This is a genomic window from Acidobacteriota bacterium (assembly GCA_016716715.1).
In the GTDB taxonomy this organism is placed as follows: Bacteria; Acidobacteriota; Thermoanaerobaculia; order UBA5066; family UBA5066; genus Fen-183.
In genome coordinates, this window is the sequence record JADJVE010000002.1 from 57,672 (window position 1) to 173,014 (window position 115,343).

The 115,343-nt window shown below is 70.9% G+C and carries 101 protein-coding genes and 1 pseudogene (2 of these 102 cut by a window edge); 65 read left to right on the forward strand and 37 right to left on the reverse strand.

From position 1 onward, the window contains the following. The 3 genes from IPL89_02795 to IPL89_02805 form a co-directional block, all read right to left on the reverse strand. Positions 1-813, reverse strand: the 5' end (the start) of a protein-coding gene (locus IPL89_02795; protein MBK9062108.1) for a PKD domain-containing protein. Its footprint begins 3,927 nt before the window's first position; 813 of the gene's 4,740 nt are visible here — the first part of the coding sequence; its start codon is at positions 811-813; its stop codon lies off the left edge, out of view. Between the two features lie 133 nt (positions 814-946). Next, entirely contained in the window at positions 947-2,515 is a 1,569-nt protein-coding gene (locus IPL89_02800; protein MBK9062109.1) for a Do family serine endopeptidase, read from the reverse strand. Between the two features lie 123 nt (positions 2,516-2,638). Further along, on the reverse strand, positions 2,639-3,610 hold the full coding sequence (locus tag IPL89_02805; protein MBK9062110.1) for a TonB family protein: 972 nt from the start codon (positions 3,608-3,610) through the stop codon (positions 2,639-2,641). A 356-nt stretch (positions 3,611-3,966) separates the two neighbouring features. On the opposite strand from IPL89_02805, the gene IPL89_02810 reads away from it, so the two are divergent. From IPL89_02810 to truB, 7 genes and pseudogenes are all read left to right on the forward strand, one after another. Next, positions 3,967-4,440, forward strand: coding sequence for a ribosome maturation factor RimP (locus IPL89_02810; protein ID MBK9062111.1), 474 nt, complete (start codon positions 3,967-3,969; stop codon positions 4,438-4,440). A gap of 22 nt (positions 4,441-4,462) precedes the next feature. Then, complete coding sequence (gene nusA / locus IPL89_02815; protein ID MBK9062112.1) at positions 4,463-6,220, forward strand: transcription termination factor NusA; 1,758 nt, start codon at positions 4,463-4,465, stop codon at positions 6,218-6,220. Between the two features lie 44 nt (positions 6,221-6,264). Then, positions 6,265-9,447 (forward strand): annotated as a pseudogene (infB, locus tag IPL89_02820) (translation initiation factor IF-2). A 10-nt stretch (positions 9,448-9,457) separates the two neighbouring features. Then, positions 9,458-9,799, forward strand: coding sequence for a DUF503 domain-containing protein (locus tag IPL89_02825; GenBank protein MBK9062113.1), 342 nt, complete (start codon positions 9,458-9,460; stop codon positions 9,797-9,799). Position 9,800: 1 nt separating this feature from the next. Further along, on the forward strand, positions 9,801-10,199 hold the full coding sequence (gene rbfA / locus IPL89_02830) for a 30S ribosome-binding factor RbfA (GenBank protein ID MBK9062114.1): 399 nt from the start codon (positions 9,801-9,803) through the stop codon (positions 10,197-10,199). Then, on the forward strand, positions 10,196-11,203 hold the full coding sequence (locus tag IPL89_02835) for a bifunctional oligoribonuclease/PAP phosphatase NrnA (GenBank protein ID MBK9062115.1): 1,008 nt from the start codon (positions 10,196-10,198) through the stop codon (positions 11,201-11,203). The genes rbfA and IPL89_02835 overlap by 4 nt, the downstream gene beginning before the upstream one ends. Continuing rightward, positions 11,200-12,126: a tRNA pseudouridine(55) synthase TruB gene (gene truB, locus IPL89_02840; protein MBK9062116.1), complete on the forward strand. Its 927-nt coding sequence runs from the start codon at positions 11,200-11,202 to the stop codon at positions 12,124-12,126. The genes IPL89_02835 and truB overlap by 4 nt, the downstream gene beginning before the upstream one ends. A gap of 18 nt (positions 12,127-12,144) precedes the next feature. On the opposite strand, the gene IPL89_02845 is transcribed toward truB, so the two are convergent. Continuing rightward, a complete protein-coding gene (locus IPL89_02845; GenBank protein MBK9062117.1) occupies positions 12,145-14,235 on the reverse strand; it encodes a hypothetical protein in 2,091 nt (696 codons plus the stop codon). A gap of 121 nt (positions 14,236-14,356) precedes the next feature. On the opposite strand from IPL89_02845, the gene rpsO reads away from it, so the two are divergent. The 6 genes from rpsO (at position 14,357) to IPL89_02875 (ending at position 20,054) form a co-directional block, all read left to right on the forward strand. Further along, the gene (gene rpsO / locus IPL89_02850; protein MBK9062118.1) at positions 14,357-14,626 is read left to right on the forward strand and encodes a 30S ribosomal protein S15; all 270 of its coding nucleotides are present in this window, start codon (positions 14,357-14,359) and stop codon (positions 14,624-14,626) included. A gap of 108 nt (positions 14,627-14,734) precedes the next feature. After that, a complete protein-coding gene (gene pnp, locus IPL89_02855; protein ID MBK9062119.1) occupies positions 14,735-16,981 on the forward strand; it encodes a polyribonucleotide nucleotidyltransferase in 2,247 nt (748 codons plus the stop codon). Between the two features lie 162 nt (positions 16,982-17,143). Beyond that, positions 17,144-17,491, forward strand: coding sequence for a hypothetical protein (locus tag IPL89_02860; protein ID MBK9062120.1), 348 nt, complete (start codon positions 17,144-17,146; stop codon positions 17,489-17,491). Between the two features lie 13 nt (positions 17,492-17,504). Further along, positions 17,505-17,792 (forward strand): DUF1330 domain-containing protein, encoded by a 288-nt coding sequence (locus IPL89_02865; GenBank protein ID MBK9062121.1) that lies wholly within the window; start codon positions 17,505-17,507, stop codon positions 17,790-17,792. A gap of 119 nt (positions 17,793-17,911) precedes the next feature. After that, the gene (locus IPL89_02870) at positions 17,912-19,279 is read left to right on the forward strand and encodes an amidase (GenBank protein ID MBK9062122.1); all 1,368 of its coding nucleotides are present in this window, start codon (positions 17,912-17,914) and stop codon (positions 19,277-19,279) included. Positions 19,280-19,325: 46 nt separating this feature from the next. Continuing rightward, positions 19,326-20,054: a hypothetical protein gene (locus tag IPL89_02875; protein MBK9062123.1), complete on the forward strand. Its 729-nt coding sequence runs from the start codon at positions 19,326-19,328 to the stop codon at positions 20,052-20,054. Positions 20,055-20,061: 7 nt separating this feature from the next. Here IPL89_02875 and IPL89_02880 read toward each other — a convergent pair whose 3' ends face one another. After that, positions 20,062-21,900 carry a M20/M25/M40 family metallo-hydrolase gene (locus IPL89_02880; GenBank protein MBK9062124.1) on the reverse strand — a complete coding sequence of 613 codons (1,839 nt, stop codon included), beginning with the start codon at positions 21,898-21,900 and terminating at the stop codon, positions 20,062-20,064. Positions 21,901-22,017: 117 nt separating this feature from the next. Between IPL89_02880 and IPL89_02885 the strand changes: the two genes are divergently transcribed. Genes IPL89_02885 through IPL89_02895 form a run of 3 tightly spaced genes read left to right on the forward strand, consistent with a single transcriptional unit; the run spans position 22,018 to position 23,846 of the window. Continuing rightward, on the forward strand, positions 22,018-22,473 hold the full coding sequence (locus tag IPL89_02885) for a hypothetical protein (GenBank protein ID MBK9062125.1): 456 nt from the start codon (positions 22,018-22,020) through the stop codon (positions 22,471-22,473). Between the two features lie 12 nt (positions 22,474-22,485). Further along, complete coding sequence (locus IPL89_02890) at positions 22,486-22,953, forward strand: CoA-binding protein (protein ID MBK9062126.1); 468 nt, start codon at positions 22,486-22,488, stop codon at positions 22,951-22,953. Further along, complete coding sequence (locus tag IPL89_02895; protein MBK9062127.1) at positions 22,950-23,846, forward strand: hypothetical protein; 897 nt, start codon at positions 22,950-22,952, stop codon at positions 23,844-23,846. The genes IPL89_02890 and IPL89_02895 overlap by 4 nt, the downstream gene beginning before the upstream one ends. A gap of 4 nt (positions 23,847-23,850) precedes the next feature. On the opposite strand, the gene IPL89_02900 is transcribed toward IPL89_02895, so the two are convergent. After that, positions 23,851-24,147 (reverse strand): hypothetical protein, encoded by a 297-nt coding sequence (locus IPL89_02900; protein MBK9062128.1) that lies wholly within the window; start codon positions 24,145-24,147, stop codon positions 23,851-23,853. 52 nt (positions 24,148-24,199) lie between these two features. Here IPL89_02900 and IPL89_02905 point away from each other — a divergent pair, with 52 nt between their 5' ends. Genes IPL89_02905 through IPL89_02930 form a run of 6 tightly spaced genes read left to right on the forward strand, consistent with a single transcriptional unit; the run spans position 24,200 to position 29,906 of the window. After that, positions 24,200-24,661 carry a RidA family protein gene (locus tag IPL89_02905; GenBank protein ID MBK9062129.1) on the forward strand — a complete coding sequence of 154 codons (462 nt, stop codon included), beginning with the start codon at positions 24,200-24,202 and terminating at the stop codon, positions 24,659-24,661. 2 nt (positions 24,662-24,663) lie between these two features. Then, positions 24,664-24,990: a cupin domain-containing protein gene (locus tag IPL89_02910; protein ID MBK9062130.1), complete on the forward strand. Its 327-nt coding sequence runs from the start codon at positions 24,664-24,666 to the stop codon at positions 24,988-24,990. Beyond that, complete coding sequence (locus tag IPL89_02915) at positions 24,987-25,334, forward strand: hypothetical protein (protein MBK9062131.1); 348 nt, start codon at positions 24,987-24,989, stop codon at positions 25,332-25,334. Before IPL89_02910 ends, IPL89_02915 begins: the two co-directional genes overlap by 4 nt. After that, a complete protein-coding gene (locus IPL89_02920) occupies positions 25,331-25,744 on the forward strand; it encodes a hypothetical protein (protein ID MBK9062132.1) in 414 nt (137 codons plus the stop codon). The genes IPL89_02915 and IPL89_02920 overlap by 4 nt, the downstream gene beginning before the upstream one ends. A gap of 59 nt (positions 25,745-25,803) precedes the next feature. Beyond that, a complete protein-coding gene (locus IPL89_02925; GenBank protein MBK9062133.1) occupies positions 25,804-26,364 on the forward strand; it encodes a class I SAM-dependent methyltransferase in 561 nt (186 codons plus the stop codon). A 35-nt stretch (positions 26,365-26,399) separates the two neighbouring features. Further along, positions 26,400-29,906: an error-prone DNA polymerase gene (locus IPL89_02930; protein MBK9062134.1), complete on the forward strand. Its 3,507-nt coding sequence runs from the start codon at positions 26,400-26,402 to the stop codon at positions 29,904-29,906. Here IPL89_02930 and IPL89_02935 read toward each other — a convergent pair. From IPL89_02935 to IPL89_02980, 10 genes are all read right to left on the reverse strand, one after another. Continuing rightward, a complete protein-coding gene (locus IPL89_02935; GenBank protein MBK9062135.1) occupies positions 29,903-31,900 on the reverse strand; it encodes a M28 family peptidase in 1,998 nt (665 codons plus the stop codon). The genes IPL89_02930 and IPL89_02935 overlap by 4 nt on opposite strands. Next, positions 31,897-33,966 (reverse strand): M28 family peptidase, encoded by a 2,070-nt coding sequence (locus IPL89_02940; protein ID MBK9062136.1) that lies wholly within the window; start codon positions 33,964-33,966, stop codon positions 31,897-31,899. Before IPL89_02940 ends, IPL89_02935 begins: the two co-directional genes overlap by 4 nt. A gap of 42 nt (positions 33,967-34,008) precedes the next feature. Continuing rightward, the gene (fabF, locus tag IPL89_02945; GenBank protein ID MBK9062137.1) at positions 34,009-35,280 is read right to left on the reverse strand and encodes a beta-ketoacyl-ACP synthase II; all 1,272 of its coding nucleotides are present in this window, start codon (positions 35,278-35,280) and stop codon (positions 34,009-34,011) included. A gap of 22 nt (positions 35,281-35,302) precedes the next feature. Then, positions 35,303-35,548, reverse strand: a complete 246-nt coding sequence (gene acpP, locus IPL89_02950) for an acyl carrier protein (protein ID MBK9062138.1) — start codon at positions 35,546-35,548, stop codon at positions 35,303-35,305. 92 nt (positions 35,549-35,640) lie between these two features. Beyond that, a complete protein-coding gene (gene fabG / locus IPL89_02955) occupies positions 35,641-36,399 on the reverse strand; it encodes a 3-oxoacyl-[acyl-carrier-protein] reductase (protein ID MBK9062139.1) in 759 nt (252 codons plus the stop codon). Between the two features lie 11 nt (positions 36,400-36,410). Further along, positions 36,411-37,343, reverse strand: a complete 933-nt coding sequence (gene fabD, locus IPL89_02960; GenBank protein ID MBK9062140.1) for an ACP S-malonyltransferase — start codon at positions 37,341-37,343, stop codon at positions 36,411-36,413. A gap of 4 nt (positions 37,344-37,347) precedes the next feature. Next, the gene (locus IPL89_02965; protein ID MBK9062141.1) at positions 37,348-38,331 is read right to left on the reverse strand and encodes a ketoacyl-ACP synthase III; all 984 of its coding nucleotides are present in this window, start codon (positions 38,329-38,331) and stop codon (positions 37,348-37,350) included. A gap of 31 nt (positions 38,332-38,362) precedes the next feature. Next, complete coding sequence (plsX, locus tag IPL89_02970) at positions 38,363-39,352, reverse strand: phosphate acyltransferase PlsX (GenBank protein ID MBK9062142.1); 990 nt, start codon at positions 39,350-39,352, stop codon at positions 38,363-38,365. Positions 39,353-39,374: 22 nt separating this feature from the next. Continuing rightward, positions 39,375-39,557, reverse strand: a complete 183-nt coding sequence (rpmF, locus tag IPL89_02975) for a 50S ribosomal protein L32 (GenBank protein ID MBK9062143.1) — start codon at positions 39,555-39,557, stop codon at positions 39,375-39,377. 49 nt (positions 39,558-39,606) lie between these two features. Next, entirely contained in the window at positions 39,607-40,209 is a 603-nt protein-coding gene (locus tag IPL89_02980; GenBank protein MBK9062144.1) for a DUF177 domain-containing protein, read from the reverse strand. A gap of 50 nt (positions 40,210-40,259) precedes the next feature. On the opposite strand from IPL89_02980, the gene IPL89_02985 reads away from it, so the two are divergent. The 6 genes from IPL89_02985 to IPL89_03010 all read left to right on the forward strand — a co-directional run bounded on the left by IPL89_02985 (position 40,260) and on the right by IPL89_03010 (position 47,210). Then, entirely contained in the window at positions 40,260-41,345 is a 1,086-nt protein-coding gene (locus IPL89_02985) for a glycosyltransferase family 4 protein (GenBank protein MBK9062145.1), read from the forward strand. Beyond that, entirely contained in the window at positions 41,342-42,463 is a 1,122-nt protein-coding gene (locus tag IPL89_02990; protein MBK9062146.1) for a glycosyltransferase family 4 protein, read from the forward strand. The genes IPL89_02985 and IPL89_02990 overlap by 4 nt, the downstream gene beginning before the upstream one ends. A 36-nt stretch (positions 42,464-42,499) precedes the next feature. Next, positions 42,500-43,627 carry a glycosyltransferase gene (locus IPL89_02995; GenBank protein MBK9062147.1) on the forward strand — a complete coding sequence of 376 codons (1,128 nt, stop codon included), beginning with the start codon at positions 42,500-42,502 and terminating at the stop codon, positions 43,625-43,627. Beyond that, positions 43,624-45,024 (forward strand): undecaprenyl-phosphate glucose phosphotransferase, encoded by a 1,401-nt coding sequence (locus tag IPL89_03000; protein MBK9062148.1) that lies wholly within the window; start codon positions 43,624-43,626, stop codon positions 45,022-45,024. Before IPL89_02995 ends, IPL89_03000 begins: the two co-directional genes overlap by 4 nt. A gap of 44 nt (positions 45,025-45,068) precedes the next feature. Then, complete coding sequence (locus IPL89_03005; protein ID MBK9062149.1) at positions 45,069-45,575, forward strand: hypothetical protein; 507 nt, start codon at positions 45,069-45,071, stop codon at positions 45,573-45,575. Between the two features lie 75 nt (positions 45,576-45,650). Then, on the forward strand, positions 45,651-47,210 hold the full coding sequence (locus tag IPL89_03010; protein MBK9062150.1) for a hypothetical protein: 1,560 nt from the start codon (positions 45,651-45,653) through the stop codon (positions 47,208-47,210). 89 nt (positions 47,211-47,299) lie between these two features. Here IPL89_03010 and IPL89_03015 read toward each other — a convergent pair whose 3' ends face one another. Genes IPL89_03015 through IPL89_03040 form a run of 6 tightly spaced genes read right to left on the reverse strand, consistent with a single transcriptional unit; the run spans position 47,300 to position 54,004 of the window. Continuing rightward, the gene (locus IPL89_03015) at positions 47,300-49,438 is read right to left on the reverse strand and encodes a DUF3488 domain-containing protein (protein ID MBK9062151.1); all 2,139 of its coding nucleotides are present in this window, start codon (positions 49,436-49,438) and stop codon (positions 47,300-47,302) included. Beyond that, positions 49,435-50,451: a DUF58 domain-containing protein gene (locus IPL89_03020; protein MBK9062152.1), complete on the reverse strand. Its 1,017-nt coding sequence runs from the start codon at positions 50,449-50,451 to the stop codon at positions 49,435-49,437. Before IPL89_03020 ends, IPL89_03015 begins: the two co-directional genes overlap by 4 nt. 4 nt (positions 50,452-50,455) lie before the next feature. Then, the gene (locus IPL89_03025; protein MBK9062153.1) at positions 50,456-51,415 is read right to left on the reverse strand and encodes a MoxR family ATPase; all 960 of its coding nucleotides are present in this window, start codon (positions 51,413-51,415) and stop codon (positions 50,456-50,458) included. Continuing rightward, entirely contained in the window at positions 51,412-52,521 is a 1,110-nt protein-coding gene (locus tag IPL89_03030; protein MBK9062154.1) for a mannose-1-phosphate guanylyltransferase, read from the reverse strand. The genes IPL89_03025 and IPL89_03030 overlap by 4 nt, the downstream gene beginning before the upstream one ends. Positions 52,522-52,559: 38 nt before the next feature. After that, complete coding sequence (gene murB, locus IPL89_03035; GenBank protein ID MBK9062155.1) at positions 52,560-53,462, reverse strand: UDP-N-acetylmuramate dehydrogenase; 903 nt, start codon at positions 53,460-53,462, stop codon at positions 52,560-52,562. Continuing rightward, a complete protein-coding gene (locus IPL89_03040) occupies positions 53,459-54,004 on the reverse strand; it encodes a phosphatidylglycerophosphatase A (protein MBK9062156.1) in 546 nt (181 codons plus the stop codon). The genes murB and IPL89_03040 overlap by 4 nt, the downstream gene beginning before the upstream one ends. Positions 54,005-54,203: 199 nt before the next feature. Between IPL89_03040 and recA the strand changes: the two genes are divergently transcribed. Together recA and IPL89_03050 are read left to right on the forward strand one after the other, a co-directional pair. Further along, a complete protein-coding gene (gene recA, locus IPL89_03045; GenBank protein MBK9062157.1) occupies positions 54,204-55,283 on the forward strand; it encodes a recombinase RecA in 1,080 nt (359 codons plus the stop codon). A gap of 30 nt (positions 55,284-55,313) precedes the next feature. Next, positions 55,314-58,289 carry a hypothetical protein gene (locus IPL89_03050; protein MBK9062158.1) on the forward strand — a complete coding sequence of 992 codons (2,976 nt, stop codon included), beginning with the start codon at positions 55,314-55,316 and terminating at the stop codon, positions 58,287-58,289. On the opposite strand, the gene IPL89_03055 is transcribed toward IPL89_03050, so the two are convergent. Continuing rightward, positions 58,286-59,467, reverse strand: a complete 1,182-nt coding sequence (locus IPL89_03055) for a hypothetical protein (GenBank protein MBK9062159.1) — start codon at positions 59,465-59,467, stop codon at positions 58,286-58,288. The two genes, IPL89_03050 and IPL89_03055, sit on opposite strands and share 4 nt — an antisense overlap. A 9-nt stretch (positions 59,468-59,476) precedes the next feature. On the opposite strand from IPL89_03055, the gene purH reads away from it, so the two are divergent. The 14 genes from purH to IPL89_03125 all read left to right on the forward strand — a co-directional run bounded on the left by purH (position 59,477) and on the right by IPL89_03125 (position 76,897). After that, positions 59,477-61,951: a bifunctional phosphoribosylaminoimidazolecarboxamide formyltransferase/IMP cyclohydrolase gene (gene purH, locus IPL89_03060; GenBank protein ID MBK9062160.1), complete on the forward strand. Its 2,475-nt coding sequence runs from the start codon at positions 59,477-59,479 to the stop codon at positions 61,949-61,951. Between the two features lie 29 nt (positions 61,952-61,980). Beyond that, positions 61,981-62,646 carry an outer membrane lipoprotein carrier protein LolA gene (locus IPL89_03065; GenBank protein ID MBK9062161.1) on the forward strand — a complete coding sequence of 222 codons (666 nt, stop codon included), beginning with the start codon at positions 61,981-61,983 and terminating at the stop codon, positions 62,644-62,646. A gap of 4 nt (positions 62,647-62,650) precedes the next feature. Beyond that, positions 62,651-63,142 carry a YajQ family cyclic di-GMP-binding protein gene (locus IPL89_03070; protein MBK9062162.1) on the forward strand — a complete coding sequence of 164 codons (492 nt, stop codon included), beginning with the start codon at positions 62,651-62,653 and terminating at the stop codon, positions 63,140-63,142. Positions 63,143-63,207: 65 nt separating this feature from the next. Then, positions 63,208-64,266: a polyprenyl synthetase family protein gene (locus IPL89_03075; protein MBK9062163.1), complete on the forward strand. Its 1,059-nt coding sequence runs from the start codon at positions 63,208-63,210 to the stop codon at positions 64,264-64,266. A 243-nt stretch (positions 64,267-64,509) separates the two neighbouring features. Then, positions 64,510-64,944 (forward strand): hypothetical protein, encoded by a 435-nt coding sequence (locus tag IPL89_03080; protein MBK9062164.1) that lies wholly within the window; start codon positions 64,510-64,512, stop codon positions 64,942-64,944. A 161-nt stretch (positions 64,945-65,105) separates the two neighbouring features. Continuing rightward, positions 65,106-65,837 (forward strand): 3-deoxy-manno-octulosonate cytidylyltransferase, encoded by a 732-nt coding sequence (kdsB, locus tag IPL89_03085; GenBank protein ID MBK9062165.1) that lies wholly within the window; start codon positions 65,106-65,108, stop codon positions 65,835-65,837. 4 nt (positions 65,838-65,841) lie between these two features. Further along, positions 65,842-67,533: a CTP synthase gene (locus IPL89_03090; GenBank protein MBK9062166.1), complete on the forward strand. Its 1,692-nt coding sequence runs from the start codon at positions 65,842-65,844 to the stop codon at positions 67,531-67,533. 91 nt (positions 67,534-67,624) lie between these two features. Further along, positions 67,625-68,110 carry a universal stress protein gene (locus tag IPL89_03095; protein ID MBK9062167.1) on the forward strand — a complete coding sequence of 162 codons (486 nt, stop codon included), beginning with the start codon at positions 67,625-67,627 and terminating at the stop codon, positions 68,108-68,110. 32 nt (positions 68,111-68,142) lie between these two features. Continuing rightward, a complete protein-coding gene (locus IPL89_03100) occupies positions 68,143-69,117 on the forward strand; it encodes a metallophosphoesterase (GenBank protein MBK9062168.1) in 975 nt (324 codons plus the stop codon). Positions 69,118-69,259: 142 nt separating this feature from the next. Beyond that, positions 69,260-74,821 (forward strand): putative Ig domain-containing protein, encoded by a 5,562-nt coding sequence (locus tag IPL89_03105; protein ID MBK9062169.1) that lies wholly within the window; start codon positions 69,260-69,262, stop codon positions 74,819-74,821. A 30-nt stretch (positions 74,822-74,851) separates the two neighbouring features. Beyond that, positions 74,852-75,352 carry a phage tail protein gene (locus IPL89_03110; GenBank protein MBK9062170.1) on the forward strand — a complete coding sequence of 167 codons (501 nt, stop codon included), beginning with the start codon at positions 74,852-74,854 and terminating at the stop codon, positions 75,350-75,352. 9 nt (positions 75,353-75,361) lie between these two features. Continuing rightward, positions 75,362-75,865 carry a phage tail protein gene (locus IPL89_03115; GenBank protein MBK9062171.1) on the forward strand — a complete coding sequence of 168 codons (504 nt, stop codon included), beginning with the start codon at positions 75,362-75,364 and terminating at the stop codon, positions 75,863-75,865. 10 nt (positions 75,866-75,875) lie between these two features. Beyond that, positions 75,876-76,394, forward strand: a complete 519-nt coding sequence (locus IPL89_03120; protein ID MBK9062172.1) for a phage tail protein — start codon at positions 75,876-75,878, stop codon at positions 76,392-76,394. A gap of 8 nt (positions 76,395-76,402) precedes the next feature. After that, entirely contained in the window at positions 76,403-76,897 is a 495-nt protein-coding gene (locus IPL89_03125; GenBank protein MBK9062173.1) for a GNAT family N-acetyltransferase, read from the forward strand. Here IPL89_03125 and IPL89_03130 read toward each other — a convergent pair. Next, entirely contained in the window at positions 76,890-77,186 is a 297-nt protein-coding gene (locus tag IPL89_03130; GenBank protein MBK9062174.1) for a hypothetical protein, read from the reverse strand. The two genes, IPL89_03125 and IPL89_03130, sit on opposite strands and share 8 nt — an antisense overlap. Before the next feature lie 39 nt (positions 77,187-77,225). Between IPL89_03130 and IPL89_03135 the strand changes: the two genes are divergently transcribed. After that, positions 77,226-77,651: a hypothetical protein gene (locus IPL89_03135; protein ID MBK9062175.1), complete on the forward strand. Its 426-nt coding sequence runs from the start codon at positions 77,226-77,228 to the stop codon at positions 77,649-77,651. Here the strand turns inward: IPL89_03135 and IPL89_03140 are convergent. From IPL89_03140 to IPL89_03150, 3 genes are read right to left on the reverse strand one after another with little or no spacing between them, the layout of a single operon-like run. Continuing rightward, positions 77,648-78,442 carry a hypothetical protein gene (locus tag IPL89_03140; GenBank protein ID MBK9062176.1) on the reverse strand — a complete coding sequence of 265 codons (795 nt, stop codon included), beginning with the start codon at positions 78,440-78,442 and terminating at the stop codon, positions 77,648-77,650. The two genes, IPL89_03135 and IPL89_03140, sit on opposite strands and share 4 nt — an antisense overlap. Before the next feature lie 8 nt (positions 78,443-78,450). Next, the gene (locus IPL89_03145; protein MBK9062177.1) at positions 78,451-78,939 is read right to left on the reverse strand and encodes an asparaginase; all 489 of its coding nucleotides are present in this window, start codon (positions 78,937-78,939) and stop codon (positions 78,451-78,453) included. A gap of 12 nt (positions 78,940-78,951) precedes the next feature. Then, positions 78,952-80,631, reverse strand: a complete 1,680-nt coding sequence (locus IPL89_03150) for a DEAD/DEAH box helicase (GenBank protein MBK9062178.1) — start codon at positions 80,629-80,631, stop codon at positions 78,952-78,954. Between the two features lie 68 nt (positions 80,632-80,699). Here IPL89_03150 and kdsA point away from each other — a divergent pair, with 68 nt between their 5' ends. The 12 genes from kdsA (at position 80,700) to IPL89_03210 (ending at position 91,411) form a co-directional block, all read left to right on the forward strand. Next, the gene (kdsA, locus tag IPL89_03155) at positions 80,700-81,539 is read left to right on the forward strand and encodes a 3-deoxy-8-phosphooctulonate synthase (protein MBK9062179.1); all 840 of its coding nucleotides are present in this window, start codon (positions 80,700-80,702) and stop codon (positions 81,537-81,539) included. Between the two features lie 81 nt (positions 81,540-81,620). After that, positions 81,621-82,028, forward strand: coding sequence for a GntR family transcriptional regulator (locus tag IPL89_03160; protein MBK9062180.1), 408 nt, complete (start codon positions 81,621-81,623; stop codon positions 82,026-82,028). Beyond that, on the forward strand, positions 82,025-82,984 hold the full coding sequence (locus tag IPL89_03165; GenBank protein MBK9062181.1) for an ABC transporter ATP-binding protein: 960 nt from the start codon (positions 82,025-82,027) through the stop codon (positions 82,982-82,984). Before IPL89_03160 ends, IPL89_03165 begins: the two co-directional genes overlap by 4 nt. Continuing rightward, a complete protein-coding gene (locus tag IPL89_03170; GenBank protein MBK9062182.1) occupies positions 82,981-84,591 on the forward strand; it encodes a hypothetical protein in 1,611 nt (536 codons plus the stop codon). Before IPL89_03165 ends, IPL89_03170 begins: the two co-directional genes overlap by 4 nt. A 175-nt stretch (positions 84,592-84,766) precedes the next feature. Next, positions 84,767-84,949 (forward strand): hypothetical protein, encoded by a 183-nt coding sequence (locus IPL89_03175; protein ID MBK9062183.1) that lies wholly within the window; start codon positions 84,767-84,769, stop codon positions 84,947-84,949. Between the two features lie 122 nt (positions 84,950-85,071). Then, a complete protein-coding gene (locus IPL89_03180) occupies positions 85,072-85,926 on the forward strand; it encodes a KpsF/GutQ family sugar-phosphate isomerase (protein MBK9062184.1) in 855 nt (284 codons plus the stop codon). 28 nt (positions 85,927-85,954) lie between these two features. Then, positions 85,955-86,560, forward strand: coding sequence for an HAD hydrolase family protein (locus tag IPL89_03185; GenBank protein MBK9062185.1), 606 nt, complete (start codon positions 85,955-85,957; stop codon positions 86,558-86,560). A gap of 29 nt (positions 86,561-86,589) precedes the next feature. After that, on the forward strand, positions 86,590-87,060 hold the full coding sequence (nrdR, locus tag IPL89_03190) for a transcriptional repressor NrdR (GenBank protein ID MBK9062186.1): 471 nt from the start codon (positions 86,590-86,592) through the stop codon (positions 87,058-87,060). Then, entirely contained in the window at positions 87,057-87,458 is a 402-nt protein-coding gene (locus IPL89_03195) for an Hsp20/alpha crystallin family protein (protein ID MBK9062187.1), read from the forward strand. The genes nrdR and IPL89_03195 overlap by 4 nt, the downstream gene beginning before the upstream one ends. Beyond that, complete coding sequence (gene lon, locus IPL89_03200; GenBank protein ID MBK9062188.1) at positions 87,458-89,875, forward strand: endopeptidase La; 2,418 nt, start codon at positions 87,458-87,460, stop codon at positions 89,873-89,875. Before IPL89_03195 ends, lon begins: the two co-directional genes overlap by 1 nt. A gap of 32 nt (positions 89,876-89,907) precedes the next feature. Beyond that, the gene (thiL, locus tag IPL89_03205; GenBank protein MBK9062189.1) at positions 89,908-90,912 is read left to right on the forward strand and encodes a thiamine-phosphate kinase; all 1,005 of its coding nucleotides are present in this window, start codon (positions 89,908-89,910) and stop codon (positions 90,910-90,912) included. Positions 90,913-90,940: 28 nt separating this feature from the next. Further along, positions 90,941-91,411, forward strand: a complete 471-nt coding sequence (locus IPL89_03210) for a DUF2062 domain-containing protein (GenBank protein MBK9062190.1) — start codon at positions 90,941-90,943, stop codon at positions 91,409-91,411. Here IPL89_03210 and IPL89_03215 read toward each other — a convergent pair. Next, positions 91,408-92,070, reverse strand: coding sequence for a winged helix-turn-helix domain-containing protein (locus IPL89_03215; GenBank protein ID MBK9062191.1), 663 nt, complete (start codon positions 92,068-92,070; stop codon positions 91,408-91,410). The genes IPL89_03210 and IPL89_03215 overlap by 4 nt on opposite strands. Positions 92,071-92,146: 76 nt before the next feature. On the opposite strand from IPL89_03215, the gene IPL89_03220 reads away from it, so the two are divergent. Beyond that, positions 92,147-93,421 carry a hypothetical protein gene (locus IPL89_03220; GenBank protein MBK9062192.1) on the forward strand — a complete coding sequence of 425 codons (1,275 nt, stop codon included), beginning with the start codon at positions 92,147-92,149 and terminating at the stop codon, positions 93,419-93,421. Positions 93,422-93,467: 46 nt separating this feature from the next. After that, complete coding sequence (locus tag IPL89_03225) at positions 93,468-95,861, forward strand: protein kinase (GenBank protein ID MBK9062193.1); 2,394 nt, start codon at positions 93,468-93,470, stop codon at positions 95,859-95,861. A 1-nt stretch (position 95,862) separates the two neighbouring features. Here IPL89_03225 and IPL89_03230 read toward each other — a convergent pair whose 3' ends face one another. The 4 genes from IPL89_03230 to IPL89_03245 all read right to left on the reverse strand — a co-directional run bounded on the left by IPL89_03230 (position 95,863) and on the right by IPL89_03245 (position 103,490). Then, complete coding sequence (locus IPL89_03230) at positions 95,863-97,941, reverse strand: hypothetical protein (protein MBK9062194.1); 2,079 nt, start codon at positions 97,939-97,941, stop codon at positions 95,863-95,865. After that, a complete protein-coding gene (locus tag IPL89_03235; protein MBK9062195.1) occupies positions 97,938-98,744 on the reverse strand; it encodes an ABC transporter permease in 807 nt (268 codons plus the stop codon). The genes IPL89_03230 and IPL89_03235 overlap by 4 nt, the downstream gene beginning before the upstream one ends. Then, a complete protein-coding gene (locus IPL89_03240; protein ID MBK9062196.1) occupies positions 98,741-99,568 on the reverse strand; it encodes an ABC transporter permease in 828 nt (275 codons plus the stop codon). Before IPL89_03240 ends, IPL89_03235 begins: the two co-directional genes overlap by 4 nt. 130 nt (positions 99,569-99,698) lie before the next feature. Next, the gene (locus tag IPL89_03245) at positions 99,699-103,490 is read right to left on the reverse strand and encodes a sigma 54-interacting transcriptional regulator (GenBank protein ID MBK9062197.1); all 3,792 of its coding nucleotides are present in this window, start codon (positions 103,488-103,490) and stop codon (positions 99,699-99,701) included. Positions 103,491-103,594: 104 nt separating this feature from the next. On the opposite strand from IPL89_03245, the gene IPL89_03250 reads away from it, so the two are divergent. Further along, the gene (locus IPL89_03250; protein ID MBK9062198.1) at positions 103,595-104,749 is read left to right on the forward strand and encodes a hypothetical protein; all 1,155 of its coding nucleotides are present in this window, start codon (positions 103,595-103,597) and stop codon (positions 104,747-104,749) included. Between the two features lie 3 nt (positions 104,750-104,752). On the opposite strand, the gene aroA is transcribed toward IPL89_03250, so the two are convergent. Both aroA and IPL89_03260 read right to left on the reverse strand, forming a co-directional pair. Beyond that, positions 104,753-106,042, reverse strand: coding sequence for a 3-phosphoshikimate 1-carboxyvinyltransferase (gene aroA, locus IPL89_03255; GenBank protein ID MBK9062199.1), 1,290 nt, complete (start codon positions 106,040-106,042; stop codon positions 104,753-104,755). Continuing rightward, positions 106,039-106,848 carry a hypothetical protein gene (locus tag IPL89_03260; GenBank protein ID MBK9062200.1) on the reverse strand — a complete coding sequence of 270 codons (810 nt, stop codon included), beginning with the start codon at positions 106,846-106,848 and terminating at the stop codon, positions 106,039-106,041. The genes aroA and IPL89_03260 overlap by 4 nt, the downstream gene beginning before the upstream one ends. A gap of 73 nt (positions 106,849-106,921) precedes the next feature. Here IPL89_03260 and IPL89_03265 point away from each other — a divergent pair, with 73 nt between their 5' ends. Continuing rightward, positions 106,922-109,948 carry a S8 family serine peptidase gene (locus IPL89_03265; GenBank protein MBK9062201.1) on the forward strand — a complete coding sequence of 1,009 codons (3,027 nt, stop codon included), beginning with the start codon at positions 106,922-106,924 and terminating at the stop codon, positions 109,946-109,948. Here IPL89_03265 and IPL89_03270 read toward each other — a convergent pair. Beyond that, entirely contained in the window at positions 109,915-110,691 is a 777-nt protein-coding gene (locus tag IPL89_03270) for a class I SAM-dependent methyltransferase (protein ID MBK9062202.1), read from the reverse strand. The genes IPL89_03265 and IPL89_03270 overlap by 34 nt on opposite strands. A gap of 29 nt (positions 110,692-110,720) precedes the next feature. Between IPL89_03270 and IPL89_03275 the strand changes: the two genes are divergently transcribed. Both IPL89_03275 and IPL89_03280 read left to right on the forward strand, forming a co-directional pair. Beyond that, on the forward strand, positions 110,721-111,866 hold the full coding sequence (locus tag IPL89_03275) for a hypothetical protein (protein MBK9062203.1): 1,146 nt from the start codon (positions 110,721-110,723) through the stop codon (positions 111,864-111,866). Continuing rightward, complete coding sequence (locus IPL89_03280; protein ID MBK9062204.1) at positions 111,863-112,648, forward strand: hypothetical protein; 786 nt, start codon at positions 111,863-111,865, stop codon at positions 112,646-112,648. The genes IPL89_03275 and IPL89_03280 overlap by 4 nt, the downstream gene beginning before the upstream one ends. Here IPL89_03280 and IPL89_03285 read toward each other — a convergent pair. Continuing rightward, on the reverse strand, positions 112,637-113,743 hold the full coding sequence (locus IPL89_03285) for a DegT/DnrJ/EryC1/StrS family aminotransferase (GenBank protein MBK9062205.1): 1,107 nt from the start codon (positions 113,741-113,743) through the stop codon (positions 112,637-112,639). The genes IPL89_03280 and IPL89_03285 overlap by 12 nt on opposite strands. Further along, positions 113,740-114,504, reverse strand: a complete 765-nt coding sequence (locus tag IPL89_03290) for a glycosyltransferase family 2 protein (protein MBK9062206.1) — start codon at positions 114,502-114,504, stop codon at positions 113,740-113,742. The genes IPL89_03285 and IPL89_03290 overlap by 4 nt, the downstream gene beginning before the upstream one ends. Before the next feature lie 44 nt (positions 114,505-114,548). Here IPL89_03290 and rpiB point away from each other — a divergent pair, with 44 nt between their 5' ends. Both rpiB and IPL89_03300 read left to right on the forward strand, forming a co-directional pair. Next, a complete protein-coding gene (rpiB, locus tag IPL89_03295; protein MBK9062207.1) occupies positions 114,549-114,986 on the forward strand; it encodes a ribose 5-phosphate isomerase B in 438 nt (145 codons plus the stop codon). Positions 114,987-115,023: 37 nt separating this feature from the next. Further along, positions 115,024-115,343: the start of an ABC-F family ATP-binding cassette domain-containing protein gene (locus IPL89_03300; protein ID MBK9062208.1), read on the forward strand. Its footprint extends 1,315 nt past the window's final position; only the first 320 of its 1,635 coding nucleotides appear in the window; it begins with the start codon at positions 115,024-115,026; its stop codon lies beyond the right edge, outside the window.

Below are 115,343 nucleotides of genomic sequence, written 5' to 3' on the forward strand. Positions count from 1 at the left end.
CGCGAACGACGCACCGTCCGCGGCGTGGGAGCACAGGATCGCCGTATAGCCGTACCGGGTGAAGTAATAGGTCCAGACGACGTAGACCGTGCCCTTGCGCGGCGAGGCCGCGCCGTTGTCCACGGCGATCGCCGGCTTGTCCATCACGTCGGTGCCGTTCTCGACGCCGCCCGCGGGGCTCGAGAACTCGGGAAACGTGAGGCCGCCGTCCGTCGACTTCGCGAGGGCGACCGAGGCCGGTTCTCCGGGCACGCTCTGGAGGAACGCGTAGTAGATCTCCCCGGCAGGCCCGATCGCGACCGAAGGGCTTCCCCAGACGGCGACGTCGGGGGCCGCCGGAATGCGCCGGTGCGCGAAGGTCGCGCCGCCGTCGTTCGAGACGCCGTACCCCGCGGCCGCGTACGTGGCGTCCTCGAAGCCCACGAAGACGCGCGAGCCGCGGGCCGCGACCGAGGTCGTGCGGGCGGCGTGATGGTCGACGTCGAGCGCCGGGTTGTTCACGCGGACGTTCTGGCGGGGGGCGGGCGCGGCCAGACCCGAAGCGGAGGCGGAGGCGGCCCGGAAAACGCCCGACGCGTCATCCCGCGGGGAGGACGGCGCCGCCGCAAGGCCGTTCGCGACGAGGACCGACTGCCGCGCGGCAGGCGAGAGGCGCTCGAAAATCTCCGGCTTCAGCGCCCACGCGAGGCGTGAGGGCGAGGCGCCGGCCGCGCCCGGCTCCATCGCCGCGAGAGCGGCGGAGGCCGCGAGGGAAAGAAAAAGAAGAAGAGGAATTCTGCTTAGAAAGAAGATCCGGGGGCGGGCAGAAGTCAATTGGCCCTCCTCGAGGCGCACACGAGCCCGAGCGCGGCAATTCTCATACCGCCGCGCACGTCCCCTTTCTAAGAAAAACGGCGGCGCAAAGCGCCGCCGGGGTGCGGGGGCGGGTGAGCCCCGCCCAGATCTCTCACTCTTCCGGCTTCACCGCCGTCGAGAACTTCGAAGCCTGGCCGCGGCCCGTCTGCCGCTGGACGTAGAAGCGGACGTACTTGCCCTTCGGGGCCTTCTTGATCGCGGCCTGCAGCTCGTCGACCGACCCGACTGCCGCGCCGTTCACCTCGAGGATGACGTCGCCCTCCAGGAGGTTTGCGTCCGCCGCCGGCGACACGGCCTTGACGTGCGTGATGACGACGCCTTTGGTCGTGTCCGCACCGATTCCGTAGGAGCGCCGCGTGCGCGCGGTCAGGTCGTCGATCTCGAGGCCGAGGAGCTTCTGGCGGGACGAGGCTTTCCCGTCTTCTTCCTCCGCCACCGCGGGCTTCTCGCCGTCCTCGGGACGCGTCTCGAGCGTCGCGACGGCGGTCTGCTCCTTGCCGTCGCGCAGGAACGTGAGCGTGATCTTCGCGCCCGGCGCCTTGCTCGACACGTAGTCGATGAGGTCGCGGTTGCTCTTGACCGTCACGTCGTCGACGCGCGTGATGATGTCGTCGTGCCTGAGGCCGGCCTTCTCGGCGGGCTTGCCCTTCTCGACGGACTGCACGAACGCGCCCTCGGGGGCCTTGAGGCCGTACGTCTCCTGCCACTTCCTGTTGACGGACTCGACCTGGACGCCGAGGAAGCCGCGCACGACCTTGCCCTTCTTGAGCTGGGGCAGGAGGCGCTTGGCGACGTTCACGGGGACCGCGAAGCCGATGTTCTGCCCGATGCGCGAGATGGCCGTGTTGATTCCGACGACCTCTCCGCTCACGTTCACGAGCGGCCCGCCCGAGTTCCCGAAGTTGATCGCGGCGTCCGTCTGGATGAGGCTCTCGAAAGCGCTCGTCGCCCGCGAGAGGCCGGCGTAGCGGCCCTTCCCGGAGATGACGCCGACCGTGACGGACTTGTCGAAGTTGAGCGGGTCGCCGATCGCCATGACCCACTCGCCGACGCGGATCTTGTCGCTGTCGCCGAGCCGGACGGTCGGGAACGGCTTCGTCCCCTCGATCTTCAGGAGCGCGAGGTCCGTCGCCGGATCGCGCCCGACGACCCTCGCCTTGTACTCCTCGCGGTCGCCGACCTTGACGTCGACCTTCTCCGCGCCGTCGATCACGTGGTTGTTCGTGAGGATGTAGCCGTCGGACTCGATCAGGAAACCGGTTCCGCCCGAGAGCTGCTTCTGGTCTTCGTCTTCGTCGGCGCTCTTGCGCTTCGGGCCGTCCGGGCCGAAGAAGAAGTCGAACGGGTCCTGCCCGCCCTCACCGCCGAAGTTGTGGTACGGACGCCGGCGCTTGTCGGCCTTGACGATGTCGGTCGCCGTGACCGAGACGATCGCCGGCTCGATCTGCTCCGCAATGTCCGCGAAGGACGGCAGTGCGAGCGCGACTCCGGGGGCCGGCCGCGCGGCCGGAGCCGGAGCGGCGGCCGTGGCGGGCGCCGGAGCGGCCTTCTGAGCCGTCGCGAGGCGGGTGAGGTCGAGGCTGCCCGCGAGGATCATTCCGAAGACGACCGATCCGGCGAGCAGGGCGGCGAGTGAGAGAACTTTGGTTTTCGTGCGCATACCGTCCATGAATGATAGGCCCTCAAGGTGCGCCGGCAGGTGGGGTCACCGGCGCCTCGTCTCTCCTACGGGCAAGGTCCGTGCCGGGATTTCCGCGTCACAACGGCGCGGCGGCAGGCGGGGTCAGCGCCGGCCCGCCGGCTCCAGGTCCTCGGGACGGATGTTGTAGAAGAAGGAAACCGTCACGCCCTCGCGGTCCTTGCCGAGGTCGGACGGCAGCGGCCGGAACGGCGAGGAGTGGGCGATCGCGAGGAACGCCGCGTTGTCGAACGGCGGGACGCCCGAGTTCGACAGGATGCGCTCGGCCTCGACGCGCCCGTCCTTGAGGATGTAGAAGCGGATCGTGAGTCGGCCCTTGACGCCGTAGCGGGCGAGCGCCGGGACGTCCCAGTTGCGTTTGATCTTCCGGATCATCTCGGCTGCGTAGGCGCCCCAGTCGTACCCGACCGTGTCGAACGAGAGCGGACCCGAGTCCACGAAGCCGCCATCGCGCTCGTAGCCGCCGCCGCCCTCTCCGCCCTGCCCGTCCTGCTGGGCGGCGCGTTTGGCGTCCTGTGCGCTGATCGAGCCGAGGTCGAGCGGCGGAAGTCCACGCAGCGCCCGTGCGTTCGCGCGCTCGTCGGGCGTCGGCGGGTCGCTCAGCGAGCTGCCCCGCCGGAGGTCCGTCAGCTTTTCTCCCGTCTCGCTTCCCTGCGGCGGGCGGGCCGACGGCTGCGCCGGGGCGCCCGGGCGTCCGGCATCCATGTCGCGGATTCCCGCCTGCGGGTACGCCTTCGGCATGGCCTGAACCGGCTGCTTCGGGTCGCCGCCGTGGGCCTGGCGGTTCATGTCCGAGGGTATCGGGCGCGGCCCGGGCTGCGCGGCCTTCGGGCCGGGGAAGAGCTGGACCGGGATGGCAGGGTCCGGCGGGGTCCCCTGCATGAGGGAGAGAAGGCCGAGCGGGTCGGGCTGCGGCTCGTCCGCGCGCCGCTCCGGGAACTTGACCGTGAGCAGCACGATGACGAGGAGGAGATGCAGGATGATCGAGAGCGCGAGAGCGCGCTCCGTGTTGAGGCGCCAGTCCCGGGCCGTCGCGGCGGCGCGCACCCCGGGCATGAACTCGGGCGTCTCGGCGAGCGCCAGGGCCGAGAAGGGGTCCTCCTCGGGCGCCAGGCCGCCTGGAGGCGGCCACGGGGCAAGGTCTTCCTTACCTTCTACGGCTTCGTCGTTCAGACGAATGACGGTGAGATCGCTGATGGAGTTTCCCCTCGAGAGGGCGCCCGGTTGTCGCGCGGCCCGTTCCTATGGGAAGTCCATGCCACTTCCCTTCGGCATGTTAGCGGCTTTCGCGCCTTGCCCGCGGAGGGCGGCGAGCCTATAATCACGGAGCAGCTTTCAAGGGGCTTGAAAGAGGGCATCAGCCCTCTTTTTTTTGCCCCATGCGGGCTGCGGGAAGAGCCCGAAACGAATCGATGACCGGAAAAAACCTGCCGATCGAAGCGGGGACGGAGAGTCTCCTCAGCGCGCGCCTCGAAGCGCTCGGGCTGGAGCTGTGTCACGCGGACTGGAACCCGGGCCGCGGCCGCGCCACGTTGACGCTCTTCATCGACAGGCCGGGCGGGGTCACGCTGGAAGACTGCGAGGCCGCCTCCCGCGAGGCGTCGGAAGTCCTCGACCCGCTCGAGGAGAGCCTGCCCGAGTACGTCCTCGAGGTCTCTTCTCCCGGTCTCGACCGCCCGCTCTGGAAGCTCGCGGACTGCGAGAAGTTCAAGGGCCGCCGCGTCGCCGTGCGCCTCGAGCGCAAGGTCGACGGGGCCGCGAAACTCAAGGGAATCCTCGAGGACGTCCGCGAGGACTCCCTGACGGTCCTTGATGAGGATCAGAAGCGACGCTACACTGTGCGATTCGGCGATGTCCGGATCGCGCGGCTTGTCCCCGAACTGTAAACCCGACGGAGAACACGACACGATGAGCACCCAGCCCCCGACGGAGAACGGCCCGGCGCCCGAAAAGAAGAAGAAGACGAAGGCGCCGAAGGGCGCGGCGAAGCCGCGCGCGAAGGCCGCCAAGGCGGCGGCCGCACCGCCGGCCACGAAGGCCGACGAGATCATCGAAGCCCTCAAGGCCGCCGCGCGCGACAAGGAGATCGACTTCGAACGCCTCGTCGCCGCGCTGGAAGAGGCGATCGCGACGGCCGCCCGCAAGGTCTACAAGGTGAGAGAGATGGGCGCCCGGTTCGACGCGACGACGGGCCTCCTGACCGCCTGGACCCCGTACCGGGTCGTCGAGCAGAAGACGAAGCCGGAGGAACCCGAGGCCGAGGCCGTCCTCGACCCGGACGACGTCCCGCTCGGCGCCGCCGCCGCGCCGGTCCCGGTCGCGGCCCCCGTTCCCGTCGACCCCGACAAGGAGATCCGCCTCCCCTGGATCGAGGTCCTTCCCGAGGAAGCGCACGCGCTCCTCGCGGGCGAGCTCGCCGGCCAGAGCTGGCAGGTCGTCCGAAACCCGAAGGGCGAGGAGTCCACGGGCGACGAGGAGATCATCGACGCCGCTGCCATCGCGCTCGGCGACGAGATCCGCCTTTACCGCTCGACCGAGGGCTTGGGCCGCATCGCGGCGCAGAGCGCCAAGCAGGTGCTCTACCAGAAGCTGCGCGAAGCCGAGCGCGACAACATCTACAACGAATACTCCCCGAAGGTCGGGGAGCTCATCACGGGCACCGTGAAGCGGTTCGAGCGCGGCGACATGATCGTCGACCTCGGCCGTACGGAGGCCGCGATCCCGCGCGAGCACCAGTCGCGCGCGGAGCGCTACACGCAGGGCGAGCGCGTGCGCGGCGTCCTCGTGGACGTCCACAAGAACCCCAAGGGTTCGCAGATCATCCTGTCGCGCACGGTGCCCGAGCTCCTCATGCGCCTCATGGAAATGGAAGTTCCGGAGATCTACGACGGCACCGTCGTCATCCGGGGCTGCGTCCGCCAGCCCGGCGACCGCGCGAAGGTGGCGGTCTCGTCGCGCGAGCGCGACGTGGACCCGGTCGGCGCGTGCGTCGGCATGCGCGGCGCGCGCGTGCAGGCGATCATGCGCGAGCTGCGCGGCGAGCGCATCGACATCATCCAGTACTCGGACGACCTCGTCACGTACGCGCAGAACGCGCTCTCCCCCGCGAAGATCACGCGCGTTTCGGCCATGCCCGCGGATGACGAGGCCGAGCCGGAGATCGACGCCGACGGCGAGCCCATCGAGCCGGTCCCGACGCTCGAGTGCATCGTGGAGGAGGACCAGCTCTCCCTCGCGATCGGCAAGCGGGGCCAGAACGTCCGTCTCGCGGCCGCCCTCATCGGCGCGCGCATCGAGATCAAGAGCGAGCAGGCCGTCAAGGCCGAGGTCGCCGACGCGCTCCAGCGCATGCTCATCGCGTCGCAGCGCCGCGGCACGGCCCTCTCCGAGGTGCCCGACCTCGACGCCTCCGCCGCGTCGGCGTTCGAGGCTGCCGGGTTCGCCACCGTGGGCGATCTCCTCGACGCCGCTCTCGGCGAAGGCGAGAACCCGCTGGCGGCCGTGGCGCTCGAACCCGCCGCCCGCGACGCCGCCATCGAGGCCGCCCGCGCCTTCGACGAAGCGCCCCCCGAAGACGAAGAAGAAGAAGAAGAGACCCTCGAGTTCCAGGAAACCGCCGACGAGGAGTCCTCGTCCGCTCCCGTGACGGAGACTCCCGAAAAGTGAAACCGACCGCCGCGAAGTTCACCGTCACCCAGCTCGCGAAGATGATGGGCAAGCCCCCGAAGGAGGTCCTCTTCCTCCTCCAGGGCATCGGCGTCGACGTCAAGACTCCCGATTCCGTTCTCGACGCCGCGACCGCCACCGCCCTGCTGGCGGGCAAGACCCAGGCGCCGAAGTCGCTCATCGTCCGGGGGGCGCCCACCGCCCCGTCCGCCGCCGCTCTCGCGACGGCCGCCGCCGCCAAGGCCAAGACCGAACGCGCGGCGCTCAAGCGCATCAAGATCGTCGAGAAGACCGGCGAGGTCGAGGCCGAGACGACCGAGGCCGGCGAAATCGCCGAGGCCGGCGCCGAGAGCCCGGTGGCCGCCGAGGCCGCCGCGCCCGCTCCGCCGCACGAAGCCGAGGCCGCCGAGCCCGCCCCCGCCGCTCCGGCATTCGAAGCCGCCGCCCCCGCGGCCCCAGCGCCGAAACCCGAACCCAGGCCCGAGCCGAGCCCGGCTCCGGCGGTAGTTTCCGCCCCGGTCGCGCACGCCCCGGCGCCTCCCGCGTCGCGCCCGGCCGTTCCTCCCATGCGCGTCGCGCGCCCGGCCGTGCCGCCCGCGCGTCCGGCCATGCCGCCACCGCGGCCCGCGCCGCCGCCGCCGGCCCCGGTCGGCGCGCTCCAGCGTCTCCTCAAGCGCGAGGGCACTCTGCCTCCGCGCCCGACCGCGGCTTCGGCCCCGCCGCCCCAGCAGCGTGGCGACCAGATGTCGGCGTACGGCGCGAGCGCCGGCCCGAACTCGCCCGGCGTCACGCACGTGCGTCCCGCGGCGCCGCCTCCCGCTCAGGCGGGCGCCCCCGCGGCCCCCGCCGCTCCCCTGCGTGGAGCCGGCGGACTCGGCCGCGCCGTCATCGCGGCCCCGACTCCGGCCACCGTTCGCCCGATCCGCACCGCGACGCCCGTCATGCCCTCGGGCCCGAGGCCCGGCATGCCGCCCCGCCCGGCGGGCTTCCCGCCGCGGCCCGGCTTCCCGCCGCGCCCCGGCTTCGAGCAGCAGCGGCCCGGCTTCCCGCCGCGGCCCGGCTTCCCGCCGCGCCCCGGCTTCGGCCGCCCGCCGCTCGGCGGCCCGACCGCGCCCCCGCTGCCCGACACCGCGGACCGGCGGAAAAAGGACGCGACGAAGCCCGGCCTCGCCGTCAAGAAGGGCGACGCGAAGAAGACCGAGTCGAAAAAGCCGCGTACGAAAGAAGTCTCCGCGCTCGAAGTGGACGTGAGGGAGTACCTCGGCGGCTACAAGCAGGACACGTACGAGGACATCGCGACGCCGTCGGCCGAAGGAACGGACGAGGCCCTCGCGGCCAAGCCGCTCTCGAAGTCCGCGCAGCGCCGCGCCGGCAAGAAAACGATGGCCACGGAGACCGGTGAGGTCGTCGAGGTCAAGAAGAAGGCCGAAGGGCCCGTCTTCCTCTCGGAAGGCGTCACGATCAAGGAACTGTCCGAGAAGCTGGGCGTCCTCGCGAAGGACCTCATGAAGTCCCTTCTCGCGCGCGGGATCTTCGCGACGATCAACCAGCCCGTCGAGCAGAAGCTCGCGATCGAGATCGCGAAGGAGTTCGGCGTCGAGGCGGCCGTCGTCTCGTTCGAGGAAGAGCTGGAGCTCTCGCGCCAGCAGACCGCGATCGACAACGCCGCCGAGGCCCACGAAACGAACGTCGCCGACACGTCGGGCGGCGTGCGCGTGCCCCGGGCGCCCGTGGTCACCGTCATGGGCCACGTCGACCACGGCAAGACGTCCCTCCTCGACGCGATCCGCAAGGAGAACGTCGCCGAGGGCGAGGCGGGCGGCATCACGCAGCACATCGGCGCCTACCGCGTGGAGACGAAGGGCAAGACGATCGTCTTCCTCGACACGCCGGGCCACGAGGCGTTCACGCTCATGCGCTCGCGCGGCGCCAAGGCGACGGACATCGTCATCCTCGTCGTCGCGGCGGACGACGGCGTCATGCCGCAGACGGCCGAGGCGATCGACCACGCCCGCGCGGCGAAGGTCCCGATCGTCGTCGCGATCAACAAGATCGACAAGCCGGACGCGAACGTCCAGCGCGTCAAGCAGGAGCTCGCCGACAAGGGCGTCCTCGTCGAGGAGTTCGGAGGCGACGTCGTGGCCTGCGAGATCTCCGCGAAGAAGAAGATCGGAATCGACCAGCTCCTCGAGATGATCCTCCTGCAGGCCGACTTGCTCGAGCTCAAGGCCGTCGCGACGGGCCACGCCCGCGGCGTCGTCCTCGAGTCGCGCCGCGAGGCCGGCAAGGGCACGCTCGCGACCGTCCTCGTCCAGCAGGGCACGCTTCACGTCGGCGACGTGTTCTTCGCGGGCGCCGCCGTCGGCCGCGTCCGCGCCATGCTCGACGACCGCGGCACCCGCCTCACCGAGGCCGGCCCCGCGACGCCCGTCGAGGTCATGGGCTTCGACAACCTTCCGGACGCCGGCGACACGCTCCAGGTCGTGGAGGACGAATCGAAGGCCCGGCAGGTGTCCTCGTTCCGCTCCCAGAAGGAGCGCGAGGAATCGCTCGCGAAGTCGTCGCGCATGTCGCTCGACTCGCTCTTCAACCGCATGAAGGAGGGCGTCGCCAAGGACCTCGCGCTGATCGTCAAGGCGGACGTCCACGGCTCCGAGGAGGTCCTCGTCCAGACGCTCGGCAAGCTGCCGTCCGACAAGGTGAAGGTCTCGATCCTCCACTCGGGCGTCGGCGCGATCTCCGTCAACGACGTTCTCCTCGCGGCCGCGTCGGAGGCCATCATCATCGGCTTCAACGTGAAGCCCGAGAAGAAGGCCCAGGACCTCGCCGACCACGAGGGCGTCGAGATCCGGCTCTACTCCGTCATCTACACGCTCACGGACGACATCAAGAAGTCCATGGCCGGCCTCCTCGACACCGTCAAGAAGGACGTCACCCGCGGCCACGCCGAGGTGCGCGAGCTCTTCAAGGTGCCGAAGATCGGGGCGGTCGCGGGCTGCATGGTCACGGACGGGTCGATCCCTCGTTCCGCGTCGGTGCGCCTCGTGCGCGACCACCGCGTCATCTACGAGGGGAAGATCGGCTCGCTCAGACGCTTCAAGGACGACGCCTCCGAGGTCAAGCAGGGCTTCGAGTGCGGCATCGGGATCGCCGGCTACCAGGACGTGAAGGTGGGCGACGTGATCGAGGCGTTCGTCGTGGAGGAGACAGCCGCCTCCCTGACCTGAGGCGGTCGCCGTGGTCGTCGCCCTCGCCGTCTTCGACTTTCATCTCCCGGCGTGCCGGGGATTGAAGGAGAAGCGGGCGTTCCTGAGGCCGCTCAAGGCGCGGCTCAGGGGCGAGTTCGAGATCTCGGCGGCGGAGGTTGCGCACCAGGACCTCCTCCAGCGCGCGATGCTCGGCGTCGCGGCGGTCGGACCGGACCGGGTGGCGCTCGAGCCCCTGCTTCAGAGGGTGCTCTCGTACGTCGAGGGATATGCGGAAGAGAACGGCGCCGAGATCGCGGACGCGCGGCACGAGTTCCTGAATTACGGGGACGTCGGCGCCGCCGGAAACGCGTTCGGCGCTTCGGGAGACTGAGATGGTTCGAGAGAAAAAGGCCGGGCCGCCCAGCCGCCGGCCGAAGCAGGTCGGCGACGTCGTGCGCGCGGAGCTCGCGCGCCTCCTCCGGGAGGAGCTGCGCGACCCCGCGATCGGGTTCGCGACGATCACGGACGTCGTCATGGCCGACGACCTGCGCTCGGCGCGCGTCCACGTCTCCGTCTTCGGGGCCAAGGACCAGTTCGCCAAGACCGTCGCGGCGCTCAACCACGCGCGCGGCCACCTGCGCTCGCTCGTCGGACGCAACTGCGGCCTGCGCTACGCGCCCGACCTGCACTTCACCGAGGACCACACCCTCGAGCGCGGCGCGCGAATCGAGGAGCTCCTCCGCACGATCCCGAAGGTCGACGGGGCCGACGACCCCGGCGAGGGCGAATGACGCGCGACGCCTCGCTCGACGAGGCGTACGGCGCCGTCGCGGACCTCCTCAGGAACGGGCGCCGCTTCCTGCTCACGGGCCACCGCAACCCGGACGGCGACGCCCTCGGCTCGGCCCTCGGCCTCGCGCAGGCGCTCGAGGCCGCCGGCAAGCAGGCGCGCGTCGTCATGCGCGACCCCTGGTCGTACGCGTACGACGGGATGCCGGGGATCTCGCGCGTCGAGGTGCTCGAGGCGCTGCCCGCCGACTGGCCGGCGGCGTACGACGCGATCCTCGTCATGGAGTGCCCCGAGTCCGACCGCACCGGCTGGCCGAACCTTTTCGCGGGAAGAGTCGTCAACGTGGACCACCACCCCGGCAACGCGCGTTACGGCGCGCTGAACCTGATCGACCTGCCCGCGGCCGCCGTGGGCGAGATCGTCGCGGACCTCCTCGACCTCCTCCAGTGGCCGCTCACCGCCGACGCCGCGACGAACCTGTGGGTCTCGCTCGTGTCGGACACGGGCTCGTTCCGCTACTCGAACACGACGCCGAAGGCCCTCGCGCTCGGCGCGCGGCTCGTGGCCGCAGGCGCGCAGCCGGGGCCCGTGAACGAGTTCCTCTTCGAGGCGGCGCCGCTCTCCTCGCTGAAGCTCGAGGCGCTCGTCCTCGGCACGCTCGCCCTCCACGCGGGCGGCGCCGTCGCGACCGTCGAGCTCCCCCGCCGCTTCTTCGCCGAGAGCGGGGCGCAGGAATCCGACACCGAAGGCCTCGTGAACCGCGCGCGCGGGATCCACGGCGTCAAGGCCGCCGCGCTCCTGCGCGAGGGCGAGGCCGGCGAGGTCCGCTGTTCGCTCCGGAGCAAGGGCACCGTCGACGTGCGGAGCGTCGCCGCCCTGCACGGCGGCGGCGGCCACCGCAACGCGGCGGGCTGCCGGATCAAGGGCACGCTGGACGCCGCGAAGGCGGCGCTGGTGTCCGAGATCGCCGCGGCCGTCGCCGCCGACACTGAGAGGCGCGCGTGAGCGCGCGCCCAGCAGGACCGGACGGCGTCCTCCTCGTCGACAAGCCGGAGAAGCTCACGTCGCACGACGTCGTCGACGTCGCGCGCCGCCTTCTCGGCACGCGGCGGATCGGCCACACGGGCACGCTCGACCCGGCCGCGACGGGCCTCCTCGTCCTGTGCGTCGGCCGCGCGGGGCGGCTGCAATCGTTCCTGACCGGCTGGGACAAGACGTACGAGGGCACGATCGTCTTCGGCGTCGCCACCGACACGTACGACACGGAAGGGACGCCCGCCGGCGCGCCGCACCCGGGCCCGGCCCCGTCCCGCGAAGCGCTCGTGGACGCTTGCCGCGCGTTCACGGGCGAGATCCTGCAGGTGCCGCCCCCGTTCTCGGCGAAGAAGATCGGCGGAAAGAAGTTCTACGAGCTCGCGCGCGCCGGAGAGCCGGTGCCCGACACGCCGAAGGCCGTGACCGTCCGGTCACTCGAGATCCTCGGCCTCGAGGGCGCCGTCGCCTACTTCCGCGTCGCGTGCACGACCGGCACGTACATCCGGTCGCTCGCGCACGACATCGGGAAGGTCCTCGGCACCGGGGCGCACCTCGGCAGCCTCCGGCGCACGTCGATCGGCCCCTTCCGTCTCGAAGAGGCGCGCACCCTGCCGGCTCTGGAAGCTCTCCCGCGCGAGGAGCGCTTCGGGAAGCCGTCCTGGATGTCACTCTCGGAGATCCCGCTGCCCTTCCCGATCGTGGCGCTCGCGCCCGCGGAGGCCGCGAAGGTGAGGAGCGGCCACGGCGTGCCCGTCCGGGTGCCCGAGGGCGCGGCGGGCGCCGCGATGGTCCGCCTCACGGACGGCGGCGAGCTCCTCGCCCTCGGAATCCTCGAGCCCCTCGGCCGGGGCGTCCTCGCCCTCGCCCGCCCGAAAATCGTCCTCGCGGGCTGAATCGTCGGGACGACGCGCTCAGGGCGCGTCGCCGAGAAGCCAGGCGTGGCCGACCAGGAAGGTGCCGGACAGGCGAATCCTGTTGCGGCCCGCCTTCAGGAGGCCCGCCGGAATGCGCAGGGCCGGCTCGTTCCAGCCGGCGGGATTGCCATCCAGGACGGCGTCTTCGATCGGCGCGCCGTTCACGTCGACACGAATCCTGCCGGCCGGTCCCGCCAGGCGCAGGGCGAGTCGCGCCGGACCCGCGGCGGGCGCGTCGAGGGTGAACGCCGCGCTGCCCTCGATCCCGCGAACGCCGTCGGCCGCGCGGCGCCCTTCCCTGCAGGCGAGCGTCAGAACGCGGTTCGACGTGAACGTCCCGGCCTCGCGCGGCAGGAAGCGCCACCCGTGAGCCCGCTCGCTCGCGACGTCCGCGACGTTGATCGCGTCGAGGACCGGAAGCCCACTCGCCCCCGCAGCGCACGGACCCGGTGACGGCTCCAGGCGGGTCCAGTCGATCTCCCACAGCGTCAGCGCCCGGCCGATCGTCGGGACGCCGCGCGGCGGGGACGCAAACACCTTCACGATCCGTCCCCGGAAGGGGTCGAGGTGGGCGTCGTCTCCGTTCTCGTCCCACCGGATCCGGTGCGCGAGGAAGTATCGCGGGCGCTCCTTCCCCTGCCACGAGGCCATGACCTCGAACTTGCTTCCCGCCCAGTCGGCCCAGAAGACGGTCGACGGAGCCATGGCCGCCGTCGTCAGCCCGTAGAGATCGACGAGCCGGCGCTCCGAGAGGAAGCCGACGATTCCGGCATCGAGGATCGCCGTGCGTTCGTCCGCGGGAATCCGGTCGCGCATCCACGTCGCGGCGTCGCGGTACTCGATGAAGCCCCTGGCCTCCCGCCCGTATCGCTCGACGAAGTCCACAGACGTTCGCAGCTGCCACAGGAGCAGGACCGCGGCCGCGAGAGCGAAGAGGACTCCCCGGCCCAGGCGGGGGGCGACCGTTGCGATACGCGACACGAGGGCGTCGGCTCCCGGAGGAAGAAGCGCGACGAGCCCGACGACGTAGGGAAGGACGTAGCGGAAGTGGTGGCTGGAAGACCCCGAAAGGAACGCGACGGCCAGGAGCCCGGTGAGGAACCACCCTCCCAGCAGGAGATGCGGGCCCGGCGCGCGCGCGCGGACCTCGCCGCGGAGGCCGTGAGCGAGCGCGAGCGCGAACAGCACTCCCGCGAGGGGAGGGAGAAAGACGAGCGCATCGCGGGACGCGAAGCCCGGGGCGCCCCGCGGGAGGAACGAGCCGGAGAGCAGCCCTTCCCCGACCGACGCGAGGAAACGCCCCGCCACCTTCGCATGGAAGAGCAGCGAGTACTCCGGGGCGTAGAGCGGGGATTTCGGCCGCGCCGTATCGGGCCCGATCCGGCCGGTCAGCGCGAGGTTCGCGAGAACGAGCACCACGGGGGCCGCGAACGGGAGCAGCAGCAGCCCGCGCCCGCGAAGGGCGCTGCGCCGCGTCCAGAGGAGCACGAGGACGCAGAGCGCGAGAGCGCAGAGCATCGCCTCGGGGCGCGAGAAGCCGAGGAGGAGGAGCAGGACGGGAGCGAGGCGCAGGCGTCCGGCTTCCATCTCCCGGATGAGCGTCTCGGCCGAGAGCAGGAAGAGGAAGACCGTCAGCCCGATCTCCATCCCGCTCAGGATTCCCCAGAGACAAGGCCCCGTCACGAGCACGAGGAGCGCCGAGCACAACGCCACGGACGGCCGGCAGGCCCGTCCGACGAGGCGGTGCACGAGGAGGCCGGATCCCGCCAGGAACACGGCGCCGAGTCCGAACGCGAACAGGGCGAGGGCTTCTCCGCGCAGGCCCGCCAGGGCCGGGAGGACGAGCAACGCGGGATAGAGGAGGGTCGTCATCCCGGTGCTCGGGGGCTCGCCGGGACCATAGGAGAACGGGTGGCCGTCGGCCGCTCGCGACGCGTACTGGAAGTAGATGTAGGAGTCGTCCAGCGGGAAGATGAAGCTGCCAACCGCGTCCAGGTCGGATGCGAGGACCGCCCCGGCGAGCGCGGCGGCCACGGCGACGATCAGGACCCGGGTGTACCGGTCCGAGAACCCTTTCCGATCGAGCATCTTGGGCCAGTATAGGAAGACCGCGGGCCGGGGCCGCGGGCCGGGAACCGCTCGGTTGACCCGCCCCGGCCGGTCGGCTAGACTCCCCGTTCTGAAAAATTAGAGAAGGAACGATAAGACATTGGCCCAGCTCACCACGAAGAAGGCGGAAACGATCACGACGTACCGGCGCCACGACAGCGACACGGGTTCGCCCGAGGTCCAGGTGGCTCTTCTGTCCAAGCGCATTTCCGAGCTGACCGAGCACTTCAAGGCGCACGCCAAGGACCACCATTCCCGGAGGGGCCTCCTCCAGATGGTCGGCCGGCGCCGCCGCCTGCTCGATTACGTGAAGAAGCGCGACGCGGACCGGTACCGCGCGCTGATCGAGCGCCTCGGACTCCGCAAGTAGTCCTTTTCTTCACGGCAATCGTCCGGCGGCACCTCCCGGCTCGCGCCTTGCGGCCCGAGTGAGACGTGCTTGCCGGCCGGCGCGCCGGGCCACCGAAAGGAAATGCCCATGCATGACACCCTGACCGTCGACCTGGATGGACGTTTACTCACGATCGAGACCGGCAAGATCGCCAAGCAATCCGACGGCGCCGCCGTCGTGAAGTGCGGCGACACGGTCGTCCTCGTGACCGCCTGCTACGCGAAGGAAGCGAAGGACATCGACTTCCTCCCGCTCACCGTCGAGTACAAGGAATACCAGTACGCGGCGGGCCGGATCCCCGGCGGCTTCTTCAAGCGCGAGGGGCGCCCCACCGAGAAGGAAATCCTGACCTGCCGGATGATCGACCGGCCGTTCCGCCCGCTCTTCCCCGAGGGCTTCAACCACGAGACCCAGATCGTGGGCCTCGTCCTCTCGGCCGACGGCGACAACGACCCCGACGTCCTCGCGATCAACGGCGCCGCCGCGGCGCTCGCGATCAACACGATTCCGTTCCAGCACGTCCTCGGCGCGGTCCGCGTCGGCAAGATCGGCGACCGGTGGGTCTTCAACCCCACCGCGAAGGAGCGCAAGGAGTCCGAGTTCGACCTCGTCGTCGTCGGCACGCACGACGCCGTCTCGATGGTCGAGGCGGGCGCGAAGGAAGTCTCCGAGGCCGTCATGCTCGAGGCGATCCTCCGCGGCCACGCGCAGGTGCGGAAGATCGTCGAGGCGATCGCGGCGATGGCCGCGCGCCGCAACGTCGTCAAGGCGCCATTCAAGTCGCCCGTGCCGGTCCCCGAGGACTTCGCGGCCGCCGTGCGCAAGCAGTGGGAGGGCCCGATGATGGAGGCCCTGACCCACGCCGGGAAGATCGAGTCCTACGCGAAGATCAAGGAAGTGAAGAAGTACGGTGTCGAGCTGGTTCCCGAGGACCAGCCCGAGGCCCGCAAGCTCGCCAAGCGCGCGCTCTCCGAGATGGTCGAGACGCTCACGCGCGAGACGATCCTCAAGCAGCGCAAGCGCCTCGACGGCCGCGCATTCGACCAGATCCGCCAGATCACGATCGAGGCCGGCGTCCTCCCCCGCACGCACGGCTCGTCGCTCTTCACGCGCGGCGAGACGCAGGCGCTCGTGACGGTCACCCTCGGCACCTCCGACGACACGCAGCTCATCGAGGACCTCGAGGGCGAGTCCGAGCGCGCGTTCCTCCTCCACTACAACTTCCCGCCGTTCTCGGTCGGCGAGGTCAAGCGCTTCGGCTCCCCGGGCCGCCGCGAGATCGGCCACGGCCGCCTCGCCTGGCGCTCGCTGCAGGCCGTCCTCCCGGACCCGAAGGAATTCCCGTACACGATCCGCGTCGTGTCCGACATCCTCGAGTCGAACGGCTCGTCGTCGATGGCGACGATCTGCGGCGGCTCGATCGCCCTCATGGACGCGGGCGTGCCCGTCAAGGGCGCGGTCGCGGGCGTCGCGATGGGTCTCGTGAAGGAAGGCGACGCGTTCGCGATCCTCACGGACATCGCGGGCCAGGAAGACCACTACGGCGACATGGACTTCAAGGTCGCCGGCACGCGCAAGGGCATCACGGCCCTCCAGATGGACATCAAGATCTCCGGCATCACGCCCCAGATCTTCGAGCAGGCGCTCGAGCAGGCCCGCCATGGCCGCCTCTTCATCCTCGACAAGATGGAGCAGACGCTTCACAACGCGCGCCCCGAGCTCTCGGCGTTCGCGCCGCGCCTCCTCACGATCTCCGTCCCCGAGGACAAGATCCGCGACATCATCGGCTCCGGCGGCAAGACGATCCGCGCGCTCCAAAAGGAGTACTCCTGCAAGATCGACGTGCAGGACGACGGCACCGTCACGGTCGCCTCCAGCGACATGCCGACCGCCGAGAAGTGCCTCGAGGCGATCCGCCAGCTCACCACGGTCCCCGAGATCGGCACCGAGTACCTCGGCACGGTCGTGCGCATCGAGCCCTACGGCTGCTTCGTGCAGATCCTCCCGGGCATGGACGGGCTCGTCCACATCTCCGAGCTCGCGCCCGGCCGCGTCCGCGAGACGACCGACGTCGTCAAGATGGCCGACAAGATCAAGGTCAAGATCATCGCGATCGACCCGGTCAACGGGAAGGTCAAGCTCTCGCGCCGGCAGGCCCTGACGCCGGAGGAGAGCGCCGCCGAAGTCGAGCGCCTCGGCCTCACGGCCGTCGCGGCCGGCGAAGGCGACGGGCGCGACCGCGACGATCGTCCGCGCTTCGACCGGGACCGCGGCCCGCGCCCCGGCGGCTTCCGCGGCGGCCGGCCCGGCGGCGGCGGCTTCCGCCCCCGCTGAAGAGAAGACGAAGAGAAGAGAAGATTTTCTTAGAAGGTTAATGGGGGGCCCCGGCGATGCCGGGGCCTTCTTGTCTCGCCTCGCGTCCGCGCCCTCTTCACCTTCTAAGAAATCCGAAATCCCCGATCTTCCTTGCGGCCAGCGGTCAGGCACAATCCGCCCATGGCCGAACCTTTCGTCGAACTCTGGGGCTTTCCCGATCCGGACATCGAGGCCGTTCGCGGGGTCGTGGAGCGCACGCTCGGCGTCGCGATGGAGCTCCACGAGAGCGCGTCGATCGGCCCGTACTACCACGCGTCGCTCTGCGGGGCGCACGCCGACCTCGTGCTTCGGCCGAACCTCGACGCGTCCTTCGACCCGGGGACGGACGATCCGGACGAGTCGCTCGAGGAACCGGACTTTCCCGACTTCGGCAGCCTGCTCTACGTCGAATGGGCGACGCCCGGCCACACGTGCCGGCAGTCCGTCGACGCGCTGGGCGCCGAGGCGCAGCTGCTCATCGTCGAGTAATCACGGAGGCCGCATGCCCGCGTACATCCTCGTCGAGATCGACGTCCACGACGCCGGGGGCTTCGAGCGTTACCGCGAGACCGTAATGCCCTCGATCACGGCGTACGGCGGGCGGTTTGTCGTCCGCGGCGGCCTCATCGAGACGCTCGAGGGGGACTGGAAGCCCCCGCGCCTCGCGATCCTCGAGTTCCCCGACCACGCTCGCGCTCGCGCCTGGTGGGCTTCGCCGGAATACGCGGCGCCCAAGGCGCTGCGCCTCGCGACCGCACGCTCGCGGATGATCCTCGTCGACGGAGTCTGACCGGCTTGGACCCGCGGCGTCTCTCCCGCCGGAGCGTGCTCGCCGGCATTGCGGGTTCCGGCACCGCGCTCCTGGGCTCGTCGGCGTGCCGGCATTTCCAGAGTCCCCGGAGGGCGCCGGTGAGCGACCCCGCTCAGCTCGACCTGCGCGACGCGGCCCGCGCGGTGCGGGCGCGCTCACTCTCCCCCGTCGACCTGACGCAGGCGTGTCTCGCGCGCATCGATAGCCTTGATCAGCGTCTCAATGCGTTCATCACCGTGACTCCCGAGCGGGCGCTCGCCGACGCCCGAGGCGCCGAAGACGAAATCGCGCGGGGAAGCTGGCGCGGTCCGCTGCACGGAATTCCGATCGCACTGAAGGACAACATCGACACAGCCGGCGTGCGCACGACGGCCGCGAGCGCTCTCTTCGCGGAGCGCGTGCCCGCCGGGGACGCCGAAGTCGTCAAACGGCTCAAGGCGTCCGGCGCGGTCCTTCTCGGCAAGCTCAACATGCACGAGCTCGGGATGGGCTCGACGTCCGCCATCGGCCATTTCGGTCCCGTGCACAACCCCTGGGACCTCGACCGGATCGCCGGCGGCTCCTCCGGAGGGCCCGCCGCGGCCGTCGCCGCCGGCCTCTGCTTCGGGGCCGTTGGCACGGACACCGGAGGCTCCATCCGGATCCCCGCCGCGTGCTGCGGAATCGTCGGGCTGAAGCCGACCTACGGGGCCGTCAGCACAAAGGGGACGATTTTTCTCGCGGAGTCACTCGATCACGTCGGCCCGATGTGCCGGACGGTGGCGGACACCGCCCTCATGTTCCGCGCGATGACGGACCATCCGGTGGCGAGCGAGTTCGACCCGGACGACCCGCTGCCCGTCTCGCGGCTTCGAGTCGGCGTGCTCTCGACCGTGGGCGCTCTGTGCGACAAGCCCGCTGAAGACGAGATTCAGGAAGCGTTCAACGCCGCCCTCGATGTGATCCGGACGCTCGTCGCCGTGGTCCGCGAAGCCGAGTTGCCGCTGCCCGACCTCGGAATCCTCGTGGAGGCCGAGGCATACGCCACTCACGCCGCGTCTCTCGAGCAGACTCCGGAACGGTTCGACCCGCGGACGCGAAACGCCTTTCTCGCCGGGAAGGGAATCTCAGAGCCGGAGACGGCACGCCTTCGCCGCGAAGTCGCACGCCATCGTGCCACGATCCGGGACGCCTTCGAAGGAGCGCGCGCCGATCTCGTCGTCGTGCCCACGCTGACACAGGCACCGCCGCTTCTTCGAGATGCGACCGACCCCTTCGAGTTCCCGTATGCCTGCACGTTCGCTTTCAACGCCGGAGGCCTGCCGTCACTCACCGTGCCGTGCGGATTCACGCGGTCCGGCCTCCCTGTCGGCCTTCTCGTGAGCGGCCCGCCGCTCGCCGACGCGCGCGTCCTCGCGCTCGCCCACGCGTTCGAGCGCGCCACAGAATGGCACCGGCGCCGGCCACCTCTCTGGAACCCGGCCTGAACGACGGCGTGGTCGGAGATATCCTCGTCGAGACTTCTGACGCGACATGAAGGACCCGACCATCAGCACGAAGCACGACCCTCTAGACGGCGCTCCCGGACCGAGCCCGTGGTACCTGCGCGGAGCGCGACGTCCCGCGCCGGGGTACTCCTGGAGGACCGCGGGAAATTCCGCGGACACGGGGGGAGTCGTCTCGCTCACGGCGCGCGGCGGTCCGGTGATCCTTCTCGATTTCTACAACTACGCGACGCTGCTCGGCCCCGATCTCCTTCTCGTCTGGGGACAGGAGAGCCCGAATGCGCGACCGACGGGGCCGGTGTCCCTCGACGTCTTCCGCCTCTCGACCCTTGAGCGGCTGCCCGGCCCCATCGACGAGGAATGCCGGAACATGCGGCGCGAGGGCGCGCGCCTGCGGTACCGGACACCTCCCGTGGCCCGGGCTTCGATCCCGACGGCAGAGGCGCCGGAGGGCGCGGTCGACCTTCCCGGGGAGGTCCGTGCCGCCGAGGAGTTTCTGATCCTCTGCCGCTCGTCGCTCACGGCAAGCGGCGACGCAGAGCAGCCGTGGAATCTCGCTCTCCTCGTCCTGCGGCCGCGCGAGGCGCGCTACGCGCTCCATCCGCAGGACTGGTTCAACTCGGGGGACTTCGACTACGGCTACGAGTGGGTCACCCGCGTGGCCCGCGATCCGAGAAGCGGCCGGATCCACGGCGACGGGATCCGGATCGCACCGTTCGTCCTCGACGACACGCTCCGGAACCTCTCCCGAGGCTGAAGGACGCCTACTTCGTCGCGTCCGGGCGCGAGCCGAGCGTGACCTCGATCGTCTTCTCGACCGTCTGGCCGTTCTCGACGCGCTTGACGACGAGGTTCACCTTCTCGCCCGGCTTCTTGCCCTGGAGCGCATAGGTGTAGTCGTAGAGATTTCGCAGCTCCTTGTCGCCGAACTTCACGATCGTGTCGCCGGCCATGAGTCCCGCCTTCTCCGCGGGCGAGCCGCCCGTGACGCCGGAGAGCTTCACGCCCTTCCCTTCCTCGGAGAAGTCCGGGATTCCGCCGACCCACACACGGAAACTGCGCGAGCCGCCGCCGGCGGGCGTGCCACCCTTCACCTCGACGTAGGCGATGCGCTCCGGCGCCGAAGCCACCGCGACGACGATCGGCTCCATGAGCTTCACGACGCGGACGATGCCCTCCGGGTCGATGCGGTCGGCCGTGTCGGAGGGTTTGTGGTAGTCGCCGTGCGCGCCGGTGAAGGCAAAGAGAACGGGCTTCTTCGCCGCGTAGAACGGCGAGTGGTCGGACGGGCCGAATCCCCCGTCGAGGAGAGCAAGCTTGAGGTTCGCGTCCTTGTTGGACGCTTCGACGAATCCCTTCCAGGCGGGCGAGGTGCCCACGCCCTGCACGTCGAGCTTGCTCTCGCGCAGGCGGCCGACCATGTCGAGGTTGAACATCGCGACGACCGAATCCCACGGGACGGTCGGGTTCTTCGTGAAGTGGAGGGAGCCCAGCGTGCCGAGCTCCTCCGCCGCGAAGGAGATGAAGAGGACCGAACGCGGAAGCGTGGAGCGCTTCGCGGCGAGGTCCCGCGCCGTCTCGAGGAGCGCCGCGACACCGGAGGCGTTGTCGTCAGCGCCGTGGTGGATCTGAGGTCCGCTCGCCGAAGCGAGCGACGTCGTTCCACCGAGCCCGAGGTGGTCCCAGTGCGCGCCGACGATCACGACCTCGCCGCTCTTCGCGGGGTCGGCGCCCTTCAGGAGGCCGATGACGTTGGCGGACCTGACGCGGCGGGGCGTGACGTCGACGTTCACGCCGGCCCGGGCGCCCGCGACGGCGAACGACGCAGGCTTCTTCGCGTCGTCGATGGCCTTCTGCGCGGCCTCGAGCGTCTTGCCCGAACCGGCGAGGAGAGCCTCGGCGACGGGCCGGCGGACGGAGACCGCGACGATTCCGGCGTCCGAGAACGCGGCGTCCGTGCGCAGCGCGATCAGGTCGTCCGTCACGTCCTTCGTGAGCGGGCCCGCCACCACCAGCATGGCCTTCGCGCCCTTCTCGCGCGCGACGGCCGCCTTGAACCGCAGCGCCGCGAACGGCGAGAACGTGGACTTCTCGTCGTCGCCGTCCGGGCTGTAGCGCAGGACGAGGACGACCTTGTCCTTCACGTCGAGCCCGGCATAGTCGTCGTACCCGAGGTCCTTGGCGACGATGCCGTAGCCCGCGAAGACGACGTCGCCCTCGGCGAGGCCCGCGGCCGAGAACGCGAGCGGGCGGAAGTCGTTGCCGGCGGTCCAGGCCTTCTTCGTCCCGGCAGCCGTCTCGAGGCGGTTCTTCGGGCCGAGGTCGACGCCGTCGATGAAGTCGAAGGGCTGCATCCAGGCGCCGTTCGGGCCGGCGGGGGAGAGGCCGATCTTCTTGAACTGCTCGGCCACCCAGGCGGCGGCGCGGTCGCCCTCCAGCGTGCCCGAACGACGGCCCTTGAGGTCGTCGGAGGCGAGGAAGGCGACGTCGGCCTGCACGCGGGCGGCCGCGGGCGACAGGACCGGCGCCGGCGAAGGCTGCGCGAGAAGGCGGACGGAAAGGGCGAGGAGCGCGAGCGGGGCGACGACGCGGAACGTCTTCATCCGAAGATCTTTACCACGGAATTCGCGGTGCCGCGATAGAGCAGCCGCACTCCGGGCGCGCGCGGCGCAGGCGGACCTATGTTTGGGAGGATGATGTCGTCGAGGAAGGAAACGTCGATGGAACTCCCCCGGTTGCTCGAGGAAACGCGCGCGGAGGCGGTCGCGGACGCGATTCAGGGCCTCTCCCGTGCCACGCTGCCCCATTACACCGCCAGCCGGGCCGAGCAGAACCGCGATCGGCTGGCGAAGCTCTACGATCTGACGGCTGCCTGCGTCGCTACGCGGACGCTGCTCCCGATGATCGAGTACGCGCAGGGCGTCGCCCGTGAGCGCTACAAGGACGGCTTCGGCCTCGAAGAAGTCCACACGGCCTTCAATCTGCTCGAGGAAGTCATCTGGCGGCGGATCACGGCCCGCATGGAGCCGCTCGAGTACCCCGAGGCGTTCGGGCTCATCAGCACGGTGCTCGGCGCGGGCAAGCAGGCGCTCGCCATCGAGTACGTCGCCCTCGTGAGCCAGAGCCGCGACGTCCACTCGCTGGACCTCACGGCGCTCTTCAAGGGCACGACGTAGGAGCGCGCCCGCGTGTCGCGCGTCCCGGCGTCGGTGAACGAGTTCCTGCGGGGCAAACGCTTCGCCGTCGCGGGCGTTTCGCGCGATGGGAACCTGCCTGCCAATGCGATCTTCAGGAAGCTGAAGGCCTCCGGTTTCGACGTGGTCCCCGTGAACCCGAACGCGGAGACGGTCGAGGGCGTTCCCTGCTACCCGAATCTCGCGGCCGTTCCGGGCCCCGTCGACGGCCTCGTGATCGCCGCGCATCCCGACGTCGCCGCGGGCCTCGTGAAGCAGGCGGCCGCGCGCGGCGTGAAGAACGTCTGGTTCCACCGTTCGTTCGGCGAGGGGAGCGTCTCGGGCGCGGCTCTCGACGCGTGCCGCACCGCCGGCATCACGCCGATCGTGGGTGGATGCCCGCTCATGTACTGCGCCCCGGTGGACGTCGCGCACCGCTGCTTCCGGTGGTGGCTCGGCTTCAAGGGCCGCCTGCCCGCGTGAGCGCGCACCCCAGGGCGCGTGCGACCGCGATCGTCTTCGGCGCCGTTCTCCTCGCCGCCGCCGCCGCGCTGGCGTTCGGGGCGGCCCGCTGGCGCTTCAGGACGAGAGAGCTGCGTGCCGCGCTTCGGGCCGCACGGCCTTCCGGCGTGCCGGCGACGTTCGACCCGCGCGAGCTCGAGAGCCTGCCCGCGCCCGTACGCCGGTATCTGCAGATCGCCTTGCGTCCGAGGCAGCCCGTCATCGAGTCCGTCCTCGTCGCGACCGCGGGCGAGTTCCTGGTGGATGCGGAGAAGAAGCGCTGGGCGCCGTTCACGGCCGATCAGCTCTTCACCGTGACGCCGCCCGGGTTCGACTGGGACGCGCGCATCCGGATGCTGCCGGGCCTCAACGTCTTCGTGCGCGACGCATACCGCGAGGGCGCGGGCCTGCTGCAGGCCGAGGCGGCCGGCCTCGTGAAGGTCGCGGACCTCCCGCCGTCGCCTGACCTCTCGAAAGGCGAGCTGCTGCGCTGGCTGGCCGAAGCCACGTGGTTCCCGACGGCGCTGTTGCCGAGCCAGGGTGTCCGCTGGGAAGCCCTCGCCGAGGACCGCGCGCGCGCGACGATCGAGGATCGCGGCGTGACCGCCTCGGTCGAGTTCCGATTCGGGGGTGATGGCCTGCCCCTGTCGGTCTTCGCGCCCGACCGTCCCCGCGCGGTGGGAACGGCGAACGTCCCGACTCCCTGGGAGGCGACGTTGTCGGCCTGGGGCCCGCGCAACGGGATGCGGGTGCCGTCGGCCGGCGAGGTCGCATGGTTCCTCCCGGAGGGGCGGCTGAGCTATTACCGGGGGAGGGTGAAGTCGGTCGTCTACGCGTTCGCGGATCAGGAGGCCGCTTCCGCCACCTCGCGCTGAACGGCTAGGCCTTCGAAGCCCGGCGCGAGGCTCTGCGCCGGTCGCGCGCGCTCGGCCGCGGGGCCGTCCGTCGTTCGGCGACTCCGCGCCGCTCGCCGAGGCGCCGCTCGCGTCGCAGGTACCTGCGGGGAATCGGCTCGAACACCTCGCCGCGGCGGACGAGGTCGCGGATCGTCTCGTGAACTTCCTCGACCGTGGTCGCGACGGCCGCCGCGATCTCGCGCTCGCTGCGCAGGAGGTTGCCCGTCACGGCCCCCTCGAGGTACGTCAAGATCCGCGCGCGCAGGTTCGTATGGCCCATGGCCGCGCACTATATCGCCGTGCCGTCGTAAGCTGCCCGCCCGGAGGTTTCCATGTCCGCCAGGATCCCGCCCCTCGGGCTCGCCGCCGTCGCGCTCGTCCTCACCGGCTGCGCGTCGGCGCCGCCCTCGGCGCCCGCCCACTACCCGTCATCGCCCGCGACACTGCCCTTCTCGGAGGCCGTCCGCAACGGCGACCTCCTCTTCGTGTCGGGCCAGATCGGCAATCCGCCGGGCACGCTCGAGCTCGTGCCCGGCGGGATGCGCGCCGAGGCCGCTCAGGCGCTGGAGAACGTCCGCGCGATCGTCGAGCGCCACGGTTCGAGCATGACCCAGGTCGTGAAGTGCACCGTGTTCCTCGCCGACATGAAGGAGTGGGGCGACTTCAACGAGGTGTATCGCAAGGCATTCCCCGGCGAGCTCCCCGCGCGCAGCGCGCTCGGTGCGAACGGTCTCGCGCTCGGCGCGCGCGTCGAGGTTGAGTGCATCGCCCACGTCCCGCAGGAAAAGAGGTAGCCATGTCGAACGTCCCGCTTCCCCCCGGACCCGTCTCCCTGCCCGACCTCGTGGCCCTGCAGCCGGGAGCCGTCGTGAGCCGCACGCTCGTGAAGACGGGCGGCGGCACCGTGACGGCCTTCGCGTTCGACGCGGGCGAGGCGCTCTCCGAGCACTCGGCGCCGTTCGACGCTCTCGTGATCGGCGTCGAGGGCGAGGCCGAGGTCTCGATCTCGAAGGTCCCGCACCGCGTGAAGGCGGGCGCCCTCCTCCGCCTCCCGGCGAACGAGCCGCACGGCTTGAAAGCAGTCACGCCTTTCAAGATGATCCTCGTCATGGTGAAAACGTGACGAGGAAGATTCTGGCGGCGCTCGCGACCGCGGCGGCGCTGTCGGGCTGCGGGTCCATGGCGGAGCAGGACGACGCTCCCGCACGGATCGAGGCGGCCCTGCAGGCCTGGGCGAAGACCGAGGGAAAAGAGATGAAGGGCGGCTCCCTGCAGATCTTCGGCCCGAGCGCGCTGCAGGGCGGAACGTTTCGCCAGAAGACGCGCCTCCCGGACGGCAAAGTCGTCGAAACGCAGGGCACGTTCGAGGCGGAGTGGGACCGCCAGCCCGACGGGTCGTGGCTCGTCAGCCGCATGACGATCAACCCGCCGCCGTTCACGCCGACCGACGTGGGGTCGGTGCCGTGATTGCCGCAAAGAAGTCGGGGCCGAAGGCGGCGGTGCCGGCGGGCTTCGCCGAGGCGCACGCGGGCCTGCGCAAGGTGATCGAGCCCTTCACGAAACGCAAAGGCATGAAGGTTCTGAAGGACGGCCCGGCGGGCTGCCTCGTGCTCGCGCCGCCGAGCCCGAAGTACAAGCAGTACCCCAACGGCCTTTGGTTCGTCGGCACGCGCGTCGGGAAAGCGTACGTCAGCTTCCACCTGGTGCCCATTTACATGTGCCCGGATCTTCAGAAGCTGATCTCGCCCGGGCTCAAGAAGAGGATGCAGGGCAAGGCGTGCTTCAACTTCAAGGCGCCCGATCCGGAGCTCTTCGCCGAGCTCGCGGTCCTCACGGAAGCGGCGTACGCGCGCTGGAAGAAGGACGGTCTCGTCTGACGAAGGTCTACGACCGCGCGTACTTCCAGACCTGGTACCGCGACCCGAAGAAGGCGATCGTGCGCCGCGCGGACCTCGAGCGGAAGGTCGCGATGGCGCTGGGCGCAGCCGAGCACCTCGTCGGGCGCGCGGTCGATTCCGTGCTCGACGTGGGCTGCGGCGAGGGCTCGTGGCAGCCCATCCTCCGAAAGCTCCGGCCCCGCCTGAAGTACCTCGGCCTCGACACGAGCGAATACGCGATCCGCCGTTACGGCCGCTCGCGGAATCTGCGCTCCGGCTCGTGGGGCCAGCTCGCCGGGATGAGCCTCGGCGGACCGTTCGACCTCGTCGTCTGCTCGGACGCGCTCCACTACGTCCCCACGAAGGAGTTCCTTCTGGGGCTCGGCGGCCTGCCCGATCTCGTCGGCGGCGTCGCATACCTGGATTTCCTGACGTCCGACGACGACCTCGAGACGGGCCTCGAAGGCGACCTCGTGGGATTCCGGAAGCGCACGGCCGCGTGGTACCGCCGGAAGCTGCGCGCGACGGGCCTTGTGGAATGCGGCCTCGGGATCTGGGCCGCGAAGGACCTCGCGCCCGCGCTCACGGCGATGGAACGGGGGCCAAGGCAGCCCCATTGACTTACGCCTGACTTGCGACTAACGTTCCACTTCCCATGGACGGGCGCGGGGACGGGAAGCACGGCGGGCCGCCGGGGCGCGACATGCTCGGCCCGCTGGTGGGCCAGGGCCCTGGAAAGGCGTACGTCGGCCCCGGAGCGCACAAGGAAAAGCTCCGCAGGCGCGACTACACGCGCCCCGTGGCGAGCCTGCGGCGCGCACGAGCGTACGCCGAGCTGCGCGCGGCGTCGGCGTTCTCGTTCCTGAACGGCGCCTCGCTGCCGGAGGACCTCGCGGACACCGCCGCCGCCCTCGACCTCCCCGCGATGGCGCTCATCGACACGAACGGCCTCTCCGGCGCCCCGCGCTTCTGGAAGGCGGCGAAGCAGGCTGGCATCAAGGCGCTCGTCGGGGCGGAAGTCGTGCTGGAGAGAGGTCCGAAGAGAGACGGAAGATTTTCTTTGAAGGGGAAGAGGGGAAATGCGCGCGCCCCCGCCGATGCGCCGCGAAGCAGCGAATCGCCCCCTCAACCATTCGAAGAAATCCCCAATCGCCGTGACGACCTGCTTCTGCCCGGCCCGTTGGGTCTCGTCCCTCCCCCTCTTCCTCCAGGAGTCTCTCTTCCCCGCCTCACGCTCCTCGTCGAGAACCAGAAGGGCTACCGGAACCTCTGCTCCCTTCTCACCGCGGCTGCGGCGGGCAAGCCGAAGGGGCAGGCGGCGGCCGCGTGGGAGGAGATCGCCGCGCACGCCGAGGGGCTGCACGTCCTGACGGGCGGCGAGGAGAGCGCCGTGACACGCGCCCTCGTCTCGGGCGGCCTCGAGACGGCCGGCCGGGAGCTGGACCGCCTCACGTCGCTTTTCCCGGGGCGCGTCCACGTCGAGCTGCAGCGCCACCACCTCCGCGGCGAGGAGCACCAGAACCGCGCGCTCCTCGACCTCGCGCGCGCGCGGCGGCTGCCCGTCCTCGCGACGAACGGCGTCCGCTACGCGCAGCGGCGCGACAAGGACCTCTTCGACGCGCTCACGTGCATCCGCCATCACACGCACCTCGACGCGGCCGGGACGAAGCTCCACGCCGGGCGCGAGCGCCACCTGAAGTCCGCCGCCGACATGCAGGCGCTCTTCGCCGACCTGCCGGGCGTCCTCGAGGAGAGCGCGGCGCTCGCGTCGCGCCTGTCGTTCACGCTCGCGGACCTCGGCTACCGCTTCCCCGAATACCCGATCCCGCCGGGCGAGACCCCGTCGTCGCACCTCCGGCGTGTCACGTGGGAGGGCGCGCGCGGGCGCTTCCGGCCGCTCACGACGAAGGCCCAGGCGCAGCTCACGAAGGAGCTGAACCTCATCGAGAAGCTCGACCTCGCGGGCTACTTCCTCATCGTCTGGGACATCGTGAACTTCTGCAAGCGCGAGAAGATCCTCGTGCAGGGGCGCGGCTCGGCCGCGAACAGCGCCGTCTGCTACGCGCTCTCGATCACGGCCGTCGACCCCGTCCGGATGGAGCTCCTCTTCGAGCGCTTCCTCTCGGAAGAGCGCGGCGAATGGCCCGACATCGACCTCGACCTCCCCTCGGGGGACCAGCGGGAGAAGGTCATCCAGCACGTGTACAAAACGTACGGCGCGCACGGGGCCGCGATGACGGCAAACGTCATCACGTACCGCGACCGCTCGGCCGCGCGCGAGATGGCCAAGGCCGCCGGCTTCGCGCCGGACCAGGTCGACACGCTCGCCAAGCACCTCGGGCGCTACAGCTTCGGCGAGTACCGCGACGGGCAGCGCGACCTCTCGGCCGAGATGGCCGCCGCCGGCTTCGACCCCGGGGAAGCGCGCGTGAAGCACTTCGGGTCGCTCTTCATGCGCGTCCAGAACCTCCCGCGACACCTCGGGCAGCACTCGGGCGGGATGGTCGTGGCGATGGGCAGGCTCTCCGAGGTCGTGCCGCTCGAGCCCGCCGCGATGGAGGGACGCGTCGTCATCCAGTGGGACAAGGACGACTGCGCGGACCTCGGGATCGTGAAGGTGGACCTCCTCGGCCTCGGGATGCTCGGCGCGATCGAGAAGACGATCCCGATGATCGAGGCGCACGAGGGCGAGAAGGTGGACCTCGCGCACATCCCGCACGACGACCCGGCGGTCTACGCGATGCTCCAGAAGGCGGACACGATCGGCCTCTTCCAGGTGGAGAGCCGCGCGCAGATGGCCTCGCTGCCCCGCCACATGCCGATGGTCTTCTACGACATCGTCGTGCAGGTCGCGATCATCCGGCCCGGGCCGATCGTGGGCGGCATGGTCCACCCGTTCTTCGACCGGCGGCAGGGCAAGGCGCCGGTCGAGTACCCGCACCCGTGCCTCGAGCCGATCCTCAAGCGCACGCTCGGGGTGCCGCTTTTCCAGGAGCAGCTCCTCAAGATCGCGATGGTGGCCGCGGGCTTCACGGGCGGCGAGGCCGAGGAGCTGCGCCGCGCGATGGGGTTCAAGCGCTCGGAGGAGCGCATGGGCGCGATCGAGGACCGCCTGAGGTCCGGGATGGACCGGAACGGCATCACGGGGCCCGCGCAGGACCAGATCGTCAAGTCCATCACGTCCTTCGCGCTCTACGGCTTCCCCGAGTCGCACGCGGCCAGCTTCGCGCTCATCGCGTACGCGAGCGCGTGGCTGAAGGCCCACCACCCCGCCGCGTTCACGGCGTGCCTCCTGAACGCGTGGCCGATGGGCTTCTACCACCCGGCCACGATCGTGAAGGACATCCAGCGGAAGGGCGTCACGGTCCTGCCCATCGACGTGAACTTCTCGGGATGGGAATGCGATTTGGAAAAAGAAAGAGAAGAGGAAGATTTCTTAGAAGGTAAAGAGGGGCTGCTCGCAATCCGGCTGGGCATGCGGTTCATCAAAGGGCTGAAACAGATCACGGGGGAATCCATCAGAAGGGAGCGCGCGAATGCACCGTTCCGCGACGTCGCCGACTTTCAGCGCCGCTGCCGTCTTCGCCCCGACGAGACGACTTTGATCGCCTACTCGGGCGCTCTCTCGTCCCTCGGCATCTCCCGCCGCACGGCGCTCTGGCAGGTGGCGGAGGTCTCCCGCCCGCTCGGGACCCTCTACGAAGCTCTTCCTCTTTCTTCTTCTTCGCGGAATTCCCCTCTCCCCGAGATGTCCGCCGTGGAGGAGACGACGGCCGACTACCGCGCGACCGACATGACCGCCGGCCCGCACCTCATCGAGCACTTGAGGCCTCTTCTGTCTTCCCGCTCCATCCTGTCGGCGGCCGAGCTGCGCAACGCGCGCGCGGGCGACCGCGTGAAGGCCGCGGGCGCCGTCATCGTCCGGCAGCGGCCGGGGACGGCGAAGGGCTTCGTGTTCCTGTCGCTCGAGGACGAGAGCGGGATCGTGCAGGCGATCGTCCGCCCCGATCTCTTCAAGGAGAACCGCGCCCTCATCGTCGGCTCGGCCGGCCTCGTCGTGGAAGGGCCGCTCCAGAAGGAGGGCGGGAACGTGTCGATTCGGGCCGAGCGCTTCTGGCCGCTGCCGGCGCTGCCCGACGTCCCGAGCCACGACTTCCGCTAGCGGCCGCCCCGCGCGACGCGCACCGCCTCGCGCAGCTTCGCTTCGGATGCCGCGAGCGCGGTGAGGAGGCGCTCCGTCTCGAACGCGGGCGAGCCGTCACCGTGCAGCGCGCGCCTGAGGCCGGGCAGCGTCTCGGTGCCGCAGCCCGTCTCGGCCGACGGCCCGAGGAGCAAGCTCGACCGCGCGAAGTCGCGCGCACCGGGAAGATCGCGGAACGCGGCCATCGCTCCCGTCACGAGCGGCTCGATCTCCGCAGAGTGCGCGCCGCGGAACGCGCCGCCGACGGCGTCCCAGGCCACCGCAGCCTCGCGAAAGCTCACCACCGCCGCGAGAATGTCGCGCCTTCGCGGAAACGGCTCGGACCCTGCAGCCGGCAGGCCCTCGATCTCCTTTCTGAGAAAATCCGAAACCTCCGAGAAATTCCACGCGGGCACGGGCGCATCGGCGAGCGTCGAGGCCCAAACGGAGAGAACCCGCGCGAGAGAGGACGACAGGCCCCAGCCCGGGTCGAGGTGCCGCCGCGCGAGGAGCGGGTCGTCGTAGCCCGTGTGGTACATCGCGTACGTGCGCCGCCCGTAGCCCACCTGCGCGCCCGCGACGCCGCCCATTCCGACGAAGGGCGCCGTGTCGCCGCTGAAACCGGGTAGCTGAAGCGTCCCGCGCACGGAGAGAAGCGGACGTCCCGTCGCGGGGTCGGGCACGGCGGCGAGGACGTCGTCGAGCGAGCCCGCGAGTCCGGGCGAGACGTCGGCCATGAAGTCCCACGCGCGGGCGGAAGAGTCGACGTAGAGGAACGCGGCCACCTTCGAGGGCAGGTCGGCGAGCCGCTCCTCCACCCAGTGCGTCGAGCCGAGCATCCCGTACTCCTCGCCGTCCCAGAACGCGAAGACGACGTCGCGCTCGGGCCGCCAGCCGTCCTTTGCGAGACGCGCGAGGACGTCCGCCGTTTCGAGAACGGTCGCCGCGCCCGACACCGGGTCGATCGCGCCGTGGACCCACGCGTCCGTGTGGGCTGAGACGACAATGGCCGCCGCGTCGCGGCGGCGACCGGGAAGAGTTCCGAATACGTTTCTGAGAATGGCGCGGCGCTGCGCGCCGCGGACCGAGAGATGGACGAGCTCGCGAGTCGCCCCGATGCGATACGGCACCGTCAACCAGCCCGTCCAGTCCTCGGGAGCGGGCGGACCCTCGACGTGCCCGAGGATCTCCCGCGCGACTGTCTCGGACACCGGGAGCGCGGGGATGCGCGGCAGGAGGCCGGGGACGTCCTTCGCCTTCTCCCGCGCCGGATCTCCCGGGCACGCGAAGTACCGCAGCATCGAGCCGCGCGGCACCGCCCACGGGTTCAGGTACGGGCCGTCCGGAAAGTCCGGCTTGACGACGCCGAGGTCTCGCCGCTCCGGGTAGAGAAGGAGCGCCGCCGCGCCCGCCTCCTCGGCGAGGAGCGACTTCATCGAGCGGCAGATTCCCCCGGCGCGCGCGAGCACGATCGCGCCTTTCACGGAGACGCCGGCCTTCGCGAGAAGCGCGTAGTCGCCGCGGTCGCCGTGGTTCGCGTAGACGACCCGCCCGTGCGCCTCGCCGGGCGGTGCCCACGCGAAAAACGGCGTCTCGCGCGCGCCGTCCGCCGAGTACGGATCGCCGGGAAGCGCGCGTTCGGCCAGCTCGAACGCGGGCGCGCCGTCGAGCGCGAGCGACGCCTCTCCCGGCTCGGGCAGGTCGACCTCGAAGGGCGTCACGGCGACCTCCAGACCGTCCGCGCGCAGCGCGTCGGCCACCGTCCCGACGACGAACGCCTGCGCCGGGGTGCCGGCGCGGTGCGGAACGGCCGCGAGCGCCTCGACCCGCGCGCCGATGCGCGCGCCGTTCACGAGGCGCTCGACGCGCCTCGACCGAGCCGCGTACGGGGACCGTCCGCACGCAGCGGCGAGGAGAGCGAAGCCGGCCAACGCCGCGAGGGCGAGCGCCGCGGGCGCGGCGCCACGCCGGTTCAAGAGCGTCCCGAGCCGTCCGAACGCGAAGCGCGCGACGACTTGTTGCCGCGTCCCAGCCAGTCGCCCGCGACGAGAAAGTCCCTCGCGCGGGAGAATGCGGCGCCGAGCCGGCCGATCTCGCGCGCGACCGCGGCGCGGTCGCCCCGCCGGACGGCGTCCTCGAGGCCCGGCAGGGCCGTCGCGGCACAGCCCGTCGTCTCGGACGGCCCCCAGAGGACGCAGCCGCGCCCGAAGACGCCGCGCGTCCCGAGCGACGCGATCGCGAGGCCCGCCAGGCCGTCGGCCCGCGCGCGGTCCCGCGCCTGGCCGGAGCGGGACCGCGCGTACACGTCCCACGTGGCCGCGGCCGACTCGAAGGCGGAGAGGTGCGTGTCGAGAGGATTGAGGGCCGCGGGCAGCCAGCCCATCGCGCCGGGGTAGCGGGCCTGGATCTCGCGCAGCTCGCGCTGCGTGAACGCCGACACCTCGCCGAACCGGAACGGGAAGACGCGCGGCGTTGCGAGAGCGCCGGCGAAGAGCGCGACGGCCCTTGCGAGGGCCGCGGCGCGCACGGAGCCCGGGTCCGCGATCTTCGAGGCGTACGCCGGCGTGTCGTAGAGCGTGTGGTACGCGCCGTACCAGCGGCCGAACCCGAGCTCGGCGGCCGGGACGGACGTGAAGCCGAGGAACGGCGCCACGTCGCTCGAGAAGCCGGGGAGCGCGGGCTGCCCCGCCGAGTCGGCGAGCGTCTTGCCGGGCGAGAGCGGGTCGGCGACGCGCGGAAGGACCTCGTCGAAGACGCCTCTCAGCCCGGGCGTGAGGCTCGCGAAGAGGTCGTTCGCGCGCGCGGCCGAGTCGATGTTGATCGCCGCGGCGACGGGCAGCCCAGACGATCCGAGGTGCGCCTCGACCCAGGCGGTCGAGCCGATCATTCCCCACTCCTCGCCGTCCCAGAGCGCGAAGAGGACGCCGCGCGCCGGCCGCCAGCCCTTCTCCGCGAGGCGCGCGAGCACTTCTGCCGTCTCGAGGACGACGGCCGCGCCGGAGCCCGGGTCGACGGCGCCGTTCACCCACGCGTCGTAGTGCCCCATCACGAGAACCGGCGGCGCCTTCGGATCGGCGCCGGGAATGGACGCGAGGACGTTGCGCAGCTTCGCGCGGACGGTCCGGCCGCGCACGGTGACCCTGACGCGCGCCTTGCCGGGCCCGAGCGCGTACGGCGCGGCGAGCGTTCCCTTCCAGTCCTTCGGCGGCTCGGGCCCCGTCATCTCCTTGAGGAGCGCCTCGGCCGCCTCGGCGGAGATCGCGAGCGCCGGGATCTTTGGGAGGACGTCGACGCCCCGCTCCTTCGCCCGCCGCGGGTCGCCGGGGCGCCGGAAGTACTTCAGGAGCGAGCCGCGCGACGCGGCGGCCGGGTGCGGCCCGGCGCCTTCCGGGTACGCCGGCTTCAGGACCCCCTGGTCCTTCGGCTCGAGGTACACGAGGAGCGCGGCGACGCCGGCGCGCTCAGCGGCCGCGACCTTCTCGCCGCGGCAGACGCCCTGAACGTGGACGATCGCGACCTTGCCGCGAGGGTCGACGCCCGCCTTGCGGAGCGCCTCGTAGTCCTCGGCCGCGCCGAAGTTCGCGTAAACGAGCGGGGCCTCGAGGTCGGCGTCGGGCGAGTAGGCGAGGAACGGCAACTCGTCCTTCGCCGCGCGCGTCGCGGGGTCGCCCGGCACCTCGCGCTCGTGGAGGTCGATCTCGCGCCCTCCGGGGCCCGCGAGCGCGAGCCGCAGCGTAACGGGCTCCCACAGGTCGGCGTCGTGAACGTCGCTCCACGGCTTGAGCCCGGCCGAGGCGAGGCGGCGCTCGACCTCGGAGCCCACCTCGCCGTTCGCCGGCGTGCCCGCGCGGTGCGGCTTCGCGGAGAGCACCTCGATCTGAGTCCCGATGCGCGCTGCAGACACGAGGCGCGAGGCGTCACCACCCCAGCGGTCGAGGAACGTCCGGTTCGCGCGCCACCAGAGAAAGCCGCCCGCGGCCGCGGCGACCGCCAGCAGGGCCGCAACTGCAGCCGCCCGGCGCGAGCCCATGATGGGAAACACGGTTTATCGTAGCAGGCCGCTCGGCCCGGGGGGACGCGCCCGTCAGACGGAACGCATCATCAGGCAGGCATTCGTGCCGCCGAACCCGAACGAGTTCGACAGCGCCGCGCGGAGGCGCACCTCGCGCGCCGTGTTCGGCGTGTAGTCGAGGTCGCACTCGGGGTCCGGCGTCATGTAGTTGATCGTGGGAGGGATGACGCCGTAGCGCATCGCGAGCGCGAGAACTCCGGCCTCGTATCCGCCGGCCGCGCCGAGGAGGTGCCCCGTCATGGATTTCGTCGAGGAGACGGCGAGCCTCTTCGCGTGGTCGCCGAAGACCTTCTTGACGGCCGTCGTCTCGATCTTGTCGCCGTGAGGCGTGGACGTGCCGTGGGCGTTGATGTACTGGATCTCCTCGGGATTGGCGCCGGCGTCCTTGAGCGTGTTGAGCATGACGCGCGAGGGGCCGTCGCCGTCCTCGGACGGGGCGCTGATGTGGTACGCGTCGCCGGACATCCCGTAACCGGCGACCTCGGCGTAAATCGCGGCGCCGCGCGCCTTCGCGTGCGCGAGGTCCTCGAGGATCAGGACGCCCGAGCCCTCGCCGAGGACGAAGCCGTCCCGGTCCTTGTCCCACGGCCGCGAGGCCGTCTTCGGGTCGTCGTTGCGCGTCGAGAGCGCGCGCATCGCGGCGAAGCCGCCGATCGCGAGCGGCGTGACGACGGACTCGGAGCCGCCCGCGATCATCGCGTCCGCGTCGCCGCGGCGGATGATGTTCACGGCGTCGCCGATCGCGTGGGCCGACGTCGCGCAGGCGGTCGCCGTGGCCGTGTTCGGGCCCTTGGCGCCGTTCAGGATCGAGACGAGCCCCGCACACATGTTCACGATGAGGCCTGGAATGAAGAACGGGCTGATCCGGCGAGGCCCCTTCTCGAGGAGCGTCTTGTGCGTCTCCTCGATGAGCGGCAGCCCGCCGATACCAGAGCCGATGCACACGCCGACGCGCTCGGCGTTCTCCTCGTTCACGACGAGGCCGGAGTCCGTCATCGCGTCCTTCGACGCCGCCACCGCGTAGTGGATGAACGTGTCGAACTTCTTGATTTCCTTCTTGTCGAGGAACGCTCCGGGGTCGAAGCCGCGCACCTCGCCCGCGATCCGGCAGGCGTAGTCCGTGGCGTCGAAGCGGGTCAGCGGGCCGATGCCCGAGACGCCCGCCTTCAGGCTCGCCCAGTTCTCCTGCCGCGTGAGGCCGATGGGCGACACGAGGCCGACGCCCGTGACGGCGACGCGGCGCCGCCCGCGGGCGTCGAGGAGTGGAGCTGGTTGTTCCGACACGAAGGGTTGAGCCCGCGCCGCCTCAGGCCGGCTTGGCGTGGGACTCGATGTAGGAAACCGCGTCCTTGACCTTCTGGATCTTCTCGGCGTCCTCGTCCGGGATCTCGATGCCGAACGCTTCCTCGAAGGCCATGACGAGCTCGACCGTGTCGAGCGAATCCGCGCCGAGATCGTCCACGAACGACGCGTCGGCCTTCACTTCCTCGGCCTGCACGCCGAGCTGCTCGACGATGATGCCCTTGACCTTTTCTTCCACCGAAGTCGACATCGAATTCCTCCGAATGTGTCTGCTGATTCCGCGGGAAAGCGGATTCTGACCGCACCCACGACTCATTTCAACCCGGGCGCGTTGCCCGGAGCTTACCCGATATGAAGCCCGCCGCTCACATTGAGTGTGGTCCCGGTCACGTAAGCGGCCGCGTCGGACGCCAGGTAGACCACGGCGCCGGCCACGTCGTCTCCGGTCCCGAGGCGCCCGAGAACGATTTCGCCCACGAGGGCCTTCTTCTGCTCCTCGTTCAGGACGTCCGTCATGGACGTCTCGATGTAGCCCGGGGCCACCGCGTTCACCGTGATCCCGCGCGAGCCGATCTCCCGCGCCAGAGCCTTCGTGAACCCCACGACGCCGGCCTTGGCGGCCGCGTAATTCGTCTGGCCGGGATTCCCCATGAGGCCCACGACGGACGTGATGTTCACGATGCGGCCGGCGACGCGCTTCTTGAGCATGGTCTTCGCGGCCTCCTGCGCGCACAGGAAGACGCCGGTCAGGTCGGTCGCGATGACCTTGTCCCACGACTCCTTCGACATGCGCAGGATGAGTCCGTCGTCCGTGATCCCCGCGTTGTTGACGAGAACGTCGAGCTTTCCGTGCTTGTCGACGACGGCCTTGAACCCGGCCGTCACGGAGGCCGGGTCGGCGACGTCCAGCCGGAGCGCCTCGGCCGAGCCGCCCGCGGCGGCGATCGCCTGGGCGACCGCGGCGGCCTTGTCCTCGCTGCGGGCGGCCACGACGACGTGCGCGCCGGCGGCGGCGAGCGCCTTCGCGATGGACTCCCCGATGCCCTGGGAGCCCCCGGTGACGAGCGCGATCTTGCCGGTGAGGGAGAACGAGACGGCCATCGGCGTTCCTTTCAGGAGAAGGTGTCGAGAGCGGCGGCGGTGGACGTCGTCTTCACGGGCCAGTCCTTCGCGATGCGCCTCGCGAGGCCCGAGAGCACGGTGCCGGGGCCGACCTCGATCGCGGAGGCTGCCATCCCGGAGAGGCGCTGGACGGACTCGACCCAGCGCACGGGCGAACAGACCTGTCTGCGAAGGGCTTCCCGTGCGGCATCGGGATCCGTCTCGACGTCCGCGTCGGCGTTGTTCACGACGGGAATCGCGAGCGGGGCGAAGGCCGCCGCGTCGAGGAACGGCGAGAGCGCCTGCTCGGCCGGCCTCATGAGCGCGCAGTGAAACGGCGCCGAGACCGGGAGCGGGAGGACTCGCTTTGCGCCCTTCGCCTTCAGGATCTCCCCCGCCTTCGCGACACCCGCGGCCGAGCCCGCGATGACGGTCTGCTCGGGCGAGTTGAAGTTCGCGGCGGACACGACCTCGCCCGAGGCCGCGGCGGCCTCGGCGCAGGCCTCCACGACGAGCTCGGGGGCGAGGCCGATGACGGCCGACATCGCGCCGCGGCCGGACGGGACGGCTTCCTGCATGAACGTGCCGCGGCGCCGCACGAGGACGACTGCGTCCTCGAGCGTGAGCGCGCCCGCGGCGACGAGGGCCGCGTACTCGCCGAGCGAGTGACCGGCCGCGACCGCGGGGACGACGCCCTTCGCCTTCAGGACCGCGAGGACGGCGACGGCATGCGTGAGGATCGCGGGCTGCGTGACGGCGGTCTGCTTGAGCTCCTCGTCCGTCCCCTCGAACGAGACCTTCGAGACGACGAGGCCGAGCGGCGCGAGCGCCGCGTCCGCGCGGGCGTAGACCTCCCGCGCCTCGGGGAACCGCTCGGCGAGGTCCTTCCCCATTCCCGCGAACTGGGACCCCTGCCCGGGAAAGAGAAGGGCGACGCCGCTCACGCCGTCACCAGCGGACGAGGGCCGCGCCCCACGTGAGGCCGCCTCCGAACGCCGTGATCAGGATGAGGTCTCCGCGCTTGATCTTCCCGGCGCGCGCGTATTCGTCGAGCGCGATCGGAATCGAAGCGGCGCTCGTGTTTCCGTAACGCGCGATGTTGTTCATGCAGCGCTCGGCGGGAATCTTGAGGCGGTCGGCCGTCGCCGTGAGGATGCGCTCGTTCGCCTGGTGCGGGAGCAGCCACGCGACGTCGTTCTCCGTGAAACCGCTCTCCGCGAGGACTTCCTTGCAGACCTCGACCATCGCGCGGATCGCGGCCTTGAACGTGTCGCCGCCCTTCATCTGGATGAACGTGAGACGCGCCTCGAGCGTTTCGGGCCGGTTCGGGGGATAAGTCGAGCCGCCGCCGGGCATCGAGATGAAGCACGAGCCCTCGCCATCCGTCCGGATCGCGGTCGAGAGGACGCCGTGGTCCGACGAGGTCGCCTTGAGCACCGTCGCGCCGGCCCCGTCGCCGAAGAGGACGCACGTGCCGCGGTCCGTGTAGTCGGTGAAGCGCGTCAGGAACTCGGCGCCGATGAGGAGGATGTTCTTCGCCTTCCCGGACTGCACGAGGCCGTCGGCGACGTGGAGACCGTAGAGCCAGCCCGAGCAGGCGGCGTTCAGGTCGAACGCGGCGGCCTTCTTCGCGCCGAGCTTGTGCTGGACGACGGGCGCCGCGCCCGGGATCGGGTGGTCGGGCGTGCAGGTCGCGAGAATGATCGTGTCGAGGTCCATGGGGACGAGGCCCGCGGCCTCCAGCGCCGGCGTCGCCGCCCGGACGCAGAAGTCCGACAGGATGTCGCCGGGCCCCGCCATCCGGCGCTCGCGGATGCCGGTGCGCGACGTGATCCAGTCGTCCGACGTCTCGACCATCTTCTCGAGATCGGCGTTCGAAAGGATCCGGTCGGGAACGGCCCGGCCGGTGCCGGCGATGGTGGCGTGGAGCATCGGTCCTCCTCCCAGACGGAAAGGCGGGATCTTAACGGGTGACGGCGGGCGGCGCGAACGTCATCGCCTTGTCGCGGATCTTGTCGGGAATCCGGCGTTCCACGAAGTCGTGCGCCGCCCTGATCGCGTTGCGCACGGCCTTCGCGTTCGAGCGCCCGTGGCCGATGAAGCAGGCCCCCTTGACGCCGAGGAGCGGCGCGCCGCCGTACTCGCTGTAGTCGAGGCGCTTCTTGAAGGAGCGGAAGGCGTCCTTCGAGAGGAGGAAGCCCATCGAAGCCTGGAGGCTGCGGGTGATCTCCTGCTTGAGCGCCTGCTCGACGAGGTGCGCGAGGCTCTCGGAGACCTTGAGGATCACGTTGCCCGTGAAGCCGTCCGTGACGATGACGTCGACGTCGCCGGAGTAGACGTCGCGCCCCTCGACGTTTCCGATGAAGTTCAGGCCGGACTCCTTCAGGAGGCCGAAGACCTCGCGCGTGGTGTCCGTGCCCTTGCCCTCTTCCTCGCCGACGGACATCAGGCCGATCTTCGGCTTCGCGACGCCGAGGACCTCCTGCGCGTAGAAGTGGCCCATGAGCGCGAACTCGCGGTAGTGCTCGGGCCGGCACGTGATGTTCGCGCCGACGTCGAGGAGGACCTGCTTCTTCTTGAGGCCCGGGAGGACCGTTGCGAGAGCCGGGCGGTCGATTCCCTCGACGACGCCCATGATCATCTTCGCGACGACCATCGCGGCACCGGTGTGACCCGCCGTGAACACCCCGCTCGCGCGCCCGTCGCGGACGCACTCGGCGGCGATGCGGATGGACGCGCGCCGCTTCTTGCGGATCGGGGTGATGGAGGGCTCGTCGAAGAGGACGACCTCGTCCGCGTCCACGACGCCCACCCGGCCGCCCGTGTAACCCGTGCGGAGGAGCTCGGACTCGACCTCTTTCCGCCGCCCCACGAGGAGCGTGTCGAGGCCGAAGTCGATCGCAGCCGCGACCGCCCCCTCCACGTTGACGCGAGGGGCGTGGTCGCCCCCCATCGCGTCGACGGCGATCGTCAAGCTACTTCGTGGCCCCGGTCGTGACCTCGCGGCCCTTGTACCAGCCGCAGGCCGCGCACACGCGGTGCGGCAGCTTCTCGATGCCGCAGTTCGGGCAGTTCGACGTCTGCTTGGGCTTCAGGAAGTCGTGCGCGCGGCGCAGGTCGCGGCGCGTCTTGCTGTGTCGGTGCTTTGGGTTCGGCATCGTCGTCTCCTGTGGTCGGTGCGGGGCCGGAAAGGTCCGCTCGTTCTCTTCAGTTCTTGTCGTCCGTTTCGAGGATCGCCTTGAGCGACTTCCACCGCTCGTCCGGGGGCGGCGCGCAATCGCAGGGGGCCGCGTTGCGGTCGGAACCGCACTGGGGGCAAAGGCCCTTGCAGTCGTCCCGGCAGAGCGCCTTCATCGGCAGCTCGAGCTGCAGCTGCTCCTCGACGAGAGGGTCGAAGGGCACGACGAAGTCCTCGTAATAGAGGATGTCGAGGTCCGCCGCCGAGAGCTCGTCCCCGTCGTCGTCCTCGTTCTTCTCGGCGCCCTTGCCGGCCTTGGCGGGCTTGCCGTCGGCCGGCTTGACCGCCTTGGGTTTCTCCACCGGCTTCACATGCGCGGGCATGAAGGTCCAGGAGACCTCCTCCTTGCGCACGAACGGCACGGGGGCGAGGCACCGCGCGCAGGCGACCACGCCGGAGAACGCGAGGCGTCCGGTCAGGACGAAGCCGAGGTCGACCCTTTCGAGGCGCCCCGTGAACGAGACCGGCGACAGCGAGAGAAGCTCCGGCCTCTCGAGACGTCCGCTCGGGATCTCGAATTCATGAGAAAGATCGACCGGCTCGTCGAAAGCCGTTTCCAGATTCAGGTCCATACAGGGAGTCTCCTCAGCGAAGAGGAGCCGCGGAATATAACATGGACCGGATGCGCATTGCCGTCGACGCGCGGCCGCTGGAGGAGAGGCCGACCGGCGTCGGGCGCTACCTCGAGGGCCTGTTGACCGCCTGGCTGGCCGACCGGCCGGGGGACGGCTTCATCCTCCTGTCCCCACGGCCGGTCTTCGTCCCCCCCTCCCTCACGGGCCGGGTGGCCGTGGCCGCCTCGGCGAGACTCCCCGGGACGCTGTGGCTCCAGACCGCCGCCGGCCCGGCGGCGCGCCGGGCGGGGGCGGACGCGTTCTTCGGCTGCCTCGGCATCGTCCCGCTGGCAGGCGGGCCGCCTTCGGTCGCAACGGTCCACGACGTGACGCCGCTCCTCTTCCCGGAGTGGCACTCCTGGAAGAACCGGCTCGGATTCACCCCCCTCATCGGCGGAAGCGTCCGGGCCGCGAGGCGGATCGCGGCCGTCTCGGAACACTCGCGCCGCGACCTCGTCGCACATTTCCCCGACGCGGCCGGGAAGACCACCGTGGTTCACAACGGCGTCGAAACCTCTCCCGCTCCCGCCGGCGGCCCGGCGCCGAACGAGGGCCGGCCGTATGTCCTGTCGCTCGGCACGCTCGAGCCCCGCAAGAACCTCCCGCGCCTCGTGGAGGCGATGGAGTCGATCTGGGACCGGCGGCCCGAATTCCCCGACCTCGTCCTCGCCGGGACGGAAGGCTGGGGCCTGCACGACTTCGCCGGCCGGATCGCGTCTTCGCGCCACGCCGCGCGCATCCGGCCCGCCGGCTACCTCGCGGGAGGCGAGCGTTCCCGGTGGATGGCGGGCGCGCGCGTCTTCGCGTACCCGAGCCTCTACGAGGGCTTCGGCCTGCCGCCTCTCGAGGCGATGGCGCTCGGGACGCCGGTCGTCGCGTCCTCGGCCTCGTCCCTGCCCGAGGTGGTCGGCGACGCCGGCCTCCTCCCCGACCCGGGCGACGCCTCCTCGATCGCCGCGGCGATCGAGCGCGCCCACGACGACGAGGCGTTCCGGCGCTGGGCCGCCGCAATGGGGCCGGCGCGGGCGGCGACGTTTACCTGGGCGTCCGCCGCGCGGAAGATGCGCGCTCTCTTCGAGGAGGCGCTCTCGTGACGCGGCCCCGCGTTCTCGTGGACGCCCGCAAGGCCGGAGACTTCGGGATCGGCAGCTACATCCGCGGCCTGCTCGGGGGTCTCGCGCGACAGGAGCGGTGGGACCTCTGCGCGACCGTGCACCCCGGCGGCGACGCGCTGCTGCCGCCCGGAGTCGCGCCCGTGGCCTGCGACGCGCGCCACTACTCGGTCGCCGAGCTCTTCGCGGTGCGCGGCGCCATCGCGCGCCTGAAGCCCGCCGTCTTCCACGCGCCGCACTACGTCGTGCCGGTCCAGCCGCCCGCGGCCACCGTGGTCACGATCCACGACCTCATGCACCTGACCCGGCCCGAGCACGGCGCACCCTGGAAGCGCGCGTACGCGACGTGGATGATCGGGCGGGCGATGCGCCTCTCCGCGCGCGTCATCGCGGTTTCGGAGGCGACGCGGGAAGAGATTCTTGCTTTCGGACCCTATCAGGGCGGCAAGGTCGTCGTAATTCCGAATGGCGTAAGAGAAGAGTTCTTCGAATGGGGGAAGAGGGTGGCGGGCGCGACGGCCGGCTGGCGCGCGCCGGCGCGGGCCCCGGAGGCGTCGGAGAGCCGCCTCCCACGCCCCGATTCACTTTCAAAAGAAATCTCCTCTTTTCTTCTCTTCCTCGGCAACGACAAGCCGCACAAGAACCTCGAGGGGCTGCTCCGCGCGTGGCCGCACGTGCGCGCCGAACACCCCGCGCTCTCGCTCGTCCTCGCGGGCGTCGAGCCGGGGCGCGAGCTGCCCGAGGGCGTGAAGGCCGTCGGGTTCGTGCCCGACGCCGACGTGCCCGCACTCGTGGCGCTCGCCGAGGCGCTCGTCCTTCCGTCCTTCGCGGAAGGCTTCGGCCTCCCGGTCCTCGAGGCGCAGGCGGCCGGGACGCCGGTGGCGTGCTCGGACCTTCCGGCGCTGCACGAGGCGGGCGGCGAGGCGGCGATCTTCTTCAATCCGCACGACGCGGCGACGATCGCGAATGCACTGAACGCGCTGCTCGGGGACGAGGAGAAGAGGAATCTTCTTAGAAAAAAGGGAAGGGGGAGAGCGCGGCAGTTTTCCTGGGACGCGGTGGCGGCGCAGACGGCGGCGATCTATGAAGAAATCTCTTAGACCATTCGAAGAAAATCCCCTTTCTTCCTCTTCGTCATGAGAGTCGCCCTCGTCCACGACTGGCTGACCGGCACGCGCGGCGGCGAGAAGGTGCTGCTCGAACTCGTCCGGATGTTCCCGGACGCGCCGGTGTTCACGCTCTTCCATTTCCCGGGCTCGCAGCATCCCGAGATCGAGGCGCGGGAGATCCGGACCACGTTTCTCCAGTCGCTCGTGTCGCCTGCGCGGAACTACCGGACGCTGCTCCCCCTCTTCTTCGCCGCGGCCGAGACCTGGGACCTCTCCGGGTACGACCTCGTCGTTTCGACGTCTCACTGCGTCGCAAAGAACGCGAAGAAGGACGCCGGGGCCTTCCACCTCTGCTACTGCCACACACCCGTGCGCTACCTGCACGACCAGTTCGACGACTACTTCCGCGGGCGGCCGGCCCCGGTCGTCCTCGCGGCGCGCCTCGCCCGGGCGCCGCTCGCGGCCTGGGACGTGGCGACGGTGCCGCGCGTCGACGCCTTCCTTGCGAACTCGGCTAACGTGAAGGACCGGATCGCGCGCCTCTGGCGGCGCGACGCCGCGGTCGTCCCTCCACCCGTCGATACGGAGTTCTACTCGCCCGGCCCGCCCCGGGAGCGCCGCGGGCTCCTCGTCGTCTCGGCCCTCGCCCCCTACAAGCGGCTGGACGACGCGATCGAGGCCGCAAACGCCCGAAAGCTCCCCCTCACGATCGCCGGCTTCGGGCCGGAGCGCCGGAGGCTGGAAGCGATGGCCGGTGAGACGGTGGTTTTCGCCGACACTCCCAACGACACCATGCTCCGCGAGCTCTACCGTTCGGCCGAGGCAGTCCTCATGCCGGGCGAGGAGGACTTCGGGATCGTGCCCCTGGAGGCCCAGGCCTGCGGCACGCCCGTGATCGCCCTCGGACGCGGCGGCGCGCTCGAAACGGTCCGGGACGGGGAGACGGGCGTCCTGATGCCGGAACCCGGCGCCCCCGCCCTCCTCGCGGCCCTCGACCGCCTGCGCTCCCTCCGCCTCGACCCCGCCGCCGCCGCCGCCAACGCGGCGCGATTCTCGCAAGAGGCCTTCCGCGAGGGCTTCCGGCGCGCCCTGGACGAAGCCCGCACCCGCCCGGCAGCGTCCCCAAGTAAAATGGCGCCCCCGGTGACCGTGTGATCCGCAGACAGACCCGCCGCCTGCAGGCCGTCTTCCTCACGGCAGACGTCCTCGCGACCGTGTTCGCCCTCTGGGCGGCGTGGCTGATCCGCTTCGAGAGCGTCTGGCCCACACCCAAGGGCGGCCAGCCGTTCGGGAACTACACGCCGCTGATCCCGATCCTTCTCGTCGTCTGGCCGGTGGTCTTCTACTTCCACCGCCTCTACCAGATCAGGCGCGACCGTTCCACGATCGACGAGGTCCTCTCGATCCTCGTCGCGGCGACGCTCGGTACGATCCTCCTCGTCGGCATCCTCTCCTTCTGGCGGGGCTTCACGTACACGAGCCGCCAGCTCCTCGTCCTGTTCCTCGTCCTCGACATCGTTCTCGTCTCCCTCGCCCGCTTCGGGATCCGCAAGTACCTCGAGACGATGTGGGCGACGGGCGCGGGCGTGCGCCGCGTCCTGATCGTCGGCGCAGGCCACTCGGGCCGCGCGCTCGCCGACAAGCTCCTCGAGCATCCCGCTACCGGCATGAAGCCCGTCGGCTTTGCGGACGACGACACCGCCAAGCGCCGGGAGAACTACCGCGGCCTGAACATCCTCGGAACGACGGGCGAGGTGCGCGACCTGATCCACGCGCACGAGGTCGACACGGTCTTCCTCGCGCTCCCGGTCGAGGCGCACCGCACGATGCTCGCGATCCTCAAGGACGTCGGGAACGAGATGATCGACCTGCGCATCGTGCCGGACCTCTTCCAGTACGTCACGTTCAAGGCCGGCGTCGAGGACTTCGACGGCCTGCCGGTCATCAACCTCACGCAGATGCCGCTCGAGGGCTGGAACTCGCTCGTGAAGCGGACCATGGACGTCGTGCTCTCGGGGCTCGGCCTCGTGGCGCTCGCGGTGCTCTTCCCGTTCATCGCGCTCGCGATCTGGCTCGAGGACCGCGGGCCCGTCTTCTACGCGCAGGAGCGCATGGGCCTCGACGGCCGCCTTTTCCGGATGATCAAGTTCCGCTCGATGCGCGTGAACGCCGAGGACGAGGGCGCGCAGTGGACGCAGGAGAACGACCCGCGGCGCACGCGCGTGGGCGCGCTCCTGCGCAAGACGTCGCTCGACGAGCTGCCGCAGCTCGTGAACGTCTTCACGGGCGACATGTCGCTCGTCGGGCCGCGGCCCGAGCGGCCGGAGTTCGTGAAGGAGTTCAAGGAGAAGTTCCCGCAGTACATGCTCCGCCACCGCGTGCGCGCGGGGATCACGGGCTGGGCGCAGGTCCACGGCTGGCGCGGCAACACGCCGATCGACAAGCGGATCGAGTACGACCTGTACTACATCGAGAACTGGTCCGTCGGCCTCGACGTGAAGATTCTCTGGGCGACGGTGCGCTGGGGCTTCACGCACAAGAACGCTTACTGAGTCCGCGTTGCGATAAGCTCCTCCCGCCCTTCGAGGAGGAGTTCATGCGGCTGACACACGCCCTTGCCACGTTCGTTCTGTTGCCGGTGTCTCTCGCGGCCGCTCCGCCCGAAGAGCGCGGGGCGCAGGCCGCAGCGAAGGAAACCCCGCCTACGGCGGACGGCGGCATGGTGGTCGAATCCCACGCGTCCAACACCCGCACCGCGCTGGCCACGGGCCGCGCGCCGCTGATCGGGTTCATCGACAGCCAGGCGCCCTACTGCACCCAGCCGGACCCGCGGCAGGACGCCTGCTATGTCAACGTCGCCTACACGTCGGTGTCGGCCTCGCCGTCCTACATCATCAACCTGCACATGTTCATCGACAACAAGCTCGTCTTCCGCGCTCAGGGCTTCTTCCAGACGAGCCTGTATGTCAACGCCTCGCCGGCCTCGGCTTCCGCGTCGCGTGCGGACCCCCGAGGGAGGATTCCGCCGACACGAACATCCCAAAGCGGCAGGTCGGCAACGCGTACAGCCTCACCGTACGAGCGGAGGATTCGGCGGGCCTGAAGAGCGCTAACTACGCGACGGTCACGTGCCCGCCCTACAGCCCCTAGCGCTCCTCGGCAGAGAAAGACGGAATAGATGCCGGAACTGATGCGCGTCGGACTGCTGGCTGCGGCGCTTCTCCCTCTCTCCCTCGCCTCGGCCGCGCCCGAGGAGCGCGGAGCGCAGACCGCAGCGAAGCAAGCCCCTGCTTCGGCGGACGGCGGCATGGTGGTCGAATCCCACGCGTCCAACACCCGCACCGCGCTGGCCTCGGGCCGCACGCCGCTGATCGGGTTCATCGACAGCCAGGCGCCCTACTGCACCCAGCCGGACCCGCGGCAGGACTCCTGCTATGTCAACGTCGCCTACACGTCGGTGTCGGCCTCGCCGAACTACATCATCAACCTGCACATGTTCATCGAAAACAAGCTCGTGTTCCGCGCTCAGGGCTTCTTCCAGACGAGCCTGTATGTCGACGCCTCGAACGCGGGTCTCGGCTTCCGCGTCGCGTGCGGGCCTCCGAGGGAGGATTCCGCCGACACGAACATCCCAAAGAGGCAGGTCGGCAACTCGTACAGCCTCACCGTACGAGCGGAGGATTCAGCGGCCCTGAAGAGCGCCAATTACGCGACGGTCACCTGTCCGCCCTTTTACTCCTCGAGCGGCGCACCGGTGATCGCGGTCTCGCCTGCCTCTCTCGCGTCGACTCAGGCGCCTGGGACGCAGAAATTCGCGAAGCTCACGATCGGGAATACGGCCGGGTTCCCGCTCTGGTGGAACCTCCCCGTCTCCCCGACGGCGGGCTGCGGCTCGGCGGGCGTCCCGTGGCTCTCGGTCGGCTTGCCTTCCGGCACGACCGGCCCCCTCGCGAGCGAGGACACGCCCGTGACGTTCAACTCGACGGGCCTCGCGCCCGGCCACTACGCCGCACACGTCTGCGTCCAGAGCGGCGACACGTTCACACCCCAGATCGACGTTCCCGTCGCCCTCACGGTCTCGTGCCCTCTCGGCGCTCCCCTCGCAATCTCGGTCCCTTCCACCGTGGGTGCCGGGTCGCCCGGGCGTGTCGCCTCGGTCCGGCCGAACGCGGGAAGCACGTTCACGTGGACGATCACGAACGGAACGATCACGGCGGGCCAGGGCACAAACGCCGTGACCTTCACCGCGGGGACCGCCGGCACACCGGTCGGCCTCGGCGTGACCGAAACGAACCCCGATCCCGCCGTGTGCATCGGTGCGGCCGGAACGGCCTCGATCCCCGTCCTCCCCGCCGGAAGTTCGCTCCTCTTCTTCCCGGTTACGCCCTGCCGCCTCGCCGACACGCGCCTCGCGGCGGGTCCCCTCGGCGGCCCCGCGCTCGGCCCCTCCGAGGTGCGCGCCTTGAAGGCGACGGGCTCGTGCAACGTCCCCGCGGGCGCCCTCGGAGTCTCGATGAACGTCACGGTGACGCAGCCCGCCGCAGCCGGCTTCCTCGCCGCCTATCCGGGCACCGCGAATTACCCGGGCACCTCGACGCTGAGCTTCCGGGCCGGCCAGACGCGAGCCGACAACACCGTCATCGGCCTCGCGACCGACGGCGCGGGGATCTTCCGCGTCTTCAACGGCTCGGCCGGGACCGCTCACGTCATCATCGACGTGAACGGCTATTTCTATTAGACGAAGAGGAAGATTTTCCTAGAAGGTGAAGAGGGCTGGCGGCCGCCAGCCGCATCGACCGCGCCGATGCGAAGCGCCTACTCACCTTTCTAAGAAATCCGAACGGCCTCCTTGACGGCCGCTTCCCTGAAACGCACGAGCAGCTCCTTCAGCTTTTCGCGTTCTTCATTCGAAGCAGAAACTCCTCCGAACGACTCCCGCACGTAGGCGCGGACGATCGCTTCGGCCGGCCGCTGGGCGGCGGGACCGAATTTTTCTGCCGCCGCGAGCGTCTCGGCGGGCGCGGACGACGGCGTCAGCGGCGCGCCGCGCCGGTGGAGCGCCTTCTGGAGGCGGCGGTACGCCGCCGACGCGGGAGGGAGGCCGCGCGTGCCGAACCGCGCGCGGGACAGGAGGCGTCGGAACGCGAGCGCGAGGAGCGCCGCGAGGAGGGCGACGGCGCCCGCGCCCGCCCACGCCCGCCCGCGGCCGAGGCGCGCGAGCGTCGCGCCGATTGCCGCGCCGGCGCCCTTCAGCCCGTCCGCAGCGCCACCCACGGCCTCGCGGAGGCGGCGGAGCATCTCGGCCTGGTCGCTCTGCCCGAACGACAGGACGAAGCGGTCGTAGAAGAACTCGAGCCCGTCCGTCACCTGCCTGAGGCGGGCCGAGAGCGGCACGCGCTCGAGCTGCGGCTGGCCCGCGAACGGCGTCGGGTCGAACGTGACCCAGCCCTTCTCCGGCCCGCACCAGGCCTCGACCCATGCGTGCACGTTGTTCCCGCGCACGAGGACGTAACGGCCGAACGCGCCGATCTCGCCGCCGAGGAAGCCGGTCACGAAGCGCGTCGGGATGCCGGCCGAGCGCAGGAGAAGAGCCATGGCGCTCGCGTACGTCTGGCAGTGGCCCGCGCGCCGCGCCGTGAGGAAGTCCTCGAGCGCGTTCGGCCCGCGCGGCGAAAGGTCGAGCTGGTAGCGGAACGGCGGCCGGTGGAAGACGCCCTCCAGCGCGCGCGCGGCCCCCTCCGGATCGGCCGCCGGTTCGATCCCGGCGAACGCGTCGCGCGCGAACGCGCGCAGGACCTCGGAGTCCGGCGCGGCGAGGCCGTCTTCCTCCGCGCTCCGGCCGAGGTCGCGCCCGGGTCGCCGGCTCGTCGTCACCGTGTACTGGACCGTCGTCTCGGGCTCGAAGCCCAGGCTCACGTTGCGCGCGGCGTCCACGAAGACGAGGGCGCGGCTCGGGCTGCGGAACGAGGTCTCCGACAGCCGCAGGCCGTCCGCGCCGGCCGGGACGGGGAGGGCGCGGCTCTGGAGCGGAGTGAGGTCGATCGTCATCGCAGCGCCGCTGCCGGGGCGCGGGCCGAGCGGGACGACGCCGCCGCGCGTCCCGGGCGGCACGCTCCCGGAGCGCTCGGGCCTCTTCCAGACACCGCGCTCGAAGCGCGTCAGGGCGAGCGTTCGAAGGCGCAGGACCGTGCCGGCGTCGAGCGGCTCCTCGCTGGTGATCCGCAGCATGACGCGGTCGCTGTTCTTCAGCGCTCCAAAAATGTCGGGGTCCACCGTGTCCGAGAAGCCCGTCGTGATCTCGCGCCCCGTCTCGCCGCCGCGCACGACCGGGGCCTTCAGGCGCGGCAGGAAGAGAAAGAGGGGGACCGCGAGGACCATCGCGGCCGCAACCGACGAGACGAGCGGACCGAAGCCCGGCAGCGCGCGCGCCGCGCGGTCGCGCTCCCACTCCTCGGGAGCCGCCGCGAGGTCGCGCCAGAGCGCCCACTTCACGAGGACCGTCCACGCGACGCCCGCCACGACGACGACGTACGGAAGGATCGCGACGTGGAACGACGTCGAGACCGACGCGACGAAGAGCATGGCCGAAAGGACGAGCGCCACCGAGAGATCGCGCTCCTTGCGGATCGCCGCGAGCTTGAAGACGGTCGTGAAGAGGAGCAGGTGGAGCATCGTCTTCAGGAGCGAACGGCTCCCGTAGCGGGCGTCGAAATAGACGACGGGCAGGTACGCGAGGCCGGCGAGGTTCAACGCCCAGTTCGGCAGGCGCGGGACCGGGCCGTGGCGCGCGCGGGCGAGGAGGAGCCCGAGTGCCAGGACGTAGACGAGAAGGACGAGGAGCTCGAGCGCGTTCGCAAAGAAAAGCGGGACGGGCGCGAGGAGCGCGAGCGACCCCACCGCGAGGACGCGCTCGCGGAGGAACGGCGGCGGGAGAACCCCGGCCGCGGCGCCGGGCGCATCCTTCACGCGGCCCTCCCCTTCGGGCCGGCGCGGAACACGGCCACGCTCGCGGGCAGCGCCCGCGGCGCGGCGGGCCGGTCGGCCGGGGCGACGAGCGCGAGCGCCCGCAGGAGGCCGCGGCGGTGGGCGGGCCCCGCGCCCGGAGGGACGATCACGTCGCCGAGGAGAAGGCCGGTGCGGTTCCCGCGGGCGAGGAGCTGCAGCGCGAGGCCGGCCGCCTCGGACACGGACCGCTCGAACGCGGCCTCCCACGAGGGCGGCGCGCCCGGTGGCCGCGCGACGTCGAGCGCGACGAGCGCGTCGCGGCCTTCCTCGGACGCGCGCTCCTTGACGATGAACTTGCCCTGACGCGCCGTCTGGGGCCAGTGCACGTCGCGCGGGTCGTCGCCGAACCCAGCCTCGCGCAGGTTGCGGATCTCGGGTCCGCGCCCGCGCAGGAAGCTGCGCGGGTCGCCGCCTTCGGCCTGGCGCGGGTCGGGCGGGATCGCGTGGACGATCGCGGGAGCCGGGTACACGAGACGCTCCTCCGTCAGAGGGTGGACGCGCCCCTTGCGGAAGAGTCCGATCGGGTAGCCGCTGTAGACGAGGAGGGATTCGAGCGAGCGCAGGCCGCGCCTCGGGAAGACGAGGTCCACGCCGCGCGCGGCGGTCTCCCCCGGGTTCACGCGCCCGAAGAGGAGCGGCGCGGCCGCGCCGGAGATCTTCACGAGGACGGCGCGCCGCGGAAGGCGGCCCCCGTTCGTGACGCGCAGCGTGAAACGCGACGGAATTCCCGCGTACAGCTCGGGCGGGCCCTCCAGCTCGACCGAGAGGCTCTCGACGTTGCGCCGCGACACGACGCCCGACACGACGAGCGCGCCGAGGAAGAGCGAGACGAGAATGTAGAGGCCGTTGTTGCCCGTGTTCGTCGCGGCCACGGCGACCACGAGCGTCAGGAGGATGAAGCCGAGCCCGAGATTCGTGACGCGCACGAGGATCCCGGGGTCGACGAGCTTCCGGAGGCGCGCGCGGAGCGTCACGGGACTAGAGGGGAACGGGAATTTCGTCGAGGAGACGCTGGATCGCGTCGCGCTCGCGCCGCCCGCCGCCGCCGTCCCACGCGCCGGGCTGCGATGCGAGGACGCGGTGCGCGAGCGCCGGCCCGGCGACGCGTTTCACGTCGTCCGGCGTGGCGTACGGGCGGCCCGCGACGAGGGCGCGCGCCTGCACGGCGCGGAAGAAACCCTGCGCGCCGCGCGGCGACACGCCGAGCAGAAGGTCCTTCCCCGCGCGCGTCCTCGCCACGATGGCGAGGATGTAGTCCATGAGCTTTTCCGCGACGGTCACGCGCTCGGTCGCGTCCTGCGCGGCCTTCAGATCCTCGAGGTTCATCGCGGGCTGGAGCTGCGCGAGGACGCGGTCCGCGCCGCCCGCGATCAGGAGGCGGCGTTCCTCGTCCGGCGCCGGGTACCCGAGCGAGATCCGGAGGAGGAAGCGGTCGAGCTGCGACTCGGGAAGCGGATACGTCCCGAGGTACTCGACGGGGTTCTGCGTCGCGAGGACGAGGAACGGCTCCGGGAGCGGCCGCGTCACGCCGTCCGAGGACACCGCACGCTCGTTCATGGCCTGCAGGAGCGCGGACTGCGTCTTCGGCGTCGCGCGGTTGATCTCGTCGGCGAGGAGGACGGGCGTGAAGATCGGCCCGGGGTGGAACTCGAACTCCTGCGCACGCTGGTTGAAGACCGTCAGGCCGAGGATGTCGCTCGGGAGCGTGTCCGGCGTGAACTGCAGCCGATGGACGCCCACGCCGAGCGCCTTCCCGAGCGCCGTCGCGAGAGTGGTCTTGCCGACGCCCGGCACGTCCTCGATGAGGAGGTGGCCGCGGGCGAGGAGACAGACGACGGCGTCTTCGACGGCGGCCGCGGGGCCGCGGTAGGCCGTGCGGACCGTCGCGACGAGGCGTCCGATCGACGCGACGACCGCGGCCGCTGCGGGAGTGCTCATTTCAACCCCTTCTCGACCGCCCGGCGCAGGTCGTCCGAGGCGCCGAGCTTCATCACGAGGAGACCGTCCGGAGACTCCACGACCGCGATGCCCGAGAGGCCGACGACCCTCACGGGCCGTGCGCCGGCGAGGACGAGGTTCCCCGAGCCGCCCTCCGAGGCGCCGTCGCCCTCGATCACGTCCGCGCCGGGCTCGCCGCCGCGGAATTCGAACACGGCTTCCCACGACCCGAGGTCGCTCCATCCGCAGGCCGAGGGAATCGTGAGGACGCGCTTCGCCTTCTCCATGACCGCCACGTCGATGGATACGGAGGGGGAAGAGGAGAAAGATTCTCTGAAGGTGGTGTGATCGCCGGCCGCACGAGCGGCGAACGCTCGTCGGGCGGCGGCGAGGATGTCCGGACAGGTGCGCTCCATCTCCGCGAGGAGGTGTTCCGCCCGGAACAGGAAGATGCCGGCGTTCCACAGGAACCGGCCGGAGGCGAGGAATTCCGCGGCGCGGGCCGCGTCGGGCTTCTCGACGAACCGCCGAACGACGTGCGCGGCCGGCGCCTCGCCACGCGCATGCCCCGTCCCCATCTCTCTTTCACTCGAAGAAGTCTTCTTCTCTTCGTGCTCTTCGAACGTCTCCAGGTAGCCGTACCCCGTCTCCGGGCGCGTCGGCGGGATGCCCAGGGTGACGAAGGCGTCCTCTTTCGCAGCGATGGCCGCACCCGCGCGGAGCGCGGCGAGAAACGCGGCCTCGTCGGCGACGGCCTGGTCGGACGGCAGGACGAGCAGCACGGCGTTCGCGTCGTCGGCGCACGCGACGAGAGTCGAGAGCGCGATCGCGGGCGCCGTGTTGCGGCGCATCGGCTCGAGCACGAAGCGGGGCTCGGCCACCTCGGGCAGCTCGGCGCGGAGGAGCGGGGCGTGGGACTCGCGGCCGGACACGAACACGCGATCCGCCCCGGCGACGGCCTCCGCCCGCCGGTACGTCTCGCGCAGCAGGGAGTCCTTTCCCGTGAGAGCGAGGAACGGCTTGGGCCTCGAGTCCGTCGAGCGCGGCCAGAGGCGCGTGCCGCTCCCTCCCGCGAGGATCAGGGCGCGAACGGACGCTTCCGCCATCGAGACATTGTACGGAGGAGAGGGATCCGGAGATTTTCCTAGAAGGTGAATGCGGGAGACACGATCTGGATCTCCGGCTGGAGCTCGACTCCGAATCGTTCCCTTACCGCCTTCTTCATCTCTTCCATCAGCCTCTTCACGTCCTCCGCCGTCGCGCCGCCCGTGTTCACGATGACGTTCGCGTGAACGGGCGAGACCTCCGCTCCGCCCACGCGCCGGCCCTTGAGGCCGCACTCCTCGAGGAGCTTTCCCGCAAACTGGCCCGGCGGGTTCTTGAAGATCGACCCCGCGTTCGGCTGTTTCGGGAGGGCGACGCGCCGCTTCGCGGCCACTTCGGCCATCCGCGCCGCGATCTCGGCCGTGGGGGTCGATTTCAGGATGAAATGGGCCTCGGCGACGACGTCGCCGGTCTCGCAGAGGGACGTCCAGCGGTAGCCGTGGGCGATCGCTTCGGCCACGGCGGTCCGGACTTCGCCCTCTCGCGAGACGAGCGTCACCGACACGAGGACGTCGAAGATCTCCGAGCCGTACGAGCCCGCGTTGATCCGCACCGCGCCGCCGACGGACGACGGGATGCCCGACAGGTTCTCGACGCCGGACAGCCCCGCGTCCCGGGCCGCGACGGCGAGCGCCATCAGCGAGACGCCGCCCCCCGCGAAGATCTCGGTCCCCTCGACGCGCGTCTCGCGGAACGCCCCGGCGAGGACGATCACGACGCCCGGGAAGCCCGCGTCCGGAACGAGAAGGTTCGAGCCCTTGCCGAGGACGAGGACCGGCAACCGCTCCGCCGACGCGAAGCGCAGGACGAGCCCGAGGGCCTCCGCGTCGAACACCTCGGTGAAGAACCGCGCGGGGCCGCCGATGCGGAGCGTCGTGCGCGCGGCCAGCGCCTCGCCCTCGCGGACGGCGATCCCCGGGCCGCGCAGGGCGTCGGGGATCATCCCTTCAGGAGGAGGCCGGCCGAGACCATCGCGGCCGCGACGGCCCCGCCGAGGAGGTCGTCGGCCATGATTCCCCAGCCGCCCGGCAGCCGCTCGAGCCACCCGATCGGGCCCGGCTTCCAGACGTCGAGAATGCGGAAGAGGAGAAACGCGAGAAGGATCGTGCCCATGCGCAGGACGACGGCGTCCGCCGGGACGAGCGCGTAGACGGGGATCAGCGCGATCGCCTGACCGGCGACCTCGTCCACGACCACTTCCGACGGATCGTTGACGCCACGCAGCCGCGCGGTCTCGCCCGAAGCGTGAAACCCGACGGCGGCGACGCCGAGCGCGAAGCCCACGAGGCCCCAGATCCCCCACACCAGCACGATCACGTGCGCGATCGGGATCGTGGCGAGGCTCCCCCACGTCCCGGGTGCGATCGGCAGGAAGCCCGCCCCGAACCACGTGGAGACGAGCGTCGTCACCCGCGCCTCGGCGAACACTTCGCGCCAGGGGCGAAGAATCCCTTGCGTTTCGGATTTTTCGGGCTTAATTTTCATCCGTTCCTTCCGAAGGCGACGCCATCGTAGGCCGTTTCGCCCAAAGAAAAGACTCTCGGAGAAGATTTTCTTAGAAGGTGAATGCGGGCGGCACGGGTGCCGGCGGGGCGGTCTCCCTTGACGAACTGAATCCAATCCGGAAAGCACCCTTCTTCCGTCCCTATAATCCGCCACGCTTTAAGGAGACCACATGGTCGAAGTGAACAAGGAAAAACTCAAGGCGCTCGAGCAGGCGATGCAGCAGATCGACCGCCAGTTCGGCAAGGGCGCGCTCGTCCGCCTCGGCGACAAGCCGCAGGAGGCGATCCAGTCCATCTCCACCGGCTCCATCGGGGTCGACAACGCCCTCGGCATCGGCGGCGTGCCCCGAGGGCGCGTCCTCGAGGTCTTCGGGCCCGAGTCCTCGGGCAAGACGACGCTCACGCTCCACATCATCGCGGAGGCGCAGAAGCGCGGCGGGCTCGCGGCGTTCATCGATGCCGAGCACGCGCTCGACCCCGAATACGCCAAGAAGCTCGGCGTCGACGTCGACAACCTCATGGTCTCGCAGCCCGACTCCGGCGAGCAGGCGCTCGAGATCGCCGAGGCGCTCGTGCGCTCGGCCGCCGTGGACGTCGTCGTCATCGATTCCGTCGCGGCCCTCGTCCCGAAGGCCGAGCTCGAGGGCGAGATGGGCGACGCGATGGTCGGCCTCCAGGCGCGCCTCATGTCGCAGGCGCTCCGCAAGCTGACGGCCGTCGTCTCGAAGTCCAAGACGACGCTCATCTTCATCAACCAGATCCGCGAAAAGATCGGCGTCATGTTCGGCAACCCCGAGACGACCACCGGCGGCCGCGCGCTCAAGTTCTACTCCTCGGTGCGCATCGACATCCGCCGCATCAACGCGATCAAGGACGGCGAGGCCGTTGTCGGCAGCCGCACGAAGGTGAAGATCGTCAAGAACAAGGTCGCGCCGCCCTTCCGCATCGCGGAGTTCGACATCGGCTACGGCGAAGGGATCTCGAAGACCGGCGAGCTCGTCGACATCGGCGTCGAGATGAAGATCGTCGAGAAATCGGGGGCCTGGTTCAGCTACGGCGACCTGCGGATCGGCCAGGGCCGGGAGAACACGAAGCAGTTCTTCCGCGACAACCCCGACATCGCGAACGAGATCGAGAAGAAGATCCGCGCGAACATGGGGCTTCCGACCACGGACGTCATGGCCGCCGGGCCCGTGACGATCGCGACGCCGCATCCCTCGGCCGAGCCGAAGTCCGGAAAGGGTTTCGGCAAGAAATAGCGCGGCGGCCGGCGACCTTACAATCGGGGCGTGCGGCGCCGGCTGTTCCCTCTTCTCCTCCCGTTCCTCGCCGCGACGGCCGTGCGCGCCGCCTCGCCGCACCCGTACGTCGCCCCGTGGCTCGCCGTGCAGCCCGGAGACCCGCGCATCGCGCGCATCGCGGAGCTGCCCCTCGCCCCGCATTCCCCGAACTCACCGGGTGCCCTCCTGACTCTCGGCGCGCCCGCATGGGCCGGAGGCCGGGCGGCGGCCGTCGCGGCGGCGCGCGAGCTCGCCGAACACGCGCACGGCGCCGGCTGGAAGTGGGGCCTGAAGCTGGAACTGCCGGACGCCGCCGTGCCCGCGGACGTGCGCGCAGCCGAGTCGGCGACGATCGAAGACCTTTGGCCCGGGCTCGGAGAGATCCTGAAGGAGGCAACGACCGCGGATCTCGTCACGATTTCCTTCGCAGCGCCTGCGGGCGGCGACTCGAAGGCGCGGGCGTATTTGCTTAGAAAGGTGTCTTCGGGTGCGCGCGCCGCAGCGCCGCACGCCCGAATCGCATTCGAAGCGCCTCCCGGCGCCGCAGGCGATCTCGCGAGCGCCGAGGCCCGTTTCCTCCTTTCAGAAGAAAACACGGCCTACCTCGACTTGATCGCCCTGGCCGGAAAAGAACGGACGGCTGCCAGGGATGTCCGAGCCGCCATCGACTCCGTCGCGTTCGGAAAGCCGGGGCTCGTCGACCTCGACGACTCCGTTCGCACCCCCGGCGCGCTCCTCGCCGCCGCGGCGCGCCTCGCGCCGGAAAACGTCCCGTTCGTCGTCGCGAGTCCCGCGTGGCCGCCCGCCGACGACGCCGTCTTCGAGCGATTTGGGCGCCTGGTCGCCGGGGACTTCGGCCCGGACACGCGCGCGGCCACGGTCGCCGCCGCCGACGGAACGCCGCGCGACGCGTTCCGCGTCGTATCGGGCGTCGACCTCGGCGGCGTCGTCCTCGTGCCCGGCACGCGCGAAGGCGCGCCCGCGGACGCCGGCGGCGTATCGATCACGCTCGACGCGACGCCTTACGCCTCGGCCGAGATTCTCGAGCTTGCGACAGGAGCCACGAAGAAGCTCGCGATCCCCGCCTCGGCGGTCCCGGCGCGCCTGACTCTCTCCCTCGCGAAGGGCCCGCTCGCCCTGCGCCTGACGGCACGGGAGAAGGCGCCGGCCGAGGCTCCGAAGGCGGCGGTCGGCGTCGCGGCCGCACGCGGAATCACGGCGGAGGAGATTCTCGCCCGGCACCAGGCGTGGCGCGCCGCGCGCGACGCGCGCTGGAAGACGCTGTCGGCCACCAACTCGCTCTCGATGCGCTTCCGCTTCGCGAACCTCAACAACGTGCTCGACCTCACGCTCGCCGGGCCGTTCTTCTACGAGAAGGGGGCGGGATTCGACTGGGCGTGGCACGACGCGTACTTCAACGGCGTGCGCTGGAAGGCGAAGAAGCTCCCCGAGCTGCCTCTCCTGCAGCCCGAGAAGGTCTCGGACATGCCGCTCGCGCTCACCCTCGACGACGCGTACCGCTACGCGCTCGTCGGCGAGGACACCGTCAACGGCCTCTCCTGCTGGGCCCTCGACTTCGAGCCGCGTGTCACCGTGACGGACAAGCCCTCGTACGCGGGCCGGGTGTGGATCGCCCGGGACGGCTACGGGGCCGTGCGGATCCGCACCCGCCAGCTGAACCTCACGGCCGAGATCCAGGCCGTCGACGAGACGTCGGACTTCACCGACGTCCCGGCGCCCGACGGCGGGCCGCCGCTCCGCTTCCCGACGCGCACCAGGGGCCAGTGGATCCTGAAGACGTTTTCGCGCACGACGGTGATCGAACGCGAGAGCGTGCTCACGGACATCCGGTTCGACGACGCGTCCTTCCGCGCCGAGCGCGAGGAGGCGTTCGCGTCGAAGGACACGATGGTGCGCGACACCGAGAAGGGCGTCCGCTACCTCGAAAAGACGAAGGACGGCGGGCGCGCGGTCACGGACGACCGCAAGCGCGGCAAGCTCTTCGGCCTCGCCGGCCTCTTCTACGACGGCTCGTACGACTACCCGCTCCCGCTCCTTGGCGTCTACTGGATCGACCTCGACGCGAGCAAGCGGCACGACCAGGTGCAGGTCCTCTTCGGCGGCGTCCTCCTCGCGGCGTCGTGGAGCCAGCCCCGGCTCTTCGGATCGCCGGTGGACATCGGCGTGGACGTCTTCGGCATCGCGATCCGTGGCACGGATGCCGTCTTCGTCGACGGCGAGGAAGACAAGTCCCAGCGCGTGAAGAGCCGCTCCTACGCGGCCGCGTTCAAGGCCGGCGTGCCCCTCGCGCGCCACCTCAAGCTGACGGGAACCGTGAGCGAGTCGCACCGCGACTTCGCGCCGGACGAGGAGGAGACGTCGCCCGCCTTCGTGATTCCGTCGGACCACTGGCTCACGCGCGTCGAAGGCCAGCTCGCGTGGGACTGGCGCGGCTGGGCGCTCACGGGCCGCTGGTCGTGGGCCAAGCGCTCGCAGTGGGACCCGTGGGGATTCGCGGGCAACCCCGACTACTCCCCGGACAAGGACTCGTTCACGACCTGGGGGGCCGACCTGCAGAAGGACTTCTACCTGCCGCGCTTTCAGCGCATCCGGGCGTCCGTCGGCTACCTCGGATCCGACAACACGGACCGCTTCTCGAAGTACACCTTCGGGTTCTTCGGGGGCACGTCGCTCCGGGGTTTCCGTTCCGGCGCGCTCCGCGCCGAAGAGGCGATCACGTCGAAGATCGCTTACGGGTACGTGATCGGGAGCGCGTTCCGCCTCGAGGCGATCTACGAGGACGCGCGGGTGAAAGACCGCGCTGCGGGGCTGGACTGGGCCTACTTCAGCGGCGCGGGGATCTCCGGCGAGTTCGCGGGGCCGTGGGCGACGCTCGTCAGGATCGACGCCGGGACGCCCGTCGCGGGCCGGAACCGCGGCTACAACGGCGTCGTCATCTCCCTGAACGTCCTCAAGATCTTCTAGCGCAGAAGCAGGCAGTGCACGCCGCCTTCGCCGCTCGGATAGAGCGGCAGAGGCACGACGGAGATGCCGTTCGCCTCGTAGAGCGCGCGCTGCCTCTCGAACAGCGGGTTCGGGCTCGCGGCGGCGGCGTCGAGCTCCTTCCAGGTGTCCTCGAGCTGCGCCCGGAGCGCCGCCCATCGACGCTCATCGGGCTTCTCCTCCCATGCGTCGACGTGAGACTGCAGGAGGACGACCGCGTCGGCGAGTCGCCGCATCGCGCTGGGGACAGTGGAGGCCGGCGGCCGGTGTTCGGGGTAGCGGCCGAGGACGACAAATGGCCGTTCGCTCGAGCGATCCACGAACCTGCTCACGTTCACAGGCGCCCGAACGGGGTGATCCTCGAACGGGAGCCGCACGACGCGATACCCGCGTCCCTCCATCTGCCCCGCAACGAGGTCGTATTCCCGCTGGACGTCCCGCACGAAGGTCTCCGGGAGCAGCTCTCCCGAGTTCGCGTCGCGGGGCCGGACTTCATACGTGGGAACGAACGCGAGCGCCTCGTGGCCGTTACGAACGGCCGCAACGACCATGTCGGCGTGGAACAATTCTTCGCTTCCGCGCGACGGGTCGCGGAGCGCGCTCTCTCCGGCGATCACGACCTCGATCCCGAAGAAGGCCGACGAGAACGCCCGGCGCGACTCATCGATCTCCGCCGCCGTCAGCCGCCGGCCCTGAACGCTGGATCCGGTCCGGCGCTCGAGATAGCGGATGGCACGGTGGCGCCCAACGAGGAGGCCGACCTCCCCGTCGGGGAGCCAGCTCAACGCGAGATCTCCTCCCTCGGTATTCACGTCGCCGACGTGCAGTCCCGCGAGGCGGCGCAGGGCGAAGTCCCGCGGAAACTCCCGCACGAGAGTCTCGACCGGCTCCAGATAATGCGGATCCGTGTCGGAACCGACGCCCAGGACGAGCCGGCCGCCCGCGTCGAGGCCGAGAACCTCGGCCATGTCCTGTGGGTAGAGCAGGGGATGCGAGACGCGGAAGAACCGCACCCGCGTCCGGATGGATTCTTCCGACCAGCCGACTCGCGACACGAGGTACGCGCGGAAGTCGCTCTCTTCCTCGCCGGAAGCCTCGGGGACCGTCGCGGGATCGGGCACGGCAACGTAGAACGTCGAGTAGGACGGAGCGGTGGTCATCGCTGCGCCATGCAGCAACTCGAAGTCGAGGCCGTAGATGCGGCGCCGGAGTTCGACGGCGCGCAGGTCCCGGGCTCCGCGCGCCGCGTTCCTGCGGAATGTGCCGTGAGGGCAAAGGCCGATGACGACCCGGGCGAACGTGCGCTCCGACTCGGGCATGAGGGCGAAGCCCTCACCGGGCAGGGTCACCGTTCGGAATCGCGCGCCTGGCGGCACGGGCCTGTCGGCGAGAAAGACGGCGAGCGCCGCCGCGCCCGCGAGGGTTCCGAGGGCCGCGAACGCCACGATTCGACGCGTATTCATCCGGCAGACCCCGTGTTCACCAAGTCTACGCGACGCCCCGTACAATCCGCCCGCCATGAAGAGCCGCGCGTTCTCCGCCGCACTCGCCCTCGCAGTCATTGCCCCCGCCGCTCGCGCGGCCGAACCCGTCCGCTGGAGCGTCGCGGACGAGGCCCGGATCGCGGCCGAGGCCGCGTCCTGGGCTCCGCCGGACTTCAAGCGCCAGCTCGCGAAGCATTCGAAGAGGCTCATGCAGGGCGTTTCGGACGCCGCCGCCGCCGAGGGGCTCGCGCCTGGAGACCCCGCGCACCGCCAGGCCGCAGCCCGGGACACGCGCTCCCTCGCGGCCGCGATCCGGCGCCACTCGGCGTTCGCGGACGTCGCCTACGCGGCCGGCTCGATCGCGCACGCGGCCGCGATGGCCTACGCACCCGACGCCCCCGGGACGCCCGGCCCCTCGCCGTTTCTCGGGTTCTCCGCCGACCCGTTCGCGGCGCCCGAGACGCTCGCCGCCGCGAAGCTCCCCGCCGCGACCGCTGCCCAGCGCCGCGCCGCCGCCGTCACGCTGACGGCGCGCCTCCTCGCGTGGACGTGGAAGACGGCCGGCGGCGACGCGTCGATCGTGACGCAGTACCCCGAAGCGAAAGGACCCTACCAGCCGTGACGTCCCGCCTCGCGCTCCTCTCCGTCTCCGACCGCACCGGACTCGTCGACTTCGCCCGCGCGCTCGTCGCGCAGGGCTTCGGGCTGCTCTCGACCGGCGGCACGGCGCAGCACCTCTCCGCCGCGGGTCTCGCCGTGACGAACGTCTCGGACCTGACCGGCTTCCCCGAGGTCTTCGGCGGGCGCGTCAAGACGCTTCACCCGAAGCTCTTCGGCGGCATCCTCTTCGACCGCTCCGAGGAGACCCACCGCGCCGAGGCCCGCGAGAACGGCGTCGGCCCGATCGATCTCGTCGTCGTGAACCTCTACCCGTTCGAGGACACCGTCGCGAAGACCGGGTCGACGTTCGCGCAGGCGATCGAGAAGATCGACGTCGGCGGGCCGTCCCTCCTGCGCGCGGCGGCGAAGAACCACGCGCACGTCGGCGTCGTCTGCGACCCGGCGGACTACCCCGCCGTCGCCGCGGAGCTGGCCGCGCACGGCGGCGCCCTGACGGACGAGACGCGAACGAAGCTCGCCGCGAAGGTCTTCCGCCGGACCGCGGCGTACGACGCCGCGATCGCGCGGTGGATCTCCGGGCAGACGGGCGAGCCCTTCCCCGAGCGCCTCTCGCTCTCGTTCGCGCGCGCGTCCTCCCTGCGTTACGGAGAAAACCCGCACCAGAAGGCGTCGCTTTACGCCGACGCCGCGGCGCCCCCGGCGGCGCTTTCCCGCTACGCCTTCGTCCAGGGCAAGGAGCTCTCGTACAACAACTTCCTCGACGCGGATGCGGCGCTCTATACGTCGCGGGTCGTCGGGCCGGACGCGCTCACGATCGTGAAGCACCGTATTCCGTCCGGCGCGGCGACGGGCGCCACGATGGCCGGGGCCTTCGAGGCCGCCTGGGCGTCGGACCCGATCGCGGGTTTCGGCGGCGTCGTCGCCTGCACGGGGACTCTCGACGCGGCGGCCGCCTCGGCGCTGACGTCGCGCTTCCTCGAGGTCGTCGTCGTCCACGCCGTCACGGAAGACGCGAAGCCGATCCTTGCCAGGAAGCCGAACCTGCGCGTTCTCACGGTCACGCCGGAGGCCGGCCCGCGGCCGCGTGTCGAGGTGCGCGGCATCGACGGCGGCCTCCTCGTGCAGGAAGGCGACCTCCTCCCGGACGAGGAGACGGCCTGGAAGGTCGTCACGAAGCGCGCCCCGACCGAGGCCGAGCGCCGTGCGATGCGCTTCGCGAACCTCGTCCTGCGCGGCGTCGTGTCGAACGGCATCGTCGTCGCGGGCGGGACGGCGACCTACGGCATCGGCGGCGGCCGCACGAGCCGCGTGGACGCCTGCCGCGACGCGGCCGGCAAGGCCGGCGAGAGGGCGAGGGGCGCCGTCGCGGCGTCGGACGCGTTCTTCCCGTTCCCCGACGGGCTCGAGGTCCTGACGGGCGCGGGCGTCACGGCGGTCATCCAGCCCGGCGGCTCGGTGAAAGACCCCGACGTCATCGCCGCGGCAGACGCGGCCGGCATCGCCATGGTGTTCACGGGAAAGAGACACTTTCGGCATTGAGAGAAGAGAAGAAAGAGATTTCTTAGAAGGTGAATACACCCGCTCGCACTCACGGCGGTCGCAGCGCGGCGCTGGCGGCGCTCGCCGCGCTGGCCCTCTTCACCTTCGAAGCAGAATCTTCATCTTCTTCCTCGGCCACTCTCGCGAAGATCCGCGCCGCGTACGGGACGCCCGGTTCCGTGTCCTGCACGTTCGTCCAAACGTACGCCCCCGCCGGCTTCGCGGAAACCGCGCCCGAAACGGGGAAGCTCGTCCTGCAGGCGCCCGACCGCGTGCGGTTCGACTACGACGGGCCGGAGGGCAAGGTCTTCACGTTCGACGGAACGGCCGGACGCCAGTACGTCGCGGCCGACCGGCAGCTCGTCGTCAGGAAGCTCGCCCCCGGCGACCGCGAGCGCCTGCCGATCGTCTTTCTCGAGTCCGCCGAGGCGCTGCTCGCGCGATACGTCGCCGCCGAAACGCCCGTGGACAGCGGCCTCGTCGAAGTCGTGCTCACCCCGAAGAAGCCCGGGGGCCCGAAATCCATATCCCTCCTCGCGCTCGCCGCGACCGGCGAGGTGAAGCGCCTCGTCCTTCTCGACAACGCGGGCAACCGCACGACGTTCACGTTCACGCAGAAAATTCCCGGGGCGAAACGCCCCGACTCGGACTTCGCCCTTTCCCCGCCGGAGGGGACGAAGATCCTGACGGAGTGATCCCATGGCCGATCCCACCTTCGACGTCGTCTCCGAAGTGAACCTCCCCGAGGCCCAGAACGCTGTCGCGCAGGCCCAGAAGGAGGTCGCCCAGCGCTACGACCTCAAGGGCTCTTCCGCCGGCATCGAGCAGAAGGAGCGCGAACTGACGCTCACCGCCGACACGGACTTCGCCCTCAAGGCCGTGAACGACATCCTCCAGACGAAGCTCGTCAAGCGCGGCGTCTCCCTCAAGTCCCTCGACTACGGCAAGATCGAGCCCGCGTCGAAGGGGACCGTGCGCCAGGTCGTCACCATCCAGCAGGGCATCGCGACGGAAAAGGCGAAGGAAATCGTCAAGGCGATCAAAGACGCCAAGCTGAAGGTCCAGGTCGCCATTCAGGGGGAGCAGCTCAGGGTCTCGGGCAAGAAAAAGGACGACCTGCAGGCCGTGATCGCCCTCCTCCGGGCCTCCGATTTCGGCATTTCGCTCCAGTTCACGAATTTCCGGGGTTAGAGCATCCTGCCCCCTCCACCGGGCGTAAACCGGCCTGAAGGGGCGGTAAGATGCGCCCCGCGCGTATGAGCCAGACCTCTCTCAAGGACCGCCTTCTCGTCGCGACGCTCCCGGCCGAGGAGCGCGAGAACGGCCGCCGCCTCCTCCGGGCGCTCGCCCCCATCGAGGCGAAGCTCAAGGAGGTCGAAACCGTCCTCACAGACCGGACGCGGTCCGGAATTCCGACGATCGCCCTGATCGGCGACTATCTCGTCGAGGGCGGCGGCAAGCGCATCCGCCCGGCGCTGCTTCTCCTGGGCGCGCACATGCTCGGGTACGAGGGCGACCGCGACGTGCGCTACGGCGCCATGATCGAGTTCATCCACACGGCGACGCTCGTCCACGACGACATCATCGACGACGCCGAGACCCGCCGCGGGCGGGCCAGCGTGAACCGCCGCTGGGGCAACGAGCTGACCGTTCTCTTCGGCGACTTCCTCTACATGAAGTCCATGGAGATCGCGCTGGAAGAGGGCGATCTACGCGTCCTGCGCGTTCTCTCGGACGTGACGCTGCGCATGACGGAGGGCGAGATCATCGGCGCGGAGCGGCGCGGCCTCCTCGACCTCACGCTGGAGGGCTACCTCGACATCGTGCGGCGGAAGACGGCCCTCCTCTTCGCGGGCGCCTGCAAGATCCCGTCGTACCTCGTCACCGACGCGTTCGGGATCGGCAGCGAAACGTGGGGGGAGCGCCTCTGGCAGTACGGCCTCTCGCTCGGAATCGCGTTCCAGCTGCAAGACGACCTGCTCGACTACACGGCGAACGAGGCCGACCTCGGCAAGCCCGTCCTGTCCGACCTCAAGGAAGGGAAACTCACGCTCCCATTGATCCTCTGCCTTCCGCAGGCGACGCGCACCGAACGAAAGCTCATCGAGACGGTCGTGAAGGAAGAGGGCTTCGACACCGTGCGGCCCGGGCAGATCCTCGAGATCGTCCACCGCCTCGGCGCACTCGACCGGGCGCACGGAATGGCCGAAGACCACGCCGAGCGGGCCCGCGAGATCGCGGCTGCCTTCCCGGAGACGGCCTCGCGCGAAGGGTTCCTCCTGGCCGCCGAATACGCCGCCAACAGACGTAAATAACTAAAACATAAAGACTTAATTTCTTCGAATGAAAATAGGCGAAGGGCGAAGTCTGCCTAACGCGGGCACCGCTGCCCTCACTTGTATTCACTGTAGCCGAAATAAAGAAGGCACCTTCTAAGAAATTCCTTCTTTCTTATGGGTTCTCTCTTGATTTCGGTTCTCTACAGTCGTACCTTAACCACAACCTATCGTGGGTCTAAACAAAGCACCCCACAGCTTCGGGGACGATCAGGAGACTCAATGATCGAAAAGCTGTTCCGTTCGTTCCGGACGCCGTTCGGCGCTTCGGGACGCGAGGACTTCACTCTCGAAGAGGAAGTGGCGCTCTACCGCCACAGGGCGGAAGTCGCCCTGGAGGAGGAGCGTTACTCGGACGCGCTCGTCTTCCTCGCGAAGATCCTCCGGCTCAATCCCTACGACCTGCAGGCCAGGATGACCGTGGCCCACACGTACCATTACGCGCTGAAGGAGCCCACCAAGGCCCTCCTCACCTACGAGAAGGTCATCGCGGCCTCCGGTTACGACGATTCCAACTCCTACTCCGTCGCGGCCCGCGAAGGGATCCAGGAGCTGTCCGGCGCCGTCGACACGTCGCCGCTCCCCCTTCACGACCTCGTGGAGGACGAGACCGAGGAAAACGAGAGCATCGCCGGCCAACGCAACGCGGCCGGGTAACGCAGTCCCCCCGAATCCCGTTTCTTTCTCGCTCACGTCGTCATCGACCCGCTCCCGCGGGCCGATGACGACTTTCCGTTCCGGGCCCTGCGAGTTTCGTTGACGCGATCCGGCGCGCCGATTTAATATCGAACGTGCACCGGACGGCGAACTCCCCCCTCATCAACGCCGCCGCCGTCATCCCCTCCCGCTACGGAGCGGAGCGTTTCCCGGGCAAACCCCTCCACCCCATCGCCGGCATCCCGATGGTCGTCCGCGTGCTCGAACAGGCGCAGAAGGCCCGCCGCGTGGACCTCGTCCTCGTCGCGACGGACGACGAGCGGATCGCACGGGCCGTGGAGTCGGCGGGAGGCCGGGCGGTCATGACGGACCCCGCGCTCTCCTCCGGAACGGATCGGGTCTGGGCGGCCGTGAAGGACCTCAATGTCTCCGTCGTGCTGAACGTGCAGGGCGACGAGCCGATGATGGACCCCGTCAACGTGGACCGCGTGGCGGGCTTCCTCCTCGACCACCCTGAGTTCCCGCTCGCGACGGTCGCGCTCCCGATCCACGACGAGGCCGAGATCGCGAACCCGAACAACGTGAAGGTCGTGCGCGCCGACGACGGCCGCGCGCTCTACTTCTCCCGCTCGCCCCTGCCCTACCGGCGGCGGCCCGAGCCGGGGCTTGCGACGTTGAAGCACCTCGGGCTCTACGGCTACCGCAAGGACGCCCTCAGGCGCTGGACCAGCCTCCCACCCCACGCGCTCGAGCGGGCCGAGAGCCTCGAGCAGCTCCGCGCGCTGGCGGCGGGGATGGCGATGGCGGTTCTCGACGCGGCGAGCGACTCGATCGGAGTGGACACGGAAGACGATGCAAGAAAAGTTGAAGAGCTGCTGATGGCGAGGAGGTGACGCGATGGGAACCAAGTACATCTTCATCACGGGTGGCGTGGTTTCCGGCCTCGGCAAGGGGATCGCGGCGGCCTCCATGGGCGCGCTCCTCGAGGCGCGCGGCTTCAAGGTCACGCTGCAGAAGTTCGACCCGTACCTGAACGTCGACCCGGGCACGATGTCGCCGTTCCAGCACGGCGAGGTCTACGTCACGGACGACGGCGCCGAGACGGACCTCGACCTCGGCCACTACGAGCGCTTCACCTCGGCGGTCACCGGCAAGGCGAACAGCGTCACGACGGGCAAGGTCTACCAGTCCGTCATCGAGAAGGAGCGGCGCGGGGACTACCTCGGCAAGACGGTGCAGGTCATCCCTCACGTCACGGACGAGATCAAGGACTGCATCCGCCGCGTCGCGGGCGACAACGACGTCGTCCTCGTGGAGATCGGCGGCACCGTCGGCGACATCGAGTCCCTGCCGTTCCTCGAGGCGATCCGCCAGTTCCGCCAGGACGTCGGGCGCGGCAACGCGATCAACGTCCACGTCACGCTCGTCCCGCACATCGCCGGGTCGGACGAGCTGAAGACGAAGCCGACGCAGCACTCCGTCAAGGAGCTGCGCTCGATCGGCATCCAGCCCGACATCCTCCTCTGCCGCGCGGATCGCTCGATCCCCGAGGAGATGAAGAAGAAGATCGCGCTCTTCTGCAACGTCGACGAGCGCGCCGTCATCACCGCCATCGACGTCCCGACGATCTACGAGGTCCCGCTCGCGTTCGCGCGCGAGGGGCTCGACGAGATCCTCCTCGACTACCTCTCGCTGCCCCACTACGACAGGGACCTCACGAAGTGGGACACGATCCTCAACCGCGTCAGGAACCCGCAGGACGAGGTCAACGTCGCGTTCGTCGGCAAGTACGTGCAGCTCGGCGACAGCTACAAGTCGCTCAACGAGGCGCTCCACCACGGCGGCATCGCGAACAACGTGAAGGTGAAGATCTCGTTCGTGGACTCCGAGGAGCTGGAGACCGTCGGCTACCCCGAGACGCTCGCCCGCGCGGACGCGATCCTCGTCGGCCCCGGCTTCGGCCGCCGCGGAATCGAGGGCAAGCTCAAGGCGATCCGCTTCGCGCGCGAGATGAAGGTCCCGTTCTTCGGGATCTGCCTCGGGATGCAGTGCGCCGTCATCGAATACGCCCGCAACGTCTGCGGACTGAAGGACGCGAACTCGACCGAGTTCGAGACGACCACCCCGCACAAGGTCATTTACATGCTGCGCGACCTCCTCGGCGTCGAGGCGCTCGGCGGAACGATGCGTCTCGGCAAGTACCCGTGCGACCTCGGCGAAGGGACGCTCGCGCGACGCGCGTACGGCGAGCCGCAGATCTGGGAGCGGCACCGGCACCGCTACGAGGTCAACCAGGAATATCTCCCCATGCTGCGCGATGCGGGCCTGACGTTCTGCGGAATGTCGCCGGACAAGAAGTTCGTCGAGATGGTCGAGCTGTCGGACCACCCGTGGTTCCTCGGCTGCCAGTTCCACCCGGAGTTCAAGAGCAAGCCGGCCCAGCCCCACCCGCTCTTCAAGGACTTCATCCGCGCCGCCCGCGCCCACCGGCTCGCGACGCGCGAGGGCGTCGAGAAGAAGGCGGCCGAGCTGGAGACCCCAGTCGTCGCGCCGGCGAACCTCCCCGCTCCGAACGGCCTGTCGGCCTGAAGTCCCCTTTGACCCGGCCCTGATTCAAATGCGTCATGGCCGGGCCCTGCCCGCCGCCCTATCGCGTTCATGAGGGCATGGGAGGTGGCGCATGGCAACGCCGCAATTCACTCCGACCCAAGCCCCGCCCGCGAAGGCGGTGACCCTCCAGCCGATCGTGTTCGCGACGGACTTCTCGCCGGCGTCGAAGGGCGCGCTCGAGAAGGCGATCGAGCTGGCCCGCAAGGAAGGCGCCGAGCTGATCGTCGCGCACGTCTACGAGCCGCCCGCCAGCCTGAGTCACTCGGGCGTCGCGGACGACGTCATCGAGGCCGAGCTCGAGGCGACGATCCACAAGGACGTCGAGAAGCAGCTCGAGCCCCTGCTCGCGACGGTTCGGGCGGCCGGCGTGAAGGTGCGCGGCGAGATCCTCGCCGGTCACGCCGCAAAGGAGCTCGCTCTCCTCGCGGACCGGAACGGCGCGGCAATGGTCGTGATCGGAACCCACGGCCGGACGGGCATCAAGAAGCTCGTCATGGGCAGCGTTGCGAGCCAGGTCATCGCGACGGCTCCGTGCCCGGTGCTGACCGTCCACTGACGCGACGAAACCGCCCCTGCTAGCATCGCGCCGTGTTGCGACGTCTCGCCGGGGCGGCTCTTCTCGCCGCGGCTTCTCTCGCGTGCGGGCCGTCTCCCGCACCGCGGGCGCGCACGACGCCGACGGCCGCCGCCGCGCTCCCTTCGCCGCCTGCCGGATCGCTCGAGTTCCTCGTCCTCGGAGACTGGGGGCGGGGCGGCAACCGCGTGCAGCGCCAGGTGGCCGGCGCGATGGCGGCATGGGCGGGAGCGCACCCGGTCCGTTTCGTCGTCTCGACGGGTGACAACTTCTACGAGGACGGGGTTTCGTCGGTGACGGACCGGGCCTGGAAGGCTTCGTTCGAAGACGTCTACTCCGCGCCGAGCCTTCTCCAGGTGCCCTGGATCGTCGCGCTCGGCAATCACGACTACCGCGGGAACGTGGACGCGCAGATCGAGTATTCGAAGTCGAGCCCCCGCTGGCGGATGCCGGCGCGTTCGTACACCGTCCAGGAGATCGCCGGAGACGGGACGCGCGTCCAGATCTTCGTCCTGGACACGACGCCGTTTCTCGCAGCCTATCGCTCGTTCCCCTCCCGCACGAAGGTCGCCGGACAGGATCCCGCGCCGCAGCGCGCCTGGCTCGAGAGGGAGCTCGCCACCTCGACCGCGGACTGGAAGATCGTCGTCGGCCACCACGCGATTCGCTCCTGCGGGCCCCACGGCGACTCGGCCGAGCTCGCCCGGGACATCCTGCCGCTCCTGACCCGATTTCACGTCCCTGTCTACCTGAACGGCCACGAGCACGGGCTGCAGCACCTCGAGTCCGGCGGCATCCATTTCCTGACTTCCGGCGGCGGGTCGGAGGCCACGCGCGTGTCTCCCGACGCGAGGACCGTCTGGGCCGAGGCCACAGGCGGATTCATGGCGCTCGCGGCGAGCCGCGAGACGCTCCAGCTCAGGGCGGTGAACGCCCTCGGCGCCGTGCGGCACGAGGCCGCGATCCCGCGCCCCACGCCCGCGCCCTGAACGGCCGGGCGCCGCATTTCACATCGCCGACGACGTTTCCTCTCTTGAGATAGGATCGCACGCGTACATCCCCGGAGAGGGCTCCCCATGAGCACTCGTACAGAGAATCAGCGCGCCGCGTGAACGGCGCAGCGGAGGTCGAATGATCCGTCGAGGGCTCGCTCTCTTTCCGGCCGCCGCTCTTCTCGCGTTGGCGCATCCGCTCGCGGCCGGCGTCGGTCCCGTGGGTCAGGCCTTCGTCCCGATCACGGCGTGCCGTTCGGTGGATACGCGCGGCCCGGCCGGCCCGAACGGAGGCCCCGCGCTCGGCGCGAACGCACTCCGGATCCTCCCCGTCGCCGGCACCTGCGGCGTCCCCGCGAATGCGCTCGGCCTCGTCGTCAACCTCACGGTCGTGAACCCCGCCGCGCCGGGATACGCGCAGCTTTTCGCGGGCGACGCGCCGGTGCCGCCGACGACGGTGCTCGGCTTCAAGGCCAACAACACGCGTGCCGGCTTCGCGTTCGTGGCGCTCGCCGCGGACGGGTCCGGAACGGTCGGTCTCGCGAACGGGTCCGCGGGGAGCGCGGACTACATCCTCGACGTCGAGGGCTACTTCATCCCCGCCTGCGTCGCCACGATCAACGTCACGAACCCGGCCACGTCCGGCGGCACCGTGAACGCGGCGTTCAGCCAGGCGTTCACGTCCTCGGGCGGCGTCGGCGCGATGACCTATGCGACCGCCTCGCCGCTGCCGCCGGGCCTGACGCTCGCCGCGGACGGAACTCTCTCGGGCACGCCCACGCAGCCCGGAACGTTCCCGATCACCGTGACCGCGACCGACCAGAACGGCTGCACCGGCACCGGTCCGACGTACACGCTCGTGATCGCCTGCCAGACGATCTCCGTGACGATTCCGGCCGTCGCGACCGGGACTGCGAACACTCCCTTCAGCCAGACGTTCACGCAGACGGGCGGCGTCGGGGCGACCACGTTCTCGACGGTGAGCGCCCTCCCGATCGGGATGACGCTCGCGGCCAGCGGCGTTCTCTCGGGCACGCCCACGCAGGCGGGCGGCTTCGACATCGTCGTCACGGCCACCGACGCGAACGGGTGCACGGGCGCGGGCGCGACGTATCACCTCGTCATCGCCTGCCAGACGATCGCCGTCACGAATCCGGCCACGGCGGCGGGCACGGTAAACGCGCCCTTCAGCCAGACCTTCACGCAGGCCGGCGCGATCGGCTCGGCGACGTTCACGACGGTGAGCCCGCTGCCCACCGGCCTCACGCTCGCCGCAAACGGAACGCTGTCCGGCACGCCTCTCGTCAAGGGCTCGTTCCCGATCGTCGTCAAGGTCACGGACGCCAACCTGTGCACCGGCACGGGCGCGACGTACACGCTCATGATCGGCTGCCAGACGATCGCCGTGACGAATCCCGGCGTGACGACGGCGACCGCCGGGGCCGCGTTCAGCCAGACCTTCACGGCGTCGAACACCGTCGGATCCGTCACGTTCGCGACAGCGAGCACGCTGCCTGCCGGACTCACGCTCGCGGCAAACGGCGTCCTCTCGGGCACGCCGACGCAGACGGGCTCCTTCCCGATCGTCGTGGTCGCCACGGACGCGAACGGCTGCGCGGGGATCGGCGCAACGTACACGCTCGTCGTGGGCTGCCAGACCTACAGCGTCGGGCCCGCCTCGCTCCCGCAGGGCACCGCCGGCACGCTCTATCCGGCCGTCACGTTCACGCACGCGGGCGGCATCGGGACCGTCACGTTCGCCGAGACCGGAACTCTCCCGACCGGAATGGGCTTTGCGGCCGGCGTCCTCTCGGGCACGCCGACGCAGACCGGCTCGTTCCCGATCACGGTCACGGCCACGGACGCGAACGGGTGCACGGCGACGCGCGACTACCTCCTCGTCGTGTCCTGCTCCGGCACGTCGATTTCCCTGTCTCCGGGCTCGCTTGCGGCCGCCCCGGCGAACGCGCCGTTCCCGTCCACGACGTTCACGGCCACGGGCGGCACGGGCCCCTACACGTTCCAGAAGGCGGGCGCCCTGCCGGCGGGGATGACGTTCGTCGTCGACACGCTCTCGGGCACGCCGACGCAGACGGGGTCGTTCCCGATCACGATCTCCGTGACCGACGCGAGCGGATGCGCGGGCAGCCAGGACTACGTCGTCACGATCACGTGCAACGGCGTCACGATCACCGTCGCGCCGCCCTCGCTGTCCCCCGGACCCGTCGGCTCGCCGTACGGCCCCGTGACGTTCACGCCGTCGGGCGGCACCGCGCCCTACGCGCTCGCGGAGATCGGCGCTCTGCCCCTCGGCATGACCTTCGCAGCAGGCGTGCTCTCCGGCACGCCGACGCAGCCCGGCACGTTCCCCGTCACCGTCACGGCGACGGACGCGAACGGCTGCACCGGCCAGACGGTCTACAGCCTCGTGACGACCTGCCCGACGATTACCGTGACCAATCCGGTCAACGCGGGTGGAACGGCGGGCTCTGCCTTCAGCGAGACGTTTACGCAGTCCGGCGGCAGCGGCACCGTCACGTTCTCGACGTCCAGCACGCTGCCCACCGGCCTCACGCTCTCGAGCGCCGGCGTTCTCTCGGGCACCACGACGCAGACCGGCTCCTTCCCGATCGTCGTCAAGGCCACGGACGCGAACGGCTGCACCGGCGCCGGCGCGACGTACACCCTCGTGATCGCGTGCCAGGCGATCACCGTCACGAATCCGGTGACGGCCACCGCCACCGAGGGCGCTGCCTTCGACCAGACGTTCACCGTGTCGGGCCTCCTGGGAACCGCGACGTGGTCGACCGCGAGCACGCTGCCCACGGGCCTCACGCTGAACGCCTCGACGGGGCATCTCTCCGGCACGCCGACGCAGACGGGCTCGTTCCCGATCGTCGTCAAGGCCACCGACACGAATGGCTGCGTCGGCACGTCGGCGACGTACACCCTGGTCATCACCTGCCCGACGATCACGGTGAGCGGGACGATCCCGGCGCTCACCTACAACACGGCGATGTCGACGGCGACGTTCACGCAGAGCGGGACGACCTCCGCGATCACGTGGTCGGCGACCGGACTCCCCGCCGGCCTCGGCATCAACTCCTCGAACGGGCAGGTCACCGGGACCCCGACCGCGACCGGCACGTTCTCCGCGACGATCACGGCGACGGACGCCGGCGGCTGCTCCGGCTCGAAGGCGGTCTCGGTCACCGTCGCGCCGACCGCCCCGTCGCAGTCGTACACGGGTGTCGGGAACACGCAGTTCTACGTGACCGGCGTCGCCGGCGCTCCCACGACGCCGGCCGTCTCCTCGGCCACCGCGCTCCTGAACGGCGCGCAGCCCGCGGGCGGCGTCTCGGTCACGGCCGCGAGCTGCTCGACGGGCGGAACACTGACGACGTTCGACGGCGCCGGGCGCTTCGTCTTCACGCCGGACGTCGCCTCGACGTCGGCGACGTGCACGTACACGGTCTCGAGCAACACCGGCGCCACGCCCACGCCGACGACGGCGACCGCGAACCTGACCTTCACGCTGAGCGGGATGGTCTGGTACGTGAACAACACGATCGGCTCCTCGGGCGACGGCCGCAGCCACAACCCCTTCAAGCTCCTGAGCGACGCCCAGGGGCCGGCCGTCGGAAAGCCGCAGACCGGCCAGGCGATCTACGTCCACACGGGCAGCGGAAGCACGACGGGCAATCTCAACCTTCTCGCCAGCCAGGCGCTCGTCGGCAACGGCGTCGCCTTCACGATCGGGGCCCTTTCCCTCCCCGCCGGCACGAAGCCGACGCTCAGCGGCACCGTGGCGCTCGCGAACGACGTCTCCGTGTCCGGGTTCACCTTCACCCCCGCCGGGTCCGGCTCGGCGATCACCGGCACGAGCGTCGGCGGGACGTCGACGATCAGCCAGAACGCCCTCTCGCTGAACAACTTGGGAACCGCGGTGAGTCTCACGGGCGGAGCCGGCACGATCAACTTCACGTCGACCTCGATCAGCCAGAGCGGAGCCGGCACCGGCGTCTCCATCGGCAGCAAGACAGGCGGCACGGTCTCCTTCGACTCTTCTTCCCCGATCAGTGTCACGGGCCCGGGGGCCAAGGGCGTCAATCTGACGAGCAACACGGGCGCCACGATCACGTTCGCCGGCGGGCTCACGCTGACGACGACGACGGGCAGCGCCTTCTCGGCGACGGGCGGCGGCACGGTCACCGCCACGCAGAACAACACAACGATCGTCAACACGCTCACGACGACCACGGGAACTGCACTCAACGTCGCGAACACGACGATCGGCGTGGCCGGCCTCACCTTCCGGAGCATCTCCGCGAACGGCGGCGCAAACGGCATCGTCCTGAACACGACCGGGGCGACCGGAGGGCTCACGGTGACGGGCAACGGCGCGAACTGCACGCCGGCGGACACGACGTGCACGGGCGGCACGATCCAGAACATGACGGGCGGAGACGACTCGGGGGCCACCCCGGCCGGCACCGGGATCGTCCTCAACAGCACGCAGAATCCGTCCCTCACGCGGGTCCGGATCCGCGGAAATTCGAACTACGGGATCCGTGGCACGTCCGTCGTCGGCTTCGTCCTCGACAACAGCCTTCTGGACGGAACGACCGGCACCAACGGAGCGACCCCCTTCAACGACGGGTGCATCTCCTTCGACAACCTGACGGGAACCGCCACCGTCTCGAACAGCAACATCCAGGGCGGCCTCTACAACAACTTCCGGCTCGTGAACACGGGCGGAACGCTGAACCGGATCACGTTCACGAACGTGACGTTCGACGTCAGCGGCGCGAGCCCGTCGAACGACGCGCTCACGATCGAGTCACAGAACGCCGCGGTCGTGAACGTCACGGTCCAGAACAGCTTCTTCAAGAGCGCCGCAGGCGACCTCTTCCAGCTCAACAACATCGGAACGGGAGCCGACGACCTCGTCTTCACGGGCAACACGCTCACGAACGGCAACAGCGCCATCGCGACGGGCGGCGGCGGCGTGACGATCGGGAGCAGCGGCACCGGGAACATCACGAGCAACTTCTCGAACAACACGCTCCGGGACGCCGTGGGCCACGCGATTCTCTTCTTCAAGTCCACCGGCGCGGCGTCGGTCACCGGAACGTTCGACAACAACACGATCGGCGTCGCGGGCACCGCCAACTCCGGCTCGCTCGAGGGAGACGGGATCAAGGTCCAGAACGCCGGCCAGGGCGCCGTGAAGGTCACGATCACGAACAACCAGATCCGCCAGTACAACAACTTCGGGATCGAGCTCCTGACCGGCGGCGGGGCGAGCGCTCAGAGCGGAGCGCTGAACGCAACGATCACCGGGAATACGGTCGCGAACCCGGGCAACAACCCGGCGTTCGCCGGGATCCCGTGGAACGGAATTCACGTGAACGACGGCACCGTCCCGGGCGACACGTACGTCGTCTGCGCCGAGATCGGCGGCGCGGGCGCGCTCGCGAACACGATCTCGGGCACCGGCACGAACGGCGGCACCGACTTCCGCGTCCGGCAGCGGCAGAACACGACGCTCAGGCTGCCGAACTACAGCGGCGCGAACAACGACAACGCAGCTGCCGTGGCTTTCGTCTCCGGCAACAATGGCGGGGCGTCCGGCACCGCCTCGAACACCGTCGGGTCGGGGGGCTTCGGCTTCACCGGCGGAGCCGGGAGCTGCCCGTGAGCGCATCGTCACCGAGCCAAGGAGGATTCAATGGCTGAGCCCTTCCTCGCCGAGATCCGGATCATGAGCTTCAACTTCCCGCCCAAGGGCTGGGCGCTGTGCAACGGCCAGCTCCTTCCGATCAACCAGAACCAGGCCCTGTTCTCGCTCCTGGGCACGACCTATGGGGGTGACGGCCGCGTGAATTTCGGGCTGCCGAACCTCCAGGGGCGCGCGCCGATCCACATGGGAAACGGCCACACGCTCGGCGAGCGGGGAGGCGAACAGGCGCACACGCTCTCCATCTCCGAGATCCCCACGCACGTCCACATGGTCAACGCGGCGAAGGCCGCGACGGGCGGCAGCGCAAACCCCGCGAACCAGTTTCTCGGCGGTGCGAACAACGCGTACCACGCCCCGGCTTCCTTGGCGACGCTGACCCCCCAGACGCTCACGAACGTCGGCGGCTCTCAGGCGCACCTCAACATGCAGCCGTTCCTGACGCTGAACTTCTCGATCGCCCTTCAGGGCATCTTCCCGAGTCAGACCTAGGAGGCGGCGATGGCACAACCCTACGTCGGCGAGATCCGGATGTTCGCAGGCAACTTCGCGCCCGCGGGCTGGATGTTCTGCGAAGGCCAGCTCCTGCCGATCTCCGAGTACGAAACGCTCTTCAACCTCATCGGGACGACGTACGGCGGGGACGGGCAGAGCACATTCGCCCTTCCCGACCTGCGCGGGCGGGTCCCGCTGCACTTCGGGAACGGCTTCGTTCTCGCGGAGACAGGAGGGGTGGAAGAAGTCACGCTGACCGTCAGCCAGATCCCGGCGCATTCGCACCCGTTCCTGGTGTCCACCGTGGGGGGAACGCAGACGAGCCCCGTGGGGAACGTCCTCGCCGCGTCGTTCGCGGTGACGCCCTACATCAACGACGTCCCGGGCGGAAACATGAGCCTTAGCGCGGTCGGCGCGGTCGGCGGCAGCCAGCCGCACAACAACTTCCAGCCGTACCTCTGCGTCGATTTCATCATTTCCCTGTTCGGGATCTTCCCGAGCCAGACCTGAGGAGAGCCGCATGGATCCCTTCGTCGCCGAGATCCGCATCTTCCCGTTCAACTTTGCCCCGAAGGGCTGGGCGTTCTGCGACGGGCAGATCCTGCCGCTGTCGCAGAACACGGCGCTGTTCTCGCTGCTCGGCACGACGTACGGCGGAAACGGACAGTCCAACTTCGCCCTCCCGAACATGCAGGGGAACGCCCCCATGCACCCGGGACAGGGCCCGGGACTGTCTCTGCATGACCTCGGCGAGACCGGAGGCACGGAGACCGTCTCCCTCCTCGAGTCCGAGATCCCGCAGCACGCGCATCAGCTACGGGCTGACATCGCCGACCCCGGGGACACGAACGTGCCGGGACCGGCGGCGTCGCTCGCGATTTCCACGGGCGGGACCCTCTACCAGGCCGCGCAGTCCGGCCAGATGGCGTTCGAGACCCTCGCGCCCGCGGGCGGCGACCAGCCGCACAACAACATGCAGCCGTACCTCACGCTGAACTTCTGCATCGCCCTGCAGGGCGTTTACCCGCCGCGGACCTAGACGACGCAGTGACGAACGCCGTTGCGCTCCGCCCGATCCGCCCGGAGGACCGCGACCTCCTCTGCCGGATCTACGGCTCGACGCGCACCGAGGAGCTCGCGCCCGTCCCGTGGACGGACGAGCAGAAGGACGCCTTCATCCGCCAGCAGTTCGACGCACAGGCGGCGTACTGGGACGAGCAGTATCCGGATGCCGAGAGGTCGATCGTCGAAGTGGACGGCACTCCCGCCGGCCGCCTCTACGTCCAGAGATGGCCGAAGGAGGTCCGGCTCGTCGACATCGCGCTCCTGCCGGACTTCCGGAAGCGCGGCGTGGGTACCGAGCTCATTCGGCGGCTCTTCTCCGAGGCCGCCGCGGCCGGCAAACCCGTCACGATCCACGTCGAAATCTTCAACCCCGCGCGCGCCCTCTACGAGCGCCTCGGCTTCGCGCCGAAGGGCGAGCAGGGAATGTACGTCCTGATGGAATGGAAGCCCGAGGCCGTCGGGGCCGGTGTCAGTTGAAGACGGCCTCGTACCGCATGCCTTCGGCGTCGGGCCCGATCGGCACGAGGAAGATCTCGAGCGTCCCGAGCGCCGCGTGCTCGAGCGGCCAGATACGCTGCGGGAGAACCGGACTCAGCGGCCCGCGAAACACGAGAGAAAAGGGCGCGCGCCGGGGGCCGGCGTCGCCCTTGCGGGCGAGATTCGTGACCTCGGAGAGAACGAGGCCGACGGCGACCTCACCGGCCGCGACGCGGAACTCCTCTCCGACCCTTTCGAAGAAATCCGAGTACGTCAGAACCTCGAGCATCCATCGCATCGTGGCACAGACCGCGCCCGGAGGCACCCCATGAAGACGACGCGCACACAATTTCTCTCCACCGTCGCGACCGGCCTCGCGGCCGCGGCGCTGAGCCCCTCCGCGCTCCTCGGCGCCGGGCCGGACGTTCCCGACGGCCGCACCTTCAAGGCCCTCGTCGGCGAGACGTTCCGGTTCCGCGGGTTCGACCGCCGCGATCCCGTGGACCTCGTCCTCACGGAATACGCGGAGCGAACGGCGCGGGGGAGCACGAGGCAGTTCACGCTCACTCTGGCCGCAACCGGCGGCGAGAGGCTCCGGGAAGCCACGTACACCGTCGAGCACCCGAAAGCGGGCACGTTCGAGATGTTCGTGATCCCCTCGGGGTTCGACGCGAAGGGCCTGCCGCTCTACCGGGCCGACTTCAACCTGCTCGTCGCCGTGACGAGCGCGCCGACGGCGGTCCAGCGGCGCTAGAACGGCCGGAACGCGCGCACCGCGCCGTCCTTCGACCCGTCGTCGAAGAAGACGAGCAGCCGCCCGTCCGGCGCAAGCGAGAGGTCGACGGGCTTGTCTCCTCGCTCGAACCAGAGCGAGCGGACCACCCCGCCCTCGCGGGTGCGCTGGGAGAGCCCTCCGCGCTTTTCCCCCTCCGCGGGCTCGACCCGCCAGAGATTGCCCTCGGCGTCCACCCGGCAGGCGGGTGCGGCGCCCGGGCAGGCGGAGGCCTTCGTCGCGGGCGTCCGGACGTCGACCTTCGCGTTCGCGGGCACGGCGGCGACTCCCGACACGACGCCCATGACGACGACGACTTCGGTGTCGGCCGCGAACGAGATGGGACCGCCGCGGAAGAGTTCTCCGGGCGTCTCGGCGCCGGAGCGAATCGCATCGAAGGCGAGAGGAGGTGGAGGCGCAACGTCCTGGGCCCGCGAAAACGCAGCCTGCCCCTGCGGCTTCACGCTTTCGGTCACGCCAACGAGGTCGATTCGCACGGCGAAAAGGTCGGTTCCGCTTTCGTTGAGGAGGCGGACCGGGGCGTCGAGCATCCCCCCCGAAAGCGCGACCGAGTCGAAGACCACTTTCAAAGCATTCTTCGCGCCGGGCACGCGAAGTGCAAACGGCCCGCGGGTTACAGCGCGACCTCTCGCGTCGAACGACAGCGCGAACGTCAGCCCGCGCTCGACCCGCGCCGGCGCGGCGACGAGCTGCGCCGCCGCGAGAAGAGCGACGAAGGCGCTCGCGCACGGGACCATTCGAAGAATTTTCATCCTTCTCTTCACTTCACGGTCTCGAACGTCCCGGCCGCGCGGTCCTTCCGCACGTCGTGCCAGTCGAAGTAGCGGCCGTTCATCGCGACGTAGATGCCCGGAGGCAGAATCTGGACGAACGAGATCGCGCTCCCGAGGTTGAAGAGCCCGTCCGAGCTTCCGAACGCCCAGGGCACCATCGCACCCGTCAGGACGATCGTCTTGGCGGCCTGCTCCTTCGCGAGGACGGCGGCCGTCTCGACCATCGTGTCCGTGCCGTGCGTGATCACGATGCGGTCTTCCGACGCGCGCCGGCAGGCGTCCGCGATCCGCGCGCGGCAATCGTCCGTCATGTCGAGGCTGTCGACCATCATCACGGTCTCGACCGTCACGGGCTCGCGGCAGCGGCCGAGGCGCAGCATCTCGTGGATGTGCGTCTCCTTGAAGAAGAGCCGGCCCGTGAGCTCGTCGTATTCCTTGTCGAACGTCCCGCCCGTGACGAGGATGCGGATGGACATGCCGGTGTCCTCTCAGGCCTTGTCGCGGTCGCGCCGCACGACGACCTTCTGGCCCCGGATCGTCGCATTCCGGAGAGCCCGGATCACCGACTCCGCGATGGCCTCGGGAACTTCGACGAGGGAGAACCGGTCGGCGATCTGGATCGCGCCGATGTCGCGGGGGTTGGCCTTCGCTTCGTTCGCGATCGCGCCGACGAGGTCCGCCGGCCGCATCCCGGCCGCGCGTCCCGCGCCCACGAAGATCCGCGCGGAAGTCCCGGAGTCGCGCCCCCCGAACTTGTAGCGCGCGGGCCCGGCTCCGGCGGCGGGAGCCGCGCGGCGCGGGGGCGGCGGGGCGGCCACGGCCGGGATCTCGGGCTCGTCCTCCCCCGGCGCCCCGGAGGCACGCTCGATGAGACGGACGGCGGCCGCGGCGATGTCCATCGGGTCGTGATCCTCGGCAAGGGACTCGACGACGACGCGGTAGTGCTCGAGGCCGCCCTCGACGATCGCCTCCTCTAGCGAGGCGCGGGTCAGCTCGAGGCGCTTGGCGCGCAGGTCGGCGACCGTCGGGACGTTCGCGACCTCGATCCGCTGCTTCGTGAGGCGCTCGATGTTCTTGAGCTGCCAGTGCTCGCGCGGCTCGGCGAGCGTGATCGCGACCCCCTCGCGGCCCGCGCGCCCCGTCCGGCCGATGCGGTGGACGTAGACCTCGGGCGAGGACGGCACGTCGTAGTTCACCACGTGCGAGAGGTGCGAGATGTCGAGGCCGCGCGCCGCCACGTCCGTCGCCACGACGAGCTCGAGGGCGCCCGTGCGGAGTTTCTTCATCACGCGGTCGCGCCCCTCCTGCGAGATGCCGCCGTGGAGCGCCTCGACGCGCATCCCGCGCCCCTTCAGGCTCTCCGTGAGGTCGTCGACCTCGAGGCGCGTCCGACAAAAGACGAGGGCCGCCGCCGGGCTCTCGAGGTCGAGGATGCGGCCGAGCGCCGCGCGCTTGTGGCCGCGCGCGACGACGTACGCCGTCTGGCGCACTTTCGGCAGCTTGCCGGGCGCTGCGGTCTCCTTCGCGATCGCGATCCGCACGGGATCCTTGAGGTGCTTCGCGGCGATGGCCCCGATGCGGGCCGGGAGCGTGGCCGAGAAGAGCGCCGTCTGGCGCGTCTTCGGCGTCGCCGCGAGGATCGCGTCGAGGTCCTCGGCGAAACCCATGTCGAGCATCTCGTCCGCCTCGTCGAGGACGAGCGCCTTCAGGCCGTCGAGGGCGAGCGACTTGCGGTTCACGTGGTCGAGCGCGCGGCCGGGCGTCGCGACGACGACGTCGACGCCGCGCTTCAAGGCATTGAGCTGCGTCACCATCGACGCGCCGCCGTAGACGGGCAGGACGCGGACGCCGATCTCGCGGCCGTACCGGTGGAACGCCTCGGCGAGCTGCATCGCGAGCTCGCGCGTCGGGACGAGGACGAGGGCCATGGGGGCAGTCCCACGCTTCTCGACGGCGCCGATGTGGTGGAGGATCGGCAGCGCGAACGCGGCCGTCTTGCCCGTGCCCGTGGCCGCCTGGGCGAGCACGTCGTGGCCATCGAGCATGGGCGGGATCGACTCACTCTGGATGGGTGTGGGCTCCTCGTACCCCAGGGCGGCGAGCACCCGGACGAGCCGCGCGTCGAGGCCGAGGCCGGCAAAGGAGGAGTCGGGGGGCGTCTTCTTCATGCCCCCATTCTGAGGCCGGCCGCCCCGGCAAGCACGGAAGGGCCCTGCGTTCGATAACATCCGCCCCCGTGAAGGTCTTCGCCTCCATCACGCCCCACCTCTCCGTCGGCGACCGCTGCCGCCCCGTGTTCTTCGCCGGGCCGTGCGTCCTCGAGTCGCGCGCCCACGCCCTGAAGATGGCGAAGGCCATCAAGCAGGTCTTCGCCGACTGCGGCGCCGCCGACCGCCTCGTCTTCAAGTCCTCGTTCGACAAGGCGAACCGCAGCGCGGGAGCGAGCTTCCGCGGCCCGGGCATCGAGAAGGGCCTGTCGATCCTCTCGGAAGTGAAAGACAAGACCGACCTGCCGATCCTCACGGACGTGCACGAGCCCGAGCAGTGCGCCATCGCGGCCGAGGTCGCGGACGTCCTCCAGATCCCGGCCTTCCTGTGCCGCCAGACGGACCTCATCGAGGCCGCGGCCGCGACGAAGAAGGCCGTGAACGTGAAGAAGGGCCAGTTCCTCGCGCCGGACGACTGCAAGCAGATCGTCGACAAGTGCCGCGCGAAGGGGAACACGAACGTGACGCTGACCGAGCGCGGGACGACGTTCGGGTACCACAACCTCGTCGTCGACTTCCGCGGCCTCCCGATGATGCGGGCGCTCGGCGTTCCCGTCATCTACGACGCGACGCACTCCCTCCAGCTCCCCGGCGGCCTCGGGACGGAGACGGGAGGCTCGCGCGAGTACGCCCCCGCCCTCGCCCGCGCCGCGGCAGCCGTCGGAGTGGACGGCTACTTCTTCGAGGTCCACGACGACCCGGCGCACGCGAAGTCCGACCGGGCCACGCAGCTCCCGCTCTCGGCGCTGCCGCAGTTCCTGTCGGCGATCCTGAGCTTCGACCAGCTCCGGCGGGAAACCATCCCCTGAAGTTTTTCGCCTCCGGCCCTTGACAGGAGGGCTTCGGCGTCCGTACTGTATCGGTGTAATGATACACCGAGGCGGTACCCCGTGAGCCGCGGCCTCTTCGTCGACCCCTCCGATGCCGTCCCTCTCTGGAAGCAGATCGAGGAGAACGTGCGGCGTCTCGTCGCGTCCGGGGCTCTGAAGCCCGGCGCCACCGTCCCGTCGGTGCGCGACCTCGCCCGCGAGCTCTCGATCAACCCCGCCACGGTGGCCAAGGGCTACCAGCGCCTCGTGGACGCCGGGATCCTCGCCGTGAAACGCGGCGAGGGCACGTTCGTGGCCGACAAGCCGCCCGCGCCCGCGCGCGGCGAGCGCGACAGAGAGCTCGACGCGGGCGCAACGCGCTATGCGTCGCTCGCTCTGACACTGGGCGCGAGCAGCGAAGAAGCGGTGGAGCACGTGAAACGCAGGCTGGGAGTTCTTAGAAGGAAGAAAGAGGGAGCGGCGGAATGAGCGGCGAGGCGAATTCACCTTCGAAGAAATCCCCCGTGCCCGTGGTCGAGGTTCGAAGCCTCCTCGTCCGCTACGGCGGTAACCCTTCTCCCACACTCGAAGAAGTCTCCTTCTCCGTCCCCCGGGGTTCCGTCTACGCGCTCCTCGGGCGGAACGGCGCCGGGAAGTCGACGCTCGTCCGCTGTCTCCTCGGCCAGCAGAAACCGACCGCGGGAGGGTGCTTTCTCTTCGGCGAAGACGTCTGGAAGCACCGCGCTTCGCTCATGGCGAGGGTCGGCGTCGTGCCCGAAGACCCCGACGCGCCGCCGTCCATGACGGCGCGGCAGCTCTCGGCCTTCTGCGCGAAGCTCTACCCCACCTGGGACGCGCCGTCCGTCGAGGCGCGCCTCGCGCGCTTCGGCGTGCCGGCCGGCACGCCCTACGGCAGCCTCTCGAAGGGCCAGCGGGCGCTCGTGGCGCTCGCGCTCGCCCTCGCGTCCTCTCCCGAGCTCCTCGTCCTCGACGACCCGACGCTGGGCCTCGACGCGGTCGCGCGGCGCGCGTTTTTCGAGGAGCTCGTTGGCGAGCTCGCCGACCGCGGGACGACGGTGCTCCTCACGTCGCACGATCTCGCGGGCGTCGAGAGCATGGCGACACGCGTCGGGTTCCTGAAGGAGGGCCGGCTCGTCCTCGACGAGGACCTCGAGACGTTGAAGGGCCGTTTCCGGCGCCTGCGCTACGCGAACGAGCAGACGGAGGAACGGGCCGAGTACGGGCAGGAGCTCGCCGCGTTCGACGCCGTCCGCGTGAAGGTGCGCGGGTGGGGCGTGGAGGCAGTCGTTTCGAACTACGGAGACGAGTCTTTCGCACGCTTCGCCGCGCTCGAAGGCGTCGTGGACGCAGAGTCGTCGTCCCTGTCGCTCGAGGAGATCTTCATCGCGGTCGCGGGCGAGACCCCGGCCGGGAGGAACGCATGAGAGCCTTCGCCGCCGTCTTCGGACGGGAGATCTTCGAGCGCCGGGTCGTCTTTGTCGTCGCGTTCGCGGCAGGCTTCGTGCCCCTCATCGTCTCCCTCGCAACGGGCTGGTCGAGGCCCGACGCCGCCGAGCTCCGGGTCCTCGTGGCGCTCGTCGGGGCCTCGGCGCTCTCCACCGCGTTCGCGATTCTCCTCGGAGCGGCCGTCATCGCGGGCGAAACGAAGGAGAAGCGCATCTCGTTCTTCTTCGCGCGGCCGATCCCCTCGGTGTCGCTCTGGGCGGGCAAGCTTCTCGCCGCGATCGCCATCACGCTCGCGACCGCGTTCCTCGCCTTCACGCCCGGTTGGCTCTCCGGAAACGGGCGCGCGCGAAGCCTCTGGGGCCTCGACGCGACGGCGGGCCGGACGGCGCTGGCGGCGCTCGTCCTGGCGTTCGTCCTCGTCCTGGGTAGCCACGCGGTCGTAACGATTGCGCGCCTGCGCTCGCCGTGGGTCGCGCTGGACCTGATCCTCGCGCCGGCGCTCGTCTTCCTGGGCCTTCTCGCGGTCCGCTCGGTCGCCCGGGGCTCTGTCTTTGCTTACGAAAGCGGCGGGGCACTACAGATCGCCGTGATCGGCACGCTGACGGCCGCCAGCGCCGGGCTCATTCTCGCGACGTTCGTCCAGGTTGCCGAGGGACGCACGGACGCGCGCCGCGCCCACGGTGCGTTCTCCGCGACCTTCTTCGGCGTCGCGGCCGTCGCCGTGGCTGCCCTCGGCGGATATGCCTTCTGGTGCGCGTCGGCAAAGGCCACCGACCTCGAAGAGCTCCCGAGATACGCTTCGACGGCGCCGAGCGGCTCGTGGCTGTACGCGTTCGGCCCGCTGCGCGGCTGGCGCGGCGACGGGGCGTTCCTCTACGACACGGCAACCGGCCGCTCACTCCGCGTCCGGGGACACGACGTAGTCTTCTCGCGGGACGGCACGCGCGCCGCGTGGGGTGAGCCGAGGTTCGGATTCTTCGAAGGGAAGAACGAGCGGTGGGATCTCCACGTCGCCGACCTCGTGACGGGCCGGTCCGCCGAGGTCGAGCTCGAGCCCGGGTCCGGCGGATGGATGGTCCTCTCGCCGAGCGGCCGGCGGATCGCCGTTCGCAATTTCGGATTGCTCGCCGCGTACGACATCTCGGACGTAGCGAACCCGAAACAGCTCGCCGCCTTCCCTCTCCCTGAGGACGGACGCGCCCTCGGCTTCGCCGGCGAGGACACGCTCCTGCTCTTTCCGCGCTACTGGAACTCAGCGCACCGCAACGACCTGGTTCCCGCGAGCCTCGAGATCACGGAGTTCTCCCTTTCTTCAAAGAAATTCCGCCTCGCGGGCCGGTTCGACCGCGAGACGATGCCCCTTTACGCGCCTGAGCGCGAGCGGGCGCTATTTCCTCGGCGTCCGCAGGCCACAGGACGCCGAGAACACGGCGGTGCTCACTCTTCACGAGGCACCTTCGGGCGCGCTCGTCGCAACCCTTTCCGAGGGGCTGGCAAACGTCCAGGCGCGGTTTCTCACGGAAAACAGGATCGTCGTCGGGGGCATCGCCGGCGCGAAGGCGAGGCTGCTCTTCTTCGAAGGTGAGAAGGGGTGGGGCGCGCCCGCGCGCAGCCTCGATCTTGGGCCCGCGAAGCGCGTCGTTCTCGGAGGCGAGATCGCACCCGGACGCGTCGCCATTTCCCTCTTACCATTCGAAGAAAATCTCCTGGCCTCTCGGCGGGCCTCGAAGCTCGCATTTGTGGACGATGCGGCAGGCGCGGTGACTCACGGCCCGAACGGCCTCGTCCCCGCGAATCGGTTCGGCTGGTGGTTCACGCCGGTGCTCCCTCCGGCCGAGGCCGGCTCGCCTGCATCGCTTCTCTTCATTGACGCCGACCAGCGCCTCATCCGCCTCGACCCCGCCACCGGCAAGCAGACGGTGCTTCTGGGCAAAGGCAAGTAAACTCGCCCTTCGTGACGACCCCCGCCCGCCAGCAGGCCCTCCGCGTCATCGAGATCGAGGCGGCGGCCGTCCGCGCGCTCGCGGACGGCCTCGACGAGGGCTTCGACCGCGCCGTTGCGGCCATGAAGTCCACGGCCGGACGCGTCGTCGTGACGGGCATCGGCAAGAGCGGCATCGTCGGCCAGAAGATCGCCGCGACGCTCGCGTCGACCGGCACCGCCGCCTTCTACCTTCACCCGTCCGAAGCGATCCACGGCGACCTCGGGATGATCCTCGGGGGCGACGTCGTCCTTGCGCTCTCGCACTCCGGCGAAACGGAAGAGGTCGTCGCGCTCATCCCGCACGTGAAACGCCGCGGCGCGACGCTCGTCGCGATGACGGGCCGGAAGGACTCGACCCTCGGCAAGGGCGCGGACGTCGTCGTCTCGATCACGATCCGGGAAGAAGCCTGTCCGCTGAACCTCGCGCCGACCGCCTCCACGACGGCGCAGCTCGTGATGGGCGACGCGCTCGCGATGGCGCTGTCCGTCGAGAAGGGCTTCCAGCCCGAGGACTTCGCCGCGCTCCACCCCGGCGGCAAGCTCGGAAAGCGCTTCCTGAAGGTCGAAGGCCTCATGCACACCGGCCCGGACGTCCCGCTCGTCGCCTCCACGGCGCCCATGAAGGACGTCGTCTACGAGATGTCCCGCAAGCGCTTCGGCATCACGGGCGTCACGGACGGCGGGAAGCTCGTCGGCGCGGTGTCGGACGGCGACCTCCGCCGCCTCCTCGAGAAGGACGGCCCGAAGATCATGAACGACACGGCCGCCGACGCGATGGGCCGGAGTCCGAAGACGATCGCGAAGGACGCCTGGGCCACCGAGGCGCTGCGGATCATGGAGGAACGGAAGATCACGTCCCTCTTCGTCGTCGCGCCGGACGGCCGCCCCGAGGGCATCCTGCACCTCCACGACCTCTGGGGCGTCGAGTCGATTTAGCGCGCCCCGGCGCTTATGATGGCGGGAGATGCCCGCGGCGCCGATCGTTCCCGACGACCTCCGGACCAAGCTCTCGCGCATCCGGGGGCTCATCCTCGACGTCGACGGCGTCCTGACGGACGGCTCGATGACGTTCGACGAGGACGGCCGCGAGACGAAATCGTTCGACGTGAAGGACGGGCTCGGCCTGGTGTTGCTCCGGGACCTCGGTTATCGCATCGGCATCATTTCGTCCCGGACGTCGAAGGTCGTCTCGCGCCGCTGCGCGGACCTGAAGATTCCCGAGGAATTCGTCCTCCAGGGCGAGCGCGACAAGGCGGCCGCGTTCGACCTCCTCGCGAAGCGCTGGGACCTCGAATCGTGGGAGATCGCGGCGGTCGGGGACGACCTGCCCGACCTCGGGATGCTCCGCCGCGCGGGCGTGGGCGCCGCGCCGTCCGACGCGATCCCGCTCGTGCGCGACGCCGCCGCCCTGCGCCTCGCGCGGCCCGGCGGGGCCGGGGCCGTGCGCGAGATGTGCGACCTCCTGATCGAGGTCCGCCGGGGGGCCCGCGGCGACAAGCCGACCGCCGTGGAGCCCGAGAAGGCCGCGGAGGACGGCGACGTCATCCCGTTCCCTTTCGGGCGGAACTGACGCCCCGGTCCTGCTAGGCTCGGGGCCACATGCGCTGTCCGTACTGCGGGGAGGGCGACGACCGCGTCGTCGATTCGCGCGAAAGCCGCGAGGGCGCCGTCATCCGGCGCCGGCGCGAGTGCAACGCCTGCCAGAGGCGCTTCACGTCCTACGAGACGGTCGAGGAGATCCCTCTCCTCGTCGTGAAGAAGGACGGGCGGCGCGAGCCCTACGACCGCAACAAGCTCCTGCGCGGCCTCATGAAGGCCTGCGAGAAACGGCCCGTCGAGACGACCACCCTCGAGGGAATCTGCGACGCGATGGAAGGCGAGCTCTCGGCCCGCGAGCCGCGCGAGATGTCGACCGTCGAGATGGGCACGCGCATCATGGAAAAGCTCAAGGACCTCGACAAGGTCGCCTACGTCCGGTTCGCGTCGGTCTACCTGCGCTTCGAGGACCTCGGCGACTTCGTGGACGAGCTCAAGGCGCTCCTCGGACGCGCCCCGGGAGGGAAGAAATGAAGAAGCGCGAGATTCCCGTCGGCTTCTTCGTCCGCACCTCCCACGAGCCGCCCGAGCGGCCCGCCCTCGTCCCGCCGGTCGACGTCGTGGATCACGGCCCGCTCTGGCGCCTCACGTTCGAAATTCCCGGCACGAACCCCGAGGAGATCTCGGTGGACATCCGCGGGCGGGTCCTCACGCTCCGCGGGACGCGCAAGGCGACGGACCGCGAGTCCGGCGTCTTCCTGCGCGTCGAGCGCGCCGCGGGCGCGTTCGAGCGCGTGCTCGAGCTGCCCGAAGACCCCGATCCCGAAGGCTCCCGCGCCACGTACGCCGACGGCCTCCTCATGCTCGACATTCCGAAACGCTCGGGCGGCAAGGGCCGGTCGATTCCCATCGTGAAAGGCAAGAAGAGCTGATGAGCTCCGTGGACCCCGGCGCGAGCGCACAGGTCGCGATTCCCGACATCCTTCCCGTCCTGCCGCTGAAGGACGTCGTCCTCTTTCCGTACGTCATCGTGCCGCTCTCCGTGTCGCGCGAGAAGTCGATCGCCGCGGTCGACGCCGCCCTCGCGGAGCAGCGCGTCCTCCTCCTCGTCGCGCAGCGGGACGCCTCCGTCGAGGAGCCCACGGCGGCCGACCTCTACACGATCGGGACGGCGGCAGCCGTCATGCGGATGCTCAAGCTTCCGGACGGGCGCATCCGCCTCCTCGTGCAGGGCCTGTCGCGCGTCAAGATCGAGTCGATCCTTGCGGACTCCCCGTCGCTCCGGGCGAAGGTCACGCGCATCCCCGAGCCCGACGCCCAGACGCCTCCGCCCGAGGAGGTCGAGGCGCTCGTCCGCAGCGCGAAGGAGTCCCTCGAGAAGACGGTCGCCCTCGGCAAGTCCATCTCGCCCGAGGTGATGGTCGTCGCCGCGGGGCTCGACGAGCCCGCGCGCCTCGCGGACCTCGCGGCTTCGAACCTCGAGCTCAAGATCGAGGAGGCCCAGAAGATCCTCGAGACGATCCCGGCCGTCGAGCGGCTGAAGACCGTCCTCGAGATCCTCCGGCGCGAGGTGCGCGTCCTGACGGTCCAGCAGGAGATCTCGGGCGCCGCCAAGGGCGAGATCGACAAGAGCCAGCGCGAGTACTTCCTGCGCCAGCAGCTCAAAACGATCCAGCAGGAGCTGGGCGAGACCGAGGACCTCTCCGAGGAGATCGCGGCGTACCGCGCGAAAATCGCCGAGAAGAAGATCCCCGAGGAGGCCGCTCAGGAGATCGAAAAGCAGGTCAAGCGCCTCGAGCGCGGCAACCCCGACTCGGCCGAGAACGCGATGCTCCGGACGTATCTCGACTGGCTCGTGAACCTTCCGTGGGCGGTCGTCTCCACCGACAGCCTCGACCTCGCCCGCGCCAGGAAGATTCTCGACGAGGACCACTACGACCTCGAGAAGGTCAAGCAGCGCATCCTCGAATTCCTCGCGGTGAGGAAGCTCTCTCCCGACTCGAAAGGGCCGATCCTGTGCTTCGTCGGCCCGCCCGGCGTCGGCAAGACGTCGCTCGGCCGCTCGATCGCGCGCGCGCTCGACCGCAAGTTCCTGCGCCTGTCGCTCGGCGGCGTGCGCGACGAGGCCGAGATCCGCGGGCACCGGCGCACGTACGTCGGGGCGATGCCGGGCCGCATCATCCAGGGCCTCGCGCAGGCCGGGACGTCGAACCCCGTCTACATCCTCGACGAGGTCGACAAGATCGGCGCGGACTTCCGCGGCGACCCGTCCTCGGCCCTGCTCGAGGTCCTCGACCCCGAGCAGAACCGCACGTTCCGGGACCACTACCTCGGCGTGAACTACGACCTCTCGAAGGTCCTCTTCATCACGACCGCCAACGTCCTCGACACGATCCAGCCGGCCTTCCTCGACCGCATGGAGGTCATCCGCCTCTCGGGCTACACGACCGAGGAGAAGCTCGCGATCGCCAAGGCGCACACGGTGCCGAAGCAGCGCAAGGAGAACGGCCTGCCCGAAGGCGCCGTGACGTTCAAGGACGACGCGCTCCGCGCGATCATCGAGAACTACACGCGCGAGGCCGGGCTCCGCAGCTTCGAGCGCGAGATTGGCTCGTGCTGCCGCAAGGTGGCCGTGCGCTGGGCTTCGGGCAAGAAGAAGCCCGTCGTCGTGACGCCGCGCGAAGTGAAGGCGTTCCTCGGCATCCAGCGGTTCACGCGCGACGAGGCCCTCCGCACCGACCAGGTCGGGACGGCCACGGGCCTCGCCTGGACAGCCGTGGGCGGCGACGTCCTCATCGTGGAGGCCCGGGCCGTGCGCGGCAAAGGCAAGCTCCAGCTCACGGGCCAGCTCGGCGACGTCATGAAGGAGTCCGCGCAGGCCGCCCTCACGTTCGCGCGTTCGCGCGCGGACCGCTACGGCCTCGCGCCGGACTACTTCGAAACGCACGACGTCCACATTCACGTCCCCGAGGGCGCGATCCCGAAGGACGGCCCGTCGGCGGGCGTCACGATGGCGACCGCGATGATCTCGGCCTTCGGCGGCACGCGCGTCCGGCGCGACGTCGCGATGACGGGCGAGATCACGCTGCGCGGCGACGTGCTCCCGATCGGCGGCGTCAAGGAGAAGGTCCTCGCGGCCCGCCGCGCGGGCATCGGCACGGTCATCCTCCCGAAGGCGAACAGGCGCGACCTCGCCGAGATCCCGAAGGAGCTCCGGCGCGATCTGAAGTTCGTCTTCGCCGCGAAGGTGGATGACGTCCTCGGGGCCGCGTTTACCGGCCCGGGGTCGCCTCCCGGGAAGAACTCTCAGAAGAAGGCCGCCTCGAAGAGGCCCGGGAAGCGCGCGTGAAGAAGCGCTCCGGCCTCCCGCCCGAGGACGCGATCGTCGCCCGCCTCGCGAGCGCGTTCGCGACGCGGCGGCGGGACGTGAAGGTCGGAATCGGCGACGACGCCGCCGTCGTCGTGAGCCCGGACCGGCTCGCCGTCACGACGGACGTCCTCCTGGAGGATCACGACTTCCGCAAGGACGCCGATCCGCGCAGGCTCGGGCGCAAAGCGATGAACGTGAACCTCTCCGACCTCGCGGCGATGGGCGCCCGGCCGCTCTGGGCCGTCCTCGCGCTCGGGCTGCCGAAGAAGACCACGCCCGAGTGGCTCGACGCGCTCGCGGCCGGCGTGAAAGAAGCGGCCTCCGAGCACGGCGTCGCCGTCGTGGGCGGCGACCTCAGCGCCTCGGACAAGGTCTTCGTCGCCGTCACGGCGATGGGCCACGCTCCCGAAGCCCCGCTCACGCGCTCGGGCGCCGAGCCCGGCGACGCGCTCTTCGTCTCCGGGACGCTCGGCGCCGCCGCCGCGGGCCTCAGGCTCCTCGAGAAGGGCTATCGGCTCTCGGCCGAACGCGTCGCGCTGGACCCGAAGGGCCGGCGCGTTTCCGCGCCGCGCGCCCAGGAAGTCGCCCGTCTCATCCGCCACCAGATCGACCCGCGGCCCCAGCTCGTGCTCGGCTCGACGCTCGCGGCAGGCTCCCTCGCCTCTGCCGCGATCGACGTCTCGGACGGGCTCGCGCGCGACCTCTACCGCCTCTGCCGCGCCTCCGACGTCGGGGCGACGATCGAGGCGGACCGGCTCCCCGTCGACTCGGCTCTCGCCGATCTCGGGCCCCTCGCGGGTCTCGACCCGCTCGCGGCCGCGCTTTACGGCGGCGAGGATTTCGGCCTCCTCTTCACCGTCCCGAAGAAGAAGCTCGCCGCGGTCGATCGCCTCGCGGGGAGCTTCGCGCTGCGGCGCATCGGGACGATCGACGACGGCGCGGGCGTCAGGCTCGTGCGAGACGGGCGGCGGGCGCCACTGCCCGACGCCGGGTTCGACCACTTTGACGCCGGCTAAGGGGTCGTTCAAGGCCCGCTTTCTCCACATGCTCGGGAGGGACTCGCCCCCCGAGGTCGTCGCGGCCTCGTTCGCGATCGGCGTCGCGATTTCCTTCACGCCGCTCATCGGGCTCCATTGGGTGATCGCGCTCCTGCTCGCTTTCGCCCTGAAGCTCAACAAGGTCGACGTTCTCCTCGGGACGCTCGTCGTGAACCCGATCACGCTGCCCGCTGTCGGCGCGATCGCGCTGCCGATCGGGCGATTCCTGCTTCAGGCGCGGCGCGAGGCCATCGCCCACCTGCCATGGCACGAGATGTTCCGGCGCTCGTTCTGGACGGCCGCGGGTCCGACGATGCGCGCGGTCGGCGCGCAGATCGCGGTCGGGATGTTCGCGCTCTCGGTCGTCGCGGGCGCGCTCACGTACGTCGTCCTCCTCCGGCTCATCAAGCGGCACCGCGCGAACCTCGCGGCGAAGGCCGCACCGGACGTCGCAGGCGAAGGCGTCGAGCCGGACTAGGGGGCAGGGGCCGGAGCGTCCCGCAGCGTGGCCGTCTCCCCCGCGGGCGCCGCCACCCGGACGGTGAAGAGCACCGAGCCCACGAGGATCGCGTCGCCGTGCTTCAGGCCCCGCGACGCGTCGGGCGCCCGGCCGCCGACCGTCGTCCCGTTCTTGCTCCCGAGGTCCTCGAGGAACGCCTCGTCCCCCTTGACGGTGACGCGCGCGTGGCGGCGCGAAACCGTGTTGTCGTCGACGAAGACGGCGGCCTGGGGGTCGCGGCCGATCACGTTCTCTCCCGGAGCGAGCGGGATCGCCTGCCCGTCCCGCACGAGGGAAAACGCGCTCGCGACCGCGGGCCGCGTTCCGGATTCGGTCGCTCCCTCCCCCGAGAACGCGTAGCCGAAGCCGTGGACCGTGCGCAGGAAGCCGTCGCGGTGCCCCTTCTCCCCCATCCCCTCCCGCAGCTCGGCGACGAGGTTCGCGAGGTTCGCCTCCACGACGAACGTGTCCGGCCACAGGGTCTCCTGCAGCTCCGATTTCGCCATCGCCCGCGGCCGGTTCCTCACGAGGATCTCGAGGAGCGCGAATGCCTTGGGCGACAGTGGGACGGGCACTCCCCCGTGGAAGAGCTGGCGGCTCTCCGGGTCGAAGAGGCAATCGCCGAACCTGAGGCCCATTTGGATCTCTTGGGAGAATATCAATTTCCTGAGAATGACCTGTGAAATCCCCGGGCGCGCGCCCCATGTTGTTCCCATGAGTCGTGCGACCCGGCGAGTCTGTTTCGCGGCGGCGCTGGCGCTCCTCCTCGCCGGAGCATTCCGTGGGGCCGGCCAGGAGTCCACGATCCTGGCGGGCGAGGCGTTTACGCGGACGGCCATCGGGATGACCTTCGACGTGCCCGCCCGCGACCGCACCACGGTCGACGAGGTCTTCGCGGGTCTCGGCTGGATCCCGTCCGGCCCCGACGGCAAGACCCTCAACCCCGAGGCGGCGTTTCTCCTCTGGCGGCAGCGCGACGGCGGCGCGCGGCGGCTGAGGGCGGTCCTCCTCGGGATCTACGACGACGTCCGCTGGAACCGCCGGTTCGCGAGGAACACGGACCTCGTCCTGACGTTCGAGAACACGACGTTTCCGTGGGCGCGGTCCGAGTACGCGAGCGGCGAGCGGCTCGAGAGCGAGGAGTTGAATTGGGGCTCGGTCCGGGCAGGCGTCGGACTCGCCTTCCGGCGCGCGCTCTCTCCGGGTCACGCCGACAATTTCTTCGAAGCCTCCCTCGCCTACGAGCCGGGCTTCGTCTACTTTTCGAAGGGTTCCTCGGCGGCGCCCTCGTTCACGCCCCCGGCGGACGCCTACGAGGGTCGCTTCCACGCGCGCGTCAGGACCGACGCTCTCACGCGCAACCTCCTCGAGCTTCCCCACCTCGGCTGGGCCGCCGGTCTCGACGCCTGGGCCGCCCACCGCGGCGGCTGGCAGGACTGGGGCGGGGGCCCGACGGGGGCGCACGCGGCCGCGCATACCCGTTCGTGGACCGCCCTCGCCGGGTTCGCCCTCGCCGCGCTCCCGCTGCCCCTCGGGGACCGGAGACATCGGATCTTCGCGTCCGTGTACGCCGGGACGGGATCGAACCTCGACCGGTTCTCGGCGTTCCGGCTCTCGGGCGGCTCGAACGCCGGGGACTACGAGACGATCACGCGGCCCGTCCTCCCGACGGCCGGCCTCGACGAGATCGTCTCGCGCGGCTACGTGATTGCGAACCTCGAGGCCCGGATGCAGCTCGCCTTCTTTCTCTTCCTGCACCTCAAGGGCACGCTCGCCTCCGTGGACCGGACCGTTCGCGACGCGTCGGGGGCGATCTTGCAGCGCACCGACAACCCGAACGCCGTCACGATCGGGCTCACGAGCGGGTTCTTCTGGTCGTCGGAGATCGAGCTCTCGTGGTCGCGCAACGCGGCACTCGAGAGCCGGGACGGCGACGGCTTCACGCCGGGCCGAGACGGCGTCTACTTCTCATTTACCAAGACCTTCTGACAAATTGTGCGTTCCGGGGGCACGCGCCTAGAATCGTCCCGGTCACGTGACGCTCCACGCAGGCGACCGCCTCGGTGCGTACGAGATCCTCGCGCCGCTCGGCTCGGGGGGAATGGGCGAAGTCTGGCGCGCGCGGGACACCCGCCTGGGGCGCGACGTCGCGATCAAGGTCCTGCCGGACTCGCTGGCGTCCGACCCCGTCGCCCGCATGCGGTTCGACCGCGAGGCCCGCGCCGTCGCGGCCCTCTCGCACCCGAACATCCTCGACATCCACGACGTCGGCTCCGAGGGCGGGGTCGCATGGGCCGTCACGGAGCTTCTCGAGGGCCAGACGCTCAAGGCGCGGCTGGACGAGGGCGCCCTGCCCTGGAGGCGGGCCGTGGAGGTCGGGCTCGCGCTCGCGGAGGGCCTCGAGGCGGCCCATGCCCGAGGGGTCGTCCACCGCGACGTCAAGCCCTCGAACGTGTTCCTCACGTCCGACGGGCGCGTGAAGATCCTCGACTTCGGCATCGCGACGCTCGACGATTCGATGAGCCTCTCGCAAGGCGCGCGCGACGTCACGGAGCCGCAGGCGATCGTCGGCACGGCGGGGTACCTCTCGCCCGAGCAGATCCGGCGCGAGGCCGCCGACGCGCGCAGCGACATCTTCGCTCTCGGCTGCGTCCTCTACGAAATGGTCACCGGGCGCCGCACGTTCCCGGGCGACACGCCGCCCGAGGCCCTCGTCGCGACGCTGCGCGGCGAGCCGCGCGATCCGGCGGATCTCGTGACGGGCCTCCCACCCGAGCTGCGCCGCCTGATCCTCCGGTGCCTCGAGAAGAGGCCGGACCGACGGTTCCAGACGGCGGCCGACCTCGCGTTCGCCCTGAAGATTCCCTTCACGGGCTCGGGCGGCGGGCACGAATTCGTCTCGGCGACGGACGAAACCGAAGTCATCGCCCCGGCGCCGCTGGCCCGCCCGAAGCTGCGGGCCGCCCCGGTCGCCGCAAGCGGAGCCGTGCTCGCCGCGGTCCTCGCCGCCGCCGCGTGGCTCCTGTTCTTCCGCGGCTCGACGCCCGCGGCCGACATTCTCGCCGTCCTCCCCTTCACGAACGAGACCGGCGACCCCGCGCACGAGTACCTCTCCGAGGGCGTGACCGACTCCCTGATCGATGCGCTCTCGAAGACGCCCGGTCTCTCCGTGCTGGCGCGGTCGACTGTGTACGCGGCGCCGGACAAGGGCGACCCACGCAAGGCCGGCCGCTTCCTCCATGCGCGCGCGATTCTCGTGGGCCGCGTGAATCGACAGGGTGCCGATCTGCACGTCGACGCCGAGCTCGTCGACGTGGTGAGCGGGGCGCGCCTCTGGCACGGGGACGTGACGGACCGCGCGGGCGATCCGCTCCCGGCGGCCGCGGACCTCGCCCCGGGTATCGCCCGCACTCTCAGGCCCGCGCTGACGGCCGAAGAGGAGAAGCGCGTCGCCGGCCGGCGCCACGATCCGGAGGCGTGGGACCGCGTCCAGCGCGGACGGTTCTTCCTCAAGAAGCGCACGGAAGAGGGGATCTTCAAGGCGCTCGGCTACTTCCAGGACGCCACGGTTCGCGATCCGCGCGAGGCCGACGCGTGGTGCGGCCTGGCAGAGGTGCAGCACCTTCTTGCGTACTACAGCTTCGCGGCGCCCGCCGAGCTCGTCCCGAACGAGCGGGAGTTCGCGGCGAAAGCCATCGCCCTCGACCCGACGCTCTCGGGCCCGCACGCGATCCTCGCGGACATCCGGTACCTCACCGACCACGACTGGCCCGGCGCCGAGGAGGAGTTCCGGAAGGCGCTCGCCCTGAACCCCAGCGACGCCGAGGCGCACCAGTGGTACTCGAATTTCCTCTCGGCGGCGGGCCGCCCCGACGAGGCGCTCGCCGAGATCTCGCGCGCGCAGGCGCTCGACCCCCTCAATGCCGTGATCCAGACGGACGCCGGGCTCGCGCGCTACTTTGGCGGAAACGTGGAGGGCGGCGAGGAGGAGATCCGCCGCGCGATCGACCTGGACCGGGCCCACCCGTTCCCGCGGCTCTGGGTCTCCCTCCCGCTCCTCGCGCAGAAGCGTTACGACGACGCGCTCGCCCAGCTTCGCAAGGCGCGGGAGCTCGAGCCGTCCATGCCGGAGGCGATCGCGTTCTCGGGCTACGCGAGCGCTCTCGCCGGGCGGCCCGCGGACGCCGAGGCCGCCCGGCGAGACCTCGATGCCCTCGCAAAGACCCGCTACGTGGGCGGGTTCCCGTTCGCGATCCTGACGCTCGGGCAGAAGAAGCGTTTCGAGTCGCTCGAGTGGCTCGAGAAGTCCTGCGCCGACGGCGACGGCCGCCTCGCGTACCTCGGGGTCGAGCGGGGGTTCGACCCGCTCCGGGACGAGCCGCGCTTTGCCGCGGTCGTCAGGCACCTCGGAATCCCGAAGCGGCGCTGACTCAGCCGAAGTTCACGAGCGCCCTCGCGAGGCGCGGGCCCGGCCTTGGAACGGCCGCGCGGATCTCGGGCAGAAGCATCCGCGCCCGCACGCGTGCCGACGGCTCGCGGAGGGCGTATTCGAGAAGGTCCGCCGACGACGCCTCGTCGGCGGGGTTCGAGCGCACGGCGCGCGCGCGCTCGGCCCCGGCCGCCAGCGTGCGGCCCGAGGCTTCGTAGCGCTCCGCGAGGAAGCGGCGCGCGTCGGCATTCGCGGGATCGGCCACGAGCGCCCAGCGCGCCTCGTCCCACGCCTCGGACTCGCGGCCCAGCTTCACGAGGACGCGGGCGTGCGCGAGGCGGACGGACGCGGCACCGTCTCCATTGTCGACGGCATCGTCCCAGGCGTCCTCGGCTTCGACGAGCTTCCCGCGCGCCTCGAGAAATGCCGCGCGGTGGTATGCGATCGGGTAGGACTCCGGGAGGAGGCGCGCCCCCTCGTCGAACTCCCGGCCCGCATCCTCGAGGCGGCCGGCCGCCTCGTAGACCTTTGCGAGGCCCCAGTGGCCGTTCTCGTACGTGGAGAAGATCTGGATCGAACGCCGGTAGCAGCCGATCGCCTCGTCCCACTTCTTCTCGTCCCAGCGCTGCTTGCCGAGGAGCGCCCAGGCGTCGTAGTAGCGCGGGAAGATCTCGATCGCGCGCGTGAGGTGGCGGATCGTCGTCTCGCGGTCGCCCTTCAGCTGCGCGTCCCACGCGACGTTGTAATGGGCCTTCGCCGAGTTCGGGTACTTCGCGACCATGTCGAGGTAGAGCGTCCGGTCGTCCGCCCACGCGAGGTTCCGGACCGCCGCCGCGACGCCGTACGCGAGGACCGCCGCGACGAGGAGCGCCTCGCGCCACGGGAAGCGCGAGGGCCGAGGCACCTCGAGCGCGATGCCGCCGAGAAGGCCCATGGCGAGCGCCGCAAGGCCGGCGGACGGGAGGTACGCGAGACGTTCGGCCCAGATCGTCCCGATCACGAACGGGACGTTCGAGACCGGGAACAGCGAGCCGGCGAAGAGCGCGATCCCGAGCGCGGCGAGCGGCCGGCGACGCCAGAACGCGATCGCGAGGACGACGAGCACGAGGACGAACGCGGGGCCCGCCCAGGCGCGCCACTCGCGGAAACCCGCGGCGAGCGTCAACGCGTACGCCGAGTGATCCGCCGACAGGCGCAGCGGGACGAACGTCTTCAGGGCGTAGAGACCCGCCAGGGAAAGAGCGTTCGCGGCCCGGAGCGCGGGCTTCATCGCGACGAGCGGGTTCTCGAGGTCGAAGATCCCGGCCTCGCGGGAGACGAGAAAGCCGTGGATCACGATCACGCGCACCGCGAAGAGAACGACGATGGGCCCGAGGAACCCGAAGAGCGCCCAGCGCGCAAAACGCGGGAGCGCCGCCCACGCCTCCCGCGGCGAGCGCCCCCGGCCGCCGCGGAAGAGCTCGCCGAGGAGGACGACGCCCGGCGCGACGATCGCGTTCTCCTTGACGAAGACCGAAAGCAGGAAGACGCCGAGCGCTCCGGCGTACGTCCCGGCCCGGAGCCGCCCCCCTCCCGTCGCGCGCAGCCACAGGCGCGCGACGGCGAAGACGGCCAGCGCCGCGAGGAGCTCGGCCCGGCCCACGAGGGACGTCACGGCCTCGACGTGGATCGTGAAGACGGCGAACAGCGCCCCGGCGGCGAGCGCGGCCCGCGCCGCGAAACCCAGCTCGACGAGCCACGCCGCGAAGAAGACCGTCACCGCCGCGTGGAGCGCGATGTTCACGGCGCGAAAGAGCCACGCGCGGTTGCCGTGGATCCAGCGCTGGACGCCGTACGTCAACAGGAGAATCGGCCGGTAGTTCTGCGCCGACGCGAGGGAGCCCCCGAAGTACTGCGTCGTGAAGACCTCGTCGACCTTCGACGGCGAGGCAATTCGTTCGTTGCCCGAAATGATGAGCTTGTCGTCGTACGTGAAGTCGGCGGGCAGGCCGTTCACGAACGGGAGGATCGCGAGGAGCGCCAGCCCGAGGGCGGCGGACCGGCCGAGGCGGGGCGCGGGGGCGTCGCTCACCGCGCTCACGAGGGGCGGCGCGCCGGATCGAGGCGGTCCACGAGGGCGTCGCCGAGGACGTTCGTCCCGAGGACCACGACGAGAATCGCGGCCGCGGGGGCGAGGACGACGTGCGGGGCGTCCAGGACGTGCGTACGCCCTCCCGCGAGCATCGCGCCCCAGGACGGCGCGGGCGGCGGGACGCCGAGGCCGAGGAACGAGAGCGCGGACTCCGCGAGGACGGCCGCCGCGAGGTGGAGCGTCGCCTGAACGAGGAGAGGCGACGCGACGTTCGGGAGGACGTGGACCGCGAGGAGGCGCGCGCGCGACGCGCCTGCGGCCCGCGCGGCCGCGACGAAGTCCCGCGTGGACAGGCGCCGAGCCTCCGTGCGCGCGAGGCGGGCGTACGGGACCCACCCGACGGCCGCGAGCGCGACGACCGTGTTCTTCGCGGATGGCCCGAGCACCGCCGCGAGCGCGACGGCAAGGAGGAGGCCGGGGAACGCGAGGACGAGGTCCACCAGGCGCCCGAGCGCCGCGTCCCACGCGCCGCCTTGCTCGCCCGCGAGGAGCCCGAGCGTGGAGCCGAACGCGGCCGAGGCGAGGACGGCGGCGCCCGCGACGCCGAGCGACACCGTCGCGCCGCGCAGGAGGCGCGAGAAAAGGTCCCGCCCGAGCTCGTCGGTCCCGAGCGGCGGGGCGGACGACGGCGGGACGAGCCGCCGCGTCAGGTCGATCCGTGTGGCCGGCGCGGACGGCAGGAGCGGCGCCAGCAGAGCCGCCAGGATCGCGAGCCCGAGGACGGCGGCCGCGACCTTCGCGGACGGCCTCACGCGCCCTCCCCCGCCGCGCGGGCACGGGCGCGCGGATCGAGGGCCGCGGCGAGAGCGTCCACGCTTGCGTTCACGAGGATGAACGTCACGGCGATGAACAGGACGCAGCCCTGCACGAGCGGGTAGTCGCGCCGCTGGATGGATTGGACGAGGAGACGTCCGACTCCGGGCCACGAGAAGATCGTCTCCGTCACGACGGCGCCAGTCAGGAGCGAGCCGAACTGCAGGCCCGCGACGACGAGAACCGGCGGGAGCGCGTTGCGCCCCGCGTGGCGGAGGATCGCGCGCAGCGGGCGCTCGCCGCGCGCGATGGCGGCCGCGACGTACGGCCGGTCCATCTCTTCGGCGAGGCACGCCCGCACCATCCGCGACAAGAGCGCCGCCAGCGCGAACGCAAGCGTGGCCGCGGGAAGGAGGAGGGCGCCGCGCCCGTCGCGCCCCGACACCGGGAGGAGGCCGAGGCCGATCGAGAAGACGAGGACGAGGAGCGGCCCCGAGACGTAGTTCGGGGTCGAAACGCCGAGGAGCGACACCGCGCGCAGGAAACCGTCCAGGGGCTTGCCGCGCGCGAGGGCCGACGCGACGCCCGTCGGAACCGCGACGAGAATCGCCCCGAGGAACGCGGCGAGGGCGAGCTCGGCCGTCGCCGGCACGGCCGCGAGAATCTCCCGCGTGACTTTCCTCTTGGTCAGAATCGAGGACCCGAGGTCCCCGCGCACGGCGCCGGAGAGCCAGGCGACGTACTGGCCGAGGAGCGGCCGGTCGAGGCCGAGGTCCTTCCGGAGGCCCGCGACGTCCGCGGGCGCCGCGCCCTCGCCGAGCATCGCGGCGGCCGGGTCGCCCGGGATCAGGTGGATCAGGAAGAAGACGACCGTCGCCGCGCCGAGGAGGAGCAGCGGGACCTCGAGCAGTCGGCGGAGCGGCGGCACGCGCGGAGTCTAGCGTCCGCGCGCGTCAGCGGATCCCGAGCTTCTTCATCTCGTAGAGCAGCGACTGCCGGGAGATGCCGAGGAGGTTCGCGGCCTCGGCGCGCCGGCCCGCGGTCGTCTCGAGCGTCGACGTGATCGCCTCGCGGCGCGCGTCGTCCAACCGCTCCTTCCAGCGCCGGGCCGCCGGGCGCGACGCGGCCCCCTCGCGGATCGCCCGCGGGAGGTGCTCGAGGCCGACGACGCGCGCCGGGGCCGCGAGCGCGAGCGCCGACTCGAGGGCGGCGAGCAGCTCGCGCGCGTTGCCGGGCCAGCGCCAGCGGTCCAGCGCCGCCGCCGCGTCCGGCGCAAGCGCCGCCCGGCCGTCGAGCGCGCGGGCGATGAGGCGCGCGCGGTCCCGTGGGCGTTCGCGCAGCGGTTTCAGGACGACCTCGTGTCCGGCGATCCGGTAGAAGAGGTCTCCGCGAAACTCGCCGCGGTCGACCAGCGCCGGCAGCTCGCGGTGTGTCGCCGCGACGACCCGGAGGTCCACGCGCCTGACGGCCGTCTCGCCCAGCCGCCGCACCTCGCTCTCCTGCAGGACGCGCAGCAGCTTGCCCTGCAGCGGCAGCGGCAGGTCGCCGATCTCGTCGAGGAAGAGCGTCCCCCCCGACGCCTCCTCCACGAGGCCCCGCCGTTCGCGGTCGGCGCCCGAGAAGGCGCCCCGCGCGTGCCCGAAGAGCTCCGACTCGGCGAGGGTCGCCGGGAGAGCGGCGAGGTTCACGGCGACGAACGGTCCGCGGCGCCGGGACAGCCGGTGCGCTTCCTTCGCGACGATCTCCTTGCCCGTCCCGCTCTCGCCGCGGACGAGGAGTGCGAGCGCCGACGGTGCGATCCGCGCGACCTCGTCGAAGACGGCGCGGGTGGACGCGTCCTCCGCGACGAAGTCGGGCCTCGGCGCGCTCGCGCGTGGAACGGTCCGCACGTCCGGCCCGCGCGCCTCGAGGAACGACGCAAAGCGCTCCTCCGCGCGGGCGAGGCCCGCCTGCGCCGCGGCGCGCCGTCCCAGCCGCGCGAGCGCGGCGCCGCCCGGCCCGGCGAACGCCGCCGGGAAGCGGCCCGCCCACTCGAGGAGCCGCCGGACGGCGGCGCCGGCATCGCGGGAGGCGGCGAGGGACTCCAGGACGGCGAGACTCCTGTCGGGCGGGGGAGAGCCGGCGGCGAGCGCGTCCTCCGCCGCGTGGAGATCCCGTTCGCGGGCGTCGATCTCGCGCGGCTCGTGCGGGCGCCCGAGGTCGCGGCACGCGGACGCGAGGAGGCGCCGGCGGCGCCCTTCCGTGCGGGAGCTGTTGTCCGGGATCGTGGCCGCATCCGCGAGGAGCTGCGCGGCACCCTCCGCGTCGGCCGTGCCCAGGCGGCGCTCCGCCTCGAAGACGAGGATCTCGCGCCACACGGGGTGGGGGCCGTCCGCCCCCTCCGCGAGCGCCTGCGCTTCGAGAAACGCCGCCGCGGCCGCGGCGTCGTCTCCCTCGAGGAGGGCGAGCTCCTGGGCGGCGGGAATCGCGAAGAGGATCTGGTGCGTGCGTCCGGCCGCGCGCTCGTGGGCGAGGACCCGCTCGAGCACGGGCCGCGCCGCGGCCGCATCCCCCGACCTCAGGAAGAGATCGACCCGGTTTCCGAGGGCCGAGAGGTAGCGGGTCTCGTCCCCCCCCGCGGCGTAGAGCTCCAGCGCGTCGTCCAGTTCGCGGGCCGCCACGTCCAGCCTTCCGCCGTCCAGCGCGGCGTACGCGACGTCGTAGGCGGCGTCCGCCCGCGCGCGGGCGTTCCCGGCCAGCTCGCCCGCCCGCCGGAACAGCGCGATCGCCTCGCCCGTGCGGCCGAGGTCGTTCGCGAGATAGCCCGCCGTCCGTGCCGCACGCGCCGCGAGTTCGCGATCCGCGATTCCGCCGAGGAGCCGCTCGGCCGCCGCGAGTCCGGCCGCCGCATCCTCGTAGCGGTGTGCGCGCTCGTCGAGCTCGGCCCGGAGGAGCAGCGCCTCGACGCGTGGCCCGACCTCCGCCGCCGGGTCGAGCAGGCGGTCGAGAAGCCGCCGGGCCTCCGCGTGGCGGCGCAGCTCGACGAGGAGCGCCGCCCTCGCGAGATCCTCGTCGTCGCCGCCGCCCGGGCAGAGCCCGAGCGCGCGTTCGGGCCTGCCAAGCCGCGCGAGGGCGCGTGCGGCCGCGATCCGCTCCGCTGCCGGAGCCTCCGCCGCACCGAGATCGGGCGCGGCTCGCGGCGCACGCGCGAAGAGCGCCGCGGCGAGCGAGCCGCCCTCGGCGTCGAGAAGGCTCCGCGCGGCCCCGAGGTCCCGCGGCTCGCCGCGAGCGAGCGCGGCCGGCACGAATCGCGCGGGCGGCAGAGCGAGAGTCTCGAGGCGCGCCACCGCGTCGCGGCGCGCGGACTGCGGCACGCGGGCCGCGAGGCGCGCGCGATCGTCCTCGTCGCGGAAGCGGAACGCGCCATCGCCGACGCGGATGAGGCGCCCGCTCCGCGCCGCGTCCGCGAGCGCCTCGGCAGCCCGGTCGGGAACCGCGCCGGCCGCGGCCGCCGCCTCCGACGCATCGAATCCGTCCGCGAGGAGGGCGGCCGCCTCCACGATCGGATCCGGACGCCGCCCCGGCCGGCGCCGTTCGGACCTCACGGCGCCCGCGCGCGGATCGAACCGCGCGACGAGGGCTCGCGCCGCCTCGAGGAATCGAGCCGGGTCCGCCGCCGCACCCGCCTCGCGCCACGCGTCGAGCGCCGCCGAGAGCGACACGAACGGCAGGTAGGCGAGAGAAGCCGCGTCACCCTCGGCGATGCGGAACGCAAGCAGCCCGCGCTCCTCCCACGGGCGCAGCGCGCCCGCACAGGCCTCGAAAACGCGGAAGCCCATGGCCGGCAGCGCCTCGTGGAGGGCGCGCCGCGAGCGGGTGTCCCAGCGTTCCGCGTCGAGCGCGACGACGACGACCGGCGGCCCGTCGTCGCGCCGCGGCGCCTTCGCCCCGTCCGCAAGCGCCCGGATCTCCCCCGCGCGAGGATCGCCGTCGAGCGCCCGCGCAAGGTGGCGGAGAGCGGCGCCGTCCTCGAGCGGAGAGCCCGGAGAGCACTCGACGAAGGACGGTGTCTCGTCGCTTCGGGCCGCGCCGCGCGCAATCCACGCGGCGGCCGCGCCGACGGCGGCAGCCGGGCCGTCCCCGCCTGGAAGCTCCACGAACGGACACGGGAACGCGAAGCCCGCGAGGTCTCGCGAAGGTACGACCCCGCCCCGGCGGGCGAACTCGGCCGCGAGCGCTTCGGGCCGCCCGTCTCCGTCGAGCGCCCGGAGAGCCGTCACGGCGTCCGCGGCCGCGTCCTCGGGAACCCCGCGCTCGAGGCTCTCGACGAGCGCCGCCCGCAGCGAGGCGGCGTCCGCGCCCGCGGCCGGACGGCCCGCGAGGCGAACGGCCGCCGCCGCAAGGGCGAGCGCCGGAGGCGCGGCGCGCCAGGCGGGGACGGGCGGCGCACCAGGCGCGGGGCGCTCCGGCTCGCCCGGCCACGCGCCCAGAGCGGCGAGGTCCTCCGTTGCAATGCCGAGGCCGTGAAACCTCAGGAAGCCGAGGAGCGCCGCAAGCCGCGCGAGATAGGCGCGGCGCTCGGCCGCGGCGAGGCGGCCCAGCCGCGCCGGCTCGGGAGCGGCGAGCGTGAGGCGGAGCCCTCCGTCCCCGGGACGCGCCCGCACGATCTCCGGCAGGAGCGGGTGCGAAAGGCGCACGAGCGTCGCGCCGCCCGCCGCGAGGTCGCGGCGGGGAACGATCCAACGTCTCCCTCGCGTCGAAGGCACGTCGCGTCCTCCCCGTGGACGGGCGGATCAGGGCTGTCGCGCCCCGGACGATTTCGAATTCCGGGCCCCGCGTCAAGTGGCCCGCCTATCATCGGGAAACCCGCATGCCTGCGCCCGCCACCCCGCGCCGCGTCCTCCTCCTCGGGGCCGTCTGGCTGGCCTTCGTATGGGCGGTCGCCCTCGTCGCGGTGCGCTCGACGCCATGGTTGACCGGGCCCGCGGGCTCGGCGGCGGCGCTCGCCAGACGCGGGACGCCTCTGGCCCGCTGGGACTCGGGCTGGTACGTCGCGATCGCCGAATCCGGGTACGAGGCTCCGCCGACGCGCGTCGGCCAGCAGACGAACCACGCGTTCTTCCCTCTCTACCCCGCCCTCATGCGAGGCGTCTCGCGCGCGACCGGGCTGGACGCCCCGCGCGCGGGAGCCCTCGTCGCGGCCGTCGCGCTCCTCGGGGCGCTCGTCCTCTTCGCGGCTTGGACACGGAGGCGGTTCGGAGAGGAGCGCGTCTGGCCCGCGCTCGTGGCGTTCCTCGCGCTCCCGACGTCCTTCTTCTTCGCATCCGTCTACTCGGAGTCCCTCCTCGTATTCCTCGCCCTCGCCGCCGTCCTCGCCGTCGAGACCGATCACGACGCCGCGGCTGCGGCTGCGGGGCTGCTCACGGGCCTGACGCGGATCTCCGGCCTCGTCCTCGCACCGGCGCTCTTCCTCGTCTCATGGCGAAGGAGCCGCGAACGCGGGCGGCCCGTCCCTCAGGCGCTCCTTCGGGCGGGGCTCGTCGGCGCGTCGCCGCTCGCCGGCTTCGGGCTCTTCTGCCTCTACTTCCAGGAGCGCTTCGGCGACGCGCTGCTCTTCGTGAAGGCACAGCACAACTGGTCGAGCGAGGCGAAGACCGTCTTCGACGGGCCGCGCCTCATCCTTCAGGAGATCGGACGCGACCTCGCGACGGGCCACATCCTCGTCAAGAGCCCGGTTCGCACGATGGAGGGCGTCTTTTTGCTCCTCTTCCTCTTTCTCGCGTGGCGGCTCGCGGCGCGGCGGCTCTGGCCCGAGGCGCTCTACGTCTTCCTGACCGTCGCGATCGTCTTCACGTCCGGGACGCTCGAGAGCGGCGGGCGTTACGTGCTGCCCGCGTTCCCCGCGTTCGCGGTCCTCGGCGGCCTCGCCGCGCGCCCCGCGCTCTTCCGTGTGTTCGTGGCGCTGTCTCTCGTCGCCCAGGCGGGCTACATCTGGCTCTTCGTCCACTGGCTGTGGGTCGGCTGAGCGTCAGGCGCCGACGAGCGGATTCCAGGCGTCCCAGAAGAGAGGCCAGGATTTGCCCACGCACCCGGGGGCGTCGAGCGTCGAGCCCGCGGGCAGCGCGAGAGCGAGAACGGCCGCCGACATCGCGACGCGGTGATCCCCGTGCGCGGCGAACGCGGCCGCGCGCGGCACGCCGCTGCGGCCGGCGATCGAGAGGACCGGCGCCCCGTCGGCATCTCGGCCGACACGCGCTGAGGTTCCCGCGTGCGAGAGAAGCTCGACGGTCGCCGCGAGGCGGTCGGACTCCTTCTCGCGCAGGCGCGCGACGCCGGTCAGCGTCGACGTCCCGTCCGCGAAGGCGAGGGTCGCGGCGAGCGGAAGCGCCGCGTCGGGCGCGAGATCGACGTCCACGTCCATCGGCTTCAGGTCGCGCGCGCCCCCCGGGGGCCCGGTTGCGACCAGCGACTCCTCGCCGTCCGCGCCCGTCTCCCACGCGAGGACGCCCCCGGCCCTCACGGCCCAGGCGCGGAACTCGGCGTCGGGCTGCTCGGAGTCGCGGGCGAGGCCGCGCACCGTCACGCGTCCGCCCGACACGAGCGCGCCCGCGATCGGGAAGCACGCCGCCGAGTCGTCGCCGGCGACGCGGTAGCGCGACGCGCGGTACCCGTCGCCCGGCCCGGCGCCGAAGCCTTCGAGGACGCGGCGCGTCAGCCCGAGGTACGCACCCGACACGACCGGGCCCGTCACGTCGAGCGTGACACCGCCCGGGACGAGGGGCGAGACGAGCTGCAGCGCCGAGAGGAACTGCGACGACACGTCGCCACGGATCGCCACGCGCCCGCCGCGCAGCGTGCCGCCGCGGATCGCAACCGGCAGAAACCCCTCTCGCGCGAGGCATCGAATCTCGCCGCCCAGGGTTCGGATTGCTTCGAATAGTGGGGACATCGGCCGCTCCCGCATGCGAGGGCTGCCGTCGAGAACGAAACGGCCCGGCACCGCGGCGAGAAGCGCGGAGAGAAAGCGGGCCGGCGTCCCCGCATCTCCGATATCGATGTGGACCTCACCGGCCGAGTGACCGCTGCGACCGATCGGCCCGATAACCCGCCAACCAACACCTTCTAAGAAAATCTCCGCTCCCAGGAGCCGGAGGGCTGCCGCAAGCGCCCGGGTGTCCGAACTCTCGAGTGGATTCAGCAGAACGCTCTCCCCCTCCGCGCAGGCCGCCGCCAGGAGAGCGCGGTTCGTGACGCTCTTGCTGCCGGGGACGCGGAGCGCGCCCGAGAGACGGCCGCGGAGAAGAGGGGCGGCGCTCAACGCGGCGCGGAGGCGGGGTCCGCCTCCAGAGCCCCGAAGCCGCGGCGCCGCGCGCGCTCGGCGGTCGGTTCCTCGACGATCGACAGACGCCCGTCCGGCGCGATCTCGGCGTGCTTGCGCTCTTCGAGCCACGCGGGCAGGACGTGCGTGACGCCGTCGGCCGCGGCAAACGTGCGCCCGACGTGGAAGTGCCCGACGAGGAGCGCGCCGTAGCCCTGCGCGCGCGCCTGCCGGCCCTCGGCGCGCAGCGCCTCCTCCGGGAGCTTTTTCTTGTGCCGGAAGTTCGAGCGGTAGAGCCGCGCCTCGGTCCTCGCCACGATCCCGCGCGCGAGCCCGCCCGGGATCACCTCGAGCGCGGCGCGCGCAACGGGGTTCTTCGAAATCGTGCGCCAGAAACGGTACGGGAGATCGGCCGTGTTCACGCGATCGCCGTGCACGAACGCATACGTCGCGTTCCCGACGGCGAGCCCGTCCGTCAGCCCGTACGCCGCGAACGGGGAGGCGTACGGCGTCCCGGCGACGAAAAAGTCGCGGTTTCCCTCGACGTAGCGCAGCTGAAGTCCCCGCGCGGCGACCGCGGCGAAGCCGTCGAGAGTGCTCCTCAGGAGAGGCGTCTCGAGCTTCGGGTGGCCGATGAAGTAGTGAAAAATGTCGCCGAGCAGCACCGCCGCCGAGAAACCGCGCTGCCGGACGGACTCGAGGGAGGCCAGCAGGTCGTCGGCATCTCCTTCCACCTGACCGAGATGCGAGTCGGCGAACACGGCGGCGCCGCCTGGGGCCGGCGTCGGTTCCGGGAAGCGCGTCACGGTGAGATCTTAACGGCTGCAGCCACTACAGGCACACGAGTTGCTCTTAGCGGTCTGCGGTGCTCGTTCTTCCATGAACTCCCCCTCGCTTCTCAGCCTCGCGGTGGCCGCCGCGTTGACCCTCGCGTCGACCGCCGCGCGGGCCGCGGACGTGTCGCCCGACGTCAGGCGCGCACTCGCGGGCGGGGCTCGCATCCCGGTTCTCGTCACGCTTCGCCCGGCCCCCGGTCGGCGGCCCGCGGCGCAACAGGAGTTCGTGTCGGACGGTCTCGAGATCCGCCGCCGGCTCGGGAGCGCTCCCGTCGTGGCCGGCGAGGCGACCGCGGCGGGCGTCGCCGCGCTCGCGGCGCGGCCCGACGTGCTTTTCGTCGGCCTCGACCGCGTCGTGCGCCCCGCGGGACAGGTGAGCACCGCGCAGATCGGCGCCGACCGCCTGCTCGCGATCGGCGTCACCGGCCTCGGCCGGAGCGTCGCGGTCGTCGACAGCGGGATCGACCTCACGCATCCGGATCTGCGCGGACCCGGTGGCGCCGCATGGCCCGGCGCGAACCTCGTGGACGGCGACGGCGACCTCTCGGACTGCAGCGGACACGGCACCGAGGTCGCGGGCGTCCTCGCGGGTCCGCAGGGCCTTGCGCCCGAAGCGGGCCTCGTCGTCCTCAAGGTCTTCAGCGCGCGCGACGGCTGCAAGTCCGCGCGCGCCTCGGACGTCCTCGCGGCCGTCGAGTGGGCCGTTGCACACGCGCCCGGCACGGACCTCGACGCGATCAACCTCAGCCTCGCCGACGATGCGCCGCACGCGGGCTTCTGCGACGCCGAGGATCCCGCCGGCGCCGCCGTCTTCGCCGCCGCGCGGGCGGCGGGCCTCTCGGTCGCCGCCGCCGCCGGCAACGAGGGCCGCACGACCGGGCTCCCGTGGCCCGCCTGTCTCTCGGGTGTCGCGTCCGTCGGAATGGTCTATTCGCAATCGAGCGGCCCCGTCCAGTGGGGCGGTGCGGCTGGCTGCACGGACGCGACGACGGGTCCCGACGTCATCCCGTGCGCGAGCAACACCGGCAGCGCCCTGTCCGTCCTCGCGCCCGGCGTCGGGTGGACGACGACTGCCCAGGGCGGGGGCCAGACGTCCGCGTTCTCCGGCACGTCGGCCGCGGCCCCCGCGGCGGCGGGCGCCCTCCTCCTCGCCCGACAGGCCCGTCCGCTCGCCGACCCGGCGGCCGCCATCGAGCTCCTCCGCGCCACCGGCGTGCCCGTCCGCGATTCGCGCACCGGCCGGACGGCGCCGCGCCTCGACCTCGGGGCCGCGCTCGCCGCTTCGACGCCGGTCGCCGGAGGTTGCGAGGGGACGCCGATCCCGGACGGCGCGCCCGAAGGTCTGACGTGCGCGGCCGTCGTCTCGTCCTTCGTCGGAAACGTGTCCACGCTCTTTCTCGCGCTCGAGATCGACCACCCGGACCCGACCCAGCTGGTCGTCACGCTCGTCGGGCCGGACGGAACGCAGGCCGTGATCCTCGCCCACGGGCGCCGCCCGGGAGAGGCCGTGCGCGAGATCTACGGCCTGACGGCCGCTTCGTTCGAACCGCTGTCCTCCTTCGCCGGCCGGACGCTCGAGGGAACGTGGCGGCTCACCGTCGCGGACACCGTGTCGGGCGGCGCGGGCAGGCTCGTGAGATGGGCGCTCTTCGTCGAACCGTCGATCCCCGAGCCCGAGCCCGATTTCCCCGGCGCGACGTCGTTCGTCGCGACGTCCGCCCACCGGATCGGAAAGCTCGGGGCCTTCTACACGACCGACGTCCGGCTCTTCAACACGGATCCCTTCCGGACGCTGGACGTCCGCCTGCGGTTCTCCCCTGCCGGCGGCGGCGCCCCGCGCACGCTCACCGTGACGCTTCCGCCGCTCGCGACGCGCGCCCTCGAGGACGCCGTGCACGACACGTTCCGGATGGAGGGCTACGGGCCGCTCTTCCTGAGCGCTCCTCCAGGCGTCGTCGCCGCATCCCGCACGTCCACGACCGCGCCGCGCGGCGGCTCGTTCGGACTCTCGATCCCCGCCGAAGCCACGGCCACGGCGGCCGGGGCGGGCGCGACTCTCGTTCTCGTTCCCTGCTTCAAGGGCGCCGGTTTCCGCATAAACGTCGGGGTGACGGAGGTCTCCGGCCAGCCGGCCGCGGTCGAATTCGCCGTGCGCGACTCCTCCGGCACGCTGCGCGCCCTGATCCCGCGCGCGGTGCCGGCGGCGGGACTCGTGCAGGTCAACGACGTCTACGCGCTGACGCACCTCGCGCCGGACGCCGCCGACCGGATCGAGGTGCGCGTCACCGCCGGCCCGGGCCGCGTCGCCGCATGGGCGACGCCCGTCGACGACTCCACGAACGACGGTTCTTTCGTCTCCGCGCACCCCGCGTCCTCGAGTCTCCTCATTCCGGCGGTGGCCCGCGCCTCCGGGCAGTTCGGAGCGCGCTTCGTGACCGACCTCAAGGTCTCGAACGCCGGGCCCGATCCCGTGACCGTCCGGATCGCGTTCTCCCCTCTGTCCGGGCCCGGGCCCGCACCCGCATTCGTCGCGCTCCGCACGAGCCAGACACGCGTTTTCGACGACGTCCTCGCCACTCTCTTCGGCGCCGTGGCGGACACGGCGGGCGCGCTGCGCGTCTCCGCGCTCGAGGGCGGCTCCCTGTACGCGTCCTCGCGCACGTCGACGACGACGGACGCGGGCCGCTCCTACGGCCTCGCAATCGACGCGGCGGCCGGGGGCGCGCTCGCGGGGCCCGGCCGTCAGCTCGCGCTCACGTTCCTGTCGTCCTCCGCGGTCCGCCGGACGAACGTCGGGTTCGTCGAGACGGCCGGCCTGGCGACCCGCGTGACCGCGACGCTCCTCGCCCCGGACGGAACCCGGGTCGCGACGCGGGACCTTGCGCTCGACGCGCTCGGCGCCGTGCAGTGGAACGACGTCTTCGCCGAGATGGGGGCCGCGCCGCTCGCCGACGCGTCGCTCGTCGTGGACGTCGACTCGGGCGGAAGCGTTGCCGCGTACGCGATCCTCGTCGACAACCGGACGAACGACGCGAGCTACTTCCCGGCTTCGCTCGTGCCCACGCCCTGACCGGGTTTCTCCGCGAGGATCAGCGCCGTCACGCCGAACGGCAGGCGCGCCTTCGCAAGGATGCGGGCCTCCATCGAGAGAAGAAAAGAGAAGATTTCTTCGAATGGTTTAGGAGCGAGGCCGAAATCGCTGCGGACTTCCTCGCGAGGACGGCCGCGCGCCTTCGCTCCAGTCACCTTTCTAAGAAATCCGATGGGACCTGCCAGAAAGAAATTGGCGTAGCTCGTGCGGACCACCGCGAGCCCAGCGCCTTTCAGCAGCCTCTCGAGGCCTCCCGTCGTGTAGCGCCGGAGGGCGCCGACCGCGACGTCGTGCGCGCCTGCGAGGGCGTCGAACGCCGGCGCCGACAGCGCGAGCGTCCCGCCCGGCGCGAGGACGCGCGCGATCTCCCGAGCGGCGCGGGCGTCGTCCGGCACCATGTAGAGGACGTCGCGGGAAAGCGCCGCCTGGAAGCTCGCGGTCCGGAACGGAAGGGCTTCGACCGACGCGCAGACGAGTGGAGCGGCCCCGCGGCGCAGCGCGAAGCCGAGGGCGCGCAGCGAGAGGTCGACCCCCACCGCAGGGCCGCCGGCCGCGAGATCCACGAGGTTGCGGCCTGTTCCGCAGCCGGCGTCGAGGGCGCGCGCGCCCGCGGCGCGCGTGAAGATTCCGGGCGCGAACGTCCGCGTGACCGCGCGCATTCCCCGGTACCACCAGTAGGCGTCCTCGCGGCGGAACATGATCTCGTATTCGCGGTCGTTCATCGGACTCGCTGCCTATAATCCGCCCGGTCGTGACCTCGCGCCAGCGTGTGATCGGAATGGGCCTCCTGTGGCTCGTCTGCGTGTGGGCCGTCGCGCTCGTTTCGCCCCGAGTCGTGCCGTGGATGACCGGGACCAACCCGTGGACGTGGGACGTGGTCCGCCGCGTCACGCCGCTCACCCGCTGGGACTCGGGCTGGTACGTGAACCTCGCCGAGGCCGGCTACTGGGAGCCCCCGACCCGGGTCGGTCAGGAGACGAACCACGCGTTCTTCCCCCTCTACCCCGGCCTCATGCGCGTCCTCGTCCGGACGACCGGGATCGAGACGTCCCTCGCCGGGAATCTCGTCTCCGCCGCCGCGTTTCTCGCGGCGCTCCTCCTTTTCGCGGAATGGACGAAGCGGCACTTCGGGGAGGAGCGCGTCCTGCCCGCGGGGTGCGTCCTCGTCGCGTTCCCGACGTCGTTCTTCTTCGCCTCCGTGTACACCGAGGCGCTTGCCCTCGCGCTCGCCCTCGCGGCCGTGCTCTCGTTCGAGCGCGACCGTCCGCTCGCCGGAGCCGCCGCGGGAGTCCTCGCGGGCCTGACGCGGATCACGGGCGTCGTCCTCGCGCCGTACCTCGCGCTCGTCGCATGGCGCGCGAGCCGCGAGGCCGGTCTTTCCACAGGCCGGGCCGCGGCCCGCGCCGCCCTCGCAGGCGCCTCGCCGCTGGCCGGATTCGGGCTCTTCTGCCTCTATTTCTGGAGACGCTTCGGCGACCCGCTCCTCTTCGTGAAGGCCCAGCACAACTGGAGCGGCCAGTCCAAGTCGATCCTCGACGGGCCGGCCCTCATCTGGCAGGCCGTCGCCGAGGACGTCACGCGCGGCCGCCTGCTCGGGGGCTCGCCCGCGCGGACGTTCGAAGGGCTTTACCTCGCGCTGTTTCTCGGCCTCGCGGTCGTTCTCCTCGCGCAGAAGCGGCGGCCCGAGGCGCTGTACGTCGCCCTCACCGTCGCGATCGTCTTCTCGTCCGGAACGTTCGAGAGCGCCGGCCGCTACGTGCTGCCTGCGTTCCCCGCCTTCGCCGCTCTCGCCGGGCTTTCCACCCGCCGCGACCTCTTCCGGGCGCTCCTCGCGCTGGGCGCGTTCGCGGGGGCGCTCTACGTGTGGGCGTTCGTCCACTGGTACTGGGCCGGATGAGAGGGACCGCGCTCCTCGCCGCGGCAGCGCTGGTGCTCGCGGGAGGCTGCCGGCGGGCGCCGGCGCCGTACGGCGCGCACACCGCGTTCGTGCCGGTCGTGTTCCGGTCGAACAACCCGGGGCGCCCGCCCTGGGCGCCGAGGGTGACCTTGACGAATACGTCCGCGATGCCCGCCGCGATCCGGCTGACCCGTTGGCCGCCGGACGCGCCGGACGCCGAGGAGCGCACCTTCTCACTCGAGCCCGGTCAGACGGTCTCCGTGCCCGCACGCACGCCGCTCGGCGTCGTGTCCTCTCTCCTCTTCGAAGGAGACTCTTCCTTCATCGTCCGGGCGGAGATCGTCGACCGCCGCCGGATCGCACCGCCCCTCGTCGTACCGATCCTGAAGGCAGGAGACCTCGCGCGGCCGGGCGACCGCCTCACGCTCGGCCCGATCGTCGACACGCCCGCGGAGCGGAGCCACTTCTGCTTCACCTACCCCGGCGTCGAGCGCGACGCCGTGCCCTTCCGCGTTCACCTGCGGCTGACGGCGCCAGGCGGCGGCGTCCTCTTGTGGGAGGGAACGTTCGTCCTCACGGGCCTGCCCCTCGTGATCGACGACCCGTGGAAGCGCTTTCGTCTCGCCCCGGGAACGGCGTTCGACGTCGACGTCGCGTTCCTCGGCAGCGCGAGGAGCCGCCCCGTCGCACGCGGCATGTGGGTCTACGGCATCACGACCGAACGCGCCACCGGGGCCTCGCGGTTCCTCGAGACGCGAGTCGTTCGCGGCTCAGCGCGCTGACGCGCGCACGGCTTCGATCACCTTGTCCGCCTCCGCGTCCGTGAGGAGCGGATCGAGCGGAAGCGAGACGACCTCGCGTATCGCGCGCTCGGTGACCGCGAGCGGCCCGCGCGGCAGCCCCGCGAACGCGGGCTGCTCGTGCACGGCGCGCGGGTAGTGGACGTCCGTGCCGATCCCGAGCTCGGCGAGGCGCGCCCGGAAGGCCTCGCGGTCCGGCACGCGCACGACATAGAGGTGGTGGGCCGGGGTCTCGCCCTCCCGGGCCGGAGGCGGGACACGCACGGTCCCGGCGAGCGCCACGTCGTACCGGGCCGCGATCTCCGCGCGCCGGCGGTTCCCCGCGGCCAGCTTTCGCAGCCGGACCCGCAGGGCCGCCGCCTGGACCTCGTCGAGCCGGCTGTTGTACCCGGGCTCCGCGGCGTCGTTGCGCGTCACGTAGCCGTAGACCCTGAGGCGCGCGACGCGGTCCGCGACGGCCGCGTCGGCCTCACCCACGACCGTCACCGCGCCCCCGTCGCCGAGCGCCCCGAGGTTCTTCGTCGGGTAGAAGCTCCACGCCGCGGCGCGGCCGAACGTCCCGGCGGGCCTTTCGGCGAGCGCCGCTCCGTGCGCCTGCGCGCAATCCTCGACGAGGAGAAGGTCGTTCTGCCGCGCGAAGGCGCCGATCGCCTCGACGTCCGCGACGCGCCCGTAGAGGTGGACCGGGAGGATCGCCTTCGTCCTCGGCGTGACGGCGGCCGCGAGCGCGCCGGCGTCCATCGTGAGCCGGTCTTCCTCGACGTCGACGAAGACGGGCGTCGCCCCCGCGCGGAGGATCCCCGTCGCGGTGGGCGCGCACGTCATCGAAACGGTCAGGACCTCGTCCCCCGGCCCGACGCCGAGCGCGCGCAGGGCGAGAGTGATCGCGTCGGTCCCGTTCGCGACGCCGACTGCGCGCGCGGCGCCGCAGAAGGCGGCCCATTCGGACTCGAACGCGGCGACCTCGCTGCCGAGGACGTAGCGCCCGCGGCGGACGGCGGCGAGCACCGCGGCGGAGAGCTCGGGCTCGTCGCCTTCGGCGGCCCGCGCGAGGTCGAGATACGGCACGCCGCTCATGTCGGCCGCGACCCGGCGGCGGCGGGCGCGTGAGCCACGCCGCGCGGCGTGTCGCGCCTGACCTGGATCTCCCACCAGAGCCGCAGGATGTTCACGCCCGTCGCGAACAGACGGCGGAAGTTGAAGAACTGGGACTTCCCCGCGACGCGGTGATAGTGGTGGACCGGGAAGTCCACGAAACGGAAGCCCGCGAGCTCGAGCTTCTTCACGAGCTCGAGGCAGATCACCCCGCTCGAGTGCTTCAGCGAGATCGCGTCGAGCGCCGTCCGGCGGATGAGGCGGAAGTCGCAGTCCACGTCGCGCACGTGGAACCGGAACAGGATCCGCATGAGGACGAGATAGACCTTGCCAATCACGATCCGGTGAAACGGATCCGAGCGGGCGATCTTGTAGCCGTTCACGACGTCGACCCCTTCCTGCAGGACCGGCAGGAACTTCTTCAGCTCGAGGACGTCGTACTGGCCGTCGCCGTCCGTGTAGAAGACGAGGTCCTTCGCCGCGCCCGAGAAGCCCGAGCGCAGGGCCGCGCCGTAGCCGCGATTCACGCCGTGCGACACGACGCGCAGCTCGGGGTACTTCTCTTTCAAGGCCTCGAGGATCTCCGCGCTGTTGTCCTTCGAGCCGTCGTCCACGACGAGGATCTCGAAGTCCCGCCCCGCCTCGGTCGCGACGACGTGCGCCGCCGCGACGAGCGAACCGATGGTCGCCGCGTCGTTGAAGCACGGAAAGAACATCGTGAGGCTCTCGGAAGCGGCCGCCATGGGGACGGCCATTGTATCGGGGGCGCCGGGTAGACTCGGCGGCCATGAAGATCGCCCTCGGCTGCGACCACGCCGGCTTCGCGTACAAGGAAAAAATCAAGGCCATGCTCCTCGGCATGGGGCACGACGTGAAGGACTTCGGCACCTTCACCTCCGACATGGTCGACTACCCCCTCTTCATCCGCCCCGCGGCCGAAGCCGTCGCGAGCGGCGCGTGCGACCGCGGTATCGTCCTCGGCGGCTCGGGGAACGGCGAAGCCATCGTCGCGAACAAGGTGAAGGGGGTTCGCTGTGCGCTCTGCTGGAACGAGGCGACCGCGAAGGCCGCCCGCGAGCACAACGACGCGAACGTCCTCTCCCTGGGCGAGCGGATGATCCCCGAGGAGACGGCCCTCTCGGTCGTGCGCATCTTTCTCGAAACCCCGTTCGATCCCGCGGCAGGCGGCGGGCGCCACGCACGGCGGATCGCGATGATCGCGTGAGGCGAAACGGGCGCGGGCCTGTTATCGTCCGCCGCCCATGATCGCGCTCTCAGGCATCAACAAGCAGTACGGCCGCCAGGTCCTCTTCGTCGACGCCTCGTTCCAGCTGAACACCGGAGAGAAGATCGGCCTCGTCGGCCCGAACGGAGCCGGCAAGACGACGATCTTCCGGCTCATCACGGGCGAGGAGCACGCCGACGACGGCGACGTGTCCGTGCCGAAGAAGCTCTCGATCGGCTACTTCAAGCAGGAGATCGACGAGATGGCGGGGCGGCCCGTCCTCGACGAGGCGATCGCCGGCAGCGGACGCCTCGGCGACCTCCACCACGAGCTCCTCGACCTCGAGCACGCGCTGGG

What these genes read in the sequence shown, in the direction of transcription:
- IPL89_02800 (MBK9062109.1), bottom strand. Translation starts at nt 2,515, where the DNA reads ATGCGCACGAAAACCAAAGTTCTCTCACTCGCCGCCCTGCTCGCCGGA.
- IPL89_02805 (MBK9062110.1), bottom strand. Translation starts at nt 3,610, where the DNA reads ATGCCCGGGGTGCGCGCCGCCGCGACGGCCCGGGACTGGCGCCTCAAC.
- IPL89_02810 (MBK9062111.1), top strand. Translation starts at nt 3,967, where the DNA reads ATGACCGGAAAAAACCTGCCGATCGAAGCGGGGACGGAGAGTCTCCTC.
- nusA (MBK9062112.1), top strand. Translation starts at nt 4,463, where the DNA reads ATGAGCACCCAGCCCCCGACGGAGAACGGCCCGGCGCCCGAAAAGAAG.
- rbfA (MBK9062114.1), top strand. Translation starts at nt 9,801, where the DNA reads ATGGTTCGAGAGAAAAAGGCCGGGCCGCCCAGCCGCCGGCCGAAGCAG.
- IPL89_02835 (MBK9062115.1), top strand. Translation starts at nt 10,196, where the DNA reads ATGACGCGCGACGCCTCGCTCGACGAGGCGTACGGCGCCGTCGCGGAC.
- IPL89_02845 (MBK9062117.1), bottom strand. Translation starts at nt 14,235, where the DNA reads ATGCTCGATCGGAAAGGGTTCTCGGACCGGTACACCCGGGTCCTGATC.
- pnp (MBK9062119.1), top strand. Translation starts at nt 14,735, where the DNA reads ATGCATGACACCCTGACCGTCGACCTGGATGGACGTTTACTCACGATC.
- IPL89_02860 (MBK9062120.1), top strand. Translation starts at nt 17,144, where the DNA reads ATGGCCGAACCTTTCGTCGAACTCTGGGGCTTTCCCGATCCGGACATC.
- IPL89_02865 (MBK9062121.1), top strand. Translation starts at nt 17,505, where the DNA reads ATGCCCGCGTACATCCTCGTCGAGATCGACGTCCACGACGCCGGGGGC.
- IPL89_02875 (MBK9062123.1), top strand. Translation starts at nt 19,326, where the DNA reads ATGAAGGACCCGACCATCAGCACGAAGCACGACCCTCTAGACGGCGCT.
- IPL89_02880 (MBK9062124.1), bottom strand. Translation starts at nt 21,900, where the DNA reads ATGAAGACGTTCCGCGTCGTCGCCCCGCTCGCGCTCCTCGCCCTTTCC.
- IPL89_02885 (MBK9062125.1), top strand. Translation starts at nt 22,018, where the DNA reads ATGGAACTCCCCCGGTTGCTCGAGGAAACGCGCGCGGAGGCGGTCGCG.
- IPL89_02900 (MBK9062128.1), bottom strand. Translation starts at nt 24,147, where the DNA reads ATGGGCCATACGAACCTGCGCGCGCGGATCTTGACGTACCTCGAGGGG.
- IPL89_02905 (MBK9062129.1), top strand. Translation starts at nt 24,200, where the DNA reads ATGTCCGCCAGGATCCCGCCCCTCGGGCTCGCCGCCGTCGCGCTCGTC.
- IPL89_02910 (MBK9062130.1), top strand. Translation starts at nt 24,664, where the DNA reads ATGTCGAACGTCCCGCTTCCCCCCGGACCCGTCTCCCTGCCCGACCTC.
- IPL89_02930 (MBK9062134.1), top strand. Translation starts at nt 26,400, where the DNA reads ATGGACGGGCGCGGGGACGGGAAGCACGGCGGGCCGCCGGGGCGCGAC.
- acpP (MBK9062138.1), bottom strand. Translation starts at nt 35,548, where the DNA reads ATGTCGACTTCGGTGGAAGAAAAGGTCAAGGGCATCATCGTCGAGCAG.
- fabG (MBK9062139.1), bottom strand. Translation starts at nt 36,399, where the DNA reads ATGGCCGTCTCGTTCTCCCTCACCGGCAAGATCGCGCTCGTCACCGGG.
- IPL89_02965 (MBK9062141.1), bottom strand. Translation starts at nt 38,331, where the DNA reads ATGCTCCACGCCACCATCGCCGGCACCGGCCGGGCCGTTCCCGACCGG.
- plsX (MBK9062142.1), bottom strand. Translation starts at nt 39,352, where the DNA reads ATGGGGGGCGACCACGCCCCTCGCGTCAACGTGGAGGGGGCGGTCGCG.
- rpmF (MBK9062143.1), bottom strand. Translation starts at nt 39,557, where the DNA reads ATGCCGAACCCAAAGCACCGACACAGCAAGACGCGCCGCGACCTGCGC.
- IPL89_02980 (MBK9062144.1), bottom strand. Translation starts at nt 40,209, where the DNA reads ATGGACCTGAATCTGGAAACGGCTTTCGACGAGCCGGTCGATCTTTCT.
- IPL89_02985 (MBK9062145.1), top strand. Translation starts at nt 40,260, where the DNA reads ATGCGCATTGCCGTCGACGCGCGGCCGCTGGAGGAGAGGCCGACCGGC.
- IPL89_02995 (MBK9062147.1), top strand. Translation starts at nt 42,500, where the DNA reads ATGAGAGTCGCCCTCGTCCACGACTGGCTGACCGGCACGCGCGGCGGC.
- IPL89_03005 (MBK9062149.1), top strand. Translation starts at nt 45,069, where the DNA reads ATGCGGCTGACACACGCCCTTGCCACGTTCGTTCTGTTGCCGGTGTCT.
- IPL89_03010 (MBK9062150.1), top strand. Translation starts at nt 45,651, where the DNA reads ATGCCGGAACTGATGCGCGTCGGACTGCTGGCTGCGGCGCTTCTCCCT.
- IPL89_03025 (MBK9062153.1), bottom strand. Translation starts at nt 51,415, where the DNA reads ATGAGCACTCCCGCAGCGGCCGCGGTCGTCGCGTCGATCGGACGCCTC.
- IPL89_03030 (MBK9062154.1), bottom strand. Translation starts at nt 52,521, where the DNA reads ATGGCGGAAGCGTCCGTTCGCGCCCTGATCCTCGCGGGAGGGAGCGGC.
- murB (MBK9062155.1), bottom strand. Translation starts at nt 53,462, where the DNA reads ATGATCCCCGACGCCCTGCGCGGCCCGGGGATCGCCGTCCGCGAGGGC.
- IPL89_03040 (MBK9062156.1), bottom strand. Translation starts at nt 54,004, where the DNA reads ATGAAAATTAAGCCCGAAAAATCCGAAACGCAAGGGATTCTTCGCCCC.
- IPL89_03055 (MBK9062159.1), bottom strand. Translation starts at nt 59,467, where the DNA reads ATGACCACCGCTCCGTCCTACTCGACGTTCTACGTTGCCGTGCCCGAT.
- purH (MBK9062160.1), top strand. Translation starts at nt 59,477, where the DNA reads ATGCAGCAACTCGAAGTCGAGGCCGTAGATGCGGCGCCGGAGTTCGAC.
- IPL89_03070 (MBK9062162.1), top strand. Translation starts at nt 62,651, where the DNA reads ATGGCCGATCCCACCTTCGACGTCGTCTCCGAAGTGAACCTCCCCGAG.
- IPL89_03075 (MBK9062163.1), top strand. Translation starts at nt 63,208, where the DNA reads ATGAGCCAGACCTCTCTCAAGGACCGCCTTCTCGTCGCGACGCTCCCG.
- IPL89_03080 (MBK9062164.1), top strand. Translation starts at nt 64,510, where the DNA reads ATGATCGAAAAGCTGTTCCGTTCGTTCCGGACGCCGTTCGGCGCTTCG.
- IPL89_03090 (MBK9062166.1), top strand. Translation starts at nt 65,842, where the DNA reads ATGGGAACCAAGTACATCTTCATCACGGGTGGCGTGGTTTCCGGCCTC.
- IPL89_03095 (MBK9062167.1), top strand. Translation starts at nt 67,625, where the DNA reads ATGGCAACGCCGCAATTCACTCCGACCCAAGCCCCGCCCGCGAAGGCG.
- IPL89_03105 (MBK9062169.1), top strand. Translation starts at nt 69,260, where the DNA reads ATGATCCGTCGAGGGCTCGCTCTCTTTCCGGCCGCCGCTCTTCTCGCG.
- IPL89_03110 (MBK9062170.1), top strand. Translation starts at nt 74,852, where the DNA reads ATGGCTGAGCCCTTCCTCGCCGAGATCCGGATCATGAGCTTCAACTTC.
- IPL89_03115 (MBK9062171.1), top strand. Translation starts at nt 75,362, where the DNA reads ATGGCACAACCCTACGTCGGCGAGATCCGGATGTTCGCAGGCAACTTC.
- IPL89_03120 (MBK9062172.1), top strand. Translation starts at nt 75,876, where the DNA reads ATGGATCCCTTCGTCGCCGAGATCCGCATCTTCCCGTTCAACTTTGCC.
- IPL89_03130 (MBK9062174.1), bottom strand. Translation starts at nt 77,186, where the DNA reads ATGCTCGAGGTTCTGACGTACTCGGATTTCTTCGAAAGGGTCGGAGAG.
- IPL89_03135 (MBK9062175.1), top strand. Translation starts at nt 77,226, where the DNA reads ATGAAGACGACGCGCACACAATTTCTCTCCACCGTCGCGACCGGCCTC.
- IPL89_03140 (MBK9062176.1), bottom strand. Translation starts at nt 78,442, where the DNA reads ATGAAAATTCTTCGAATGGTCCCGTGCGCGAGCGCCTTCGTCGCTCTT.
- IPL89_03145 (MBK9062177.1), bottom strand. Translation starts at nt 78,939, where the DNA reads ATGTCCATCCGCATCCTCGTCACGGGCGGGACGTTCGACAAGGAATAC.
- IPL89_03150 (MBK9062178.1), bottom strand. Translation starts at nt 80,631, where the DNA reads ATGAAGAAGACGCCCCCCGACTCCTCCTTTGCCGGCCTCGGCCTCGAC.
- IPL89_03165 (MBK9062181.1), top strand. Translation starts at nt 82,025, where the DNA reads ATGAGCGGCGAGGCGAATTCACCTTCGAAGAAATCCCCCGTGCCCGTG.
- IPL89_03170 (MBK9062182.1), top strand. Translation starts at nt 82,981, where the DNA reads ATGAGAGCCTTCGCCGCCGTCTTCGGACGGGAGATCTTCGAGCGCCGG.
- IPL89_03180 (MBK9062184.1), top strand. Translation starts at nt 85,072, where the DNA reads ATGAAGTCCACGGCCGGACGCGTCGTCGTGACGGGCATCGGCAAGAGC.
- IPL89_03185 (MBK9062185.1), top strand. Translation starts at nt 85,955, where the DNA reads ATGCCCGCGGCGCCGATCGTTCCCGACGACCTCCGGACCAAGCTCTCG.
- nrdR (MBK9062186.1), top strand. Translation starts at nt 86,590, where the DNA reads ATGCGCTGTCCGTACTGCGGGGAGGGCGACGACCGCGTCGTCGATTCG.
- IPL89_03195 (MBK9062187.1), top strand. Translation starts at nt 87,057, where the DNA reads ATGAAGAAGCGCGAGATTCCCGTCGGCTTCTTCGTCCGCACCTCCCAC.
- lon (MBK9062188.1), top strand. Translation starts at nt 87,458, where the DNA reads ATGAGCTCCGTGGACCCCGGCGCGAGCGCACAGGTCGCGATTCCCGAC.
- IPL89_03210 (MBK9062190.1), top strand. Translation starts at nt 90,941, where the DNA reads ATGCTCGGGAGGGACTCGCCCCCCGAGGTCGTCGCGGCCTCGTTCGCG.
- IPL89_03215 (MBK9062191.1), bottom strand. Translation starts at nt 92,070, where the DNA reads ATGGGCCTCAGGTTCGGCGATTGCCTCTTCGACCCGGAGAGCCGCCAG.
- IPL89_03220 (MBK9062192.1), top strand. Translation starts at nt 92,147, where the DNA reads ATGAGTCGTGCGACCCGGCGAGTCTGTTTCGCGGCGGCGCTGGCGCTC.
- IPL89_03240 (MBK9062196.1), bottom strand. Translation starts at nt 99,568, where the DNA reads ATGCTCGGCGAGGGCGCGGCGCCCGCGGACGTCGCGGGCCTCCGGAAG.
- IPL89_03250 (MBK9062198.1), top strand. Translation starts at nt 103,595, where the DNA reads ATGCCTGCGCCCGCCACCCCGCGCCGCGTCCTCCTCCTCGGGGCCGTC.
- IPL89_03265 (MBK9062201.1), top strand. Translation starts at nt 106,922, where the DNA reads ATGAACTCCCCCTCGCTTCTCAGCCTCGCGGTGGCCGCCGCGTTGACC.
- IPL89_03270 (MBK9062202.1), bottom strand. Translation starts at nt 110,691, where the DNA reads ATGAACGACCGCGAATACGAGATCATGTTCCGCCGCGAGGACGCCTAC.
- IPL89_03280 (MBK9062204.1), top strand. Translation starts at nt 111,863, where the DNA reads ATGAGAGGGACCGCGCTCCTCGCCGCGGCAGCGCTGGTGCTCGCGGGA.
- IPL89_03285 (MBK9062205.1), bottom strand. Translation starts at nt 113,743, where the DNA reads ATGAGCGGCGTGCCGTATCTCGACCTCGCGCGGGCCGCCGAAGGCGAC.
- IPL89_03290 (MBK9062206.1), bottom strand. Translation starts at nt 114,504, where the DNA reads ATGGCGGCCGCTTCCGAGAGCCTCACGATGTTCTTTCCGTGCTTCAAC.
- rpiB (MBK9062207.1), top strand. Translation starts at nt 114,549, where the DNA reads ATGAAGATCGCCCTCGGCTGCGACCACGCCGGCTTCGCGTACAAGGAA.